Source organism: Microbacterium sp. Y356 (assembly GCF_059445355.1).
In genome coordinates, this window is the sequence record NZ_JCAIUE010000001.1 from 2,056,195 (window position 1) to 2,167,833 (window position 111,639).

Sequence of the window (111,639 nt, forward strand, 5' to 3'; positions counted from 1 at the left end):
GCCGTCAGCGAGGAGCTTCGGCGCGAGACTCCGTCCGAGTTTGCCGAAGCCGACGAGGAGCGTGCGGCCGGGCGGCGCGGAGTTCCGAGGAGCGGGGGATTTCATCGAATCCAATCTGCCACACGCTTGGCTGCACCACGATCAGCGGAGCAGTCCGAGCTCGACGGAGAGTACAACGGCCTGGGTGCGATTGCTTGCGCCCAACTTTGAGAGAAGGTGCTCGATGTGCGTGGCCACCGTGCGACGCGTGATCTGCAGTGCGTCCGCGATCTTCGGATTGGTCCATCCAAGGGAGATCAGAGCGAGCACCTCTTGCTCTCGAGGAGTCAACGACATTCTCGTGCCAGCGATCATTGCGGTCACCGCGGCTTCGATCTCTTTGCGGGCGTGATCGAGTGCCTGGAGATCTGCATCCGAGAAGACTTCTGTATGCGTCGCGTTAATGTGCAGCGTGCCGACCGGGCGCTCGCCGCTTCGGAGCAGGAACGAGACCCCTTGTGTGTATCCGGCGAGGATGAGATGGTCGCGCGCCGTTGCCGTCTCCCGAAAGCTCGGCATTTTCGACCAATCGATGATCTCATCGGGGGTCTCTGAGGCGACTTGGAATTCCGGGCTGCGCGGGATGAAGTATTCCAAACCGTGCGCCACATGGGATGCTTCCATCCCGACGTTGTAAATCGGAACATCGGATTCCGAGGGGTTCGGCCGCGCGGTGACGAGAAGCGCGGCGAAAGGCACCTGTCCTCGCAGCTCGATTACGGCCTCGAGCATCAATTCACGAGGCCTTTTGGGCGCAAAGTTGTGGCTGTCGTTCACGGGGACTTGGGTGAAACGCTAGAGGCGCGGTTGCTGCCCGCGCGGGTGAGAGCGCGGTACATCTGCTTTGCAGAGGAGAATCCGGCGCGGTCGGCCGTCTCTGAAGCCGTCAGGATCTCGTCGCTGCCCGCTTCGTCGAGAGCCCCGGCAACGAGATGTTCCAGTGAGATGCCGAGGTGGCGTCGAGCTGATTCTGTGGCCGGCAGGGATGTGTTGAGCACGGAGTTCGTCATCGAGAGGAGTGCTCGCTGTGACGCGTTGTGCAGTCGGATCGGTTCGTGAAATCGAAAGCGTGAATGACCGGCTCGCAAAAACGTCGGCTCGAAGTACCAGACGAAGCGCGCGGTCTCGGTGAGCGTCCGCGCGGTCGTCGGTGCCTCGCCGTCGAGCAGGATGAGGGAGCCGGCCTCGGTTTCGACGGGAGAGCCGTCGACGTCGAACTCGAACCCGCCTTCGACCGTGTACACCAGGTAGGTGAGGTTCGGCGCGGCCGAGAGGTTGTATCCCGCAGAGTTGGACCATGCCCGGCCGACGCCGAATCTCGGATGCTGCATGGTGTCGGCGACGAGTCCCGGGTCGATAGCGCCTCGAGGCTGCCATCCGAAATCATCACAGTTCTCGGCGGCAACCGCACCCATCGGCATCGTGAATGAACTCCCATTTTCTGCAGCCAGCGCGGTCATTTCCTGCGCCATTTGGAATGGCGGGCGAACCGGCGCTCCGAAGGCGGTTGTCTTCTTATCGGTACGTTTCAACTCACGACGCTACTCGGTCCTACACCCGCATCGGCCATCTGACCGAGAGACATTTAGCGAATCGGTGTGTACCGTTGCCAATTGTCTCTGGGGAGCTGTTTTCAGTTGGGAGAAACAGGAAGCGGAATGCGTATGCAGGCACCCCAATGACGGCCGCGTGCGACGAGCGCCGCCTTCCCGCGGACGATCTCGTGACAGATGTGGGCGAAATCGTTGAAGCCGTCGAAAGCAAATCCTGGGAGCAGGTCGACGATCTGCTCAATGACAACTTCTACAGATACCTGCTGACAGACGGTGAATCGCTCCGTCGCGCGCTCTCAAGACTCCCCCGCGATTGGTTCGCTGCATTCCGACGCCATCGGCTGACGAGGGAGATTGCCTTCTCCAGTGGCGTCAGGCGATCGCTCGACGACAAGATTCAACGCGACTTCATCGACTGGGTCCGCACACAGGAACGGCCTGCCACACGCGACCTGATTGTCGTGCAGGCCTTGGAAATGCGCCGAATGCTCGTCGCTGACAGCTACCAGCGCGCTGCGACGAAGGCAGACGACATTCACGAGATAGTGGAACTCGCTGCCGACACCGACGGATTCCACGAAGTGCTTCCGCCTGTTCTGCTGCACACAGGTCAGAGCAAACTCCATGTTGGTGATCTGTCCGCGGCGTCTGAAGCATTCACACGAGCACATCGGTGGGCCAATTCTCGCGGCATACATCCCCACGGCAGATACATCCGAAGTCATCTCGCTCTCATCGACGCGCTGCACGGAGACTTCGTCCTCGCGCGAGCGTGGCTTCGCCCACCAGGCGAAGGCGATCAGGCTGATGAGGGCGCCGTCAACAACCACCACCTCGCAACGGCTGATCTGCTCATCCGTGCCTTCGTGAGCGTCTGCAGTGATTCCGCAGAGGAAGCCGAACGGGCGCTCGATCGAGTCGCCTATGAGCAGTCAGAGAGCGACCTCTGGTGGGTCGGTGTCCACGCTCGGGCGATCTTCGAACTCCAATGGGGGGACCCCAGACGGGGAATCGCACGGCTCGAGCAGGCGCTTCGCAACTACCGGTCAGCGAGCGCACCGGAACTCCTCGCGGGTCAGTTACTGCGGGCTGATCTCGCTAGCCATTACCAGATGGCTGATGAGCTCGATGCGGCCGAACGGGTACTCAAGACGCCAGGTCTTGCCCGATCGCATGTTCTCGTCAGGGCTGCCGAATCACGTCAGTTCTTGTTGCGGGGCCATCTCGATGAGGCATTCGACGCGCTTGACACCGATGCGGATACCGGAAGCGGCGAAGTCGTCGCTGCCACCTCGGTGCTCCGCGCCGTTATCGAGTACGCCGATTCAGGTAAGGCGACGGAACGCACCGTGTCCAAGGCCGCGGATCAGATTCGATCATCGGGAATGGCCGTTGCTTTGCAAGAAGCCAATGAACCAGTTCGGACGGATATCCTCAAACGTCTGGATGCGATTCATGCGCCGCCCCGGGCCCAGTATCGGTATTCCGGCGCCACCACCATTGACCTCAGTCAACGGGAGCAACAGGTGCTTTGCGCACTTGTCCGGCATGAGTCAGCCACCGCAATCGCGAACGAGCTGTATCTCTCCGTCAACACCGTGAAGACATATAAGCGCTCCCTCTATCGCAAACTGGGCGCTCGAAGCAGGGCCGAAGCGCTTGAGTATGCCGCCGCGCTCCGAGGTGTTGGCGAGTAAAACCATCCGCCAGGGTTAGCCGAGGGTGAGACCCGGGGTGAGAGCCGGGGTGGAATGAGGGTGAGTTAATGACGGCCCGAGGGTTGTTTACCCTCCCTGAGCTTTACCTGTGTGTGGCCTTTCGATTGACTCAAAAGGTCCATATGCAGCCAGGCCTCCGGCCTGGGAGGGGGGAAGCGCTCATGCGCTCACGTCAGAAGTATTCCGAACAGAGATCCGGGCCTTCCTGGGTCAGGAAGATGAGCTCCGTGCTTGCCACGGGTGCCTTGATCGCCTCAGGGCTGACATTCGCCACGACGACGTTGACCGCTGCGCCAGCAGAGGCTGCACAAGCGGGTGTGACCGCCGCCGCGGGCGCTGCTCAGCCCGCGAAGCTGATTTCGCCGCGGATGGCCCCAGGCAACCCGGGCGTCCCCTCTGACCCGGAGGTCGTGTTTGAGGAGGACTTCGAGAACGTCCCCGGCACGGCGCCGGTATTGCTGACGGACTATGTCGGCGTCGATGGAGACACCTACACCGCAGCGCAGCCTTGGCTGGAAGCGTGTAACGGCATCGTCGTCAACTTCAACATCCCGTTTACGATGCTGGGCAACTGTGCGGAGGAAGGCAGCTCCAAGCACATGCGCCAGATCGTCCAGGCGCTCGGCCAGCATGGCAGCCCTGACAACCCGAACGCGAATAACGCGGTCGCTGCCTATACCGAGGGTGACCCCGGAGCGAACCTGTCCGAGTTCGAGACGGTGAACCCGATCCCGCTCGCCACCGCTTCCGGCAGATTCCTCACTTTCAGCGTCGACGCGGCAGCAAAGAACTGTGTCGTCTCGGCGCCGCAGTACCAGTTCTCGTTCCTCGCCGAAACGGGTGCGGCAACTCCAGTCGGCGGCGTGATCGATGCGTGTGCGACCGGCACCACGGTGACCGGGCCCGCCGTCGATACATTGCAACCAGCACCGGTGAACGTGGGCACATACACGTCGAACGGCTCGGTGCTCTTCGACGGTGCCTCGCTTGGTGTTCGCATGACGAACGCCAACGACAGCGGAGCGGGCAACGACGCCGCGTTCGACAACATCCGCATCCTCGACGTCACCCCGCAGCTCGACAAGTCGTTCAGCCCCGCGGAAATCTACGCGGGACAGACCACCACGCTAACCTTCACAGTTACGAACACGAGTGAACTGGCGGCGAAGAACGGGTGGTCGTTCGCAGACGCGCTTCCAGAAGGCCTCGTCGTTGCTCCCACTCCGAATGCTTCGACAACCTGCCCCGCAGGCGTCGTCGCGGCGAACTCGGGTGACACCACGATCAGCGCGACCGGAAACCTGAGCGCGGGCATGGCCTCGTGCGAAATTTCGCTCGACCTGACGGCCTCAGAGGTCGGAACGTATACGAATGGTCCTGACAACGTCACTGAGTCCGGCCTGAACCCGCCGGCCGACACGCCGCTCATCGTTACGGATGCTCCGGAGTGGACATGCTCGGCCTTCGGCTACCTGTTCCAGACTCCTTCGGATGATGTGCACCAGATTTTCCAGGTGGACCTCGTTTCCGGTGCCTACGAGCAAATCGGTACGACCGACGGCAGCGTGAACGCGGTCGGCTACAACACGCTGGACGACTACGTGTACGGCTGGAACCAGAACACCAACACGCTCGTGAGAGTTGCGGCTGACGGCAGCTTGATCGACCTCGGTCGCCCGACTGGTGCGACCGCGACGAACTACCAGGTCGGCGATTTCGATGACCAGGGTCATCTCTTCCTGCAGTACGGCGGCTTCGGCACGCTCGAATGGATCGAGATCGACCTCGCGCCGGGCTCGGCGACCTACGCGGAGGTTGTGAATTCCGGTACGGCGACCAAACCAGCCGGCATCGGGACCATGCCATCGGATTGGGTTTTCGTCGGCGGCGCGTCCTACGGAATTGGGAACACGACGGCCGGTGCTGGTCAGTCACATCTGCTGAGTTTCGACCCCGAGACGAGCGCGACCACGGATGTTGGAACTGTCGCGAACACCGAGTTCAACGTGACCTACGGCGCAGGCTACGCGGATGCGGGCGGAAACCTGTACTTCGGCGCCAACTCGAGCGGGCAGATCATCAGAGTCGATCCGACGACGCGTGAGTCGATCGTTGTCTCCACCGGCCCAGCGGCCGGCGGCAATGACGGTGCACGCTGCGCCATTGCGCCGATTCCCACGATGACCGTGACCAAGGTCGTAGAGGGTCGTGTTGACGCAACCGATCAGTTCACAGTTGGACTGAACAATGACGCTGGCACGGTGCTGACCTCGGTGACCACCGTCGCCACCCAGGAGTCCGCTTCGACCACCAACTGGCCGGTCTCTCAGGGCTCGACCTACACCATCACTGATGCGATGGCGGCAGGTTCCAGTAGCTCTTTGGATGGGTACGTCGCGACGATTGAATGCACGAATACGGAGACGGGAGAAGCCGTCGCGTCGGAGGGCGATGTCGGGGCGTGGGCGGTTACTGTGACCTCGGCCGCCGAGATCGAGTGCGTGGTTACGAACAGCGAACTTGAGCTCGAGATCGAGAAGACCTCGGACATGACCGCAGACTCCCGTCCGGGAGACACTGTGGAGTACACGGTGACCGCGACGAACTCGGGCGCTGGCGATTACACGGACGCGGTTCCGGCAGTGGTCTTCGATGACCTTGCTGGGGTTCTGGATGACGCAGAGTACAACGGTGACGCTGTGGCTGTGGCATCCGATGGTTCGGATGTGTCCGTTCCTGCGTTCCTTGCTCCGTCGTTCGTGTCGTGGTCGGGTCCGATTGCCTCTGGCGAGTCGGTGACGATCACGTACACGGTGACGCTTGCTGGTGGTGGTGATGGCACGGTGCGGAACGTGGCATGGCAGCCGAACACTCCGCCAACGCCCGGGGACCCGCCGACGGACATCCCGACGTGTGATCCGGCAACCGCAGACGGCACCGACCCGGTAACGGGCGAGGCATGTGCTGTGGAGGAGAACCTTCTGCCGAAGCTGACGGTCGACAAGACGTCCGATGTGACTGACCTTCCCGCTACTGGTGGAGAAGTGACGTACACGGTGACGGTCACCAACGAGGGCCCCGGTGCGTACACCGAGGATGCCCCCGCAACGGTGACTGATGACCTCTCCGAGGTGCTGGACGACGCAGTGTTCGGTGAGATCACCGCACCTGCCGCTGGTGCGGTCTTCGATGAGGGCGCACAGGAACTCACCTGGTCCGGTGCGTTGGATATCGGTGAGTCTGTGGAGATCACCTACACCGTCACCTATGACTCGACCACGGGCGACAACGTCCTCTACAACGTCGCTTGCATCCCCGCAGACGACGCAGCCGCCCCCGGCGAGGACTGCTCTGAGTCGCAGATCCCGGCGGCAGCACTCGAGGTCACGAAGACGGCGGATCCCGCCGATGGCACTCGTGTCGTCGCAGGCCAGGACGTCACCTACACGGTGTCGTTCACGAGCACCGGCCAGATCGCCGCTGCCGTGGACAAACTTGACGACCTGTCGAACGTGCTCGATGACGCAACTCTCGACGAGGCATCGATTGTCACATCCAATCCGGCACTCACGGCGACCCTGAACGGGGAGCAGTTGGCGATTACCGGGTCGGTGCCGGCAGGGGAGACCTTCACAGTGTCCTATACGGTCACGGTGAACGCATATGCCGAGCAGGGTGATCACAGTCTCAACAACGTGGTCACAAACCCTGACGGCACATGCGAGGTCGGCGGATGCAAGGAGACGGAGCACCCGGTGCCCCACCTCTCGCTGACAAAATCTGCTGACACGACTGAGGGTGTGCAGACGGGCGACACGGTGACCTACACGGTCACAGTGACGAGCGACGGCGAGGGTGACTACACGACTGAGGATCCCGCCGTGGTCACGGACGACATGTCCGATGTGCTGGACGATGCGACCTACAACGGCGACGCCGTTGCGGTGGCATCCGATGGCTCGGAAGTTCCCGCACCGTCGTACCTGTCGCCGATGCTCGGCTGGTCTGGTCCGCTCGCGACCGGCGAGTCGGTGACGATCACCTACACGGTGACCGTGACCAACCTCGGTGATCACGACATGATCAACACGGCCAGCCTTGTCCTTGACTGCGCCGAAGGCGAGATCTGCGACCCGCCGATCCCGCCGGTCGAGGTGCTGCTTCCCTACATCACTCCTGCGAAGGCGTCTGACCCGGCTTCGGGTTCGACGGTCAACGCGGGCGATGTGGTGACGTACACCCTGTCGTGGACGAACAGTGGTCTGGTAGCCGGCTTGGTGGATTCGACGGATGATCTGTCGGATGTTCTCGATGATGGTGAGATCACCAGTGAGGTGGTGGTGGATGAGGCTCATGCTGACTCGATCGCTGCGGTGCTGGATATGGATGCTCAGACGCTCCGGGTGACCGGGGACTTGGCTCAGGGTGAGACGGTGACGGTGACCTACCAGGTCACGATCGGCGCTGACGGTGAGCGAGGCAACAACATGGCCGGCAACGTCCTCACCCCGGACGTGCCGCCGTACGTGCCGCAGGAGGACTGCGACGACTGCGAGCCGTTCGTGCCGCCGATGACGGAGCACCCGATCGGTGAGCTGGATGACTGGAAGACAGTCGACCCGGCATCGGGTTCGACGGTTCAGGCCGGTCAGGTCGTGACGTACACCCTGTCGTTCGAGAACACGGGTGAGGCGCCCATTGACGTGAACCGTGATGACGTCCTCACTCAGGTGTTGGATGACGCGGCTGTGACAACGGCGCCGGTGTCTTCGGATGCTGCGTTGACGGTGTCGGAGATCACGGATGGTCGATTCACTGTGGCCGGTTCTTTGGAGCCGGACCAGCTGGTCACGGTGACCTACACGGTCACGGTGAACGCGGATGGTGCGCGGGGCGATGACCGTTTGGGCAACTTCCTGGTGAACACCGGTGAGGAGCCTCAGACGGAGTGTGTGCCGGCTGATGGTGAGCGTGCGGACTGCACGGTCAACAACGTCTCTGCCGTGGTCGTGTCGAAGTCTTCGGACCCGGTATCGGGCACCGAGGTCGCGCAGGGTGAGAATGTCACCTACACGCTGACGTTCGAGAACGTGTCGACGGATGCTGACGCGGCTGGGGTGGCGATTGATTACACCGACCACATGGTTGATGTGCTCGATGATGCCACGCTCCAGGCGGGTCCGACTTCCTCTGCTGAGGCGGTCACGGCAGTGGCGGATAGCGACACGATCCGCATCACCGGTGCTGTGGCATCCGGCGATACGGTCACGGTCACCTACACCGTCACGGTGAAGGCGTACGACGAGCAGGGTAACCACGCATTGGGTAACGTCGTCGCGATCACCGGTGAAGAGCCGGTGTGCGCGCCCGACAGCCCGCTGTGCACTATCCATGACCTGCCCAAGCCGCCGCCTCTGGCAGCGACTGGTGGCGAGGTTACTTGGTGGGTGCTGGCAACAGCGCTGATCCTCCTCGCAGGTGGTGGAGCGCTCATGGTCGCTCGCCGCCGACGTACTGAAGAGAATGTCGATTTGATCAGCTGACGCAAGTACGGTGTCCCGCTTCCGACATGGAAGCGGGGCACCTTGCCTTAGGGCACTAAAACTCTGGGGGCCGCACCCTTCTTACCTCCCCCGGGGGACGGCCCCCAGTACCTTGCCGGCGCTCCGCCGCCGTCACAAGGAGTCAGGAAGTCATCGCCAGCCAATCTCAACCCGTGGCAGGTACCGTGACACTGTGAACACTCCTAGCCGAGTCCTTGTCGCGGTTGTCGCGGGCGCATCCATGGCCCTGCTTTCGGGGTGTTCAATGGATGTCGTGCTCTGGGGACCTGACGGTGCTCGCGTCATCAACTCGACCGAAGAGCTCATCGACGCCGCATCCTCGGGCGAACAACAAACGCTCGCCTGCGAAGACTCCACGACAGACTTTGGTGACTCGCCGGCGTGGGAGGGACTCAGCGCGGGGGAACCAGAACAGTTCAACGCTGAAACCTCCGTCGATCGGCCCTCGTTAGACGCCGCGTGGAGGATCAACCTTGAGGGATCAGCCAACGGGCATGCATCGGGTGAGGTAAGCCCGACTGATGTGTTCTATCGCGAGGCTGACAACGGCCTTTGCGTCGCGGACGTCATTTGGCAGACGATCGATCTCGGGTAGGTTTCCGAAGGCAGACGCGGCGGCCTGGACGGTGGCTGACGTCGCGACAGTCGGGTCTCGTCCCGGCTCGCTACCCTGGAAAGTACGACGACCATGGGGAGAAGACCGTGACCGCTGACTGGAGCCGCACCGCCGAGGGTCTCGAAGGTCGCGTGCTGGAGCGCCGGGGCACACCGCTTCACTACTGGGTCGGGGGTGATCCGGAACGTCCGGCGATCGCCTTCCTGCACGGCGCGACGATGGATCACCGAATGTTCAACGCCCAGATCCCGGCGGTACTCGGCGACTACCGCGTGCTCGTCTGGGATGCGCGTGGCCATGGCCGTTCACAGCCCTTGGGGATCGAGCATCCCTCTATAGAGGACTACGTCGATGACCTGATCGCGGTTCTCGACGACGCTGGCATCGACCGTCTCATCCTCGTGGGCCAGTCGATGGGCGCATATGTTTCGCAGCACATCGTCCGACGGCATCCCGAGCGTATAGAAGGGCTCGTCATCGTCGGCTCGACTCCGATCGCTTTCCCCTTGAGTCGAAGTGATCACATTGCCGTGCGGTTCATGGCTCCCAGTTTCCGCTTCTGGCCCCTCGATCACCTGCGCCGTTCTATGGCGAAGGTCACCTCCATTCGAGAGAAAGTGCAGGCCTACGCACTCGACGCTATGGGTGTGATCGGGCGGCGTGATCTGGTCCGTATCTTCGCTGCCGTCGCGACAGCCGTGCGTCGGGACGGGTTTCCCGACTTCCGGGTCGATGTGCCCTTTTTGCTCACTCATGGCGAGAGTGACGGGACCGGGAACATCCGAAAGGATGGCCCGAGTTGGGCTGCGAGCGATCCTCGGATCGATTACGTTGTGATTCCGGATGCCGGCCACAACGCGAACCAGGATAATCCGCAGGTCTTCAATCGGGAACTGCTCCGATTCTTGACAGTCCACGGTGGGGCAAGGCCTTCGGGACGCCACTCTTAGTTGTTGAGCCCCAGACCCTGCAGCAGTGTCGTCAGTGCATTCCCGATGCCGTGTGCCGCGAAGGACGTGACAACGATCGCGATAAGCGCGTTGGCGAGAATGGCGCCGATGCTCAAACGCCGCACGATCGATGCAATTAGGAGGCTGACCACAGTGGCGATCGCGATCGTCTGTCCCGCAACCACGGCAAAGGCCATCCGCACGTATGCCTCGGCATCCGGTGTTTCAGCGCTCGTGGTGAGAATGGCAAGGGTTACGGGTATGAGAACCACGCCGACGATGAGCAGTGCGCGTGCTTGCCAGATACCTCGCCGCTTCTGAACGGCAGGTGCGTCAGTCGTCGTGGTCATGCTCTTCACCCTAACTGACGGCCCCACACCCTTGCCAGTGTCGGTGGATCGTGGTTTCTTGGTGGCATGAATACAACGACCTCTGCCGACGGGATCACGATCGCCTTCGAGCAAGTGGGGGAAGGGCCGACCATCGTTATTGTGGGCGGTGCCTTCTCATTGGCTACCGATGGCGGGGCGCTCGCGAGCGCCCTTGTAGACGTAGGCTTCCGAGCTGTCACAGTAGACAGACGTGCTCGAGGGGCAAGCGGCGACAGGCGAGGGTCATCGCCCGAGGACGAAGCCAATGATCTTGCCGCCGTGATTGAAGCGGTCGGTGGCGACGCGATCGTGCTCGGACACTCATCCGGCGCCGTACTCGCTCTCTTCGCAGCCTCCAGAGGGGTTCCGATCCGCTCACTCTTTCTCTCAGAGCCGCCGTTCCGATTCGGCAATGACGAGCCCGCCGCAGATCTTCCCCAGCGTCTGCAGAAGCTTGTTGACGATGGCAAGAGCGACGAAGCGGTGGTCACGTTCCAACTCGAAGGAGTGGGGTTGCCACAAGAGATGGTGCAAGCGATCCGGCAGAGCGATCAGTTCCCCGCATTGGTGCCGCTCGCGCAGTCGACGGTATACGACGCGAAGTTGACGGCGCAGGTCTCGACGCCCACGGCGGAGATGTTGTCGGTGTCGCAGCCGGTCACGATCCTGCGAGGTGAGCAGACCTTCCCCATCCTCGTTACGGCAGCAGATCGGCTCGCAACTGAGATCCACGGAGCAGAGCTCGTGATCGTCCCGGAATCGATCATGCACAGGCTTGATCCCGGCGCGACTGCCAGGGCGGTGCGGGAGCGCGTCTGACGATCGCGCGCTCCGATCAGGCCTGAGGGGTGGTCGTGAGTGGTATGCCGTACCAGTCAGCCGAAGAACGCGGCCGATGCGCTCGACGAGCCCTGCTCACGGGCCGACGCCCCCGGCGCTCCACGGCATCGCCGTCTTTTGAGTCGTGCGCCTCGATCGACGCTGCGGCCGCGGTTCGCCGACGGCGTGCTGCGCCGACGCGATCAATCACCAGACCGATCACGAGGGCGAGTACGACGCCCAGGACTGAGCTCAGCAGCGGCTGATCGCCCAGCCACTGACCCGCGAGGACGCCGATTGCGACGCTGTACACCGCCCAGCTCGCCGCAGCCAGCGCGCTCAGCGGAAGGAAACGCTTCCACGAGTAGCCCAGCGCTCCGGCGGACATGTTCACCGCCACCCGGCCGACGGGAATGTACCTGGCCCCGAGAATGAGTGGTGCACCACGAGTCTTCAGTGCCTGCCCCGAACGCTCGAAGGCCGCAGAGACGCGCGGCCCCCGCATCCAACGGAAGCGCGTCGTTCCGACTTGGCGACCGATGGCGTAGGCGATGTTGTCGCCGATCATCGCGCCCACTGCGGCGACGAGACACAGCAGCAGTACCGTCGGAAACGCCCCGGTCGACGCGGCCACGGCGGCAGCCGCGACCAGCACCGTCTCGCTCGGCACAGGCGGGAAGAAGCCGTCGATCACGGCCACCGCAAACATGACGAGCAGCAGCCACGGTGATGCGGCGGCCTGAAGAATGAAATCGTTGATGACGTCCATGAGATGAATGTAAGAAGACGGTGCCCACGCGCACATCACTCTGAGGTATCGACGAGCCCATACTTCAGAGTGGTCCGCCTGCGGGTGCGTACCCTGGATGCTGTACGTGTGGAGATCCTGTTGGGGCGGCCGGATCTCGGCATCGGGATGGCAGATCTGCGGGTTTGGGCGTCCTCGTACAGAGTCTCGTACTGCCGCACGACTGCGCTGGCCTCGTGCTGAGCTGCCCGCGCAACAGCATGCGCGCTCATCACCCGGTAGTCGTCCTCGGAGAGAGCGAGAATTCTCGTGATCCTTCGGGCGAACTCAGGAGCATCATCGCGCGTCACGAGGTATCCCTCGACTCCGTCGTTGGCCAGGTGGGGCAACGCCATCGCGTTGGCGAGGACCACCGGTGTGCCCGACGCGAGCGCCTCCAGAGTCGCAATGCTCTGAAGCTCTGCCGTCGAGGGCATCACGAAGACCGTGGCCGAGTGGTGCATTGCCGTGAGCTGCTCGTCGGACACGTGCCCACGGAATCGCACCAGATGGGCGATGCCCAGACGTGCGGCCAGCACTTCCAGCGCGGCACGTTCGGAGCCGTTGCCGACGATCTCCAGCTCGACGCCGGTGTTCCGCTCCATCATCGCGAACGCCCGCAGGAGCGTGGCGACGTTCTTTTCGGGATCCAGGCGTCCGACGTATAGGACGGTCGACTGTCGAGGTTTGGCCTGCTTCGGGGAGAACCGGTCGAGATCGACGCCGCAAGAGATGGGTGTTACCGAGGCGATGCTGGTGTGGCGCTCGAGGTAGCCCGCCGCGATGGGTGTGGGGCTCGTGACGATGTCGGCACGCGCGTACACCGAGTCGGCAAGGCGCCATCCCATACGACCGAGTGCGGACACCATGCGCGTGGGCACTCCGCGGACGGAGGCGACGTTGTCGGGCATCACGTGGTTCGTCGCCACTATCGGGATGCCGCGATCGTGCGCCTCGTGAGCGACACCGCGCCCGATGTCGATGAAGGACTGCAGGTGGACGATGTCAGGGAGCACTTCGTCGAGGATGCGTCTGGCCTGAGGGCGCACCGCCCACGGCGGCGGAATGCGTGCCCATCCATGTCGCGGCAGTCTGACACTGCGCAGACGATGCACGCGGATCGCCTGCCCGTCGATGATCTCGATGTCGCCAGACGGCGTCGAGAATGAGGTTGACGGTGCGATCACGTGAACCTCGTGTCCGCGCCGAGCCAGTCGCACGGCATGGTCGCGGGAAAACCGGGCGGCGCCGTTGATGTCGGGTGGAAACGTGTCTGTTGCGATGACGATGCGCAGCCGTCGGGAAGGAAGGGCTTTCGCGTTGGTTGCTGTCGAGATTGTCATGATCCCCTGTCCTTCTGGTCTGTGGCCGGTTCGGTTCGAGGGATCATCCACGTCGGTACTCCGCAGCCATCGGGCAATCGAAGGGGTCGCGGGCGGCGAGACCGACCCTGTTCAGATATTCGATGACGATGCCATAGGAGCGCCGCAGCGTCGTCTCCGTGTAGGGGATGGCGCCTGCGGCGCAGTATGCACGCACGATCTCGCGGGCCTTCGCGAGGTGCGGACGGGGCATCGACGGGAAGAGATGATGCTCGATCTGATAGTTCAGACCGCCCATCAGGGTCGTCGCCCACCAACCGCCGGAGATATTGCGCGAAGTGCGAACCTGCTTGGTGAAGAAGTCCAGTCGCGCATCCGGCGCGATCACCGGCATGCCCTTGTGGTTCGGAGCGAACGAGGCGCCCATGTAGATGCCGAACACCGCGAGCTGTACACCGAGGAAGGCCAATGCCCAGGCGGGCGAGAGCACCGAGAAGACGGTGATCAGCACGATGGCGTGACGGATGCTGAGAACGAGGAGTTCACTCGCACGATGCTTTACTGGCCCTCGCGAGAGCAGGTGCCGCATGCTCAGGTAGTGCAGGTTGATGCCCTCGAGCGTGAGCAGAGGAAAGAACAGCCAGCCCTGCCGCTGCGTGATCCAGCGCCGAGCGCCTCGTGCTTCGACGGCGTCCACGTCGAGGAAGGAAATCGTGTCGACCTCGATGTCAGGGTCGCGGCCGACCCGATTCGGGTTCGCATGATGGCGGCTGTGCTTGGAATCCCACCACGAATAGCTGAGGCCGACGAGCGCCGCGAGGGGACGCGCCAGCCGGTCGTTGGCGGGACCGGTGGTCAGGATGGTGCGGTGCGCTGCCTCGTGTGCGAGGAATGCGAACTGAGTGGCGACGATCCCGAGACCGGCGGCGATCAGGAGTTGAAGCCAACTGTCGCCGAGCGTGAAGAACCCGACGAGCAGAAGTCCGGACGCGGCCAGCAGCACGGATCCCACCAGAGCGTAGAACCACGGCGTGCGGGCGAGCAGCCCGCGGTCCCGGACCGCGTTGGCCACTTCCGTGTACGCCCGCGCGACGGGCGGGAACGTGTCCCGCCCGGCGAACGTCTGGCGAATCGGTCCCAGTTGGGAAGTCACGCCGGTGGTCATGTGCGGTCCGATCCCGCGCTCGTCGGCGGGCAATGAGGGCGGACGCTCACTCCGCGGTCTCGGTCGACGGTGCGGTCTCGATCGAGGATCCCGACTGGTGTGACGGTGGAGCCTCATCCGGCACCGTGGTGTCGCCGGTCTCGGTCTCGGTCTCCCGGCGCTCGACGCCGATCGTGACGCGGGTCACAAGGGCGGCGACGGCACTGAGCGCGACGAGCACTGGGGCGAGGATGACACCGGCGGCGGCGACCGCGACGCCTGCCGTCAGCGGTACCTCGAGGATCGTGTCGCCGTTGTCGTGCTTGATGAACAGCCGGCTGACGTTGCCGTCGTGGATGATCTCGCGCACCTTGGTGAGGAGGTCGTCCCCCTTCACCTTGAACTCCTCGTAGCGGGTGCTGGTGGGCTCAGTCATGACTGCGTTCCGTTCTTTCATTCGACCGGCGTCTCCGGCCATGTCTGAACTTTAGGAACGTGGTGATATCGGGGAAATCACTCCCCGGTATCAAAGTCGTCTACCCCGGTGGTACTACGGTGCGCACGTCAGGCCCTGCGCCGCGACACGAACAACCGCCCTCAGGGGCGAACGCGAACCGTGCGCCCCTCGAATTCGACGAGGTCGCCGTCGTGTAGCTGGCGTCCTCGGCGGCGCTCTTCTTCGCCGTTGACGGTCACATACCCGTCGATGATGACCTCCTTGGCGTCGCCACCGGAGTCGAGCAGCCCGGAGAACTTGAGGAACTGTCCGAGGCGGATCATCTCTCCGCCGATGGAGATGTCGTCGATCGGGTCAGCATTCGTCATTCCTTGATGCTAATCGCGTTCGCGTCAGCGGGCGACGTTCACAACCGGTGGCGATCAGTGCCGGAGCAGCTGCAGCCTGCTCACCATCCGGAAGGCGTCCGGCCTGGTCGTGGCTCCGGAGAGGAAGTCCGCCAGAGCGTGCGTTGACACGAACGTCGTCGGCACGTCGAGATCTGCAATCACGTCGATCACGTTGATGAAGCGCTGTTGTGCTTCACGGTCGACATCCGCGAAGCCGGGTACATCCGTCACGACCCAGCGCGGGTGGATGCGCGCCCACTCCAGATACTCGATCGTCGAGGTCGGCGTCCCGCAGAGCTGATGGAACGAGATCCAAAGCTCGTTATCGCGGATGGCGAGCACGGGGAAGTCTCTGTCGCGCACGTGCGAGAGGGTCGCCTCGTCAGTGGTTGGGGCGGGCGCGGGTGGGGTTCGTGTCCAACTGCCCGATGCGAACCCGCTCGAGTGGGAGTGAGGGACGGCGCGGTAATCGGTGGGGCCGGCGAGTTCGAACGCCTGCATGTGCTGCGTGATGAGCGCGATGCCCGGCTCGAACATGTGGTGCCAGGTCGGGTTCGGTAGCAGACCGACGGGAGCATAGTTCGAGGTGGCGAGCACGATCAGATCCTGCGGAAACACGTGTTCCAACAGTCGGGTGAGCAGCCGGGCATCACCAGAGTCATGAACATGGAACTCGTCGAAGAACAGCACTCGGGCGTCGCCGACGATGTCGTCGATTGCGCTCTCGACGGCATCCTGCTCGTCTCGACGTCGATGGATGCTGCGGTGCAGAGCATCAAGGAACCCATGGAAGTGCACGCGGGTCTTTCTGCGCGTCGGCATCGCGTCGAAGAAAGCGTTCGCGATCCAGGACTTCCCTCGCCCTGCCGGGCCGTGGATGAATAGGCTGCCGTCCGCGCGGGTGACCCGTGCGAGCTCTGCGACCAGCTCGCGCTGTGCGTCGTCGAGCGCGAACCCGGATGCCGTGGCCTTCGCCTCGACTGCGGTCATGAGTTTGGTCGACCCGATGTTCACACGAACCGCACCGTGTGCTGCAGCCGAGTCCGCACATCGAACAGCTCGTTCCCGCCGATGTCGCGTGCTCCGGGGACGCCACGGCGCAACACTGTGTGCAGTGCGCTGCGGCGCACGACGACGACCGGTGTGCCGCGGATTTTTCCGAGTGTCGTGATCGCCTGATCCAGGTCGTCGTCTGGGAGGACGATGATCGCACCGCCGAAGCGGACGCGTGCGGCTCGTGCAATGACACGCATGCGCGCGAGGAGGGCTGCGATGGGTGCGTCTCCATCGACGGACCGGGCAAGGATCTCTCCGCGCCGGAATCGAACGATCTCGCCGAAGTCCTCCGAGAGCACGCCGTACAGGCCGGACGGACTGAGGATGACGTGGTCAAGCTTGTCGCCCGCGCCCTCGCCGGCGGCCACATCGTGCCACACGGTGAATCCCATGCCGAGGTCGGACACCGTGCGTGCGGTCTCTTCTTCGGCGAGAGCGTCCGCAAGCATGCGGCGCAGCTCGCGCGGCATGGAGCGCACGAGCGCCGGGTCATAGGGGTCGGGGACGTCGACGCCGTGGCCAGCCCACTCACGGATCAGCGTCAGATAGCGCTCGCGACGCCAGCCGCCCGGATGCCCGTATGACCGTGCCCGCGGACGGGTATCGGTGCGCGAGGCTTGGGCCCGCCAGCCGCTCCAGTTCTGGTCCTGGCTTTGTCCCGGAGACGCCGGATTCGCGGCACCGAAGCCGTGCCCGCGGTCGTATGAGGCGCGCCTCTCGACGGTGCCGATGAGTTCCCAGGCGCGTTGCACCTGGATGAACTCCGCCGCGTCGCCGCCGGTGTCTGGATGCGTCTGCCGCAGCCTCAGACGATAGGCCCGTCGCAGATCGTCGTCATTTGCGGCGGGGTCGACACCGAGCACCTCGTAGGCCGAGGCGGAAAGCGGGCTGTCGAACATCACTCACTATTGTCCCCCGGTGAAACCACCCGGGGATCCGGCATGAGTGTGTCGATCTTCGGCTTGGCATTCGCCTGCGCCCGTGCCCACACGACGAAGCCGATCGCAGTGAAGATGCCGTAGAACACGTACATGAATCCGGTGGCGTAGTAGCCGGAGCTGAACAGCAGCGGTACACCGACCACATCGACGGCAATCCAGATCAGCCAGAACTCCGTCCAGCCCTTGGCCATGCCGTAGGTCGCGAGCAACGAGCCGACGAAGGTCCAGGCATCCGCCCAGACCGGCTCGTACGATCCGAGCACGCGGAACAGGGGAGTGAGCGCCACGGTGCCGAGCACCAGAACGAGCACGAGTCCAACGCGGGCACTGTTCGGCGCCCAGCGCGGCGTCACCTGCCCGCCGTCGGCCTTTGCCTGGCGCCAGCGGTTCCAGCCGTAGATCGCGACCGCAATGAACATCACCTGGCGTCCGGCCTGCCCGAGCAGGTTCGGCAGCGAGTGATCGGGGTTGAGAATCGACCCGAGGAAAACCGTGAGCAGCAGCAGGTTGCCGACGATGCCCACCGGCCACGCCCAGATCTTGCGCCGCATGCCGCCGAGAGCGCTGGCTAAGCCGAAGATGTTGCCCACGACCTCGCGAATCAGCAGGGTCTGCCCGCCGGGCAGTATCCACTGCGAGTTGAAGGCGTCGACCAGCCAGTGCAGGAAGTCCATGATTCTCCATTCGGCTGCGATGCCGCCGAGGGAGCGTGAGGACAGCTGCATGCGTCGCCGCATGCAGTCCACCCGTGTGCTTCTTCCATCCAGACTTTGACTGTCGGTACCGGAATTTCACCGGTTCAGCCTCAGCCCCGGAGGGCTTCGGGTCGCGGACTATGACCGCCGGTTCGGAATTTCACCGACCCCGGAGCACGTGTGTGTTCATTCGGAAGAATACCTGAGGATGGATGCTGCGCCGACTCTTCCTGCACTGTTTTGACCTCATGCGAGTTGTACACGGATCGTGGATTTCTCCCGATTGTTGGCCGCGTGGTGGCGCAACGATGGCGGTATGACAGACCACGACACCCTGAGGGGTGAGAGCCTCATCCACCTTCCCTTCGTCTCGGCCGAGGACAGCGACGAGCTGGCCGAGTTGCTGTTGGGCTTCGTCGACGACCTGCCTGAATTCGGTTTCGTCGTGCCGACGAGACACATCGGATCGACTGTGCGACGGTTCGACGAGTACCGACCCACAGCCTTGGCGATTCCGCTCGTCGAGACGATCCTCGACGCAGAACTGCCGAGACCGACCGACCTTGAGCTTCGTGCGCAGCTCATTCTCGTCAGTGATTTCGCCACGGTCCCCGAGACGGTGGCGACGCAGATCGCCTTCGGGCGCCGAGCGGGTGAGCAGGTCCTTCGCAAACATGGGCGATTCATCGAGGGCGCGCGCCGAGACGGGGTGTCCTTGGATGAGTATGTGCTCGGGCTCGACCGAATGGATGCCATTCCGAAGGACCGTACATACCGACTCTTCCGAGGCGAGTCGGTCGAGATACCTGATGCGGAGCGGATGCAGCGCGGCATCGAATTCCTGCGCATGACGGTGGCATCCATGCCGGAGTCGTTCCGTGCGCCGCTGCTCAGCGCGCTTGCCTGGTTGCATTGGGCGAGCGGGCAGCGTGCGATCGCGATGGCCTACCTCGCCGACGCGACGCGCGTCGAGCCGGACAACATCCTTGCTAATGGCTTGACCGCGTTCTTCGCCTCGACGACGCCGGAGTGGTTGGGGGTGTGACTCGGTACAGGCTTCGAGCATTGCGCCGTCGTGCGTGGAACGAACCATGATGGTCTTCCCCGGGCTCGCCCGCTGATATCTCGATCGAGCGCCATCGGTATGGTGTTCGGATGGATCTCGCCCAACTGATCGAGTACGTCCGCGAGCAACGCGCCGGCGTGATCTCGACGCTCGGGGGTGACGGCCGACCGCAGGCGGCATACCTTCCGATCGCGGCGACTGACGTTGGCGAACTCGTCTTCGACGCGAAACCCGACTCGCGCAAGATCGCAAACATCCGGCGCGACGCACGCCTCGCTGCTGTCGTCGGTGGGGTGGATGGGACGACCCTCCAGATCGAGGGTTCCGCGGACCTTCCCGAGGGAGACGACCTCGAGCGCTGCCGCACCGAGTATCTTCGCGCCTTCCCCGAGTTCACCCAATCGCTTCACAGCGGAACAGCCGTGGTGGTACGAGTGCAGCTCACCTGGGCAAGGTTCGGTGACTTCCGAGCGGATAATCCGGTCGTCGCGGAAGTGCCACTCTTCTCCAAACGCGAGTGACCGGCATCTTGATCGTGCTCGTGGGTGGTCGTGGTCGTGGTCGTGGTGGTCGTGGGTGCTCGTGGGTGGTCATGATCGTGGGAGATCGTGCCCGCGGCGCGGAGGCAGATGTGGCACGTGCCGCATGTGCGGGCTCAACGGGTCACCGTCACCAGGCACTCCACGCGCGGTCGCGTTCGGTGTCAATGGCTTCGTCGATGGCGGTGTAGTTGTGGTGTGGGGATCGCCAGCGGGCGTAGGGGTCCCACCAGTGGGGGCCTCGGATTTCGGGCATGCCGTTGCGCATGCGGATGAGCCAGAGGTTCTCGTCGAGGGTGCGGTGGTGGTGCCAACATAGGGGTACCCCGTTGCTGGTGTGGGTGGGCCCGCCGAGGGCGTGTTCGGTCACGTGGTGGATTTCGCACCATTCTGCACGGATGTCACACCCGGGGATGAGGCATTGTCGGTCGCGGAGCACGATCGCCCGGCGTTGGCGGGCGTTGAAGATCCGCGCGGTGGTGCTGATCCCCACGATCGCACCGTGTTCATCGAATAGCACGCGTTCGATGCCGCCTGCGCATGCGGTGTGGTCGGCGGCCCCGAGGGGCACGTCGTATCCGGCGCCCTCGACCGTGGCGCGGCCGGTGCGGTGGACGTAGTCGTCGGCGTTGACTGAGACGACGAGGGTTGGTGCGGCTCCACCGAGGGTGGGCATGCCATCGGATGCGGCTGCGACCACGATGATGCTCGCGAACGCGTCGTGCCGTTTCTGCGCATGCGTGCGAAGATCAGCGGCGTGTTGTGGGGGCGAGGCGGCTTTGTGGTCCGGGAGACCGTCGGCACGGCCGGAGAGATCATCACTCTCACTGGCGGGGGCGGTGCCGGGTGCCGTGCTGTACTTGGCGGCAAAGCGGTCACGGTCAGCAGTGGAACCGTCGCCGTTGGCACTGTCATCGTCTGCACTGTCACTGTCGGCGCTACTGTCGTCGGAACCATCGTCGTCGTCGCGGTCATCGCCGGCACTGGCATCGTCGGAATCGTCGCCGATGTCGCCGTCGTCGGCGCTGGCATCGCTGGCATCGTTGTCTTCGTTGTCGGAACCAGCGTTGTCGGAACCAGCGTTGTCGGAACCAGCGTTGTCGGAACCAGCGTTGTCGGAACCCCCGTCGTCGTCGCCGCCGTCACCGTCACCGTCGCCGTCGTTGGACGGACGGAACCGCACCGCGCCTCCCGCACTGGCCTCGTCGTCGACTTTGGGGTTCATCAGACTGTCGAAGAGTTTCTGTAACTGCGCCGCGACTTCCGGGAGGAGCTCACCACGCACAGGCACGGACCCGTCCCGGAGCCGCCCGATCGTGAAGAACCGGCGGCGCTTACCTGCCCGGTCTTTCGGCTCCGCACCATCCGGATCCAGGCGATCGATGATGTGCGCGGTCAACCCGGCCAGCTCATCCGTTGTGGGAGCGGGTGCCCGCTCATCATCGGCACCGTCAGTCGCCACATCATCGGCGGCATCCACCCCATCCAACGGCAGCCCACGCGCGAAGCGTGCGAGCACGGCATCCGCCGCCAACCGATCCGCCGCCCCGAGGCGCCTGGCCTTCAGCAACGGTGTCGTGCAGGCCAGGAACCCACTCAACGACATCACCCCATCGGCCAGCGCGGCCGACAACTCCGGGAACGCCGCTGGCAGCAACTCGCCAGAGGTGATGTCCAGATCCCGGTGCACCGCTGCCACGGCCGAGACGTACCGCCGGGCCGCATGCCCATCCACCAGGAGTGTGCGTCGGAGGAGTTCGGCGGCGTCCCGGCATCCGAGTTGTGTCGTCAACCTCGCGTCGCGTTCGCACTGGTCCCGCTCAACCACACGGTCTGTCGCTTCAACGATCGCACCATCCACCCGCCGTTGAATACTCCCGAGAGCTTGCACGATGACTAACAGTTCACCGTCGTCGGTGAACCGCACCCCGCCACCCGCCGCAGAAGCAGACATCGCATCGGCCAACTGCCGATCGATGCTCTCCAACTCCTGCACAAGCGATGTCATACCTCCATTCAACCGCAGGCCACAGACATTCATCCACCAGATAAACCGCAGATCAGAAGCCATTCGCAAACGGTGGATAACCCCACAAACCCGAAGACCTGTGCAGAACAAGTCGCGCGCCCAGCGCGACCCCCTATCCCGACCCCCGCCCCCGGCGTAGCGTCGGCATATGGCCGAAATCAGAGTGGATCCCGCCACCGCAATCCGTGTGCGGGAGGCGATGTCCGCAACGCCGCGGGCGGCCTTCCTGCCTCCTGCGGTGCGCCATCTCGCGGACGCCGACCGCCCCGTGATGATCGGCTGGGCCGCGACGAACTCGCAGCCCTCGACAGTGGCACGCATGCTTGAGCTGCTCGACGTCCGCCCCGGCGACCGCGTGCTCGACGTCGGAAGTGGCTCAGCCTGGACGACCGCCATCCTTACCGCGCTGGCAGGAAGTGATGGCACCGTCATCGGCGTGGAAGTCGTCGCAGAGCTCGTCGAGTACGGCCGGGAGCGACTGAGCGAAGTGGGTGTGCAGACCGAGATCCGTCGCGCCGAGTCGGGCGTGCTCGGTCTGCCCGACGAGGAGCCATTCGACCGCATCCTGGTCTCCGCTGCCGCGAAATCACTGCCGGATGTGCTCGTCGGGCAACTCGCCGAGGGTGGACGCATGGTCGTCCCGGTCGCCGGGGTGATGACCGTCGTAGACCTGCGCGCGGGCCGCGCGCAGCATGCGCAGGATCAGGGGCTGTACAGCTTCGTGCCACTGCAAGGCTCTTGAGCAGACAGACACGCTCACGCCCAGACGCGCTCACGCCCAGTCGCCCAGACGCCTCTCAAAAATCCGACGTCCGCCCGGCCGCCTCCCGGCGAGAAAAACTCCTACGCGTGCACGCTCACCGGCGATTCCTCGCCCTCGTGGAAGGTCGGCTTCTTACCGAGCATCCGTCCGATCAGCAGCACCACGCCGACGATCATGAGGCCCACCAGCAGCCCAGCGATCGCTGACGCGAGAGTCTCGCCGATCCACACGATCACTCCACCGAGCGGTTCGAGCAGGTGCTCGATGTTGTGGATGATGTCGCTGAAGAACGTCAGTCCCACACCCCCGAGGTTCACCAGCAGCAGGTGCCCGCCGACCCACAGCATCGCGACGGTACCGACGATGCTGATGAATCGGAAGACGGCAGGCATCGAACGCACGATTCTGGTGCCGGTGTGCCGCACTCGCCGCGACTTGTTCTTGGCCATCTTCAGTCCGATGTCGTCGATCTTCACCAGGAGCGCCACTGCGCCGTAAACAATGCCGGTCATCATCAGTGCGATGACGGCGAGGATGGCCAGCGTCATCCAGAAGCTGAGCCCCGCCTCCAGGTTCGCCAGCGAGATGAGCATGATCTCAGTGGAGAGGATCAGGTCAGTGCGGATCGCGCCCCACACCAGCTTGTTCTCGTTGCGTGCGCCCTCTTCCGCGTGACCATGACCGAAGCCAAACCACTCCATCACCTTCTCCGCGCCCTCGAAGCAGAGATACGCGCCGCCGATGATCAGCAGATATGGCAGCGCCCACGGCGCGAACGCGGTCAACAGCAGCGCGATCGGGATGATGATCACGAACTTGTTCACGAGTGAGCCGAGCATGATCTTGGCGACCACGGGGAGTTCGCGTGCCGGAGTGATCCCCTGCACATATTGCGGCGTCACCGCCGCATCGTCGATCACGACACCGGCTGATTTCGCCGACGCCTTCAGCGCAGCGGCCAGGATGTCGTCGACGACGGCGAGTAGACCAACTGACATGCGTTCTCCCGGAGGTGGATGAGAAGTAGGAAAGCAAGACTACTGGCAGGTCACGTGCGTCCCGTGAATTTGTCCATCGACGCGTAGACCTTGAACACCCTCTCGGCAACGACATCCCAGGCCCGTGTGGGCAGGATGCCACGCAGCGCCATCGCAAGCTTGACCGTCCACGGTCGAAGGACCATCGGCGTGCCCTTCAGCATCCCGTTCCATGCCGCAGAAGTTGCCCGTCTCGGAGTCATGATCGGTGTCAGCAGCGGTCCGCGCGCCCCCTCGAACATGCCGGTCGAGACGAAGCTCGGGCAGAACGTGGTCACTGCGATGTGCTGGTGGCCGTGCGCGGCCAGTTCCAGACGCAGCGACTCACTCCACCCGATCAGCGCCCATTTGGATGCCGCATACACGCTCATGTTCGGATTCGCGAGAGTGCCTGCGGCCGAGGCGATGTTCAGGATGCGCTTCGGGCGGGTCGTGTCAGCAATCATCTCCGGCAGCACCTCGCGGGTGAGCCACATCGCAGCAAGGGTGTTGATGCGCATGGTGGCTTCGATGTCGCGCTCCGGATCGTGCTCCCAGAACGGTGCGCCCCGCACGATGCCGGCGTTGTTGATGATCACATCCGGTGTACCGAAGTCGACGCGCACGCGCTCGAGTCCTGCGACGATCTCTTCCTGGCGAGAGACATCCACCCGATAGGCGCGCACGCCGACCCCGGATCGGGAGAGCTCTGTGGCCAGGGCCGTCGCGGCATCCTCGTCGATATCCCAGAGCGCAACAGCACGCGCGTGCGCGGCGATCGCGCGCCGGGCATACAACTCGCCCATGCCACGGGCGGCGCCAGTGATGAGGACGAAGGCGTCAGCGATCAGGTTCTCAGTCATGGGTTTACCGTATTGCACCGCGTCAAGATGGCACGGGGCCGCAGGCCACCGGATGCTGTCAGGCGATCACTCGACCTGAGCGAGCCCTCGCTGCAGCGGGGCGTAGTGCTTGATGAGTGCTGCGGTGTGGAAGTTGCGATCCTCTTCGAGGAAGAGCTCGCCGTTGCCGGCCTCATCGATCACGCGACCCTCGCGAGCACGGTCACGCCGCTCGACGATGCGGCAGTACAGGAGATCCGCGGTATTCTCGCTGAACTGGAACTGCTGCCCGTCGCAGCAGTGTAATTGGCGGCGGCAGGATGGGCGGCAGCGTTTTGGAAAGCCGTGTGATGAGCGGATTTATCGCGGGCGAGATCGTGCTCGCCGTCGACATCGGCGGCACCAAGACCGCGGTGTCGCTCGCCGATCGCGATGACGAACTGCTGCGCACCGAAGTGGCACCAACGCCAGCGTCTGAGGGGCCGGCGGCGGTGGTAGCGACCGTGGTTGCTCTTGCTGAGCGACTGCTCATGGATGCCGATGCGGATGCCGGCGCTGAGGTGCAGCTCGCTGGCATCGGGATCGGAACCGCCGGTGTCGTGGACGCGACGACAGGGGCGATCGTGTCGGCAACCGACACCTTCGCCGACTGGCCTGGTACTCCGCTTGCCGCTCTCGTTCGGGAGGGGCTGGCGCACCGCCTCACGGACGGCGCGATGGTTGCCGTGCAGAATGACGTCGATGCGCACGCCTTCGGTGAGTTCCGACACGGTGCTGCTGCCGGCGCATCCAGTGCGCTGATCGTGGCCGTCGGCACCGGCGTCGGCGCGGGGATCGTCATCGACAACCGACAGTTGCGCGGGGCGCACCACGTCGGGGGCGAGATCGCGCACATGCCAGTGCCTGGTGCCGAGCACCTGCGCTGTCCCTGCGGCCGAAACGGACACCTCGAAGCGCTCGGTTCTGGCATCGGGATGCACCGCCACTTCCTCTGGCTCGGCGGAGATTCGGCCATCGTCAATGCGCGCGGAATCGCCGTCGCCGCAGCGTCAGGCGACCCGATTGCCGCCCGCGCGATCGTCGAATCTGCCGCAGCCGTCGGTCGCGCGATGGCGGGAGCCGCGACCCTGCTTGACCCGGAGCGCATCGTCGTTACCGGCGGCGTGCCGAACATCGGCGATGCCTGGTGGCATCCAATGATCGCAGCGTTCCGGGCCGACGCGATCGACGCACTGCAGAACACCCCGATCCTGCCGGGTTCACTCGGCGATGATGCACCGCTGCGGGGAGCCGCGGCATCCGCTTGGAGAGACTGATGAGATTCGATAACACCCTGGAACGCCTGCGCGGCGCCCTGATCGTCTCCTGCCAGGCGTACCCTGGCGAGGCCATGCGCGATCCGCGCACGATGGCTCAGGTCGCAGCGGCTGCTCTCGGCGGCGGCGCCGCCGGCATCCGCGTGCAGGGCATCGCCGATATCCGTGCGGTGGCAGAGCTTCCGGTGCCGATCGTGGGCCTGTGGAAAGACGGCGAGTCGGATGTCTTCATCACGCCGACCCTCGGGCACGCGATCGCCGTGGCGGATGCCGGGGCTGACATCGTCGCGATCGACGGCACGCGTCGACCTCGTCCTGACGGGCTGACCCTCGCCGAGACGATTACGGGACTCCGTGCGCACTTTGTTGATTCCGGTCGCGATGCGTTGATCATGGCTGATTGCGGTTCGCTGGATGATGCGATCGCGGCTGAGGCAGCGGGCGCCGATATCCTCGGCACCACGCTGTCCGGCTATTCCGGTGAGCGCCCGAAGAGTGACGGCCCCGACTTCGAACTCATCGCCCTCATCGCCGAACATTGCACCACGCCGCTCTGCGCCGAGGGGCGCATCCACACTCCCGCGCAGGCTGCCGCGGCGATCGCGGCGGGTGCATTCACGGTGTGTGTGGGCACGGCGATTACGCATCCGTCGACGATCACCTCCTGGTTCGCGGATGCCGTGCAGGCGGCCGCACGCTCGTGACTGCTCCGATCTTTGTCAGCGCGTATCCGGTCTCGCCTGCCTTCGTGCATTGGGATGCCGCGCTGGAAGCCGAACTGCTGCCCGCGATCTGCGCCCTGCCTGGTGTCGCAGGGCTGGAGATCCCGTGGCTGGGCGGGATCCACAAGTTCGACGACGAGTGGTTCCTCGCCAACGTGCCGACCGTCCCGCTGGCGGTGACACCGATCCCGTTCGTCATGGGGCAGCTCGGGAAGGATGCCGGGTACGGGATCGCTTCGGCCTCCGAGGACGGACGAGCCGCCGCGCTCGCGGATCTGCGACGGGTTGCCGGCGACGTGGCGCGCATCAACAACGAGAGCGCGGCATCCGTCGCCGTCGTTTCACTGCACAGCTCCCCGCGTGCCGGCGCCGGTGACCTCGCCGCTCTGGCGCGCTCGCTGGACGAGGTTGCTGGCTGGGACTGGCACGGAGCAGAGCTCGTGATCGAGCATTGCGATGCTTTCGTTCCAGGGCAGGCCCACGAAAAGGGCTTCCTGTCGCTGGACGACGAGATCGCCGCGATCGAGCGCTCAGGGGCCCCGGTCGGAGTCTGGCTGAACTGGGGGCGCTCGGCGATCGAGCTGCGGGATGCGGATGCCGTCACCGCGCAGGTCGCGAAGGTCGCGGAGTCCGGACATCTGCGGGGGCTCGCATTCTCTGGCGCTGCGTCCGTCGAGAGCCCGTACGGCTATCCGTGGATCGATGCGCACCTGCCGATCGCCTCGACGCATCCGGAGTCGCTCTCCCTGCTGGATGACGCGCACGTCGCATCCGCGCTTGAGGCCGCAGGCGACGTGCCCTGGCTCGGCCTCAAAGTCGCCCGGCGCCCGACAGACGCGACGGCGGCGGATGCGCTGCGCACCGTGGCGCGCAACCTCGATGTCCTGCGGAATGCGGATAGGGGCGAGACTGTTCTTACCCAGTGAAAGAGGAGTAGGAACATGACTGACACCGGAACCATCACCCGCACACCCGGCGCCGAGACGGCTGTCCTTGCCGGCGGCTGTTTCTGGGGCATGGAAGATCTCATTCGCCGGCAGCCCGGCGTCCTCGACACCCGCGTTGGCTATACCGGTGGCGAGAATGCACATGCGACGTACCGTAACCACCCCGGTCACGCCGAGGCAGTCGAGATTGTCTTCGACCCGGCGGCGACCACATACCGTGACATCCTGGCGTTCTTCTTCCAGATCCACGACCCCTCGACGCTTGACCGCCAGGGCAACGACGTCGGCTCGAGCTACCGCTCGGCGATCTTCCCGCTCAGCCCCGAGCAGGAGCAGGTCGCGCGCGACACCATCGCCGACGTGGATGCCTCAGGCCTCTGGCCGGGCACCGCGGTCACCACGCTTGAGCCCGTCGGCCCGTTCTGGGAGGCAGAGCCCGAGCACCAGGACTACCTGATCACCTACCCGAACGGGTACACCTGCCACTTCCCGCGCGCGGGATGGGTGCTGCCCGCCCGGGGCTGACCGCCCGCCAAGCAACAACCCGCGCAGTACGCGACATCGCCCGCGTGAGACACCACTGTATGCATGGTGTTTCACGCGCAGAACGGTCACTTCCGCGCGGGATGGTGTCTCAGTTGATCGTCGAGACGTCAATCACGAAGCGATAGCGCACATCCGCTGCCAGCACTCGTGCCCAAGCCTCGTTGATCTGATCGGCAGAGGTGATCTCGACCTCGGGCGCGATGCCGTGCTCGGCGCAGAAGTCGAGCATCTCCTGGGTCTCCGCGATGCCACCGATGTTGGATCCGGCGAACGAGCGGCGACCACCGATCAGCGTGCTCGCATGCAGTTGCATCGGCTCCGAAGGCGCGCCGACGTTGACGAGCGCGCCGTCCCGAGCGAGCAGCCGCAGGTGGGCGTCGAGCTTGATGGGAGCGGAGACGGAGTTGATGATGAGATCGAAGTGGTTGCGCAGCGTGCGGAATGTCTCAGGATCCTCGGTCGCGAAGTAGTGGTCGGCGCCGAGCGCCGCGGCGTCGTCCTTCTTCGCCAGCGACCGCGAGAGCACGGTGACCTCGGCGCCCATCGCGTGTGCGATCTTGACGGCCATGTGGCCGAGCCCGCCGAGGCCGATGACAGCGACCTTCTTGCCGGGGCCAGCGTTCCAGTGTCGCAGCGGTGAGTAGGTGGTGATGCCGGCGCACAGCAGCGGTGCGGCCTTCTCGAACGGGATGGCCTCTGGCAGACGCAGCACGAAGCTCTCAGTGACGACGACGGCGGTGGAGTAACCACCCTGCGTGATCGTGCCGTCGACGTCTTCAGCGCCGTAAGTTCCGGTCATGCCCTTCAGGCAGTACTGCTCTTCGCCGTCGACGCAGTTCGCGCACTCGCCGCAGGAGTTCACCATGCATCCGACGCCCACGCGGTCGCCAACGGCGAACTTCGTCACTTCGGAACCAACCTCGGCGACAGTGCCGGCGATCTCATGACCCACGGTGAGCGGGTAGTGCTGTGGGCCCCAGTCGCCCTGCACCGTGTGGATGTCGGAGTGACAGATTCCGGCCCAGCGGATGTCGATGCGCACGTCCTTCGGACCTACGTCGCGACGTTCGATGGTGCCGGGTGCGAGTGGCTCAGTGGCAGAGGGGGCAACAATGGCGGGGATCACGGTGGGCATGATTCGAGCGTAGACGCCCGCTGAGTCAGGTGCCATCATTCGAGGGAAGCGTCGGTATGCCGTGCGATGCCGATCCTGGGGTCTACGCGCCCGTAATAGTGAATCCCGATCCCCGTAGCCGCACCTTGCCGCTGCGTGTGGCCTGCCCGTGCTGTGCGCCGGTGGAATCGTAGACTCGTCCGTCGCCAGGCGCGAGTAGAGGAATCCGCAGGTTTTCCTGCGTGCTGTTGGCGTATAGCACCGCCGCGCCGGTCGTGGTTTTGTACGCCGCGCTAGCAACCTGTGGCTGAATCAGAAGTGCATCCAGGCGCACATCTCCGTGGCTCGTGCAGCGGATCGCCGTGACACCGGTGGGTAATGCCCCATCGAGTCGCTGTGGGACCAGCATCCCCTCGGCTTCGGTGAGGCCGGCATCGCCGGTGCCTCCCGCGGGCATTGATGTCGTCCAGGTGTGGTTTCCGTCGCGGAAGCTCCACTCAGCAGTCCCGGCATCCTCCGCTCGTCGCCAAATCAGCGAATGCAGCAAACCGCCCGGCTCGGTGACATCGAACTCCACCCATTCACCCTCCGGAACCCGCACGTACGCCGCGCCCGAGAGGTTGCCCTCACCGATCCAGGCGCCACCTGCAGGCGTCTCCACGGTGCATCCCGCAGACATTCGGGCAGACTCCGCGTCGATCACGCGCAGTCCCGAATGAGACTGCAGTCCGGTGATGGATGTCGCGATCTTGGCGACATCCGGATGTGCGTCCAGCAGCAGCATCGTGAGCTGGCCGTGGATGGTGGACTCTGCCCCTGAGTTGCGGTTCACGCGGCCATCCGTCTCGACGCCGTCGAACGTGACACCGGTCGCCGGGTCGTAGACGGGCTCGCCCGCAGTGTTCGCGCCGAAGAACCAGCCCGCGGCGAGGCCTGCGAGCACCCGCAACCCTTCACCGCCCGAAGCGGCAGCCTGCAGCGCTCCGGCCACTCGGCCATGCGCTCCATAGGCGATCTGTGCTTCTGCGGGAATGGGCGCCCAGGCATTGTCTGGCCCGCCGTTGGAGAGCACCTGCGGGGTGAAGCGTCCGGTATCCGCGATCGCCGCGTCGGTCCAGTCTCGCTTCCCGAGAAGTACACCTGCCAACCCCAGTGCCTCGGGCGCCGCAGCACCCCACGCGTGCCAGAATCCCAATGACCCGGTCCACGGAAGCACGGCTCCGAACGGCCAGCCCTTGTCCGGGTCCGTGGCCATGATCGCAACCCCGTCGCCGTACGCTTCCAGCGTGCGACGGATGCGGGTGTCCTGCGGCGCCGCGCGCAATGCGGCGCTGAGACCGAGCATCGCCTCTGCCGTGGCATCCGCCCCGCCGACGATCAGCCAGGCGGGCAGTTCGACGCCGTCGCTCGTGACGAACTCCCCGACATGAGAAAGCGAGTCACGATCGAGGGCATCCACGCAGAGGTGGAGGCGCGTGAGAAGGAAGGCCGCGAACTCTGGGTCGTTGTCGCGGAACGCCGCGTAACCCTCTCCGAAGGCCCACACCGTGCGAGCGAGCCAATACGACTCCGCAGAGTCGGACGGGTCGGGAAGCTCGATCGGAAATGCGCTGGGATTCAGGGTGCCGTCATCCTGCTGCCAGAGCACGACGCGTCCGGTATTGGGGCCGCTCACGGTTTGCAAATAGGCCAGCGAGCGCAACACGTCGCGGGCATCATCCCGGCTCTGCTCGTCGCCACCGGCCTTCCAATCGCGAATGAACACCACCGCGGCGCGGGCGATGTCATCGGCGTTGTACGCGCCCTGACTCCAATAGCCCGTCACAGTGTCAAGGTTTCCACCGCCAACGGGCCGAAATCCGCCCGCCCCGTCAGAATCTGCATACGTCCACGGAGCGAGAACAACGGGTCGCGTCTCGATGCCGTAGGTCGTGTGATCGGCGCTCGCCGCAACGGGCACCTCCGCCAAGAGGAAACGCAGGTGGGTGAGGTTGCTCAATCGCCCCGAGGGCCGTGATGCCCGTGGCGTACCCGCACCGAACGCGGCATCCGTGCCCAGGAGCGACAACGCTGATGTTGCGGCGCACAGCGCAAGGAATGTTCTGCGTGAAGTATCCATGTCACATCACCCTTCGTCGTCCCTGCGCAGATCTTTTCCCCACGGCTGTGCCGGGTCGTGGATGGCCACCGCCAGGGTGGTGTCTGATTGCCCGTAGTACGCGAACCATTTCTCCTGGAACTTCACCAGGCCCTCCACGAACGTCACGTTCGAGACCAGTCCGTTGGTGTCTTCGAAGGTCTGCGGGCGCAGCCATGGCTCCTGCAGTCGCGCGATCACCTTCGTCGGCTCGTCGGGGTCGATCGCGATCTGACCGCACCGGTAGTCGACATCGACCGTGCCATCCTCGTGGATGACACGGGTCGCGCCGTTGGTGAGGAAGACGAGCAGACCGTTGTCTGCCAGCACGGGCGATGCGCCGATCTCGACGAGCGCCTCGTCCCAGGTTCCCGGTGTGGGGGAGTACATCGGATCGGTGTCAGCGGTGCCGGGAGTCCAATGGATCAGGTCATCACTGGTGGCCCAATAGATCGCACCCTCGCCGAAGTACATCCACCATTTGCCCTGCATCTGCACGGGAACGATGACGCCCGCCTTCGACCAGTTGAAGCCGCGAGGATCCATGGTTTTGAAGGTGTCGAAGTCGTCGAAGAGGGGTCCGTGCTTCGTCCAGGTGCGAAGATCCGGCGAGGTCGCAAGGCACAGCTGGGCGCTGCGCCGATCCCAACCGGTGTACGTCAGGTAGTAGGTGCCGTCGATCAGCACGATTCGCGGGTCTTCGCACCCGAAGCGCTCATAGTCTTCGGACGGGGAGAGGATCGGGGCATCCTCTCGGGTGAAGTTCAGACCATCACGCGAACGTGCGATGCCGATATGAGACACGATGTCGTCGGCGTGCGCCCGGTACAGCAGCACGACTTCGTCACCGTCGACAAGTGCCGCCGGGTTGTAGAGATTTGCTGACTCCCAACTGTCGCCGCGCGGACGCAGTATGGGGTTTCCCTCGTAGGGGGTGAAGGGACCGAGGGGGAAGGATGCTCCGGTGAACATGAATAACCTTTCTGTGATCAGCCTTTGACGGCGGCGCCGAGATCAGTGGCTTTGAAGAACCTCTGGAAGACGCAAAACAGGATGACGACGGGGAACGCGAGCGCGGTCGCGCCGGCGAGGATCGCCCCATTCGGATTCGCCGACGACTGCGCAACGTTGCTGATGTAGTTCGCGAGCGAGACGGCGAGAGGCTGCAGGGACGCGTCTTTCGTGATCAGGAACGGCCAGAGGAATTCGTTCCACGGGCCGATGAAGGTGACCAGAATGACGGTCACCAGTACGGGGCGAATGAGCGGAATCGCGACCGACACAAGCAGGCGGATCTCGCCCGCACCGTCAATCCTGGCCGCCTCGAAGATCTCCACCGGCAGTGCCTTGAAGAACTGCGCGAAGATGAACACCGCCGTCGTGTTGATCAGGAACGGCAAGATCATGCCCATGTACGAATCACCCAGGCCGTAGTTGCTGGTGATCTGGACGTAGAGCGGGATCATCAGTAGCTGGAACGGCACCATCTGCACCAGCAGCATCAGCACCCAGATGACGCCGCGGCCACGGAAATCGAGTCGAGCGATGGCGTATCCGGCGAGGAGCCCGAACGTGACAGTTCCGAGGAGAACACCGCTGGTGAAGATCAGTGAGTTCAGCAGAGAGCCGACCAGGTCAATTCGAGAGTTGATGCTGATGAAGTTGTCCAGCGTCCATCCGCCCACGGGGAAGAGCTCGTTCGGAGAGTTCGTCGGATTCTCCTGGAAGGCGCCGACGAGCATGAAGTAGAACGGGAAGGCGAAGCCGATCGCGGCGATGGTCAACAGGATCGTGCTCAGCAAGCGAGGGAGCGTACGTTTGCGCTTCATCATCTCTCCTGGGTGGCTCGGTTGGCAGCGAGGGACAGCAGCCCGACGATGACGACGAGGATCATGCCGATCGCCGCCGCGGTGTCAGGGTTCTGCTGCTGGATGCCTTGCTGGTAGATGAGCAGTACGGGGGTGACGGATGCGCCGTCTGGGCCGCCGCCGTTGGTGAGCAGATACGGCTCGGTGAAGAGGTTCGCTCCGGTGATGATCGACAGGATCAGCACGAGCGTCGTCGCGTTGCGAACTCCTGGCACCGTGATGTTGCGGAAGCGCTGGAACCCTCCCGCGCCGTCCATCTCGGCCGACTCGTACAGTTCGCGAGGCACATTTTGGAGAGCGGCGAGGTAGAGCAGGATGTAGAACCCGAGCTGCTTCCATGTCACGTAGAACGCGATCATCGGCATCGCGAGTCCGCTGTTCACCAGCCACGATGGATCGGGGGCAAGGGGGCCAAGGAGCGTATTGATGAGCCCTCCGCCGGAGAACAACAGCATCCAGACGCCGACCAGCGACACGCTCGCCGTGAGGTACGGCACGTAGAAGGCGATGCGGTACGCCGCCACCCATCGGATGCCACTGTTGAGAGCGGTCGCGAGCACTAGGGCGAGCACGACCGTCAACGGCACGTTGATGACGAGGAAGACGGCGGTGTTCCGAAACGCCTCCAGCACCTTCGGGTCGGAAAGCACTTTTGCGAAGTTATCGAATCCGACGAACGGGCGATCGACCTCCAAGCCCGGAGCCGTGAAGAAGTAGTCGTGGAACGCGATGTAGATCGCGAACACCAGCGGATACGCGAAGATTGCGATGACGAATACGAAGTACGGCAGCGCAAAAAGGCCCCCTAGCGGTTGCGCACCCAGGATCCGGGTGCGCAACCGCCGACTCTTGGAAGTCATCTCACTCGGCGATCAGCGTGTCGATCTGCTCGGCCGCCCCGCTGAGGAAGTCGCTGATCGAGGAGGTCTCGAAGATGACCGCAGAGGAGTACTCGTCACGGAAGATCTGCCAGGCCTCCACTGAATTCGGGATGCTGGGCACATCGGCCGTCGCCTCGGCCTGCTCTGCGAAAGCCACGTAGTTCGGGTTCGCGTCGAAGTAGTCCGGGTACGTGTCCAGGAGTGAGGTGCGCATCGGCATCTGGCCGGTCAGTTCCAGGAGCTGCCCGTCATTGTCAACGTCCGTGGAGAACTGCAGGAACTCCCACGCGGTCGCCTGGTTCTTGCACGACGTGAACATCGAAACGCTCTTAGAGTCGGCGAAGGTGGTGGGGTTCTCGCGTCCGTCGGAGGTCGGCACCGGCATGAAGCCCACGTCGACGGTGTCGGCGTAGGAAGGGATGGCCCACGGGCCGGCGAGTTGCATCGCCGTCGTGCCCGCCGACATCGCATCGTCAGTCGATGCTTCGTTGGGGGCGAGCTTCTCCTTGTAGACGGTGGCCCAGAACTCGGCGACCGCTGTGCCCTCGTCCGAATCGAACGTCGCCGCACCGTCTTCGACGAGCATGGTGCCGTCAGTCTCGGCCAGATACAGCGGGTAGAAGTCGAACCACGGCTGATAGAACTCGCTGGTCGGGGACGGCCAGATGGCGCTCTGCACACCCGAGGCGACGATGGCGCGGGACGCCTCGAGGAAGGCGTCGTAGGTGTTCATCTCCGGATTCTCCGGATCGATGCCGGCCGCCTCGAAGAGCGCCTTGTTATACATGACCATGACCGGGTTCGACTTCCATGGCAGCTGGTAGAAGCTGCTGTCGCTCGCATAGGAGTCGACGTCTCCGCCACGTTCGGTGATGTAGTCGGCACCTCCGTCAAACGTGCTGAGATCGACGAGGCCACCCTGCTTGACCCAGCCGGAGACGGCGGCCGGCGCCACGTTGTATACGAGGCAGGGTGCGGTGCCCGCGGTGATGGCGGCGGTGATGGCCTCCTCTGACGAAGCGCCCGCAGGAATCTCCTGGGCCTTGACCTGCTCGTCTGGATGGTCGTCATTCCAGGCCTTCACCACGGCTGTACCCCAGGCGAGTTCCTGCTCGTTGTTCGAGAGCCAGATGTTGATATCTCCGGTGCCCTCTGCGGAGCCGGTCTGGCCGCCCCCGCCTGATGAGCACCCGGTGACGACAAGTGCTACGGCTCCGATGAGCGCTGCTGCGCGGATCTTCTTCATGGTGTCCTCCTTGACACTGTGGCGGGCGCGGATGCTGGCCCTGAGGTGCTTTCTCGAAAGTGAACGACATTGCAATCGACGAGCTCGGTGCGCGGCTGTGCACCGGCGATATCGGCGCGCAGCAGGAGGGCAGCGGCCCTGCCTCGAGCGGCCGGGTCCGACGAGACGCTGGTGAGTGCCGGAGACAGGTGAGCGGAGAGGTGGTCATCATCAAATCCAGAGATCGCGAGATCCCGGGGTATCACGAGCCCGTGGGCGCGTGCGTACGAGAGGCCTGCGATGGCCATCGTGTCGTTGGCATAGAGGATCGCCGTCGGCGCGCTCTCGAGGGCGAGGAGTTCTGCGGTGTGATCGCGTCCGCTCCGTGCGGTGAAGTCTCCTTCGCGCAGGAGTGAATCGTCTCCCATGGCTTCGGTATAGGCGTCGGCGCGTGCCTTGGAGTGCACGTACGCGAGTGGGCCGGAGACATGAGCGATGCGCTCGTGCCCTGCGTTACGGAGGTGTTCGATGATCTCAAGGACCGGTGTGACATCGTCGGTGCGGACACACGAGAAATCTGACGGTCCGTCGTAGGCGCCGACGAGCACGGTAGGGAGGCCGAGCTCACGAAGGAAAGGCACGCGCCAGTCATCCGTGCGCAGGTCGAGCAGCAATGCGCCGTCGGCACGATCACGCGCCATTGCGCGGTACGCACGCTCCTCTGCCTCTCTATCAGGGACGACTTGCAACAGCAGCGCGGTCTCCGTCTCGGAAAGTACGGACTCGACCCCGGCGATGAATGCGGGGAAGAACGAGTCATTTGCGATCACGTCGGGATCGCGGGCGAGGACGACGCCGATCGCGTTCGCGCGGCGGGTGGCGAGCGCCCGTGCGCTCTGGCTCGGAGACCAGTTCAGCTTCTCGGCTGCGGCGATCACCTTGGCTCGCGTCTCTTCCGAGATCGGGCGATTGCCGCTGAGGGCATGCGAGACCGTCGCTTTTGTGACGCCGGCTTCGCGGGCGACGTCGGCGATCGTCGTGCGAGTCATGCCACCTCCTCGTGACTGATTCCGATCCGGATCACGCGACGCAAACCGGTTTGATGCGAGTGTAAACCGGTTTGATGGTGCGTGTCAACGCTCCGCGCGTGGGGTCAGGATTGACCAGGCGCGGGGCGAGTCTTCTGCCCGGCCTAGCTTTCGGCGAAGAACTCCAGCGCGGCATCCTTGAACGCACGCGAGCCGGGGGCGTTGAAGTGGTGCCGACCGGGGATCTCGAAGAACCGGCCGTTCGGCGCGGAGCTCGCAAGGTCGCGGGAGCCTTCGATGACGGCATCCTTCGCCCCAGTGGCGAACAGGATCGGCCTGGTCGGAGCGTTGGTGGGATCCGGATCGATGGTCCGGGTCGTGCGCATGCCCTCGGCGAGTGCGAGCAGAGAGCGAAGATCATTGCCTGGTACGCGCTCGGTGAGTGCGATGTAGTTCTGCGTGGTCTGGTCTTGCACGGGTACGCCGTCTTCGACGTATGCACGCACCTGCTCGATATCGAGCCGCTCCAGGGGGATGCCGTCTGGCACGCCGCCGAGCACGGCGCGGTTGATGCGCTGCGGCAGGTCGCGCACGACCTCCCAGCCGACGCGTGAGCCGAGCGAGTAGCCGAGGTAGAAGGCATCTTCCACGAGGTAGGTGTCCATGACGATCTCGACATCCGACGCGAGAGTACGCATCGCATACGCGGCCGGGTCGTGCGGCTTCTCGCTCAGTCCGTGGCCGCGCTGGTCGAGCGCGAGCACACGGTAGTCGGCGCGAGTGAGATCGCGCACCCATCCGGTGAGCACCCAGTTGTCGCGGACATTCGAGGCGAACCCGTGCACGATGACGACGACGGGGGCGTCGATATCTCCCCAGGTGTAAGTCGCCAGACGCGTGCCGTCTGCGGCGTATACGAGTTGCGGTTCGGGCATCCGGGTCAGTTCAGAAAGAGGTGCGGCCACGCCATCCATCATCCTCCCTATCCGTCGTTGTTGCGCTCGGGGGCACCGTTTGCGTAACATCATCCTTCCGATGGATGCGGATCGCTGCGGTACTGCGTACCGTTGAGATCACGGAGGATGACCGGGGGGTCAAAAGATGTCGTCAATTGGTGTTGTTCGAGACCTGGCAGAGTTCTTCATGCCGATCGGGATCTTTGGTGCGGTGATAGCCGTACTGTGTGCGCTCGTCGCGATGGTGGCTCTTGCGCGGGGGTCGGCAGCGGTGTGCGGCGGTGCGGTCGCGGTCTGGATCGGCGGGGCGATGCTGAGCCTTGCCTCTGGCTTCTCCGGCGTGTGGATTCCGGCGCTTGTCGCCGCAGTCGCGCTTGTGGCAGCGCTCGTGCTTGGCGGCCTATTGCGTGGAGCGGTGAGCACCTTTGCGGCCAGGCCGAAGCCGGCAGTCGCTGTCAGTGCAGAGCCGGCGCAAGTCGTGGTGCAGCCGCGGCCGGTGGAGCGTTTCGGCGGCGGCGGCGACGTGCGTGTCGAGGCGAGTCACGCCTGACCGCGTCTTCAGCGGTAGTCGCGGTCCAGGTGCTGTCCTGAGGTATCCCCGCCAGCGACTCGCTCAGCTTCACGCGATCGCAGCTCCACCCGGCGGATCTTGCCGGAGATGGTCTTGGGCAATTCCGGCACGAACTCGATGATCCGCACCCACAGGTGTGCCGACAGGCGCTCGCGCGCGAAGGCGTAGATGGCGCGTGCGGCATCGGCCTCGGCATCCGGTCCGTCCGCGGCATCCGCCCGCAGGCAGACATACGCCTTCGGCACCGAAAGTCGCGTGGGATCCGGGCTAGGGATCACCGCGGCCTCGACGACGAGATCGTGCTCCAGCAGCACGGATTCGAGCTCGAATGGCGAGATCTTGTAGTCGGATGCCTTGAACACGTCATCCGATCGCCCGATGTAGGTGAGGTAGCCGTCCTCATCGCGCGTGGCGATGTCTCCGGTGTGGTGGAAACCGCCCGCACGTGACTCTGCGGTTTTCTCTGGATCGCCGTAGTACCCGGCCATGAGCCCCAGTGGCGGATGCGCGAGATCCAGTGCGATCTCGCCCTCGCGCTCGGTCACCTCGCCGGTCACCGGGTCCAGCAGTACGACCGGATAGCCCGGCAGCGCCCGCCCCATCGAACCGTCCTTCACGATCTGGCCGGGGGAGTTGCCCACGCAGCAGGTCATCTCGGTTTGGCCGAAACCGTCGCGGATCGTGCCGCCCCAGGCAGCGCGCACGCGGCTGATGACCTCGGGGTTCAGCGGTTCACCGGCGCCGACCAGTTCGCGCGGTGGGTGTGTGAGCCGCGAGAGGTCGGCCTGGATGAGCATTCGCCATACCGTCGGCGGCGCGCAGAACGTCGAGACCTGGTGGGTGTCCATCACCTGCATCAGTGTGTTCGCGTCGAAGCGGTCGTAGTTGTAGACGAATACGGTCGCCTCGGCAAGGAACGGCGAGTAGAAGCTCGACCAGGCGTGCTTGCCCCAGCCGGGGGACGAGATGTTCAGGTGCACATCTCCCGGTCGAAGTCCCAGCCACCACATGGTCGACAGATGACCTACCGGATAGGAAACCTGAGTGTGTTGCACGAGCTTGGGGCGGTTGGTCGTGCCGGAGGTGAAATACAGCAGCCCGGTGTCGGATGCCGGAGTCGGACCATCCGGTTCGAACGATGCCGGGGCGTTGGTCGAGTCGGCGAAGTCGTGCCAGCCGGCGGGGGTCTCGCCGACGCCGACGCGCAGAATGTCGTCATCGATATCGCTGAGGCGATCGGCGAGAGAGCCCAGCGTCACGACTCCGCGCGCATGACCGTGTTCGACGCGGTAGGCGAGATCGGATGCCGAGAGCAGAGTGGATGTCGGAATGGCGACGGCGCCGATCATGGCGAAGCCGAGCATCACCTCCCACAGCTCGATCGAATTGTTCAGCATCACGATCAGGTGGTCGCCGCGGGCGATGCCGATCTCTCGCAGCCAGCTTGCGACCTGGTCGGATCGTCGAGAGAGCTCGGCGTAGCTCCAACTCTTGATGCTCAGGTCGGCCGAGACGATCTGCACCGCCGGACGGTCGGGATTCTCACCAGCGACGACGTCGAACCACTCCAGGCCGAAGTTGAACTCGTCGAGCTCTGGCCATCGAAACCCCGACACGGCGCCGTCGTAGTCGGTGGCGTGCGCGAAGAGGAAGTCGCGCATTTCGCGGATCGCAGTGGTGGCGGCGGTGGCGGTGCGGGTCATGCATCCATCCTGCACCCGGAGCGGTGGATCTCGCCTTAGGTCTTCCGTTACCGAATCGATTCGATAAACTGTTCGTCTGCCGGTTCTCGGCCCTCTGATTCCCCGTCCCCGCGTTCCGGAAGTCTTTTCTCCGCATGGCCACCTCTCTCACCACTGGCCGCCCTTGGCGCGTCATCCTCGCATTTTCCGTGCCCCTGCTGATCGGCAACGTCGTGCAGCAGCTCTACCAGGTCGTCGACACAATCGTCGTCGGCCGAGAGTTGGGCGTGAACTCGCTCGCCGCCGTCGGCGCGACGGGTTCTCTGCTGTTCCTGCTGCTCGGCTTCGCCTGGGGCATGACGAGCGGGTTCGCGATTCCGACCGCGCAGGCTTACGGCGCAGGCGACCACACCGCCGTGCGGCGCTCGGTCGCCACGGGAACGGTGCTCGCGGCGATCGCCAGCGTGATCATCACGATCGCAGGACCGCTGCTTGCAGAGCCCATCCTGGTGCTCATGCAGACACCGCCAGAGCTCCTCGCCGAAGCGACGCTGTTCACGCAGATCAGCTTCCTCGGTGGCGGCGCAACGATGTTCTTCAACTACCTCTCGGCGATCATCCGAGCGATCGGTGACTCGAAGACGCCTCTGGTGTTCCTCACGATCTCGTGCGCTGTGAACGTCGTGCTCGTGCTCTTGCTGGTGGGCCCGGTGGGTTGGGGTGTCGCGGGCGCTGCGCTGGCGACAGTCATCGCGCAGGCCATCTCTGTCGTGCTGTGCCTTGAGTTCGTCAGGCGTCGGATGCCAGCGCTGCACATTCGCCGCGAAGACTGGAAGATCACTCGAGCTGACCTGACCGAGCACCTGCGACTGGGCTTGCCGATGGGCTTCCAGGCGTCGATCATCGCGATCGGGACCCTGGTGGTACAGGTCGCGCTGAACATGCTCGGTGCGGAAGCCGTCGCGGCATACACCACGGCATCCCGCGTCGACAGCCTCGCGACTGCACTGCTGGCGTCGCTGGGACTAGCCGTTTCGATGTACGTGGCGCAGAACTTCGGCGGACGCCGGCCCGACCGCATCCGTGCAGGCGTCGTGCAGGCGACCTGGATGGCGATCATCGCCTCGCTGGTGCTGGGCGCCGTGCTCATCGCATTCGGAACCAACCTCGTGCGGCTGTTCGTCGGTGACGGTGCAGAAGAGGTCGTCGAGCTCGCGCATCTCATGCTCATCATCAACGGTGCGACGTATTCGCTGCTTGGCGTGCTGTTCGTCATCCGTGGCGCGCTACAGGGGCTCGGCCAGGCGCTGATCCCGACCATCACTGGCGTCGTCGAGCTCGTCATGCGCGTCGGTGCGGCGGTCGCGCTGGGCGCGGTGCTGGGCTTCGGTGGTGTCGCGATGAGCAACCCGCTCGCCTGGGTAGGCGCGGTCGTCATCCTTGTTCCGGCGTATGTGCGGGCGCACAGGGCGCTGGCGCAGATGCCGATCGATCCGTACGAGATGACGCTCACGACTCCGATTGCGATCATCGGGCCCAACGACAGCTCGCTGAACGTGGATGCGATCGTCACGCAGTCGGTGCCCATCGTGGTGCAGCGACGGTGGAAGCGGCTGCTCAAACGGTGAGTCGCCGCTATCCCTGCAGCACTCCGCCGCCGTCACGCAGTTCGAACACAAGCTGCGTCTCGGTGCCGCGGACGACGGGATGCACGGTGATGTGTTCGAGCACGATGTCGCGTAGCGCCGCGGCATCCTGAACCGCGACGTGAACCAGGAAGTCGTCGACGCCGGCGACGTGGAACACCTGCAGAACGCGCGGCATCGTGGCGAGAGCATCGAACAGTGCCGTGACCTTCTCGCCGGTGTGATTGGCGAGGCGCACCTTGATGATTGCCTGCAGCGGGAAGCCGAGCGCAGCTTCATCGAGGCGGATGCGGGTGTCGCGGATGATTCCGCGATCGCGGAGGCTTCGCACGCGGTGCGCACACGTTGACTCTGCGAGGCCGAGCTGATGCGCGAGCGCCTTGTTGGTGAGATCGGCGCGAGTGCTGAGGGCGGCGAGGATCTCGAGATCGAGTTCATCGAGGGATGCTGCGGACGGTTGTGCTTTCGGCAATCTGACCATCTCCGGATCGTGCGCCTTTGTTGGAAAAATCGAGTAGTGCGGCTTTTGCGGCGGATACTGTCGAATCTTCCCATCCCTATTGTGATTCCGGCAACGTTGAAGAATGCATCCTGATACTGTCGCCGTCCACAGCGGTCGGGCCGACCTGTCCGAACTCGGCGTTCACGCCCTGCCGATCGACCTCTCCACCACGAACCCGCTGCCGGATATCGAGCGCGGAGGCGACTCCTACGAGGCCATGGCGACCGGGGGCAGGCCGCCGGCGGACGGCAGCATGGTTTACGCGCGACTGTGGAACCCGACGGTTGCGCGGTTCGAGGACGCGCTCGCAGAGATGGAGCACGCCGAGGCCGCGGTGGCATTCTCCTCGGGGATGGCGGCGATGACCGCGGCGATTCTCGCTATGACCAGTGCGACGGGTCGTCGGCACGTCGTGGCGGTTCGGCCGCTGTACGGCGGAACCGATCACCTGCTGGGTTCCGGTCTGCTCGGCACCGAGACGACCTACTGCCACCCATCGGAGGTGGGTGTCAGCATCCGCCCCGATACCGGCCTCGTCGTCGTGGAGACGCCGGCGAACCCGACACTAGAACTCGTTGACATCGCCGCGGTCGTTGCGGCTGCCGGGGACGTGCCGGTCGTGGTCGACAACACCTTCGCGACGCCGATTCTGCAGAACCCGCTCGATCATGGTGCCGCCATGTCGCTGCACAGTGCGACGAAGTACCTCGGCGGACACGGCGACGTGATCGCAGGTGTCATCGCGTGCAGTGAAACTACGGCCGCGGCGTTGCGCAGGGTACGGGCGGTGACCGGGGGATTGCTGCATCCGCTCGGCGCGTACCTGCTGCATCGGGGGCTCACGACGCTGCCGGTGCGGATGCGCCAGCAGCAGGAGAACGCGCAGCAGATCGTGCAGTGGTTGATCGATCAGCCCGAGGTCGATGAGGTGTTCTTCCCCGGGCTCAATGGCGACCCGGAGCGGATTCTCGAGCGGCAGATGCGGGGGACCGGAGCGATGATTGCGATGCGGATGCGCGGCGGGTATGCCGCGGCCAGCGCTGTCGCGTCTGCCGTGCAGCTGTTCACGCACGCGGTCTCGCTCGGTGGCGTCGATTCGCTGATCCAACATCCGGCCGCGCTCACGCACCGGCCGGTTCCTGCTGACGCGCGCCCGGACGCAGACGTGCTGCGACTGTCGATCGGGCTGGAGAACGCCGGAGACCTCATCGCCGACCTGGGGCAGGCGTTCCGGACGCTGCCGGTGGCGACGGGTGTGGAGTCATCCGGGGACCCGAGCGCCCAGCTGCTCTGGACCATCTGACGCGCTCAGGCCTCGCCGGCGAGCCACTTTCCGAAGGCGTCGAAGGAGTACGGGCGTCCGAGGAACGACTCGACCAGGGCCGCGGCATCCGCAGCTCCGCCACGGGCGAGGATCTCGTCGCGGTACCGGGCGGCGACGTCCGGCGCGAACATGTCTGCAGGGTCGAACGCGCTGAACAGGTCCTTCGCGATCACGAGGCTCCACATGTACGTGTAATACGCGGAGCTGTAGCCGGTGAGATGCCCGAATCCTGCCTGCATGTGGGTGCCCGGCAGGTGGGCGATGACGGAGTACCGGTCGGACAGCTCGGCGATCGTGGCATCGTGATCGGCCGGGCGGTCCTGGTGCAGGCGGTACGACACCGCTGAGTAAAAGATCTGCGTGCGCACCCAGCGGCCGCGGTCGGAGTCAGCCGCTTCGCGCATGCGTGCGACGAGATCCGCGGGAATCGACTCTCCCGCGGCATCCACGGCAAAGGTGCGCAGGATTTCGGCATCCCATGCCCACTCCTCGAGCATCTGCGACGGCGCCTCGACGAAGTCCCATTCGGTCGCGACCCCAGAGAACCGCACCCACGGCTGGTCGCCGCCGAGAACGTGGTGCAGCAGGTGGCCGAACTCGTGGAACAGCGTCTTGACTTGCTCGTGCTCCATGAGCCCGCGTGGGAAGTTGCAGACCAGCACACCCTCGGGCAGCTGCGCACCGCGCACACCCTTCACCAAGTCGAACTGTGCGGCGTGCTTGTACTTGCCCTCGCGCGGGTGCAGGTCGAGATGGATGCGCCCGATGCGCTCGCCGCTCTGCAGCACGTCGTAGCTCGTGACGTCGTCCGCCCAGGCCGGAGTAGCCACGGCCTGGTACTCGAGGCCGAACAGTCGGCCGGTCACGGAGAGCAGCCCCTCGCGCACTCGTGCGAAGTCGAAGTACTGGCGCACGGCCTGCGCGTCGACGTCGTATTGCTCACGGCGGATCAGCTCGCCGTAATAGTCGGAGTCGGCGCTCGTGATCTCGGTGATTGATGGGTCATCCTGCTGGGCGCGGACGAGGAGAGCCGCGGCATCCGCTTGTGCGCGGTCCGCCGATAGGTCTGCGATGCGGTCGATGAATTCGGCAATTGCAGCGCCGGTGCCGATCATCTTCGCCTCGGCGTCGAAATCCGGCCAGGATGCGTAGCCAAGGGCTGTTGCCTGCTCGGCGCGGAGCTCCAGCAGCTCGTGCAGCAGCAAGTTGTTGGCAGGCCAGCCGCGGGAGCCATAGACGCGGGCGAGCTCCTCGCGGGCCGCGCGGTCGTGCGCGTAGGCGCGGAACGGGCGGAAGTCCGGGTAGTCCGTCGTGATCTCGACGAGCCCGTCGTCGCCGACCGGGTGCGCGGCGCGGAAGTCCTCCGGCAAGCCGTCGAGCCGATCGGGGGAGATCCGGATGCTGCGCACATCGTCGCGCACATTGCGGGAGAACTCCTGCTCAATCACGGTGATGCGCGCCGCGATCTCCGACAGGCGGGCGCGGGTGGCGTCGTCACGGTCCACGCCGCCGCGGCGGAAGTCGCGCAGGGTGCGCTCCAACAGACGAGCGGCCTCGGCGTCGAGACCGGTGGGATCGAGCGCGGCGAACAGCGCGTAGAGGTCACGATCCTGGTCACGCTCGGTGACGAATGCCGCGGCAGCCTGCATTCTGTCTTCGGCGAGCTCACGTAGTTCGGTGTCCGGGTGCACCTCGGAGAGAAGCTCGGTCATGCTCGCGGCGTTCATTGCCGCTGTCTGTCCGACGTTCCACAGTTCGAGTGTCTCCAGTGCGCTGCGCTCGGTGCCGTCCTTGAGGCGGGCGACGACCTCGCGTGCTTCAGTGAGAGAGGAGTCGGCGCGCTCCGCGACGAAGCCCGCCCAGTCGGCGGAGGGCAGGGCGAGAGGTTCCAGAGGCATTGCTCCAGCCTATGGGCGCGCTTGCCGTGCATAGCTACGGAGATGACGCAGCCGCTTGCCGATCACGCCCTGGTGCGGCGCGAACAGATACACGAGTGCGAACACGCACCCCTGCACCATGACGACCAGGCCGCCGGATGCCGCATCGATCCAGTAGCTGAGGTAGATCCCGATCACGCTGCACAGTGCCGACATGAGGGGCGCGATCACGAGCATCCGTCCGAAGCGATCTGTCAGCAAATGCGCGGTCGCGCCGGGGATGATCAGCATCGCGACGACGAGTACGACTCCGACGACCTGCAGGGCGACGACGGCGGTGAGCGCCAAGACGCCGAGCAACAAGGCTCCGAGGAAACGCGGTGAGAGCCCGATCGCGAACGCGTGGGTCGGATCGAAAGCATAGAGCGTGAAGTCGCGGCGCTTGATGATCAGCACGCCGAAGGCCACAGCAGCGAGGATCGCGATCTGCAACAGGTCAGTGTCAGAGACTCCGAGGATGTTGCCGAAGATGATGTGGTTGAGATCGGTCTGGCTTGGGGTGACTGAAATCAGCACCAGCCCGAACGCGAACAGGGTGGTGAAGACGATGCCGATCGCGGCATCCTCCTTGATCCTGCTCGTGCCGCGGATCAGCCCGATCAGGCCGACCGCGAGAAATCCGAAGACCAGCGCCCCAATGGCGAACGGCGCCCCGACGACGTAGGCCAGCACGACGCCGGGCAGCACGGCGTGCGAGACGGCATCACCCATCAGCGACCAACCCACCAGCACCAGCCAGCACGACAACAGCGCACACACGATCGCCGCGATGACCGTCGTGACCAGGGCCCGCACCATGAAGTCGTACTGCAGCGGCTCGAGAATCCAATCGAGGATCATGACACCTCCCCCTGGTTCTCGTCGGCCCCATTCTCGTCAGTAGAGCCGAGCCCGAAGGCGCGGGACAGATTGGCCGGTTCCAGCGCCTCGGCCACTGACCCGTGGAACAGCACCCGGCGCAGCAGCAGGACGGCCTCGTCGGCCAGCGTCGGCAGCGCATGCAGATCGTGGGTGGAGACCAGCACAGTATCTCCGGCTGCCGCAAGCTCGCGCAGCAGCCGAACGATCGTCGCTTCGCTGCGCTTGTCGACGCCGGCAAAGGGTTCATCGAGTAGCAGGATGCCTGCGCCCTGCGCGATCCCGCGGGCGACGAACGCGCGCTTGCGCTGGCCACCGGAGAGCTGCCCGATTTGGCGGTCGGCGAGATCGGTGAGCTCCACCCGTTGCAGGGCTTCGTCGACGGCATCCCGATCGATGGTCCGCGCTCGCCGCATGAAGCCCTGCGTGCCGTATCTACCCATCATCACCACGTCGCGCACCGAGACCGGGAACGTCCAGTCGACGTCTTCGCTCTGTGGCACGTAGCCGACCAGCCCCCGTTTGCGGGCGGATGCCGAATCCATACCGCCGAGCGTTACCGTGCCGGACGCCGGACGCACCATCCCCAGGATCGTCTTGAACAGCGTCGACTTGCCCGAACCGTTCATTCCGATGAGCCCGGTCACGCGGCCCGCCTCGACGTTCAGTGAGACGTCATCCAGGGCGAGCACATCGCCGTAGCGGACCGTCACGCCGCGCACCTCGATTGCGCTCATGAGCCGGATCCAGATCCGGTGAGCCCGGCAATGATGGTGTCAGCGTCGTGGCGGATGAGGTCAAGATATGTCGGCACCGGACCATCGGCCATCGACAGCGAGTCCACGTAGAGGATGCCTCCGAATGAGGCATCCGTCGCCTCGACGACCTGCTGCATGGCCTTGTCCGACACCGTCGACTCGCAGAATACGGCAGGAACGTCGTTGTCCCTGACGAACTCGATTGCGGCAGCGATCTGGCGAGGGGTCGCCTGCTGTTCGGCGTTCACGGCCCAGATGTACGCCTCTGTGAGGCCGGCATCCCGGGTGAGATACGAAAATGCACCCTCGCAGGTGACCAGTGCCCGCTCGTTCTTCGGAAGTTCGGCGAGGTCTGCGGTGAGGTCGTCCTGCACCTGCTGCAGTTCGGCCTTGTACGACTCGGCGTTGGTGGCGAAGTCGTCGGCGTGCGCGGGGTCGAGCTCGGTGAACGCGGTGACCATATTGTCGACATAGAGCTGAACATTCAGCGGACTCATCCAGGCGTGCGGGTTCGGCTTTCCGGCATACGCGTCTGCGGTGATGTCGATCACGTCGATGCCATCGGAGACGACCGCGTGCGGCACGTCGACCGAGTCGACGAACTGCGCGAACCACACCTCGAGATTCAACCCGTTGTCCAGGATCAGATCGGCGTCGGCGGCCTTGCGCACATCACCCGGCGTCGGCTCGTAGCCGTGGATCTCGGCGCCGGGTTTGGTGATCGACTCCACGCGCAGGTGGTCGCCCGCGACGTTCTGGGCGATGTCGGCGAGCACGGTGAAGGTGGTCAGCACCATCGGGCGCTCGTCCGTGGCATCCGATCCAGAGCCATTCGGCGCCGCGGCATTCGGTCCAGCGCATCCGGCCAGGACGACGGCACCAGCAAGGATGAGCGCCGCAATAGGGCGAGTCGACGCCCCGGGTCGGAATTTTTTAGGCACACCGAAAACCTACCTTTTAGGCACACCGAAAACAATGCGTCCGGCGCACGGCCCAGTTACGTCTGCACGACGCCAGCACACTTGCACGACCGATTGCCGAGAATGATCGTGCAGGCGTACTCGGGTCGTGCATGTGTACCGGATGCCAGCATTCAGGCGGACGGGAGTGTGATGGTTCCGGTGCCGGGGAAGTTGATGCCGTCGTCTGCGGTTGCCATGCCTGTCCCATGCTTCGACCGTAGAAGGTCGATGATTCGGGAATGTTTCGGGGCGCATCCGCCCACGGCAGAGCCGCTCAGAGCAGATTCGCGCCTGCTCGACCGCCGTGCGACGCACTCTGGATTCATGAGCGAAGAGAACCCCATCCCACAGTTCGGTCCTGATGCCCGCCGCGCGCTGTTCCACGAGCGCATCCTCGTGCTCGACGGTGCACTCAACGACGACAACGGCACGCTGCTGATGACGCAGCTGCTGACCCTTTCGGCTGAAGACTCGGCCGCCGACGTCGCCCTGTGGATCCATTCGCCTGGGGGATCGGTGCCGTCGATGCTCGCCATCCGCGACATCATGAATCTGATCCCGAACGACGTCGCAACACTCGCACTCGGGACTGCCGCCAGCGCGGGGCAGTTCCTGCTTTCGGCCGGCACGAACGGCAAACGTCGTGCCCTGCCGCACGCGAGAATCCTCATGCACCAGGGGTCCGCGGGGATCGGCGGCTCCGCTGGGGAGATCGAGACGCAGGCCGACGATCTTCGACAGATGCGCGACACCGTGCTCGGACTCATTTCCGATGACACAGGCCAGACCACCGAGCGCATCTTCGAGGATTCGCTGCACGACCGCTGGTACACCGCCGCGCAGGCTCAGGAGTACGGCTTCATCGACGAGATCGTCACGTCGATCGGCGAGGTGCTTCCTCGGCGCAGGGCACGGGTCGGATTGGGAACGGATGCCGTGGCATCCACAACAGACTCGCCAGCCACAACCGAATCGCCATCCAAAACCGGAGGAGCAAAGTCATGAGCAGCTACACAATCCCGAATGTGATCGCGCAGCATCCGCGCGGGGAACGCATCATGGATGTCTACTCGCACCTGCTCGCCGAGCGCGTCATCTATCTCGGCACCGGGATCGATGCCGGCGTCGCAAACGCGCTCATCGCGCAAATGCTGCATCTCGACTCAGACAGCCCGGAGACTGGCGTGCAGTTCTACATCAACAGCGAGGGCGGTGATCCTGGTGCGGCGTTGGCCGTGTACGACACGATGCAGCACATTCGGCCAGCGGTCGCGACGACGGTCGTCGGGCAGGCGATCGGCCCGGCCGCGCTGCTCGCAGCGGCAGGAGCCCCGGGGCAGCGCGCAGCGCTCGCCCACTCCCGCATCGTGCTGCACCAGCCCGCCGGACAGTCGCGCGGTGCCATCCCCGATCTGATCCTCGCGGCCGATGAGGTCGTGCGGGTGCGCTCCGATATGGAGGAGATCCTCGCTCGGCACAGTGGTCGCACGGTTCAGGCGCTGCGTGCCGATACCGACCGGGATCGGGTGTTCACCGCGTCCGGTGCGCTCGAGTACGGGCTGATCGACACCGTGCTCGGGGCGCGCTCGTCTGAGTAGCGCCCGGGATGTTGCAGATCGCGGAGGTTGTCACGTCTGTCGGACAAAATCAGCGAATACCTCCGCCATCTGCAACAACGTCCGACAGGTGTCGCAGGCGGATGCCGAGCGGCGACACCCAGGCCTTGATCAGGCGGCGAGGGCGAAGACGCCTGCAGACCCGGCAGCGGATGCCGGAGCCGAGGCCATACGCAGTTCGTCGGCCACGTTGCTGGTGAGGTCGACGAGCGTGACGCCCAGGGCTCCGCCGATCGCGGCGATCATCTCGCTGGATGGCTCTTTGAGCCCGCGTTCCACCTCGGAGAGATACTGCGGCGAGACGCCCGCCTTGTTCGCAGTCTCGGTGAGAGTCTCTTCGCGCTCATGTCGCCTGCGGCGCAGCTGATCTCCGAGCAGCTGGCGCCAGAGTGGCTCGGGGCCGTTCGCCTGCGTGTGCGACTGCCGGGATGGGGCAGGGAAAGGGATGATCGCGGCCATGCCTCACGATAAGTCGGCGTCAGCCGCGAGCGCGAGTGTTTCTGCTCAGAGCAGAACACACGACCTCGGTCGTGGCATCCGTCGCCGCCCAGCTGCCGAGCATCGTCAGTTTGTCTGCCGACGACGTTCCGGAGCTTCGTGCTCGGCCGCCCAGCTCGCCAGCAGGCCGAGTCGCTCCGCCGACGGTGAGCCTGGCTCCGCCGTGTAGACCATCAGTACCTGTCCCGGTTCGGCGGTGATCGCGAGTTCCTCGTACGCGAGCGTTACGTCTCCGACGATCGGATGCCGATACCGCTTGGTGCCGGCACCGTGCTGGCGCACGTCGTGCGCGGCCCACAGCCTGCGGAACACGTCGCTCTGCGTCGACAGTTCACCAACGAGATCCTGCAGTCCTTTGTCATGAGGGTCGCGGCCGGCCTCGGCGCGCATGATCGCTACGCACATCTCGGCGAACAGGTCCCAGTCGGTGTAGAAGTCCTGCGACGCCGGATCCAAGAACTGGAACCGCGCGAAGTTCGGTGTGCGACCGCCCTTACCGATCATGGGAGAGAAGAACGCGCGGCCGAGGGCGTTGGCCGCGATGAGGTCCTGGTGTGGGTCGCGAACGAACGCGACGGCGCCAGACAGAGCATCCAGCGTCCACTGCAGACTCACCCTCGGCGCAGCCGGCGTCGCGGCACGGCGTCGCGACCGCCCGGACGTCGGGATGCCGTCGGCCGCACGAGCCAGATCGAACAGGTGTGCGCGTTCGGTGTCATCGAGTTGCAGAGCACGCGAGAGCGCGTCAAGTACCGACGAGGATGCCCCGGCGATGGCCCCGCGCTCGAGCTTTGCGTAGTACTCGACGCTGACCCCGGCGAGCATCGCCACCTCGGCGCGGCGCAGCCCAGGTACACGTCGGTTGGTGCCGCCGGCGATGCCGACCTGCTCCGGGGTGAGCTTCGCGCGTCGCGACGAAAGATACTCGCGGACCTCGGATCGGTTGTCCATTCGGCAAGGATAGGCCGGTTCCCGCCGTCCGAAGGGTGCCCTGTCGGTACACCTCTTCACAGACTCTTCCTCGTGGTCGCGCGAGGGCGTTGACTGTAACCACCCATCCAAAGGAGAACACATCACATGCGTGGAGTAGTCATGTACGGACCCGGCGATGTTCGGGTCGAAGAGCGTGAGAAGCCGACCATCACCAGGCCGACGGATGCTGTCATCAAGATCGCAGCGACCTGCATCTGCGGGTCCGACCTCTGGCCCTACCGCGGCACCGACAGCGCGCACGAGACCCCCATGGGCCACGAGTACGTCGGCATCGTCGAGGAGATCGGCGCGGAGGTTTCAACCATCAAGGTCGGCGACTTCGTGGTCGGATCGTTCATGGCATCCGACAACACCTGCGAGATCTGCCAGGCCGGGTACCAGTCGCGCTGCGTGCACGTTGTGCCGATGGGTCAGTACGGAACACAGGCCGAGTACAGCCTCGTTCCGCATGCTGACGGAACCCTCGTCGCCACCCCCGGCCAGCCTGACGCCGACCTGATCCCGGCACTTCTGGCCGCCTCTGATGTGCTTGGCACCGGCTGGTTCGCTGCCGTTGCCGCCGAGGTCGGCCCCGGCAAGACCGTCGCGGTCGTCGGTGACGGAGCGGTTGGCCTGCTCGGCATCCTCGCGGCAAAGGAACTCGGCGCCGAGCGCATCATCGCGATGAGTCGGCATGCCGACCGCCAGGAGCTGGCACGGAAGTTCGGTGCGACCGACATCGTCGAAGAGCGCGGCGATGAGGGCGTGGCGAAGATCAAGGAGCTCACGAACGGGCTCGGCGCGCACTCTGTGATCGAGGCCGTTGGCACCCAGGAGTCGATGATGCAGGCGATCCGTTCCACCCGTGCCGGCGGACACGTCGGCTACGTCGGCGTCTCTCACGGCGTCGCACTGCCCGGCGAGGAGCTGTTCTTCTCCGGCGTGCATCTGCACGGTGGCCCCGCCCCGGTGCGCCGCTTCCTCCCGGAGCTCATCCAGCTCATCTGGGACCGGAAGATCACCCCAGGTGACGTCTTCGACCTGACCCTGCCGCTCGAGCAGGCCGCCGAGGGCTACCGCGCCATGGACGAGCGCCGCGCCACGAAGGTGCTGCTGACCGTATAACCCCCAGTTCGACAAGTGCAAATGGCTGCATTCTGCCCCCGGATTCAGCCATTTGCGCCTGTTGAACCGCACGAAGGAGAGACATGAACATCGAACCCCGCATTCCGACCGTCAAGAACCCGCCGGAGCAGTTCACCGGCGACGTCTGGTTCGACCCGATCATCGCTCCGCACGACGGTGATCAGCGGATGTCGGGCGGGCTGGTGCGATTCGCGCCAGGCGCCAGAACGGCGTGGCATTCACACGCCCGTGGACAGTACCTGCGCGTCACCGAAGGTGTTGCCGTATGCGGCACCCGCGACGGGCACGTCGTCGAGGCGCTGCCGGGCCAGACAATCTACACCCCGCCGGGCGAAGAGCACTGGCACGGAGGCACGGATGACTGCTTCATGGAGCACATCGCACTGCTTGAGGGCGCCGATGATCCGACCACGACGACGACCTGGCTCGAGCACGTGAGCGACGAGGAGTACCGCCGCCGCTGAGCCCGGTCGAAACCCGCCGACCTCACCCCGCCAGCTGCTCAGCGAGGAATGCGGCCTGACGCTCCCACTGCAAGCCTTGCCCACCCTCGTGCTCGTTGAAGGCATACTCGACGATCTCTGCGATCCCGCCCCAGTTGTTGCGGGCCGCGTACACGGTCGACGGCGGGCATATCGGATCCATCAGTGCGACCGAGAAGAGGGAAGGACAGGTGGCGCGACGGGCGAGGTTCACACCGTCGAAGTACGACAGGGTCTGAAAGGTGCGCTCCGTGGCATCGCGGTGAACCGACAGGTACTGAACGATTTCGTTGTACGGGTCGCGCCCGGTCATCCCCACCGAACGCTCGAAGTGGCACAGGAACGGCACGTCTGGCAGCGCGGCGATGAGTCCGTTGGACAGGGCAGCAGCAGCAATCGCGATCCCGCCGCCCTGGCTTCCTCCACACACGGCCACGCGCGACGCATCGATCCGGTCGAGCGAGCGGATAGCGTCGATCGCGAGCACAGCATCCGTGTAGACCCGGCGGTAGTAATAGCTGTTCGGGTCGTCGATCCCTCTGGTCATGAATCCGGGGAACGCGGGACCCGAGCCGTGGGGGTCGGGCGTGACGCCACCGGTGCCTCCGGAGCTGCCCTGTCCGCGGGTGTCCATGAACAAGTGCGCGTATCCGGATGCTGCCCACCTGAGTCGTTCGTGCGGCAGCCCACGGCCGCCGCCGTATCCGTTGTACTCGACCACGGCAGGCAGCGGCTCATCTGTGCCCGCCGGCAGCAACAGCCATGCGCCGATCGGATCCCCGCCGAAGCCGCTGAAGGTCACGTCGTACACCTCGACGGACTGAAGCGGGGAGTCGATTCGGCGCAGCTGAACCGGCGCAGCGAGTGCCCTGGACTCCTCGAGCGTCTGCTCCCAGAAATCATCGAAATCGGTGGGTTCTGCGATTGCGGGGCGGTAGGAGCGCAGCTCCTCGAGGGGCAGATCAAAACGCGGCATTGCGGCATCCTTCAATCGGGGGGTCGGCGGCAGTTTATCGGGGCGCCGATTGTTTCCCCCGTCGCGGCCTGCCTCGATTAGTCTTGACGATGAGATCTCCCCTCGTTTCCTCCCCATTTCTGCGAACGGCCCTTTTTTCATGATGCCTCGCGTCATGAAGGTCTTCCGGCTCGCAGTTGCCAGAAAGGTGTTCCCTCGTGAATGACTCCGCCGAGAACAACGTCGACGAGCAGGGGGCCGACTTCTTCGATCAGCTGGCCCACGGACAGACGCGCGAGCAAGGCACCTTCACGATCGGTTTCCGTGGGTATGACAAGGGTGAGGTGGATGCCGCGATCGCGGGCCTGCGCATGCAGGCACAGCGTGCGGAAGCAGATCTTGCTGAGGCCCGTTCCGGTGGGAGCCGCGACATCGCCTCCGTGCGCTCAGAGGTAGAGGCCGCGCGCGCCGAGAGCGACGCGCGCATCGCTGAGGTCGAGGCGCAGGCCGATGACCGTGTCGCGGCACTGGAAGCAGACCTCGCAGCAGCGCGCGCGCAAGCAGACGACGCCGAGCAGCAGGTCGCGACGCTCACCAGCGAGCTTGTGGACGCGCCGAAGAGCGAGACTGACGGTGAGGGGTCGCGGCTGCAGTTCGAGGCTGTGCTGAGAGTTGCCGAGGAGCAGGCGTCGGTACTGATCCAGAACGCCGCCGTGCAGGCGGATCGCCTGCTCGAGGTTACGCGCGCCGAAGCAGATACCCGCCGAGCTGAGCTCGCCACCGAGGTTGACCGAATCACCGCGCAGGCGCAGCACGATGCCGATCAGGTTCGACTGCGTATCGACACGGAATACACCGCGCACGAGGCTCGCGTTCAGCGCGAGGGTGCGCATGCTGCAGAGAAGGTCATCCAGGCCGAGCAAGAGGCGGCGACTGTCCGCACCGAGGCTGAGAAGGGTTCAGCAGCTCTGCGCTCGATGGTCACCCGTGAGACGAGCCAGCAGCGTGCCGATGCTGAGCGTGAGGTGCGCGAGATGAACGCTCGCGTGCTGGAATTCGAAGAGACGCTGACCCGCCGTCAGGACGAGGCACAGCAGGAGTTCCTGCTGTTGCATAACCAGGCCGTTGCTCACGCTGAGCGCATCACGGGTGATGCGAACGAGCAGGTCGCGTCATCCCTTGAGCACACCAAGCGGATCTCCGCGAAGGCCGACGACTACGAGCGTCTGATGCGCTCGCAGGCACATGCCATTGAGGCGGATGCGCAGGTGCGTTCTCGCGAGACGCTCGAACGTGCACGTGTGAAGGCGCAGAAGATCGTCAGCACGGTCACCGGCCACACCACTGAGGTGTTGCGTGATGCCGAGGATCGCACGCGCCAGCTGCGCTGGCAGCAGCAGCAGCTGAACAGTTTCATGGCTGAGGTGCGGGAGCTGATCCGCCCCGAGGGTCTGCCGAGTGCGGATGTCGTGGATGAGGATTCGGACGAAGACGAGGATGCCGTCGAACCCGCTGCCGTCGCAGCTGACGTCGAGGTTGACGAGATCGACGAAGAGTCCGACGAAGACGAAGACGAAGACGAAGACGAAGAAGACGCCAAGGCCTGAGCGGTAAGAGCAACATGTCCCACTTGGTGAGCGTGACCGAACTGGCTGAGTTGATCGGTTCCGGTGCGCGCGTCCTTGACGTGCGTTTCCGGCTGGACCAGCCAGACGGTCGATCCGACTATCTCGAGGGCCACATCCCCGGCGCGGTGTATGTCGATCTCGAGTCGGAGCTGTCCCGTCACGGGCGGCCCGACGAGGGTCGGCATCCACTGCCTTCGACAGAGCACGTGCAGGATGCAGCGCGCAGCTGGGGACTAGGCGACGGCGATGTTGTCGTCGCGTATGACGACTACCGCGGGCTGGCGGCGGCGCGTGCGTGGTGGCTGCTGCGTCGCGGCGGTGTCGATGTGCGGGTGCTAGACGGCGGATGGGCTGCGTGGCAGGCCGCTGGTGGTGACGTCGAGACCGGTTCAGCAGAGTTCACGCCCGGTGCGGTGACCTTGACGGATGTCGCAGCTGACAGTCTCACCATCGATGAGGCGGCGGCATTCCCGGCATCCGGAGTGCTTCTGGACGTGCGTGCGTCGGAACGCTTCCGCGGCGAGATCGAGCCGCTGGACCCGATCGCCGGACATATCCCCGGTGCGACGAATCTGCCAACTGGGGTGCACCTCCGCGAGGATGGCACGCTTCGCGATCTCGACACTCTGCGGGGCAACTTCGCCGACGTCGGGATTAGCGACGACACCCCTGTTGCCGCGTACTGCGGATCGGGACTCACCGCCGCGCATACGGCGCTCGTGCTCGCCGAGGTGGGCATCGATGCGAAGATCTTCCACGGTTCCTGGAGTCAATGGTCGAACACCCCTGGGCGTCCGATCGCTACGGGGGAGTAACCTCGGCGGGCCTTGAAGGCCCGCGCGATGCGCAAGCCCGCTAGCCTCGGAGCAGGAGGTCTCACCATGAGCGTACGAATCGTCGTCGGGATTGAGCAGACAACGGCAGGGGAGCGCGCGCTCGCGTGGGCCGCCCAGCGGGCAGCAGAACGGAAACGTCCGCTGCTGTTGGTCTCCGTTGTCAGCGGTGCACTGGGTGTGGTCGGCGAAGGTGAGTTGCTCGCCGAGACTGAACGTCAGACGCTGGAATGGTTGAACGCCGAGTCCGAGCGGCTGAGCACCGGCGGCCTGACCGTCGAGACTCGAGTTCTACGCGGCGACCCGGTCGCCCAGCTCGCGAAAGCGTCAGCTGAAGAGGAGATGCTCGTCATCGGCAGCGATTACCGCGGGCCGGAAGGTGGCCAGGCGCGTGGCGTTCATGGCATCCGCATTGTGTCTGCGGCATCCATCCCCGTCGTGGTGATCCCTGACATCGACATCAGCGGGCGCACAGGCGTGGTCGTCGGCGTCGATGGCTCGCCGATTTCGGAGGCGGCGATCGCCTTCGCGGCCGCCGAGTCTGACCGTCTGCGTGAGCCGCTCATCGCGGTCGCGGTCTGGACTCCGATGACGGTGAAGCCGCGTAACTCGCTCGTCTACCCGCCCGACTATCTGAAGAGTCTGGAGCACGCCGCGGAGGAGAACCTGGCACTCTCGCTGGCCGGGCTCCGTCAGGACTACCCCGATCTCGAGATTCAGTCGCACGTCGTGCGTGGATATCCGTCCGCCGTCATCAGCGAGCTTGCGTCCGGCGCCAGGCTCACCGTTGTCGGTTCGCACGGTCGTGGTGTGGTCGCACGGTTCCTGCTCGGCTCGATCAGTCACGAGGTGCTCACGCACCTCCGCACGCCGACGGCAGTGGTCAGGTAGTTCGCTCGCGCTGCAACGCCACTCTTACGTGCCGTTACGCGCGTTCGCCGAACCCCCAGCGCAACACGAGCATCCCTGGGCCCCACCCGTGGCGCACCTGGTGGATCGTCGTGGCGCCGTCGAGGAAAAGCGGTGTCACCTTGGTCTCCCTAGGTGTCTCCTCTATCTCCTCGATCCAATCCGGTAGGGCGTCGGGGTGGAACCTGGTCCAGAGCACGATGTCGCGACACCGGCGGGCGACGCCGTGCCCGGTCTCGCTGGTGCTCGGATAGTCGGGTGGGTACTCCAGCTTCCACTCGATCATCGTCGTCTGCGCAGGCCCGAGTGGACGCTCAAGCTCGAACATCGCACCGTGCACTTCTCCGCTCGGGTGCGAATAGCGGCGAGAGATGTGCCCGCCGGACACGAAGCTGAAAGTGGGTGCCGGTGTCGAGACCCCGGGGGTGAGATCGAGATAGGGGACGTTCGTGATCGTTCCTGAGGTGGACTGCAGAAGCGTGCGCGTAATGCGCGAGATGACGAACCCGTCGCTGCCGACCTCGGTGACGGCAGTGGTTGAGACATCACGTCCAGGATCCATGACCGGAGCATCCAGAGCAATGAACGTCTCGGCCACAGCTCGCTCCAGACGCCCTTCATTCAATGGGTACTGCGGTGTGCCGATCGGGCCGACGCGCAGGGTGGGTCCGATCAGCGACAGCAGAGCTCCGATGTCCAGATCGAGCAGCGATTCGATCTGCTCTATGGCAGCCCTCGATTGCGGGCCTTCCGGGCGCCGGGCGCCGGAGCGCCAGTAGCTGAGCGTCGCCGCTGAGATCGGGTTGCCGCTCGCTGCCAGGCGCTCCCGCAACCAGGTGAGAGTGACTCCGCGCGCAAGGATTGCCTTGCGCAAAGCCAAGGCGAAATCGAGCCTCTCGTCGACCCCGATGGAATCTTCTTCGTACATCACAGACCCTCCCCCAGGTATGTGAACAAGCAGTGTCTAACCTTGAGCATAAGACCACGCAAGACACTCGGGGCCCGAGTTAACGCGTGGGCGGCACGGTCGGATCGCGGCGGGTAGGGCACTACCTATGCACGCGATCCACCGGACGCGCAGTGTCCCCCCGCTGCGTGCACGTGAGGTTTGGCGGTCGATCTGGGGACCGACCGCCAAACCCCGCATTACGCATGGGTGGATTCAGGGGGCAGGCGGGCAATTGACGGTGGGCGTGTGTGCACCTGCCCACGCGTAGACTGGACATATCACCCCGGAAGACCGAGGAATCGTCATGTCTGCCCCAGTTCGAACGTTCACCGTGCGCGACGTCCAGTTGTTGCGCGCACTCTTCGCGGCGGCATCCGCGCTGATGATCACGTTCTCGTCGGATCACTCCGCCGAGGTCGGCTTCGCCGTCTTCGGTGGTTTTGTGGCAGCGAGCGGGTTCATCCTTATCCTCGGCGCCTGGCAGTCGGTTCCGGCCGGATCACGTTGGCCATTCATTCTGCTCGCCGTGATCGACCTTATTGCGGCGGTCGCCAGCGGAGTCCCGACCTGGCGCACCGATGGTGCGTTCTTCGTCGTGGTCATCATCTGGGCTGCGGCATCCGGTCTGGTCGAGCTCATCGCCGGCCTTCGTGCACGCCGCACCGACCCGACCGCGAAGGATGCCATCACCGTCGGCGCCCTCGGGCTCGTCCTCGCGGTCGTCCTGCTCATCATCCCGGCCGACTACTCTCTGCAGTATTCGGTCGACGGTGCGGGAGCATTGACGCTCTCCGGAATCATCCTCGCCGTTGGCATGGTCGGCGGCTACACCGCTATCGTGGCGGTCTTCCTCGCGATCGCTGGCTTCTCGCCGCGGCGCGAGGCTGGGCAGAAGGATGCCGAAACCGATGACGCCACACGCGCATCGGTCGAGACTGGAGGAGCCGCGTGAGCGACAACAAGCCCAACCGTCGAGAGCTGTTGCGTCCGCTGCACCTGCTCGGCATCGCCCTTGTCTGCGGTGTCTTCGCCACGGTCGTCACCCTCGTGTCGACCGGTGCCTTCACGTCTCGCGTCAACCAGTTGATCTCCTCCGGCAGCTATGAAGGGCTGACCCCGGTCGCCCTGGGTCTCGTCATCGGCGGCGGCGCGTTCATCGTCACGCTGCTGATCATGTCGATGCTGATCCTCGCCGTCGACCCGCGCGAGTACGAAAGCAAGACCCTCGACCGCCCCGTGCTCTATGACGAGGAGCCCGGCGATCAGCCGAGCACCGACTCGACCGGAACGGACTCCACGAAGTCCTAGCGCCCGGGCATCCGCCCGCTCCCGCTCGCGCCCGGCTCGCGCCCGCGTCGCGTGCCCGCGGGCAACACAAGCCCGCCCGCGGGCGCCAGACGTCTACTTCGCGAGGCGCTCGGCGATGCCGATGTAGGTCGCGGGGGTCAGGGCGAGCAGACGCTGCTTGGCAGCATCCCCGATTTCGAGGCCTTCGACGAAGGATGCCAGCTCCGCAGCACCCACGCGGTGACCGCGAGTGAGTTCCTTCAGCAGTGCGTACGGGTCGCTGATCGTCGAACGGCCGGCGACGACCTCGGCACGGATCACGGTCTGGATGGCCTCGGCGAGAACCTCCCAGTTCACGTCGAGATCGGCGAGCAGCACGTCGCGCGCCAGTGAGATCTCGTTGAGGCCGCGGCGCAGGTTGTCGAGTGCGAGCAATGAGTGCCCGAACGCGACGCCGATGTTGCGCTGCGTCGTGGAGTCCGTGAGGTCGCGTTGCATCCGCGAGGTGACCAGCGTCTGCGACAGCGAGCCGAGAAGTGCGGCCGACAGTTCGAGGTTCGCTTCAGCGTTCTCGAAGCGGATCGGGTTGATCTTGTGCGGCATGGTCGACGACCCAGTCGCGCCCGCCACTGGAATCTGCGTGAAGTAGCCGATCGAGATGTAGGTCCAGATGTCGGTGGCGAGATTGTGCAGGATGCCGCCGGCATGACGCGTCCGGTCGTAGAGTTCGACCTGCCAGTCGTGTGACTCGATCTGGGTGGTCAGAACGTTGAAGCCGAGACCGAGCCCCTCCACGTACTCGCGGGCGATCGTCGGCCAGTCGGCGTCGGGGTCGGCCGCCAGGTGCGCCGACCAGGTGCCGGTCGCACCAGAGAACTTCGCCAGGTAGTCGGATGCCGCGATCTGGCCGCGCACGCGCTCCAGGCGCCACGCGAAGACAGCGATCTCTTTGCCCATGGTCGATGGAGTTGCCGGCTGACCGTGCGTACGGGAAAGCATCGCGGCATCCGCATGTTCGACAGCGATCTCGCGCAGCTTGGCGATCACGTCGTCCAGCGCAGGCAGCCAGACATTCTCGACCGCGCGCTTCACGGTGAGCGCGTACGAAACCGAGTTGATGTCCTCGCTCGTGCACGCGAAGTGGGTGAGCTCGGAGATGGAATCGAGGCCCAGTGATGACAGACGGTCGCGCACGAGGTATTCGACGGCCTTCACATCGTGACGGGTGACGGCTTCCTTCTCCGCGAGCCAGTCGATCTCGTTCTGACCGAAGTCACGGTACAGGCCGCGCAGACGTTCCTTGTCGGCATCCGCCAACGGCGATGTCTCGAACAGTGAACGGTCGGTGAGCGTGATCAGCCACTCGACCTCAGCCTCGACCCGGGCGCGGTTGAGACCGGCCTCGGAAAGGTAATCGCCAAGCGGTGCGACAGCCGGGCGGTAGCGTCCGTCGAGGGGGCTCAGCGGCTGGACGGGGAAGACATTCGGGGAAGTCAGGGGAATCCTCCTGATCGGGCCCCTCAAATGTGGGGCGTCGTGCGGCCGGGACGCAGGGCGGGTTCGAGCTGGCGAAACAGGCCCCGGGTTGCGGTCTCAATCATAGCGAGCACCGCATCGAACATTGCCGTGTCTGCGTAGTACGGGTCCGGTACGTCCATGCCGTCGGCGTCGCGATCGAAGGAGAGCAGCAGGATGACCTTGCCCTCTTGGTCTTCATCGCGCGCCCACTCGCGGAGAATGCGCTCATGCGTGCGGTCGAGCGCGACGACAAGATCGTTCTCCGCGAAGGATGCCGCGGTGAACTGTTTCGCGCGGTGGTGGGAGCCGTCGTATCCGCGGCGTTCCAATGTGTCGATCGTGCGGTGATCGGCGCGCTCGCCGACGTGCCACTCTCCGGTTCCCGCGCTGCTCGAGATGATTCGCGGGCCTAAGCCCTGATGTTCGGCGAGGTCGCGAAACACCACTTCCGCCATAGGGGAGCGGCAGATGTTGCCCGTGCACACGAAGATGACGCGGAAGGGATCCGGCGATGTCACGGGATCTATTCTGCCGGGCGCGAGCAGATCCTGCACAGCCGAGACCCATCTCGTTCTCCACATTCCCGCCGAGGCGTGTGCTCTGCACGGTTCGCGGGTTTCAGTATCCTGCATGCAACGCGTGCCGGGCATCCTTGGTGCATGTTCAAATTCGAGATGTCGGCCCCAATGGGCCAACTCACGGGAGCCGGCTTGGAGTGGGTACGGGCGTATACCGCGGTCGAGGACGCAATCGGTGCTCTTGAAGATGCCGGAGCCGCGCTGACTCCGCTCATCTACGAGAGCGAATGGCAGGCATATGGCGTGCGTGCGCTGCACGAGCTCATCGTCGCCCTGAAGACCCGCACGGCCATCGAGATCGGCGAGTTGGGTACTCGGCACTGGGAGATTCAGTCGAGGCCGACGCCATGAGCGGATCTGTCGACATCAACCATGGCGGCGCGATCGCGGTTGATCCCCAAGCGCTGCGATCGGTAGCGAGCGCGTTACTCGCGATTGCTCCTGCGTTCGCGGTAGCGAGCGCCGCGATTCGACGGGCTCATGGTCATGTCTTGGCGGCGCCGGGGATCGTCGGTCGCGTCGACATGGGAGCACTGTGGGCCAGCGGCGACCGGGCTGCCGCGATGGGCGAGGAGTGTCAGAGCGCGGCTCAGAACACGCTGCTGATGGCCGATGTCTACGAGCTGGTCGAGACCAGGGCAGAGCTGGCGGCGCTGGCCATTGCTGACGGGGCGGAAGCCGATGCACTCTTCGCGCGGATCGCTGAACTTGAGGCATCCGATCCTCGCGTCACCGAGATGGAGACCTGGCTCCTCGCAGGTTGGAAGGCGGGCAGGTTTGAGGGTTTGGCTGAGCAGCAACTTCAAATTCCCGGTGCTTTCGACGTCTCGTGGCTGTTCCTTCTCGCCGCGGGTATCGGCACGCAACGGTTCGGCGCCATTCGTCCGGGTGCGACTCTCTCCGGAGATGGCGGTGCGGTATCGGTGAAGCCGGTGAAGACCAGCTCTCCGATTGCGCCGCCGACGAGCCTGGCCGAAGCCTTCCGAAGGTTCCCCGAGGTAAAGGGAGCGCAGTTCAAGGTCGAGAACTACACGATGCCCGACGGCTCGCATCGATTCGTGCTCTACGCGAAGGGCACCGGTTCGCCCTGGTACGGATTGGGAAACCCACTGGACATGAAGTCGAATCTCGAGCTGTACATCGGGCAGGAGTCAGCGTCATATCAGGCGACTCTCGACGTGCTGGAGGCCGCCGGTGCACGGCCGGGAGATCGGGTAGACGTCTACGCGCACTCACAGGCAGCCATCAATGCTGCCTACCTGGCATCAGAGAGTGATTTCGATGTGAAGGTGCAGGTGACCGCGGGCAGTCCGGTGCATCCGACTCTGAATGATGACCAACTGCTGATCGAACTGCGTCACACCGACGACATCGTCAGCTCACTCGCCGGCGGCGGTGCGCCAGGCGGGAGTGGATCGCCGGACAGCTTCGTCGCCAGTCGTGTGGGAGACCCGGACTACCGCCTGCACGACCTGCTCATCAAGACGCACTATCTCGATACCTACATCGAGACGGCAGAGATGGTCGACGCATCGGGCGACGTGCGGCTGCACGCGATCGAGGTGAACTGGCGCGAGCTCAATGAGGCCGTGCTGATCGAGGCGACCGAGTATGAGGCAGAACGGGATTGACCGTATGCCCCGGGGTCAGTCGCGCACCGCTGTCAGTCGCGGCGCTTCCTCTTCTGTGGGCGAAGGATCGCTCCGAAGACGGCGTTGATGATCGAGATGATGATCGCCGCGACCACGCCCCACCAGAAGTCGCCAACGGTCAGGCCCCATCCGAACCCCGAGGTGATCACCGCGGTCAGCCACAGCAGGAACCCGTTGATGATCAGGCCGATGAGTCCGAGAGTGAGGATGTACAGCGGGAACGCGACGATCTTCACAATGGTGCCGATGATCGTGTTCACGAGGGCGAAGATCGCGCCGACAGCCAGGAAGGTCAACACCAACTGCAGCGTCTCGCCGGGTGCGAAGGCAGTGACGGACACTTGCAGAACGGTAATCAGCGTCACCACCCACAGGGCGAAGGCGTTGACGACGACACGAATAATAAAGCGCATGGTGAATTCAGTCTCGCATGACGGGCGCCGGATGTCACCGACACCCGCATGATTGCGGAGAACACTGTCCGAACCGCCGCTCGCTCGTAGACTCATCCTCGTGACCGAGCCCATCCTTCCCCGCATCCGTCCTGAGATCGCGGCGCTCGCGCCGTACAAGCAGGGCCGCCAGGCGGGGCCAGACGCGTTCAAGCTCTCCAGCAACGAGAACCCCTTCGATCCGTTGCCGTCCGTCCTGGAAGCGCTCGCGCACACCACCCCCATAAACCGCTATCCGGATGCCACGGCCGCCCGGCTGCGCGAACGCCTCGGAGCCCGCTACGGCGTTGACACCGATCAGGTGCATGTCGCGAGCGGCAGCGTCGCGATCCTCTACCAACTGGTGCAGGCCGCCGCATCCGTCGGCGATGAGGTCATCTACGCCTGGCGCTCCTTCGAGGCCTACCCCGGGTTGCCGCTCGTCGCTGGCGCCACCGGCATCCCGATTCCGCTGACGGCTGACGCGCGGCACGATTTGGACGCGATGGCGGATGCGGTCACCGAAAACACCCGCACCATCCTGCTCTGCACGCCGAACAACCCCACCGGCCCGATCATCACGAGCGTGGAGTTCGAGGCGTTCGTGAACCGCGTTCCCGCCGATGTGCTCATCATTCTCGATGAGGCATATACCGAGTTCGTGACTGCTGATGACGCCGTCGACGGCCTCGCCGAGCGCGTATACGAGAAGCACCCGAACGTGGTCGTGCTGCGCACCTTCTCCAAGGCATACGGATTGGCCGGCCTTCGAGTCGGCTACGCGATCGGTAACGCGAAGGTGCTCGACGCGGCCAGGGCCACCGGCATCCCGCTGTCCGTCACCTCGGCCGCAGAGATCGCCGCGATCGCGAGCCTTGATGCCGAAGCCGAGCTCATGCAGCGTGTGGCAGTAGTAGTCGAACGACGCACGACGCTGGTGGCAGCCCTCCGTGCGCAGGGTTGGGCTGTGCCTGACAGCCAGTCGAACTTCGTGTGGCTGCCCGCGGGCGAACGCACAGACGAGATCGCCGCAGCCTTCATCGAAGCCGACATCATCGTTCGGCCGTTCTCGGGGGACGGCATCCGTATATCCGTCGGGGAGCATGAATCCGTGGAGAAGGTCCTACAGGTTGCTCAATCCGTTGTGGAGCGTCTCCAGTAATCTGCGGAGATGCTCGACTAGCGTGGAACGGTGACCTCGTCAGAGACCGATATCGTCCGCGTCCTGGAAGCGGACGGCCGTTTTGCGCCCAGTCCTGCCGCCGAACAGTACCTGCCGTTGATCGATGCGATCAGCGACGCAGAGCTTGAGCAGTTCTATCGCGACATGGTCGTCATCCGCGCCATCGACGATCAAGCCACCAACCTGCAGCGCCAAGGACAGTTGGCACTGTGGCCGCCGAGTCGTGGCCAGGAGGCAGCCCAGGTGGGGTCTGCCCGCGCCGCTCGCGAGCAGGACACCCTGTTCCCCTCCTATCGCGAGCATGTCGTCACCCGCATCCGCGGCGTCGACACCATCGGCATCATCAAGCTGATGCGCGGCATTTCGCACGGCGGATGGGATCCGACGGATCCCAAGAACGGCAACACGCGGCTGTACACGCTGGTGCTCGGCTCGCATGCCCTGCACGCTACGGGCTACGCCATGGGCCTCAACTTCGACGGCAAGACCGGCACCGGCGACCCTGAGCGTGATGAGGCGGTGGTCGTCTATTACGGGGATGGCGCTTCCAGTCAGGGTGACATCCACGAGGCGATGGTTTTCGCCGCCAGCTACCAAGCCCCGACGGTGTTCTTCCTGCAGAACAACCAGTGGGCGATCTCGGTTCCGGTGGCTACGCAAACGCGGGTGCCGTTCGTGAAGCGCAGTGCCGGCTACGGCATCGAGAGCATCCATGTCGATGGCAATGATGTGCTCGCGAGCTATGCCGTCTCCCGCGTCGCTCTCGATGAGGCGCGCGCCGGGAAGGGCCCACGGGCGATCGAGGCCGAGACCTACCGCCTCGGTGCGCACACCACGAGCGACGATCCAACCAAATATCGCACCAGCGATGAAGAGCAGTCGTGGGCGAAGCGCGACCCGATCACGCGCATGCGCGCCTTCCTTGAGGGCAAGGGGGCGAGTGACTCTTTCTTCGAGGAAGTGAGTACCGAGGCATCCGATGCGGCGGAAGACCTCCGCGTTCGCACTCTGGCCCTCGAATCGCCGCCGGCAAACCTGATCTTCGACCACGTCTACAGCGAGCAGCATCCGCTGATGGATGAGCAGCGCGCGTGGCGCGAACAGTACGAGGCGTCTTTTGAGCAGCCGACGCAGAACGGAGGCGCCCACGCATGACGCTCGAGACCATGCCATTCAGCAAGGCACTCAACGCTGGCCTGCGCAAGGCCATGGAAGACGACCCGCGCGTCCTGCTCATGGGCGAGGATATTGGCAAGCTCGGCGGGGTTTTCCGCATCACCGAGCACCTGCAGCGGGACTTCGGTGAGAACCGCGTCCTCGACACTCCGCTTGCGGAATCAGGCATCGTCGGCACCGCGATCGGCCTGGCGATGGCCGGCTTCCGCCCGATCTGCGAGATTCAGTTCGACGGGTTCGTGTTCCCGGCGTTCGACCAGATCACCACGCAACTGGCGAAGCTGACCAACCGGCACGAGGGCACGATTTCTATGCCGATCGTGATCCGCATTCCCTACGGCGGACACATTGGCGCAGTTGAGCATCACCAGGAAAGCCCGGAGACATACTTCGCGCACACCCCCGGCCTCCGTGTGGTGTCGCCGTCAACCCCGAACGATGCTTACTGGATGATCCAGGAGGCGATCCGCTCAAACGACCCGATCATCTTCCTCGAGCCGAAGAGTCGCTACTGGCACAAGGGCGAGGTTGAGCTCGAACAGTCCACGGCGGCCCTGCATGCATCGCGAGTGGTGCGCTCCGGCACCGACGTGACACTGGTCGGCCACGGCGCAATGGTCACGGTGTTGCTGCAGGCGGCCGCGCTCGCCGAGGGTGAGGGTACGAGTTGCGAGGTCGTCGACGTACGCTCGCTGTCACCGGTCGACTACGGCCCGATCCTCGATTCGGCCCGCAAGACCGGCCGCATGATCTATGCCCAAGAAGCCCCTGGCTTCAACAGTCTCGGCAGCGAAATCGCCGCGACCGTGATGGAGCGCGCGTTCTACGCCCTGGAGGCGCCCGTGCTGCGGGTGTCGGGCTACGACGCTCCGTTCCCGCCCGCCAAGCTGGAAGGCACCTTCCTTCCGGATGCCGACCGCATCCTCGAGGCCGTCGACAGGTCGATGGCGTACTGAGTCGTTTCGAAAGGACTCGCAATGAGCACGCAGAACTTCACTCTCCCGGACGTCGGCGAGGGCCTGACCGAAGCTGAGATCGTCACCTGGAAGGTCGCGCCTGGCGATGCGGTTGCGATCAATGACGTGATCGTCGAGATCGAGACCGCCAAGTCGCTCGTCGAGTTGCCCTCGCCGTACGCCGGCGTTGTCGGTGAGCTGCTCGTGAGCGAGGGGACCACGGTCGAGGTCGGCGCGCCGATCATCAGCTTCGTGTCGGATGCTGCGACAGCTGAGTCTGCGACGCCCGCTGCCCCGGCCGCTGAGGAGGCCGGAGGTGCGGTGCTGGTCGGCTACGGAACGGGAGCGGGCGCGACCTCGCGGCGCACGCGCCCAGCGGTGCGCTCGGTGCGCTCATCGGTCGGCGTGATTGCGAAGCCGCCGATTCGCAAGCTCGCACGCGACCTGGGCGTCGACCTGTCGGCTGTCACCCCGACCGGTGCCGACGGGGAGGTTACACGCGACGATGTCGTAGGGCACGCCTCGCAGGCCAGCGTCTTCCGCAACATCGAGACTCCGGAGTGGAGCACTGTGCGTGAGGAGACCGTTCCCGCGCCGAAGAGCGCGCCCGTCGGTCTTGCTCGCGGTGTGACTCCTACGCCGGCTTCTGACCCTTCGCGAACGGAGTCGATTCCGGTCAAGGGCGTCCGCAAGGTCAGCGCCTCTGCCATGGTGCAGAGCGCCTACAGTGCACCGCACGTCACGGTGTGGAAAGAAGTCGACGCGACTCGCACGATGGAGCTGGTTAAGCGGCTCAAGTCTTCCCCGGACTACACCGACATCAAGGTCTCGCCGTTGCTGATCGTGGCCCGTGCCGTTATCTGGGCTGTGCGCCGCAACCCGATGGTCAACGCCGCCTGGGTTGAGACCGAGGACGGCGCCGAGATCTCGGTGCGCCACTACGTCAACCTCGGCATCGCGGCGGCGACGCCGCGCGGGCTTCTGGTGCCGAACATCAAGGACGCCCAGGACCTCAGCATGAAGGACCTCGCCCGCGCCCTCAACCGGCTCACGCTGACCGCGCGCGAGGGTAAGACTCCGCCGATCGATCAGCAGGGCGGCACGATCACGATCACGAACATCGGCGTCTTCGGTATGGATGCCGGAACCCCGATCATCAACCCCGGCGAAGCAGGCATCGTGGCGATGGGCACCATCAGTCAGAAGCCGTGGGTCGTCGACGGTGAGGTGCGCCCGCGCTTCGTCACCACCGTTGCCGGCTCGTTCGACCACCGTGTGATCGACGGCGACGGCATGAGCCGTTTCATCGCCGACGTGGCCAGCATCCTCGAAGAACCGGCACTGCTCGTCGACTGACGCCGCGCCAGCGGTGATCCGCGCGACTGTGATCGTCGCGCTGGAATGCCAGCGTCGGCTTCATAAGGGGGATGCGGGCGCGCTGAGCCGCTTCTCCGCGAGTCGGGGCACCGTCCGCTCGCGGGCTGCGCGTCGAGCGGTCGCGATGGCTCCAGCCGACACGACTTCAGCGCCCAGAGTCGAGGCGACGATCTGGGGCGCCGGCAGGTGCAGCTCGTCGGGGAGGATGCGCCGGGCCGCGGCGAGCACAGGTTCGATGCTCTCGGCGACCGCCCCGCACACGATCACGCGTGACGGGTCATACATGCTGCCGAGTACTCCGACGACTCGGGCGACGGTCGCGCCTACACGGTTAGTGACGAGCACCGCATCCGCGTCTCCTGAGGCAGCGAGGGTCAGAACCAGACGCGCATCGATGTGATCCCTGTCGACCAATCGTCCCACTGCACTGTCGAGCGCGATCTCGCCGGCCTCGACCGCAGCGCGGGCCTGATCCTGCACGGAGTATCGGAGCCCGAAGGCGGAGCCGACGCCCACGATGTGATCGAACACGACACCCTCGCCGACGCCGCCGTGCGCACCGTGCAACACATGTCCGTCGACGACCACTCCACCGCCGAAGCGCTCGCTGGCAAGCAGGGCGACATAGTCGCGGCATCCGATCGCAGCGCCGACCGCGCCCTCGGCAATTGCGGCGAGCTGGGCGTCGTTCTTGATCTCCACGACGGGCGCCCAGTCCCGCAGTGCTTCCGCGAGGCCGGGATTCGTGCGCTCCCAGAAGCCGTCTGGGTGCGGCGGTGAGATGCCGTCGCGATTCACGGGAGCGGCGACTCCTACGCAGAGCGCAAGCACGTGATCTCGGGGAGTGCCGGCCTCTTCGAGCGCAGAGCGCAGTTGGTCGATGATGGTTGACCGACGCTCGTCAGCCGACTGGGTTGGAGCCACCTCGACTCGGTGGTGCACGAGCGTGCGGTCGAGTGGATCGGCGACGGTCACGGCGATGTGGGTGTCACCCGCGTCGATGCCGACGATGACGCCGAGATCGGTGGAGAGGGCGAAACGTCGGGCTGGGCGACCGGAACGGTAGTTGCCGGTCGCCCGCGCATTGGGAAGTTCGCGAAGCACCTCGGCGCCGAGCAAAGTGTCGATTGCGTCGATGGCGGTGGATCGTGTGAGTGACGTGGCGGCCATGGCGTCTGTGGCGGTGAACTGCCCTGCCTCCCACGCGAAGTCAAGGATGGCCCCGACGCTCGCGCGTCCGGTTCCGAGATCCGTCGACACTTCCGTCATACCCCTTGACCTTCCCGTCGTTCTAATGAGAGAGTACCTCTCGACAGTAAATTTGCTCACTAGATTTAATGTGCGGATCTATCGGATCGGGAAGGACAACGGTGTCTGACAAACGAACACGCGCGTTGCGGATGCTGGCCGGAGGTCTCGGTCTCGCGATGGTCGGGGCGGCCCTCACCAGCTGCGCGGCCGGCTCCGGAGCGGAGACGATTCGCTTCACGTTCAACAAGCGCGAGGCGATCCCTTTCATGACCGATCTCGTCGCCGAGTACAACTCGTCGCAGGACGACGTACGGGTGGAGATCGACACCTCGGGTCCCGATGTCATCTCCGCCAGCTTCGTGCGCGGCAACCCGCCCGACCTCATCCTCGGCAACTACAACTACGAGATCGCCCGCTTCGTGCAGCGCTGCGCTCTCATCGATCTCTCCGAGACGGATGCGGCAGCCAGCATCCGGGACGATCTGCAGCCGCTCATGGAGCAGTACGGATCTTGCGAGGGTCGCACGAGCGCTCTGCCCTACTCGGTGATGGCGGCCTCCGTGATCTATAACAAGGAGATTTTCCAGGCCCAGGGGTTGGAGGTGCCGCAGACCTGGGACGAGTTGATCGCCGTGTGCGAGCAGTTGAAAGAAGCCGGAATCGATCCCTTCTACGCGACGTTCAAGGACGACTGGACCGTCGGGCAGGGCTGGTATGACTACACGATCGGCGGCTCCGTTGACACGATCGACTTCTTCGACGCCATGGCCGTTGAAGGCGCAGCGGTCGGCCCCGACTCCGATGTCTCGTTCGAGAAGGACTTCGCCGAGCCCATGGAGCAGATGATGCAGCTCGCGGACGACTACACGAATGAGGATGCGGCGAGCCGAGGCTACGGCGATGGCAACCTCGCCTTCGCCAAGGGAGAGGCAGCGATGTATATGCAGGGGCCGTGGGCGTTCAGTGAGATCGCCAAGACTGCACCGGACCTTCAGCTAGGCACCTTCCCGCTGCCCATGACCGACGACCCGGCCGACCTCGGTGTGCGCGTGAATATGGACCTCGGCGCCATGATCCCCGAGGGGTCGCGGCACCAGGAGGCGGCGCGCGACTTCCTCGAGTATCTGTACCTGCCCGAGAACATCGAGGAGTACAACGCGTCGCAGCTCGGCTTCACACCGACCAAGGATGCCCCGGCGCCCGATGATCCACGCGTCGAGGGAATGATCGATTACTACGAGGATGGGCAGATCTACCAAGGGCCCTCGGTGCTCGTGCCCAAGACGATCCCGGTGATGAGCTATGCACAGGCGATGGTGCTGGGAGCCCCGACCACCTCGACGCTGCGCACCATGGACGCGGATTGGGCTCGCATCGCCTTCCGCGCGCCGATCCCCACCACAGGCGATGCGGCAGCCGGCGAGACAGAGGAGTCCGCACCGTGAGCACCACCGCAGCCGCGAACACTACGCGGCCGAACAGTCCGACGACGGACACGACCTCGATCGTCACCGGAAAGGGACGCAAGCTCCGGCGCCACACGCGCCGGGTCGAGCCGATCTACTACCTCTTCCTGCTTCCAACGCTCGTACTTTTCACCCTCGCCATCACGCTTCCCGCTGCCATGGGAATCTTCTTCAGCTTCACCGACTCGATCGGTATCGGCGAGTGGAGCTTCAACGGGCTGACCAACTACATCGCGATGTTCAGCGATCCGTCGATCCTGCAGAGCTACCTATTCACGTTCGGGTTCTCGCTCGCCACGGTCATCGTGGTCAACGTGATCGCCTTCCTGCTCGCGGTCGGTCTCACTTCACGCATCCGCTTCAAGACGGCGCTGCGCACGATCTTCGTGATCCCGATGGTCATCTCGGGCATCATCATTGCCTACGTCTTCAACTTCCTCTTCTCCAACTCGATCCCTGAAGCTGGCGCGGCCGCCGGCATCCCCTGGCTCGCTACGAGCCTGCTGGCCAACCCTGATCTCGCCTGGGTGGCGATCGTGATCGTGACCGCATGGCAGGCCATTCCCGGCGCCTTGCTGATCTACATCGCAGGTCTACTCTCGGTGCCGGGCGAGGTCTACGAGGCGGCGAGCATCGACGGCGCGAGCAAGCCTCAACAGCTCACACGCATCACGATCCCGCTCGTCGCAGGCTACGTCGTGATCAACATCATCCTCGGATTCAAGGGCTTCCTGAACGCCTACGACATCATCGTCGGCCTCACCAACGGCGGCCCTGGAACCTCGACACGCAGCGTCGCGATGACGATCATTGCGGGCTTCAACAGCGGCGACTACGCCTACCAGATGGCCAACGCGACGATCTTCTTCATCGTCGCCGTGCTCATCTCCCTCCTTCAGCTCTCGCTGACCCGCGGAAGGAATGCTCTCTGATGTCAACGCAGACACTCACCACGATCCCCACTTCGGGCAAGAAGCCGCGCATGCGAATGGAGCGGGTGAGCTGGTCGGGCACGATCATTCTGATCCTGTGCGCTGTCACCGTGCTCCTGCCGCTGTACGTGACGATCTCGATGGCGTTCAAGACCACAGGCCAGGCGGTCGACGGCAACGCCTTCTCCCTCCCCGCGCCGTTCAGCATCGACGGGTTCATCGAGGCGTGGAACCTCACGAAGTTCCCCGTCGGCGCAGGCGTCTCGCTGTTGGTCACCGCCGGCACTGTGATCGCGACGATCCTGCTTGCAGCCTTCGCGTCCTACGCGATCGTGCGCAACTGGGATCGCCGGCTATTTCGCTACTCGTTCTTCTACCTGCTCGCGGCGATGTTCATTCCGTTCCCGGTAGTCGCGCTGCCGCAGATCCAGCTCACTGGACGCGTCGGGCTGGACAACCCCTATGGCGTGATCATCCTCGCGACGATGTTCCAGCTCAGCTTCAGCGTGCTGCTGTTCACTGCTTTCCTGCGGTCGATCCCGATCGAACTCGAAGAGAGCGCACGCATCGACGGCGCGACGACGTGGCAGACGTTCTGGCAACTGATCTTCCCGCTGCTCGCCCCGATGAGCGCGACCGTCGGCATCTTCGCGTTCCTCTACGCCTGGAACGACTTCATGATGCCATCGCTCATCATCTCCGATCCGGCGATGCAGACGCTGCCGGTGCGACAGAATCTCTTCCAGACGCAGTTCAGCAACAACTACAACGTGTCGTTCGCCTCGTATCTGATGGCGATGGCACCCGCGATCCTGGCGTACCTCTTCACGCAGCGCTTCGTCATGGAGGGCGTGACTCAAGGTGCAGTCAAGGGCTGACTCTCACCTGAACAGACCACCGCAAGAAAGAGGGAGTAACACTTTTCATGACTGATGCGCTTCTCACCGAGACCCGCGAAGACGACACCCGCGAAGACGACAAGACGGCAGCGTGGTGGCGTCAGGCCGCCGTCTACCAGATCTATCCTCGAAGCTTCGCCGATGCGAACGGCGATGGGCTCGGCGATATCCCTGGCATCCTGTCCCGCGTCGACTACCTCGCCGATCTTGGGATCGACGCGGTCTGGCTGAGCCCGTTCTACCCATCGGAGCTCGCCGACGGCGGATACGACGTCGCCGACTACCGCAACGTTGACCCGCGCCTGGGCACACTTGCAGACTTCGACGCGATGGTCGAAGCGCTGCATGACCGTGGCATCCGTGTCGTCGTCGACATCGTTCCCAACCACACCTCCGACCAGCACGAATGGTTCCAGGAGGCGTTGGCGGCCGGCCGGGGGTCGGCGGCACGCGAGCGGTACATCTTCCGGGAGGGCAGCGGCCCCGACGGTGCAGAGCCGCCGACCGACTGGGGCGCGGCGTTCGGTGGTGGTGCGTGGGAGCGCGTCGAGGACGGACAGTGGTACCTCCACAGCTTCGCCATCGAGCAGCCGGATCTGAACTGGGATCACCTGGAAGTCCGCGAGGACTTCCTGACCACTCTGCGCTTCTGGTCGGACCGCGGGGTCGACGGCTTCCGAATCGACGTCGCGCACATGCTCACGAAGGACCTCAGTGAGCCGCTGCCCTCGCAGGCAGAGCTTGACGCGATGGACCGCACCTCTGGCAGCCATCCGCTGAGCGACCGCGACGACGTGCACGAGATCTACGCCGAGTGGCGGAAAGTCTTCAACGAGTACGACCCGCCGCGCACGGCGGTCGCCGAGGCATGGGTTGCTACGCCGGAGCGTCGCGCGAAGTACGCGTCGGCTGAGGGGCTCGGTCAAGCGTTCAACTTCGACCTCCTTGTCGCCGACTTCGACGCTGAGGAGTTCCGTCGCATCATCGCGGACAACCTGCAGCAGGCGCGCGGTACCGGATCTTCGACCACGTGGGTGCTCTCCAACCACGACGTCACGCGGCACGCGACCCGGTACGGATTGCCCCCGCTCGACGGGCGCCCGGTCAAACAGGGCACCGAATGGGTGGCTGCCGGTGGCCCCGAAGATCTGCTCGATCGCGAGCGAGGCCTCCGCCGGGCACACGCGGCCACACTGCTTCTGCTGGGGCTCCCTGGCAGTACCTACCTCTACCAGGGCGAGGAACTCGGACTGCAAGAAGTCGCGGAAGTCTCGGCGGAGCAACGGCAGGACCCGTCGTTCTTCCGCGGTGCCGAGTTCGACGGCCTGGGGCGCGACGGATGCCGTGTGCCGCTGCCGTGGACGGCAACCGGTCCCTCCTTCGGGTTCGGCGCGGCTGGTGCGCATCTGCCGCAACCGGTCTGGTTCGCCAAGTATGCCGTTGAGGTTGAGGCGGCTGATCCGTCGTCGACGCTCTCGCTGTACCGTGAGGCGCTGCGTCAGCGACACTTGCTGCAGACAGAGGAGAGCCTGGAGTGGATCGAGACGGGCCGGGCTGACGTGCTGCGCTTCGCGCGGCCGAACGGCTGGGAAGTTGTGGCGAACTTCGGGATCGATCCGTTCGAGCTTGGGGCACGCGCCGCGGATGTTGTGCTCGGAACCGTCGTCGACGATGCCGTGCCGGGGGAAACCACGGTCTGGATCGCACCGACCGGGTCCGTCGGCTGACACTGCTATTCAAGCGATTCGCGGACGGAGGGGTCGCATATGGCCGCTAATTCACTCTGCGACCGACCATGTGCGACCCCTCCAGGCAGATCGGCGTTTCCGTCTCGCGCCCAGGGGTCGCACATGGTCGCTCCGGCACGCGTTGAGCGACCATGTGTGACCCCGCGTCGCCCCCCCCGCGTCGCCGCGGAGAGCACTCGTCTCGGGCACGTTATGAGAATGGTTATCATTAGCGTGTAGAATCGAAGCATGAAGAAGCCCGTCGTCGCCCTTGCACTTGCATCCGTCTCTGCTCTCGTGCTGGCTGGATGCTCCAGTCCTGCAAACTCGGCGGGCGCCGACAACGGTGCGATCCAGGTCATCGCGAGCACCAACGTCTACGGTTCGCTGGCAGAGCAGATTGGCGGCGATCGGGTCGAGGTGACCTCGATCGTCACCTCCGCAGCGCAGGATCCGCACTCCTATGAGGCATCCGCTCGCGATCGGCTGACCGTGCAGAATGCCGACCTTGTCATCGAGAACGGTGGCGGATATGACTCCTTCATCGACACGCTGCTCGGTGATTCCGACGCGCATGTGCTGACCGCAGTCGAGTTCGCGCACGACTACCTGGGCAACGAAGGCCACCAGGATGCCGATGACGCCCACGCAGATGAGGAAGAGCACGACCACGCGGAAGAGGCGGACGCGGAAGAAGCTGACGGGCACGAAGCTGACGGGCACGAGGCCGACGACCATGAGGGCCACGACCACATCGAAGGATTCAACGAGCACGTCTGGTTCGATCCGCACACGATGGTCCACGTGGTCGAGGGAATCGCCGAGGAGCTGACCGAACTCGACCCGGACGGCGAGGCCGACTTCACCGCCGCAGCCGACGCGATCATCGCCGAGCTCGAGGGCTTCGAAGCAGACCTCGAGACGCTCGGCACTGAGGCAGACGGAGCGTCCGTCTTCATCACCGAACCACTTCCGGGCTACATCGCCGCGGCCGCAGGCCTGACCGATATCACCCCCGAAGGCTTCGCCGAGTCGGTAGAAGAGGGCAACGACGTTGCGCCCGCCACCCTGCTCGCCGCCCTTGAGGTGATCGACAGCGGTGACGTGCAGGTGCTTCTCACCAACGCGCAGACCGGTGGTGCCGAAACGCAGCGAGTAGAGGATGCCGCAGAGGCCGCTGGCATTCCCGTGGTGGCTTTTACGGAGCTACTTGAGGACGGATCGTCGTACGCTGAGTGGATGCACGATGCGATCCAGAACCTCGCCGACGCGCTCCGGTCGTGAGTGCGGGCGATACCGAGCGCGCTCCGATACTCGAGATACGCGGCGCTGGACTTCATCGCGGCAACCGTGAGCTGTGGTCCGGGCTCGATCTGACCGTCGAACCAGGGGAGTTCATCGCGGTGCTCGGGCCCTCCGGCTCAGGCAAGACGACGCTCATGCGGGCGATCCTCGGCCTGCAGTCACTCAGCGAAGGCAGCATCCGGGTCGCAGGCACGCCAGTGCACCGTGGAAATCCGCGCATCGGCTATATCCCGCAGCAGCGGCCGCTTCCGCCAGACACCAGCATGCGCGCCCGTGATGTCGTGGCGCTGGGGGTGAACGGCACCCGGTTCGGCCTTCCGATCCCGCGTCGCGGTGACCGCGCTCGCGTGGATGCTCTCCTCGAAGGCGTCGGCGCATCCCACTTCGCGGATCGACGTGTGGGGTTGCTCTCCGGTGGGGAGCAGCAGCGCCTCCGTGTCGGTCAGGCCCTCGCCGATGAGCCCACGCTCCTTCTCTGCGATGAGCCGCTCTCGAACCTCGACCTCGCCAATCAGGTGGGCATCACCGACATCATCGACCGGCAGCGGCGCGAGCGCGATGCTGCGGTGCTGTTCGTCACCCACGACATCAACCCGATCCTTGGCCGCGTTGACCGCATCCTCTACATCGCCGGAGGCCGTTTCGTGCTCGGTACTCCCGAGGAAGTGCTGCAGAGCAGGGTTCTCACCGATCTGTACGGCACCCCCGTCTTCGTGCTGCGCGCGGGCGACCGTCTGGTGGTCGTCGGCGTCCCAGACGCGGAGCCGCATCACGATCACGGAGACCACGACGCAGGAGAGGCCGCATGATCGCCGCGACCGGCCTCTGGCAGGCCGTCGACTGGAGCGACGTCTTTTCCTTCCAGGATTACGGCGCGCTCGTCGCCCTGCTCTCAAACTCGATCATCGCTGGTGCCGTTCTCGGCATCGTCGGCGGGTTGATTGGCGTTTTCGTCATGCAGCGCGACCTTGCCTTCGCCGTGCACGGCGTGAGTGAGTTGTCGTTCGCGGGAGCTGCGGCGGCACTGCTGTTCGGCGGCAGCGTCGTGGCTGGATCCCTCGGCGGTGCGCTGGTGGCGGCGATTCTGATCGGAATCCTCGGTGCCAAAGCCCGCGATCGCAACTCGATCGTCGGGGTGCTCATGCCGTTCGGGCTTGGTCTCGGCATCCTGTTCCTCTCGCTCTACGACGGACGCAGCGCGAATCGCTTCGGTCTGCTCACTGGGCAGATCGTGTCGGTGTCGAGTCCCGACCTCGGCTGGCTGATCGGAATCAGCGCCGTCGTGCTCATCGGACTGCTGCTGATGTGGAACCCGTTGCGGTTTGACTCATTGGATGCCGTGGCAGCCTCTGCCCGTGGCATCCCGACCCGAGCGCTGAGCCTGGCGTTCATGGTGCTGCTCGGGCTCATCGTCGCCGTCGCCGTGCACATCATCGGCGCGCTACTGGTGATGGCGCTGCTGGTGACACCGGCCGCGGCCGCGATGCGCATCAGCGCAGGACCCCTCGCTGTGCCATTGCTGGCCGCGCTGTTCGGCTTCGTCTCTGCGGTCGGTGGCATCCTGCTCGCGCTCGCTGGTACTCTGCCGGTGAGCCCGTACATCACGACGATCTCGTTCCTCATCTACGCCGGATGCTGGATCATCCAGGCCAGGCGGGATCGGGTGCGTCGGCGAGAGTCATCCCCCAGGATGACCTGAATACGGCGCTGTGCGGACGACGGCCGCGTACGCAGTGGCAAGGCTGGCACTATGCATTCTTTGACGCGTCCGGTGGCTGCGCCATCTGCGATCCACGTTTCCACCGCTGCGATCAGCGCGAACACGCGAACGATGACGCGCGTCTGCGGGACGCCGGTGATGGCGGTGGTCAAGGCAGACGGCTTCGGTCTCGGGGCCGAGCGAGCCGCTCGCGCCGCACTCGCCGGAGGCGCCACCGAGCTGGGAACGGCGACGTGCGACGAGGCGATCGAGTTGCGCCGTGCGGGATTCGACGTTCCGATCCTCGCTTGGATGCTGCACGACGAGGCGCCGATCCGTGCGGCGCTCGAGCACAGCATCCGGCTGTCGCCAGCCTCGGTGGGACAGCTGCTCACCATCGCGCGCATCGCCGCCGAGATCGACGTCATCGCAGAGGTCGAGCTGGAGCTGGAGACGGGGATGCATCGATCCGGGTGTGCCCGACCGCACTGGGACGAGCTGTTCCGGACGGCACATGCGCTGCCGTCCGTGCGGGTGATCGGACTCTGGACTCATCTCGCAGGAACAGCCGCCGAACAGTACACCGAGCCACTTGACCGACTCGCAGAGGCGGCCGCGACGGCTCGGCGAGCGGGGCTTACCCCTCGGCTGCACGCCGCCGCCTCGCTGTCGGCGACGCTCGACAATCGGGTGCGGCTGGACATCGTGCGACTGGGGGCGAGCCTGTTCGGGATCGAACCGCTGCCGACGGTGCCGGTTGGCCTGGTGCCGGTGGCGCGCTGGGAGACGCGTGTGAGCCAGACGCGCGAGGCCGTGCCTGGCGACACCGTCGGATACGGGCAACGCGCGCTCGATCGTCACACCAGGTTGGCGCTGATCCCGGTCGGCTACGCAGACGGGGTGCCGCGTCGGGCCGTCGTCGAGGGGGCGCCGCCGATGACCGTGATGATCCGCGGCCGCCGGTTTCCGTTCATCGGCGCGATCTCCATGGACCAGTCGATCATCGACGTCGGGCGCAGCGGCATCGAACCTGGGGAGCGGGTGACGTTGATCGGTGATCCCCGGAGTGGTGAGCCAGGGTTGAGCGAATGGGCAGACACCCTCGGCACCATCGCCCAGGAAGTGCTCACCGGGCTCGGACGACGGGTCGCACGGCTGGAGGAGACGGCATGAATCGCGTGGTGGTGCTGTTCGGCGGGCAGAGCACCGAGCACGAAGTGTCTGTCGCGTCGGGGGAGGATGTCGTCGCGGCACTAGGTGGGCGTCACAGCGTCGTGGGAGTGCGGATTGACCAGAACGGCGGATGGCACCTCGGCGACGGTCCCGCAGTCGCAGCGGAGGATGTGCTCGTCGAACTGGAGCCCGACGACGTCGTGTTCCCCGTGCTGCATGGCGGCTGGGGAGAGAACGGTGGTCTGCAGCGCGAACTGGAGGGTCGCGGCATCCGGTTCGTGGGAAGCTCGGCCGCGGCGTGCGAGATCGGGATGTCGAAGCTCGCGACGGCCCGGGCCGCAGCCGGACGCGGTGTCCCGACCATCCCCACACATGTGCTGAGCCGGGCGGATCACTTCGCGGATCCCGATCTGCGGGCTTCGGCGTTGGCGCACGTCGCCCAATGGCCGCTCATCGCGAAGCCGAATGCCGGAGGCTCCAGTGTCGGCGTGTTCGTCGTGCGCTCGAAGAGCGATCTGCGGGTCGCACTTGACGATGTCTTCGAGCTCGACCCGATCGCGCTGCTGCAGCCTCTCGTCACGGGGAGCGAGGTGAGTGTGGGCGTATGGGCGGGGCAGGACGGAGCCCTGCATGCGACCGGTGGGTCACTTCTGCATCTGCCGGACGGGGAAGACGCCTTCAGTTACGAGCACAAGTACGCCGGTGCCGGCGGCTGGCTGGAGATCCCGGCGACGTTCCCGGCAGACGACCTGGCCGACCTGCGCAGGTGCGCGCTGCAGGTCGCAACGGCCGTCGGCGTTTCGGGTCTGGCGCGGGTCGACTTCTTCCTCAGCACGGACGGTGTGGTCCTGAACGAGATCAACACCATGCCGGGGCTCCGGCGGGAATCGCATTTCTCGCGTCTGGTCGCCGCAGCGGGAGTGGGATACGAAGAGCTTCTGGACGGATTGATCGCCCAGGCGCGCGCCAGGAAACGTCATCTCGTCTCGACCTGACGCATGGATCGGGGAAGCGGGCGAGCTTCGGCCCGCGGGTTCCCAGCCACGTCAGAGCGCCGCGGCTTAGACTCAAGCCATGGCTCAGCGGAACACTTGGCAGCGCGAGCGAGTGCGGGAAGCACTCGCCGATGCGCGCGGTTTCGTGAGCGCGCAGAGCCTGCATGCCACGCTCCGTGAGGAGAATACCGGCATCGGTCTCGCCACGGTCTATCGCGCGCTGTCTGGGCTCGCGGCATCCGGCGACGCCGACTCTTTGCAGAGCCCGGAGGGGGAGGCGATCTACCGCGCCTGCTCGACGGAGGGTCACCACCACCACCTGATCTGCCGGTCGTGCGGACTGACTGTCGAGATTGAAGCGACGGAGGTTGAGGCCTGGGCGCAGCGCACCGCTTCGCTGCACGGCTTCAGTGAGGCCGAGCACGTCGTCGACATCTTCGGACTGTGCACACCCTGCGCAAATCGGCGGGCTGCAGCAGCAGGGGTGGCGTGAGCACCGTCACCGGGAGACGCTCCAGCGATTCAGCGGGCATGCCTGCACGCGGCAAGCCCCGCTCCCCATGGCTCGGTGTGCTGATCGGCGTCGCCGTCATCGCCGTGCTCTTCCTGATCGACAGGTTCGCACCGGCACTCTTCCAGGACTCGCTGCCGCACCGCGCGCAGGACGGCCTCACTCTTGCACTCAGCGTGCTCATCGAGGCGCTGCCATTCATCGTTCTCGGCGTCGTGCTGTCAATCGTGGTGCAGGTATGGCTGCCGCCAGACACCATCCAGCGCTGGCTGCCGAGGCAGGGCTGGGCTCGTCGCGCCGTGCTGTCGCTGCTCGGGATGCTGATCCCGGTCTGCGAATGCGGCAACGTGCCGTTCGCCCGCGGCCTGATGATGCGCGGTCTCGCGCCTGCGGAGGCGATGACCTTCCTGATCGCCGCGCCCATCGTGAACCCGATCGTGATCATCACGACGCACGCGGCGTTCGGCTGGGACGGCGGCATCCTCGTCGCGCGACTCGTCGGCGGTTACTTGATCGCGAACCTGATCGGCTGGATCTACAGCCGCCACCCCGCACCGGATGCGCTGCTCACCCAGCAGTTCACCGCCACACGTGAGCGGATCACACACGAGCACGGCACGCCCACAAAGCGAAGCCTCACCCAGTTCCTCGTCGAGCTGCGCGCCGTCATGCCCGCACTCGTGATCGGCTCCGCGCTCGCCGGAGCCGTGCAGGTGCTGATCCCGCGCGATGTGCTGCTTTCGATCGGATCGAATCCGGTGCTGTCGATCGTCACGATGATGGCGCTGGCGATGACGGTCGCGATCTGCTCGAACGTCGACGCCTTCTTCGCGCTGTCTTTCGTCTCGACGTTCTCCTCCGGTGCGCTGATCGCATTCCTGCTGGTCGGGCCGCTGGTCGATATCAAGATGCTGGCCCTGCTGCGCACGACGTTCACCGCTCGCACATTGGTCGGCGTCGTCGCCGTGGTGTTGGCAAGTGCCTTTGCGATCGGGATCGGGGTGAACGTCTTTGGCTGAGTCGTCTGCACCCTCACACGCATCCGCCCCATCGCGCTGGAAGGCAATCGGAACTCGCTGGCTAGGCCTCGGTCTCGCCGTCGTGATCTCGGTCGTGACGCTTGGCCTTGCCATCTCCGGACAGCTCACCCTCTACATCAGCCCCGAGTCGATCTGGTTCGCCTGTGCCGGGGCGGTCGTCGTGCTCGCCGGAGCGATCTGGTCGTGCACAGTGCCGCTCGGTGAGGAATCCGATCACGGGCATGAACACGGACACCATCACGTGGATGCTGGCGAGGCGGATGCCGCGAAATCCCGCCGCCGTGCGCTCAGCGTCGTCGGCACCGTTTCCGCCGGCGTGATCGCCAGCGGTGTCGTCGTCGCTGCCCTCGTGCTGCCGCCTGCCTCGCTGTCCGTGGAGCTCGCGATGTCACGCGCCGGTGCGGATGGCGCGCTGTTCGCCGGAGTGGACACTCCGACGCTCGGGGTGGCCGACACGACCACCTTCGGTGTCGGCGAGTGGTCGAGCGTCTTCGCGACAGCATCTCGCCCCGAGTCCTATGACGGCCAAACCGTCACTCTCACCGGTTTCGTCACGCCGGGCGGAGAATCGGATGCCGTGAACCTCACCCGCATGATCATCACGCACTGCGTGATCGATGCTCAGCCAGCCGCCGTGCCGGTGAACATCGACTCAGGCGAGTACGGCACCGGACAGTGGATTGAAGTCACCGGTACCGTCAAGGCCGACTCCGATGGGTCGCTGCGCGTCGAGCCCACCTCTGTGGTCACGATCGACGAGCCGGGGGATCCCTATGAGTACTGAGGGTCACTCGACGCCGCCACAGACGCGTGCCGAGGCAAGGGCCGCCCGTGAGGCTGAGGCTGAGGCTGCGGAGCGAGAAGCCGCTGCGCGCGCGGCCGATGCTCCTCAAGCGGTGGTGCCAGCCATTCCGGAAGCGCCGGTCGACGGCACTTTCATTCCACCGCTCGCCGTCCCCGTTGCTGAGCCTCTTCTTCCCGTCGCTGAGCCTGCGCCTGCGGTCGCTGAGCCTGCGCCTGCGGTCGCTGAACCTGTCGATGTGCCCGAAGCATCCGGAGCATCCGAACCGCCCCACGCGCCGAAAGACCGACGCTTCCTTTACACGCTGCTTGCCGTCGTCGGCATCCTCGCGGTCGTCGTCGCCGGCCTCAGCGTCGTCAGTCTCACGCAGGGGCCGCGGCTGAGCGAGGTGCAGGTGGATGAGAGCGAGGCGATCGAGGTCTCCGGCAGTCGCGTCATCCTCACTGCAAACCAGTCGCTGCAGGAGATAGATGAGGCTCAGGTCACTGTCGAACCTGCGGCCCCGTTCACGATCGATGCCGCAGGGCGGAGCATCGGCATCCGGTTCACCGTCCCGCTCGACGACGCGACCAAGTACACAGTCAGCGTCGCTGACGTCACCGGCATCGGCGGAGGACCCACTTCCGAGCTGACGACCAGTTTCACGACTCCGGCCGCCGAGATCTTCCTGCTCAACAGGACAGACGAAGACGACTCGATCTTCCGCGCCGACCTCAATGGCGATGGGGTGCCGGTCTTCACGCATCCGCGTATCAATGATTTCCGCGCCACCGCCACGAGTCTCGTCGTCGCCGTCGAAGATGACGACGGCTCGAGGATTCTCGTCATGAACCGCGATGGGAAGAACGTACGTGAGTTGACGCTCCCAGGAGATGGCTACGTCAGCTCGGTGCAGGTCTCTGATCGGGGCGGTCTGGTCGGTTACATCTACTCGGACCGTGAGATCAGCGAAGACAGCGGTCGCGCGAGCGTATTGGTCACCCAACCGCTCAGCGGCGGCGGCGAGCCGCAGATCGTGCAGGTCGGCGAGGAAGAGGCCAGCATCGCGGAGTGGCAGTTCGTGCCGGATTCCGCTGCCGTGCTGTTCATCGACTTTGCGGGAACACTGTCGCTCGATGATCGCGCGGGGGATGCCGGAGCCCAGAACATGGGCATCGCGATGCATCTGCTCGGAGTCTCGCGCGGCACTTACACCGCCATCATCGAGCACATCGACGGCAGCATCGTGGAGCTGAACCTTGCCGACGGCTCGGAGACTCCGCTCGCGGCATCCGACCCTGACTACGGACCGGCCACGACCATCACTCCCTACCCTGGGGGCACGCTGCGCCACGTTGTTTCGCGCGATGAAGCTGGGCTGCCGACCGGCCAGGCGATCATCCGCGTCGATGATGAAGGAGCGGCCACGCCGCTGCTCGAGGTCGCCGGCGGCAGTGCGATCCTGCAGGCGTGCGCTTCGCCCAGCGGGCAATATGCCGCCGTGACCGTCGCTCCGGATCTGACCGAGAACGCGTACGACGACATGCTCGTGCCGCTGCCGAGGACCCTGCAGACGCACCTGCTTGACCTGCGTTCGGGTGAGGAAATGCCCGTGCTCACCGGATTCGACATCTCGTGGTGCCAGATGGCACCGGCCTTCTGAGCACATGACGCTGCGCCGTGCGACCAGGGCAGAGCTCGCGGGACTGCCGCTTGACGTTGCTCCTCGCCTGCTCGGCGCCGAGCTTCGTACGGTCGTCGATGGCCTCGAAGCGCGCCTGCGCATCACTGAGGTCGAGGCGTACCACGGACAGGGCACGGGGGAGGCGGCAGACCCCGGGTCGCACGCGCGCATGGGACGCACCGCCCGCAACGCCATGATGTGGGGCGAGCCGGGGCACCTCTACGTGTACCTCAGCCATGGCATCCACTCCTGCGTCAACGTCGTGTGCGGGCCAGACGGTCTCGCCGGAGGTGTGCTGCTGCGTGCCGGTCAGGTGATCGAAGGGGCGGATGCCGCGGCATCCCGCTCCGGCAGGGCAGGACGCGATCTCGCCCGCGGGCCCGGTCGGTTAGGTCAGGTGTCTGGGCTCCGGCATCCACTTCACGATGGGCTCGACGCGGTTACCAACAAGCCGCTGAATGGCGCGCGTGCGCAATTATGGCTCGACGACCCCGTCGCAGACATTTCCACAGGCCCACGCGTCGGCGTTGCCGGCATCGCTGGAACGAGCGCCTTCCCCTGGCGATTCTGGATCGAGGGTGACCCGACGGTCTCGGTGTTCCGCTGGGGACGGGGCGCGGCCGAGAGTCAAGCCATGCTAAACTGACTCTTTGTCTGCGCACACTCCTGTGCGTGGTTCGTGTGTTGTGGCCCCGAGCTTGTTGAAGGGCGCGGCACGCAGACAAGGGATCTTGGGTGAGGCCGTCCGGTCTCACGGTAATGAAGGAGTAATCACATGGCAGCAGTGTGCCAGGTTACTGGAGCTATTCCCGGCTTCGGTCACACCATCTCACACTCGCACGTGCGGACGAAGCGTCGCTTCGACCCGAACGTGCAGAAGAAGACCTATTTCGTTCCGTCGCTCGGTCGTAAGATCACGCTGAACGTGTCCGCCAAGGGCATCAAGGTGATCGACGTTCGTGGCATCGAGAACGTGGTCAAGGACCTCCAGGCGAAGGGTGTGAAGCTCTAATGGCCAAGAAGTCACAGGACATCCGTCCGATCATCAAGCTTCGTTCGACGGCAGGCACTGGTTACACGTACGTGACCAAGAAGAACCGTCGTAACACCCCCGACCGCCTCGTGCTGAAGAAGTACGACCCGGTCGTCCGCAAGCACGTCGAATTCCGCGAGGAGCGCTAAGCATGGCGAAGAAGAGCAAGATTGCTCGTAACGAGCAGCGCAAGGTCATCGTCGAGCGCTACGCAGAGCGTCGCGCCGAGCTGAAGAAGACCCTGGTCGACCCGAACGCAACCGACGAGGCCCGCGAGGCTGCACGTCTCGGACTGCAGAAGCTGCCGCGCAACGCGTCGCCGGTTCGCGTCCGTTCGCGTGACGCCATCGACGGTCGCCCCCGTGGCATGCTGACGAAGTTTGGCATCTCGCGTGTTCGCTTCCGCGACATGGCACACCGTGGCGAGCTGCCCGGTATCACCAAGTCGAGCTGGTAAGCATCGCATAAAAGGGGCGAGGATCTTCGGATCCTCGCCCCTTTTGCGTGTCCGGGCGCCGCAGGTTCGTGGGCTGTGGGCTGTGGGCTGTGGGCTGTGGGCCTGGGTGCCCCGTGCCTGTGCTCTGGGCTGTGCGCCCCGCACCGCGTCGTTGGGCGGAGTTCGCGCCGTTGGGCGGAGCCTCAGCCGCTAAAGCTCCGCCCAACGCTGCGTTCTCCGCCCAAGCGCGTGAGGGGAAGCGCGTGAGGGGAAGCGCGTGAGGGGAAGCGCGTGAGGGGAAGCGCGTGAGGGGAAGCGCGTGAGGGCGAGCGCGTGAGGGCGAGCGCGGGGAGCTGAGGCGCGGGAGGGGGCGTGAGCCGCGGAGTGCTTCTGCACCATCTGCGTTGTTGAGAAGTTGTCCACCGAACGTGGGTATAGAACCGAGTCGGCCCGGCCCGCACGGGCACTATCGACGCATGGACCCGATCACAGAACTGAACGAGCGCGGCGGGGTCGCCAGACTCGACACCCTGCGCCGCGCCGGGGTCAGCACGCACGCGCTGCGTGTGGCGCGCGAGCGCGGGTTGATCTCCTCGGTATGCCGCGGTTGGGTCGCGCTCATCGGAGCGGATGCCATGCTTGTGGCCGCCGCGCGCCGCGGAGTCGTGCTCAGCTGCGTAACCCTTGCCGCGCGAAGGGATCTGTGGGTGCTCGATGCATCCGAGCCGCACGTAGCGGCTCCGCCGAAATCCGGCCACGCTCGTACCTCGCGAGGCACCATCCACTGGAGTTTGCCGCTCTTTCCTCGGGATCCTGACTCCTGCGAAGATTCGCTGGAGAATGCCCTGGTGCTCGTCGCTCGCTGTCAACCGTATGAATCGGCGCTCGCCGTGTGGGAGTCAGCACTGCACAAGGGCATGCTCGATCTGGATGTGATGCGCCGGGTACCTCTGCCTCCGTCGGCACGTCGCCTCGTCGAGGATGCTCGTCCATTCGCGGATGCGGGTACCGAAACAATCTTCCTCACACGACTGCGGTGGATGAACCTTCCCATCGTCCCGCAGGCCTGGGTGCTCGGGCATCGAGTCGACTGCCTCATCGGTGAGAGGCTCATCGTGCAGATCGACGGCGGGCACCACGTTGGCGCTCAACGCACGAGCGACATCGACCACGACGCCCGCCTCAAGCTGCGTGGCTACCACGTGATCCGAGTGAGCTATGAACAGCTCTTCGATCGCTGGCCCGAGGTGCAGGCTCTGATCATGGCCGCAGTTGCACAGGGTCTTCACCGCGCCTGATCCGCACAGCCACACCCGTAGCATCCCGCCCTGCCTGTGCTCTGCCTTGCCCGGTGCATCCCAACCCTGCATCCCAACCCTGCATCCGAACCCTGCATCCGAACCCTGCGCCGTCCGCATCGTTGGGCGGAGTTCGCGCTGATGGGCGGAGGCTCCGCCGCAGAGGCTCCGCCCAAGGCTGCGTTCTCCGCCCAATGCGGCGGGCGCATTCACCCGCCGCATCCGCCCAACGCGGCGGGCGCATCCACCCGCCGCATCCACCCGCCGCAGCGCCCCAAACCGGTCCCCGTAGCCATAAATCTGTGACTGGAGTGGCAAAAGTGACGCGACACGCCTATGAAAACCCCAAAACCCGCGAAATGACGGGGAAATGTGGGCGGTGGTTGATACATTCGAGGCGGTCACTCGATCAGGAGCATCCGCTCCAATCACAAAAAACAATGCGACACTTCGTCGCTGGAGGATGACATGGCTGACAAGTCCATCACCAAGACCGAGCTCGTCGCGAGCATCGCTTCCGCCACTGGCCAGAGCCAGGCAACCGTCTCGGGCGTCCTCGACTCGCTGTTCGCCACGGTCTCTGACGCTGTTGCCAAGGGCAGCAAGGTCTCGATCCCGGGCTGGATCGCATTCGAGCAGGTCGACACCGCAGCTCGCACGGGCCGCAACCCGCAGACCGGTGCAGAGATCAAGATCCCTGCTGGCAAGCGCGTCAAGGTGACCGCTGGTTCCAAGCTGAAGGCATCCGTCAAGTAAGACGGCTCCTTCTCGAAGGCCGCCCCTCTTCGGAGGGGCGGCCTTCGTGCTTTCTATGGCCGCGACGAACGTAGGCTGGAGGGGTGACTTCCAACGGCCCCCGCACTGCGCGATCGTCGGCGTATCGCGCGGCCGGCGTTCTCGTGCTTGCCGTCGCCGCGGCTGTCGCTCTCGTCGCTGCGCTCCTCTTCGGCGGTGGAGCAGCCGAGCAGCTTCTCCAGGACCCCGGCGCGCTCGTTCGCTGGGGACTCCCGGCGGCGCGCACAGTGAACAACATCAGCGCCGCGGCCATGATCGGTTCGATCGTCCTCGCACTCTTCGCGCTGCGTGCGGGGGAGAAGCCGTTCGAGACGGCACTGGATACGGCATCCGTCGGCGCAGCCGTCTTCACGATCTCGGCAGGCGCAACGGGATTCCTGACCTTCCGCAGCGCCTTCTCCGGCATCGCGCTCAGCCTGGACGAACAGTTCGGCGAGCAACTGGGGCGCTTCCTGTTCACTCTCCCACTCGGCCAGGCGTGGCTGATCACCACACTCATGGGCGCAGTGGTCACGATCCTGCTGTTCGCCTGGCGCGGCTGGACGACGACCCTCATCACAGCCGTCATCGCGATCGCGGCTCTGCTGCCGATGGCCACCCAGGGGCACTCCGGCGAGCTCTCCGGTCACGTCATCGCCGTCAACTCGATCCTGCTGCACACGATCGGCGCTGCCGTCTGGCTCGGCGGCCTGATCCTGCTCGTCGTCCTGCGCGGTGTGGAGGGGGTCGACTCCGCCACGCTCGTGCGCCGGTACTCCAGCCTCGCCATCGTCTCGTTCTTCGTCGTTGCGGCTTCCGGCATCGTGCGTTCCCTGGTCGGTCTCGGGGGCTGGGAGGGGCTGTGGACGCCCTACGGCATCATCATCCTCGCCAAGGTGGTGCTCCTCGGCGGGATGGGCCTGCTCGGCGCCTGGTACCGCGCACGCCTGATTCCTCGCCTCGACGGCGAACGGGCATCGCGCTGGTTCTGGATGCTGGTGCTCTGCGAAGTCGCGCTGATGGGACTGGCATCCGGCGCGGCCGCCGCGCTCGCACGCACGCCTCCTCCCACGGGTGAGACGAGCGCCATTAGGCAGACTCCTGCGGAGATTCTCACCCGCTCTCCGATGCCGCCCGAGTTCACCATCGATAAGTGGTTCACCGGTTGGGACTTCGACATCCTCTGGGTGATGGCTGTGGCCCTCGGAGCCTTCTTCTACCTGGCCGGCGTCTGGCGCATGCACCGGCGAGGGGATCGCTGGCCGATCCACCGCACTGTGTTCTGGCTGCTCGGGCTGGCGATCCTCTTCTGGGTCACCTGTGGGCCGATCAACCTGTACCAGGAGTACCTGTTCAGCGTGCACATGCTCGGGCATATGGTCCTGTCGATGGCGATTCCGCTGCTGCTCGTGTCTGGCGCTCCCATCACGTTGGCGCTGCGCAGCATCCATAAGCGCGACGACGGTACCCGCGGCGGACGCGAGTGGATCATGTGGGCGGTGCACTCGCCGTTCTCGCGTGTCGTCACACATCCGTTCGTTGCGGCGGGCATCTTCATCGGGTCGCTGTGGGCGTTCTATTTCACCGACCTCGTGCGCTGGTCGATGTACGAGCACCTCGGACACGAGTGGATGATCATCCACTTCCTCATCTCGGGGTACCTGTTCGTGATGACTCTGGTCGGCATCGATCCGATTCCGTATCGACTGCCATACCCCGGCAGGCTCATCACCCTGATCGCCATCATGGCAATGCACGCGTTCTTCGGCGTCGCGATCATGATGCAGGAGGGGCTGATGGTCGCCGAGTGGTTCGGTTCGATGGGACGCACCTGGGGTCCGACGCCGATGGAGGATCAGTACACCGGTGGTGGCATCGCGTGGTCAGTCGGTGAAATTCCGACTCTGATCCTCGCCATCACTGTGGCAATCCAGTGGAGCCGGGATGACACCAGGCTGCAGCGCCGTAGCGACCGTCATGCGGATCGCACCGGCGAGGCCGAGCTTGAGGAGTACAACGCTCAGCTGGCAGCGCTTGCGGAGCGGGATCAGCGCGCGCCACGCTGACCGGTTATTCGCCCGGTGACCCGACTCGGATGGATGCCGAGCCATCCGGCAGAATCGCTATCGTGCCGTCCACGCGGAAAGGCACGTCCTCTGAGATGTGTTGGATCGACCCGTCGAAGAGCGAGCGGATGTCGACCTCGATGTGAGCCACAGCATCGGTTGCAGGGATTATCCACTGTGCGCCGTCCGGCTCGACCGTGACAGCAGGCTGCACAGCGATCGACCACACCGGGAGGTTTGCGAGGCGGTTCTGCACCTCGAGTCCGAACGGGCAGCCCGTCGGCAGCAGCACCTGCTGAGTGGTGCACTCGGTCAGGAATCCCTCGACGCGAGTCTGCACGACAGAGACGAATTCCTCCGTCGGGATCGTCTGCACCTCCACCGGTGTCTGCGTGAGGGGCGAATCGGCCAGGAAGCTGACGCCGGGCGAGGTGGAGATCGCCGTGTCCACGGTTACGGAATACACGCCGGGTGTGAAAACCAGCAGGGGCAGTGGATCGGTGGGGACGGCGCCGGCGCCGTCCGGTGACACCTGGTGCCGATCGATCTCGAAACCGTTGACCGCGAAGCGATCGGCGCCAAGGACGGTCAGCGACACCGCAGCCAGCGGTGTGCGAGTGAACGTCCAGTTCGGGGTGACACCGACCCAGCCGTCCTGTTCCACCTCGAATGTGGTGGTGCCGGGGTGTGAGCCTGCGACATACGACACGGTGACAGACGTGACCGCGTCGGTGGTCTCCTCCGAGATCACTGTGATGTCGCTGAGCGGCGCGAGCGCCGCCTGGCGAAGCAGCGCTTCGGATGCACCTACCGCAATACCGGCACCCTCGATGGTGTCGCGGTCGATGGCGACGCCGGGAAGGTGCAGTGCATCGGCAGCGCGGCCGGTGGCGAGTAGATCGAGATACCGGGTGACGAAGGCGGAAGGGCCGTAGAACTCTTTGTAGAGCGTGGCGCCCGCGGCGCCGATCGCGCCGAGCAGCAGCACGCCGATCACTGCCAGAATTGTGAGATCAGTGCCCAGACGGCGGCGCCGCGGCGACGTCACAGGCTGATCCATGGCGCCAGTCTAGAAGGCTCGGCCTGTGACAGGGCCGAGCGTTGCCCAAGTTCTATACGGAAGCGCAACGGGTGCCAGCGAGCGGCGAAGTACGATAAGTGACGTGTCCTTTCCCGCCTTGTCCGAAGAACAGCAGGAGCTGTATCGGCTCATTGAGGACACCAGAGAGCATGTCTTCATCACCGGGCGAGCTGGCACGGGCAAGTCAACGTTGCTGCAGTACTTCGCCTGGAACACCGAGAAGCAGATCGCGATCTGCGCGCCGACCGGTGTCGCTGCGCTGAATGTCGAGGGTCAGACGATCCATTCACTGTTCCGACTGCCGATCGGCCTGATCGCAGAGAACGAGATCGATCAGAACGACGCCACACGGCGCATCCTGAACGCCATCGACACGCTCGTGATCGACGAGATCTCGATGGTCAACGCCGATCTCATGGATGGCATGGATCGAGCCCTGAGGCAGGCTCGAGGCCGCCGTGCAGAGCCGTTCGGCGGTGTGCAGGTCGTGATGTTCGGTGATCCGTATCAGCTCGCCCCTGTGCCGCCGCGCGGAGACGAGCTGCGCTACGTGCAGGATCACTACCGCTCGTTCTGGTTCTTCGATGCCAAGGTGTGGGCCGGTGCGACGATGGGCGCCACCGACGGCCTCATCGATCTCGGACGCCACGGCGCTCAGCTGCATGTGCGTGAGCTGGTGCAGATCCACCGTCAGTCAGACGACGGGTTCAAGACGATGCTGAACGCCGTGCGCTACGGGCGCGTGACGGCTGAGATCGCGGAAGCGCTGAACAGCCAGGGCACGCGCACCCCACCGGATCCGGAGCCGGGCGAGATCCCGATCATCACCCTTGCCACCCGCAACGACATCGTCAACAACATCAACCGGCGTCACCTCACGGCTCTTGCGGGCAAAGAGCAGACGGCCAAGGCGGAGATCAACGGAGACTTCGGTCGAGGGGATGCCTCATACCCTGCGGATTCCGAACTGAAGCTCAAGATCGGCGCACAGGTGATGTTCCTGCGTAACGACGTGTCGATGACCGGTGAGCCGCCACGATGGGTGAACGGCACGATCGGCACGGTGAAGCGCATCCTCGGTGGAGCGGTGCGAGTGGAGATCGACGGTGAGGACGTTGATGTCGAGCCGGCCGTCTGGGAGAGATTTCGCTACTCCTACAACCCGAGCACCAAGACGCTCAGCCGCGATGTGATCGCGGAGTTCATGCAGTTCCCGCTTCGGCTCGCATGGGCGGTCACGATCCACAAGTCGCAGGGAAAGACCTACGACCGGGCGATCATCGACCTCGGTGGCGGCGCATTCGCGCCAGGGCAGACCTATGTGGCGTTGTCGCGGCTGACCTCGCTGGACGGTCTGTACCTGTCGCGCCCATTGCGACCGAGCGACATCAAGGTCGATGAGGACGTGCGCCGCTTCATGCGGGAGGCGTGGGAGAAGGCGTCGACGCCTGAGGTGAAGGCCTAGGCCGCGACCCGGGCCCGGTCGAGGTCGAGGAACAGCTCGGTGTTGAAGCGGTACGCCAACAGCACCTCGTCGATCACGCGCTCGCGCTCGGCGTCATCCCATGGCGCAGCATCCAACTGCTCACGGTAGACGTCCTTGAACGCTTTCGGGTCGGCGATGTCGTCGAACAGGTAAAAGCCGATGCCGTTGGTCTCGAAGCCGAATCGGCGCTGCATGACCCGGCCGATGAACACGCCGCCGGAGAGGTCGCCGAGGTAGCGGGTGTAGTGATGCGCGACAAAACCGCCGGCCCACGTGGCACCGACTTCGTTGATGCGCTCGACGTAGCGCTGGGTGGTCGGAAGCGGTGCGATCTTGTCTTGCCACCCAGGCCCGACGAGGAACTCGAGGTCAGCCTCGAGCGCGGGGAGACGCGTCAATTTGTCTGTGATGAAGACGGATGCGACGGGGTTGCCGCGCATCCGCTTGCCAGCACTCTCGAGCGCCGCGTAGATGAAGTAGTGCTGGGCAACGAGAGCGATGTAGTCCTCGCGGGACCCCTCACCCCCCAGGAGATCTGCCATGAAGCCTGCGTGCTCGCTGCGCGAGTGGGAGGTCGAGGAGCGCTCACGCAGAGCCGCAGAGAAGGAGATGAGGTCCGCCATACGCCCAAGTGTAAGGGCAACCTAACTTGAGCGGTAGAGCCCGGTTTCGTTACGCGTGTGGTCGGGGCTCGACACCGAGCCGTTCGCAGGCCGCGTCGTACAGCGCGACGACTTCGCGCCTCACCGCGGAGCGTTCCGTGATCGGCCCGCTGGGCCACGGGACATCCAGCGCTTCGGGAATACCGGCGCGGGTGATCTGCCAGGCGCCGCCGTCGCCATCGAAGTCGAGCATCACCGCGCCGGTGATCTTGAAATCGGATGCCGAGGCGAACGCGCGTGCGATGAGGAGGTTGTCCTCTGCATGGTCGTCATTCATGTGACGGAGGACCGCAGAGACGACGTCGTCTTCGAAGATATGAGGCACGTCTTTACTGTACGTCTCCCGCGAGCAGGGGATGATTGGCGACGTGTTTCCAGGTGGGAGCTTTAGACTCGGTGCATAAACCACCCTGGAGTTTCCTTCATGCACGTACTTTTGTCGCGCCGTTGGCGTGCCGCCGCCGCAGGCGCTGCCGCGCTCGCGCTCGTCCTGACCGGTTGCTCGACTGTCGAGGCTAGTTTCTCCTACACGCCACCAGAGCAGGTCGACCAGCCTCTGCCGGACGAGACGGCCGCGCAATTGCAGGGTGCGGTCGAGAACGCGATCGTCAATGCCGGTGCGACCGGTGCGATCGTCGGCGTCTGGGTGCCGTGGAGCGGTACCTGGGTTACGGCGATGGGGACGCAGTCTGTCGAGGATCAGACTGCAGTCACCACTGACATGACATTCCGCATCGCGGACACGACCCGGTTGATGACCTGTGACGTGCTGTACGGCCTCGCCGATGACGGCGTGGTCGAACTCGACACGCCAGTGCCGGATTACGCCTCCGGTGTGGCTCACCTCGGCGACATCACCCTGCTAGATCTCTGCAACGGCACGAGCGGCATCGGGTCATCCGAGGGGACGGTCCGGAGCCTGTGGCTGAACACTCCAGAGCGGGTGTGGGCACCGCTGGAGCTGGCATCTTTCGGGCTCGGGCAGACGCCGGTCGCCGCGCACACGACCTACCGCGACTCCGATGCTGGGTATCTGCTGCTCGGGCTCGCGCTGGAACGGGCATCAGGCAAGACCGCTTCCGAGCTCATCGCCGAGTACGTCACCGCGCCGCTCGGACTCACTGGCACGTCGTTGCCCGGTGCTGCTGCCGCAACGCCTGGACCGACATCGTTGAGCGGAAACTACTTGAACGCGATCGAGGGCGGCTATGACTGCTCAGCGCCCGTCGACATTACGACGCTCTCCTCGAGCACCGGTTTCACAGATTCCGGTGTGGTCTCGACGATCGATGATCTCGGCCGCTACGCGCAGGCCACGGCGCGCGGCGGCCTGCGCGGCGAGAACGCAGAGCCTGATCGATTTGCTAATCCCCTGCCCGCTTCGGCGACGGCTCCGTCCTGGTATCAGGCGACCGGTGGCGCGTTCCTGGTCGGGTCGATGATCGGACAGCACGGCTGGACGCCAGGCTACGCGAGCGCGGCCTATTCCGATCCGGAGACCGGATTCACCGTTGCCGTCGTGCTCAACAGTTCCACGGCGGGTGCGGCATCGGCGTCGTATCTTGCCTGGGAGTTGGCAGCGATCGCATCGAAGGCGCCCGCAGCGAGTGGACAGACGGCACCGGATTTCGGGCTTCCCTTCACCGCTGAGCAGTATCACGACAGCATTTCTAACTTCGCCGTCTGCGCCACGCCGCCCGCCGCGGAGTAGCAGCGGAGGAGACGATCTACCCTGGGGTCATGTCCCAGACAGAGCAGTCTGATCGCGTTCGTCGTATCGTCGTCGCGTTGACCGTCGCCGGTGCGACGGCCGCCGCCGTGTTCGGCTCGGGGCTCATCGGCGGCAAGGGTATTGCGGATGCAGCTGGCGGAGCCTTCGCCGCAGATGCCACGGTGCTCGCACCCGCAGGCATCGCGTTCGCGATCTGGTCAGTGATCTACCTGGGGCTGGTGGCATACGCGCTCTGGCAGCTGTTTCCCGCGCAGGCAGCGAAGCCGCTGCATCGCACCGTCGGCTATGGGATCGCGGCATCCGCTCTGCTGAACGCTGTGTGGATCGCGTGTGTGCAGGCGTGGCGCATCGCCGAGTCTTTCGTGATCATCATGATTCTGCTCGGGGTGCTGCTGGTGACATTCGTGCGGGCGTGCCGCAGGCGAGGGCGTGGCACGGTGGCCGAGATCGTGCTAGTCGACGGGATGATCGGGCTGTATCTCGGCTGGGTGACGGTGGCTGCGGCCGCGAATCTCGCTGCGTGGCTCGCGGACATCGGGCTCAGCAGTTGGCAGGAGCAGCCGGGGATTCCCGGCACTATCACTCTGATCGGCGCCGGTCTGATTGCGGTGTTCACTGCCTGGCGCGGTGGCCGCCTGGCGCCAGCTGTCGCGACCTCATGGGGGCTGGTCTGGATCGCCGTCGGTCGCTGGTCGGGGGAGCCGGAGGCGCCGGTTGTGGCATCCACTGCGATCGTGCTCGTCGTTGTCGTGCTCGCGGTCGCGGCATGGCGATTCCGGGCGCGCACGGCAGCGGTCGCAGCTCCGGATCTCGTGTCAACCCCCTAGGCGTGACGCACCGACGCGCTCTAGCGTCGCGGACAGGAGGTCAACATGGCAACGACCAAAGCAAACACAAAGACGAATCGCACCGCCCCAGGAGGGACGGGGTCGAAGAGCACCAGGCGCCAGAACGCCGAGAAGGGATTCATCGCTTCCAAGAAGTTGAGTGCAGACCTGCAGTCGGTTCTGGTCGATCTGATCGAGCTGTCGCTGCAGGGCAAGCAGGCGCACTGGAACGTGGTCGGTCGCAATTTCCGCGACACGCACCGTCAGCTGGACGAGATCATCGAGGCCGCGCGCGAGTTCGGTGACACGGTCGCTGAGCGCATGCGCGCGCTGCACGCGATTCCGGACGGGCGAAGTGACACCGTGGCATCCACCACGACGCTGCCCGAGTTTCCCCAGGGTGAGATTGACACCTCAGCGACTGTGGACTTGATCACGGCCCGCCTCGAAGCGGTCGTGCACACCATTCGAGAGGTGCATGACGGCGTGGATGAAGAGGACCCCACCAGTGCCGATATTCTGCACGCTGTCCTCGAGAAGCTTGAGCAGTTCGCATGGATGGTGAGTGCGGAGAACCGCACGCCGGCCTCTGCGTGAACCCGCAAGACCACGCCGAGACCACGGCGAAACGCCGTGGTCTCGGCGTGGTCTTGTCGTTTCGAGAGGGGCTAGTCGATCGGCCAGCCGGTGTAGGCCTCGGCTAGGTAGGTGCGCCCGGCCTCGGAATCCACGACCGAGCGCAGTTCGCCGGTCTGGCGCAGGTGGTCGAAATCGCTGGAGTCGGGAGCGGTGTGCAGCATGCTCGTCATCCACCACGAGAAATTCTGTGCTTTCCAGATGCGGCGGAGGGCGAGTTCTGCGTAGCCGTCGATCGGTCGGGCGTCGTTGTCGCGTAGCAGTGCGTCGAGCGCACGTGACAGCACGACGACATCGGCGATCGCGAGGTTCATGCCCTTGGCGCCGGTGGGTGGCACAGTGTGCGCCGCGTCACCGACGAGGGCGGCACGGCCGTGTCGCAGCTCGCGCGAGACGAAACTGCGGAAGCGCAGCACATCACGCTGGAAGATCTTGCCCTCCTTGAGTGTGGTGCCGGGCACCCGCAACTGCAGCGTCTCCCAGATCTCCGCCTCGCTCATGGCATTCGGGTCGACGTCGGGGTCGCACTGGAAGTACATTCGCTGCACCTCGGGGCTGCGCTGGCTGATCAGGGCGAAGCCATCGGGGGAGTTGCTGTAGATGAGCTCGTCAGCGCTCGCCGGAGCTTCGCACAGGATGCCGAACCATGCGAACGGATACTCGCGGAAGTAGCCATCCCTCGAAGTGCCTGTGATCGCCCGGCGCACGACCGAGCGTGAGCCGTCGGCGCCGACCACGAAGTCCGCGTCGATGATGAGCTCTGCGCCGTCGGCATCCGTCGCGATCACGCGCGGGCGATCTGTCTCGATGCCGTCAACACGGGTCGCGGTGACTCCGAATCGCAGATCCTGGCCAGCGCCGAGACGCAGCGCGAGCATGTCCTTGAGTACCTCGTGCTGCGGATACAGCCACACGCTGCGTCCGACGAGGCCTGGGAAGTCGATGCGGTGGCCCTCGCCCTGGAAGCGCAGCTCGATGCCATCGTGGCGGTCGCCGACGGTGTGCACGCGCGTGTTCGGATCGATCGCGGTGAGGAGATCAACGGTGCCCTGTTCGAGGATGCCGGCGCGGATCGTCGATTCGATCTCCGCGCGAGAGCGCTGGTCGATCACGATGGATTCAATGCCGGAGCCTGCCAGCAGGTGCGACAGGATGAGGCCTGCTGGCCCTGCGCCGACGATCGCGACTCGGGTGCGGACGGTGGTCGCGTTCGGTGCGGCGGTGCTCATGTCGTCTCCTTCGACGGGTGGATGCTGCGGCATCCGCGTTCGTCGACCAGTCTGCGCCCCACGGGTCTTTGCGATCAAAGAATCCCATTGAATGGGCGTCAGCGCATCTCGCGCAGTTCCTGCTCGATGCCCTTCCCTGCGTCGAGCAGGGCCTGCACGGCAGGCTCGGGTGGCTTCTGTCTTGGCAGCACCACCGAGAGCGCGGCGACGACCTCGCCGCGATCGCGCACCGGCACCGCGACGCCGGTCGAGACCGACTCGATCGACCCCGGTGCGATGACGTATCCCTGCCGCCTGATGGATGAGAGCAGTGACCGCAGAGTCGCGGCATCCGTCACGGTCTCGGGCGAGACCGCGCGCAGTGGGCGGGCGAGCACGTGCTCGCGCACTTCGGGATCAGCGTGGGCGAGGAGCACAAGGCCGGAGGATGACGCGTTCAACGGCAGGCGACCTGCGACGCGGGTGATGTTGGCGCCGGCATCCGGATGCGAAAGGCGCTCCAGAAACAGGGCCTCCTCGTGCTCCAAGACGGCGAGTTGGGTGTGCTCGCGGATCAAGATCTGCACGTGCTCCATATGCGGCAGGGCTGCTTGACGCAGGCGCAGCGCGCTGGATCCGCGCAGCGCGAGCTCCCACAGCCGCATACCGAGTCGCACGCGATTCTCGTCATCGCGCTCGAGCAAGCCGGCGGCGATCAGATCTCTGACGATGCGATGCGCGCTCGACGCGGGCAGGCTGGCTCGCTCGGCGATCTCAGTCGCGGTCTGCATGGTGCGCTCTGCCGTGAACGTGTCGAGCACGCGCACGATGCGCTCGGTCATCGAGTCACCGGAGCGGGAGTTCGCCATGGGGCTAGCTTGGCATGCGGCATCCGTGTATTATCGTTGGCACCCCAACTATTCCGACTCGGTCGGATGGCTTCTCCGGGACTGACCGGAGTGATCGAAGGAGATCTGATGCAGTTCTATCGCGATGGATATCGCCCTGGAGACCCCGACATCCAGCCCGCAGCTCTGCAGGCACGCGAGCGTGGCGCCGAGTTCCCCGATGAGGTCGATGTTCTCATCGTCGGCACTGGTCCTGCGGGAACCGTGCTCGCCGCTCAGCTGGCAGAGTTCCCCGACATCTCCACCCGCATCGTCGAGCGCCGCACCGAGCCGCTCCAGGTCGGTCATGCCGATGGTGTTGCCTGCCGCACAGTCGAGATGTTCCAGTCCTTCGGGCTCGCCGATGCGCTTATCCGCGAGGCGTACTGGGTGAACGAGGTGCGCTTCTGGGGTCCGTCGGACGAGGATCGCTCGAAGATCACGCGCACCGGCTGGGTGAATGACACCCCAGAGGGGCTCAGCGAGTTTCCGCACGTGATCGTGAACCAGGCGCGCATGCAGCAGTACCTGCTCGAACATGCCGCCAACTCATCCAGCAGGCTCGAGGCCGAGTACGGCATCGAGTTCATCGGCTACGAGATGGAGAACTCCGACCACCCCGTCGTCGTGCGGCTGGCGCGTGCCGACGGCTCAGAGATCACCATCCGCGCGAAGTATGTTGTCGGCGGCGACGGAGCCCGCAGCAACGTGCGCCGCGCCCTCGGTATTCAGCTCAAGGGTGACGCCGCCAACCACGCGTGGGGCGTCATGGACGTGCTGGCGACCACCGACTTCCCCGACTGGCGCACGAAGAATGTCATTCAGTCAGACGGCAAGGGGAGCCTGTTGATGATCCCGCGCGAGGGCGGCAATATGGTGCGCTGCTACGTCGATCTCGGTGAAGTGTCCGCAGGCGACAGCGAGATTCGCAACAAGACCGCGGAAGAGTTGCGCGCTGTCGCGAACGAAATCCTGCACCCGTACTCCATTGACGTGCACCAGGTCGCGTGGTCGAGCGTCTACGAAGTCGGCCAGCGCGTCGCCGACCGCTTCGATGACCTGACCGCGGATGCTCCGGCAGATGCCACGCCGCACATCTTCGTCGCCGGCGACGCGTGCCACACGCACAGCGCCAAGGCCGGTCAGGGCATGAACGTGTCGATGCAGGACGCCTTCAACCTCGGCTGGAAGCTCGCCGCCGTCCTGCAGGGGCGATCGGATGCCTCATTGCTACGCACCTACTCCGAGGAGCGCCAGGCGATCGCCGTCGACCTCATTGAGTTCGACAAATACTGGTCGGCCTACATCGCTCAGCCGGCGCTCGACCCCGCGCATCCTGAGCGTGGTGGCGTCTCGCCTGCAGACATGCAGGCCGAGTTCGCTCGCCAGGGCCGTTACACCGCTGGCCTCGCGACCAAGTACACGCAATCGACCCTCACCGGCACCTCCGCGCACCAGGGGATCGCGACCGGTTTCGAGGTCGGCACACGATTCCACTCGGCGCCGGTGCGGCGCGTGGCGGATGCCCGGCCGATGCAGCTCGGCCATTCACACCGCGCTGACGGACGCTGGCGCGTTTACGCCTTCGGTGACGAAGCCGGCGTCGCGCTGAACCACTTCGCGACGTGGCTGAGCGACGGCGAAGATTCGCCGGTGCGCGCATTCACCGCAGCGGATGCCGACATCGACAGCGTCATCGACGTGCACGCGATCTTCCGTGGATCGCATCATGACGTCGACGTCACCGAGCTGCCTTCGATTCTTCTTCCGCAGTCGGGGCCGTTGGGGCTGCAGGACTGGGAGAAGACCTGGGCCGCCGATGTGAAGGACGATATTTTCGCGAGTCGCGGGATCGCAGCGGAGGGTGCGGTCGTCGTCGTCCGACCGGACCAGTACGTAGCGCACGTGCTACCGCTGTCGGCGCGTGATGAGCTGCGGAACTTCTTCGCAGGCTTCCTGCTGCCTGCGTGAGCATGCGTTACTGCTCGATACGGCTGAGAGGATGGATGCCGTGATGACCATGTCGGACCTCCCCGAACCGCAACGCCACGTCGGAAACCTCATCCGTCGTGCGCAGCAGCTGCACCTGGCGACCTGGGCGCGTGTGGCGTCCGTCGAGATCACGAGTGCGCAATACAGCATCCTCGCCGTCCTTGACCGACGTGGCGAGGCGAGCCAGCGTGAACTGTGCGACGAGGTTGACCTTGACCGATCGACGGTCGCCGACCTCGTGCGAAGGATGGAGCAGTCGGGGCTCATTGAGCGGCGGCGGGCCGAAGGCGACGCGCGACGCAACGTTGTGACTCTGACCGATCACGGCTCCGCCGAGCGGGTGCGGCTTGCGCCGATGGTGATCGAGGTGCAGCGCGAGCTGACCGGGCATCTTGATTCGACTGAGGTGGATGCGCTCTTTCGCGGACTGTGGCAGATGCTGGAGCGTCCGGAGGGTTGAGGGCGCCCTGGCGGGTCAGCCGGGGAAGGCGACCTTACGCAGCAGTTCCGTCAGTGTCTCGCGCTCGGCGTCGTTGAGGCCGGAGCGGGTGGCGGGGTCATTCGAGTGGATAGCTTGACGTGCGGCGCCGAGCGTCTCGTGGCCGAGCGGCGTCGCGATTATCGCGTTCGCGCGGCGATCGCGGGGGTCGGGTTCGCGCGCGACGAGCCCGGCGCGCTGCAGTTCGTCAACGAGAGCGACCACCTGGCTGGGGTCGAGGCGCAGAAACTCCGCGATCTCGCGCTGGGAGGTCTGCACGTCCTCGGCGGCGAGTTCGAGCACCGCATATGAGCGCACCTTGAACCCGAGTGCGTTCAGTGCCGCGTTGCCCGCAGCGTTTGCCACCGCGCTGGCGCGTGCCAGGAGAAAGCTCATGTCGCCAGTGAGCACCTGGCTGCCGAGCGGGCCAGTGGTGGAGATCGTCATGGGTTTATTGTACGGTACAGTGAGGAATCCAATAATTGAGATCTGCAAGCATTATTGGATCAAGATCTCGCATGAACCAAAGGAGCTCCATGTCTCTCAGTGGCAAAGTCGCCATCGTCACCGGATCAGGCCGGGGCTTGGGCCTCGCCTATGCCCAGGAGCTCGCACGTCACGGAGCGTCCGTCGTCATCAATGATGTCTCTGCTGAGACGGCTGCAGAAGCTGTCGCGAGCATCGAGGCCGCGGGCGGCACGGCTGTCGCCGTCGTCGCTCCCGTCGGGCCGACCGAGACGGCACAGCTGCTGGTGCAGACCGCCGTCGACACCTATGGTCGCCTTGACATCCTTGTCACCAACGCTGGCGTGCTGCGCGACACGGTGCTCTGGAAGATGAGCGACGACGACTTCGACACCGTCATCAACGTGCACCTGCGCGGCACGTTCACCTGCGTGCGAGAAGCTGCGACCTACATGCGTGCGAACGAGATCGCCGGGCGGATCATCTGCATCGGCTCGCCGACCGGGCAGCGTGGCAACTTCGGGCAGACCAACTACGCCGCGGCCAAGGCCGGCATTGTCGGGATGGTGCGCACCTGGGCGCTGGAACTCAAAAAGGCCGGCATCACGGCCAACGCGGTCGTGCCGGTCGCTGCGACCGCCATGACGGCCACGGTGCCGTACTTCGCCGCTGCGGTGGAGGCAGACGAGAAGGGGGAGGCCATGCCCGCCTTCTTCCGCCACGACCTCGGTTTCGGAACATCAGATGACGTCGCCGGCCTCATCGCATACCTTGCCTCGGATGCCGCCGCATCTGTCACAGGTCAGGCGATCGGCATCGGCGGAGACCGCATCCAGCTCTGGTCGCATCCGGAGGCGGTCGCCAGCGAATATCACGAAGGCGGCTGGTCGTACGAGACGCTCGAGGCAGAGTTCCCGACGCTGATCGGAGACAAGCAGCAGTCGGTGGGCGAGCGGTTCCCCGCACTTCCCGAAGAACTGAAGCGCTGACGCTTCGAAGGGTTCACAGAACAAAATGACCCGCTACGAATCGAACATCGACGTCGATGCGCTGACTGCGATCGACATGCACGTGCACATCGAGATCGACGCGCACGGGCATTCGTCTTTGCCGGATGACCTCAGGGATGCCGCGGCGAAGTACTTCGCCACCGACGGGCCGAACCCTGACCTCGATGGTGTCGCTGCTTACTATCGCGAGCGCAAGATGGCGGCTGTGGTGTTCACGGTGGATGCCGAAACCAACTTCGGACATTCTGCGATCTCGAGTGCGGACATCGCCGAGGGGGCAGCGCGCAACAACGACGTGCTGATCCCGTTCGGCTCCGTCGATCCGCTGAAGAAGACCGCGGTCGACGACGCCATTCGCCTCATCGAGGAGCATGGTGTGCGCGGGTTCAAGTTCCACCCGACCGTGCAGGGTTTCGATCCCAGCGACGCCGTGTACTTCCCGCTCTACGAGGCTTTACAGGAGGCGGGGGTCGTCGCGCTGTTCCACACCGGGCAGACCGGTATCGGAGCGGGCATGCGCGGTGGGCGCGGACTGCGCCTGGGGCTTTCGAACCCGATGCTGCTCGATGTGGTCGCGGCGGAGTTCGGCGATCTGCAGATCATCATGGCCCACCCTTCTGTGCCGTGGCAGGACGAAGCGCTGTCGGTTGCGACACACAAGCACAACACGTGGATTGACCTCTCCGGGTGGAGCCCGAAGTACTTCCCCGAGACGCTCGTGCGCGCTGCCAACTCGTACCTGAAGACGCGCGTGCTCTTCGGCTCTGACTTCCCGATGATCACGCCGGAGCGCTGGATCAGAGACGCCCCGCACGCAGCGTTCAAGCCCGAGGTCATGCCAGGGATCATGAAGGACAACGCGATCCGTCTTCTCGGGCTCGGTGCCTGAGGCATCCGGCATCCATTTTCAGCAATCGAAAGGCACACCATGACCACCACCGTCGCTTATACAGACATCGCCGGCCTCGCCGGAACCGACCTCGGATTCTCCGAGTGGCTGGAAGTCACCCAGGAGCGCGTGAACGTCTTCGCAGACGCCACCGATGATCACCAGTGGATCCACGTCGACGCCGAGCGTGCAGCGACCGGGCCGTTCGGTGCGCCGATCGCGCACGGCTACCTCAGCCTGTCGCTCACCGTGAAGTTCTGGAGCGAGCTCTTCGACGCAGAGGGTGTGACCACCAAGGTCAACTACGGCCTGGACAAGGTGCGGTTCGTGTCGCCCGTCAAGGTCGGCGCGCGCGTGCGCATGAACGCCGTCATCGCCGAGGTCACCGAGGTGGCCGGCGGATACCAGCTGGCCGTCGACCAGACTGTGGAGATCGAGGGCGGCGCGAAGCCTGCCGTCGTCGCGCGTGGTATCTACCGCTTCTACGCCTGATCAGGCGCCACGCGCAGTACCGACTTCGAACAGCACCGATTTCGACCAGCAATGAGGCTTCGATGAAGAACCAGGGATTGGGCACGTGGATTTCGCGTCGCCGCGTGAAATCCGAAGGCGACCTCGCGATCATCCATGGCGATCGTTCATATCGCTATGAGGAGCTCGCCGATCGGATCGATCGCTTCGCGGTCGCTCTCGCAGAGCGCGGTGTCGTCAAGGGCGACCGGGTGGTGTTCCTCGGAAACAACCATCCCGACTTCCTGACCACGTTCTTCGCCTGTGGTCTCATTGGGGCGATCTTCGTTCCGCTGAACACGCGGCTTGCTCCGCGTGAGCTGGAGTACATGATCGACGACTGCGGAGCGCGGCTGCTCGTCACGCACCACGAGGTGCGAGAGCTGGCGCGTGCAGCGGCGTGGTCGAGTGAGGTCACGAACCGTATCGTCGTCGGAGGGCCGGCAGAACTGCCAGCGGTTGAAGCGATCGATGAGGTGCTCGCTGCAGTTTCAGGAGAACCCGCCGTCGTCGAGGTCACGCTTGATGACCCGGCGATGATCCTCTACACCTCTGGGACGACCGGCCGCCCGAAGGGGGCGGTACTCACGCACGGGAATCTCACCTGGAACTCGCTCAACGTGCTCGTCGATTACGACGTCACGTCCGACGAACGGGCTCTGATGATCGCCCCGATGTTCCACGTGGCGTCCCTGAGCATGGGGGCCTTGCCGACGCTGCTGAAGGGCGGCGCTCTGGTTCTGCAAGAGAAGGTCGATCCGGGCGCCGTGCTGGATGCGATCAGGACACACGGCATCACGAGTCTGTCTGGCGTGCCGACGACCTTTCAGATGCTTGCCGAGCATGAGAATTGGGACGCCACGGATCTGTCGACGCTGCGCAAGCTCACCTGCGGTGGCTCGAGCGTTCCGCTGCGGGTCATCGAGGCTTATGAGAAGCGCGGGCTCAGCTTCTCCTCCGGCTACGGCATGACGGAGACGTCTCCTGGTGCCACGTCGCTGCCGCACCGCAAGACGAAAGAACACATTGGCTCTTCGGGACTCGCGCACTTCTTCACCGATGTGCGCGTGGTCGATGACGAAGGGCAGCCGCTGGCGGGGGGAGAGGCCGGCGAGATCGAAATCTCCGGCCCGAACGTGATGAAGGAGTACTGGCTGCGCCCTGATGCGACGCGCGACGCTCACCGAGGCGAATGGCTGCGCTCGGGTGACATCGGCGTGCTCGATGAGCAGGGCTATCTGACAATCAGTGACCGTCTGAAAGACATGATCATCTCCGGTGGAGAGAACATCTATCCGGCCGAGATCGAGCAGGTCATCATGGAGCATCCGGAGATCGACTCCGTCGCTGTCATTGGCGTGCCACACGAGCGCTGGGGTGAGGTGCCGCTCGCCATCGCCGTCAAGCGTGCCGAGATTAGTGCGGAAGATCTGCTCTCGAGCCTCAACGGACGCCTAGCGAAATACAAGATCCCGCGCGGCGTCGTCTTCGTCGACGAACTTCCGCGGACCGCGAGCGGCAAGATCCGCAAGACAGACCTGCGGGGGAAGTACACGCTGCCCGAGTAGCCTCGATCCATGGCTTCTTCCCCACCCACTCTCGCCACGCGCTGGGAACCGCTCGCGCCACAGGCGGTCGCAGCGCTTCTCGCGCCGGCATCCGTGCGGTGGTGGCTATCGGGGGGTGTCGCCCTCGATCGGTGGTTGGGGCGGTCGATCCGCCCACGCCCGAACACGGATGTGAGCGTCATCGCGGCAGATCTGGGTGATCTGGTGGCGAGTCTTCCGGCGGGATTCACGGCGTGGGTGCCTTCCAACGGCACGTCCGGCGATGACGGTGATGACCTGGTTGCCTTTGCGGATGCCCCGGCCGATGCCGACCTGCAGCCGGTGCTCGTACGTGACGACGCGAAGGATGTCTGGGTGCTCCAGGTGAACGTCGAGGACGGCGCCCCCAGTGCCTGGGTGTACAAGCGCGACCCGCGCCTGCAGCTGCCATGGGACCGCGCGGTGCTCGACATCGATGGCATCCCTACCGGCGCTCCTGAGGTTCAGCTGGTGTGGAAGGCGCTGCGCCCCCGGCCGGAGGATGACACAGACAAGGATGCTGTGCTGCCTGATCTCACCGATGAGGCAAAGGCCTGGTACGAAAAGGCGATCCTGTCGATCCATCCGCACTCGTCGTGGTCCATCCACGTGCGCAGCCCCTTCGCTCCCGCAAAAGCCAGCTGGAACAAGAGCACGCGCGGGTGAACCTATATCGCTTTACGTGAATTGAGATGATTTCACTCCTCAATTCACGATAAGTTGAGCATGGCTGAGGAGGTGTTCTCGCATGATTAATCGCGTGACGTGGGAGCGGATCGATGCTGTCGTCGATGAGTATCGGCAGATTGCTGCGGAGAATCCCGAGGCGCTGGAGCAGATTGCGCTAGCCGAGCTGGCCGAATCGGTGCAGCAGTCGAATGCCATCGAGAACTCCACGCTCACGCTCGACGATACCGAGCGGATTCTCGCCGGGCTCATGCCCGCAACCCGTAGCGATCTTCGCGAGGTGTACGAGGCGAAGAACCTCGCGGACGTCACCGCGGATCTGCTGAACGGCACCGAATCGTTCTCCAGCGACCTGATCCTGCGCTGGCACGGGATGCTCTTGGCGGGCATCCGCGACGACGTGGCAGGGAGATTCCGCCGCGCGGAGGAGTGGGTGCGGGTGGGTGGGCACTTGGGCGCCAACCCTGCGTTCGTGCCCGATCTGGTCGGGGAAGCTGTCGCCCGATTTCAGGTCGACGAATCGATACCGCAACTAGAACGCATTGCGTGGTTCCACTGCGAGTTCGAGATCCTCCATCCCTTTGTCGACGGCAACGGTCGGATAGGACGCGTGCTGATCAATAAGCAACTGCAAGACATCGGGTTGCCCCCGGTGATCGTGCGGGCGCGTAATCGGCATGTCGACTACTATCCGGTGCTTGCGGAGTATGCGAAGACGAACTCTCATGACGGCATGACTCGTCTGCTGGCGCTCTTGATGCTCGAATCACTGCACAAGCGCATCGCTCTCATCACCAGTCGCCGCGTCATCCCGCTCGCCGATTGGGTTCGCGCTGTCGGCATCAGCGGCGCATCGGCGACGAACAAAGCGAAGCGGCAGACGATCCCGGCATTCCGCATACGCGATCGTTGGATGATCGCCGAGGAATATCGCTGACGCTAGTCATTCCTGCCGGTACTCATCGGTCGTCACGGCATCGCGCACCACGGAGCGGAACCATTTCTGGGCCGGTGACAGGCTCGCCTCACGCCGCGTGTACAGGGACACCGGCGTGCTGTGTCCTGGCCACGGCAGCTCCGCGATTTGCAGGCCGGGGAACCATCCGCTGAAGACTTCTGCGACGTGCCGGGGCAGGAGCACCACCAGGTCGGTGGCTTCCAGTACCGCGGGCACGGTGGCGTACTCCTCCACGGTCAACGCCACCTGTGACATCAGGCCATGCTCGGTCAGCGCCTGGAGCGGGAAAACATGCCCGCCACGGGCGGAGACCCGAATGAAGTGACGTCCGGTGAACATCTGCGGTATCGGTGCAGGCAACGGATGCGCGCCGGACGAAAGCGCCACATACTCGACGCTGCGCACGCGCGTGCGCCACAGGCGGGGCGTACCGAGCAGCGACACGGTCATCGCGAGGTCGATGCTCCCTCGGATCAGCCCGTCCTCGACCTGATCGGCATCCAACCTCTCCACCTGCAGGTGCGGTCTGGATGCCTCGCGTGCCAGAGCGACCATGATCGGCGGGAGGAAGGTCTGTTCGCCGATTGAGGTCAGCCCGAGTGTGAGCACTCCGCTGAAATTCGACGGTTCGAAGGCATCCGGATCACTCACGGTCGAATCGATCTGCGCCAGCGCTTCATGCAGCGGAGCGAAAAGCTGCGTTGCTCGCGCAGTAGGCACCATGTCATGCCCCTCGCGGCGGAACAGGTCGTCATCGAAACGCTCGCGGAGCCGTTTCAGGGTGTAGCTGACGGTCGGCTGCGTGACGTGAAGACTGTCGGCCGTCGCCGTGACGCTCCGCAGTTCGTAGAGCACGACGAAGGTCCGAAGTTGGTTCAGATCAACGAGTGACATCTATCGATCCCATCTATGGGTGGCGCGGATTAAATCTATTGGATCATATGTCCAGGGCGGCCTAAAGTCGTGGGTAGCAGCACCCGCGCAGCTTTCAGCATTAGCGGCTTCCGCATGCACCCTCTCGAGTGACAAGGACGACACGCGTTGATCATCGACATTCACGGCCATTACACCACCGCCCCCGCGCAGCTGGGGGCCTGGCGTGATCTGCAGATCGCCTTTACCGAGGGCAAGGGTGGGGCGCCTGACTCTTCTGCACTGCGGATCAGTGACGACGATATCCGCGAGACCATCGAGGCCAATCAGCTCAAGCTCATGAATGAGCGCGGCAGCGACGTGACGGTCTTCAGCCCCCGCGCCTCGTTCATGGCCCACCACATCGGCGACCTCGAGGTCAGCAAGACCTGGGCACGCATCTGCAACGACCTCGTCGCCCGAGTGAGCTCCCTGTACCCCGACCGCTTCCTGATGGGCGCGATGCTCCCGCAGTCGCCCGGCGCGGACCCCGCGACCACGATCGACGAGCTGACCCGCGCCGTCGAAGAGCTCGGCGCGGTCACCGTCAACCTCAACCCCGATCCCTCTGGCGGGAAGTGGAGCGCCCCGGCGCTCACCGACCGCTCCTGGTACCCGATCTACGAGAAGCTCGTCGAGTACGAGATCCCGGCGATGGTGCACGTCAGCACCACGTGCCGCCCAGATGTGTTCCACACCACTGGCGACCACTACCTCGGCGCCGATACCACCGCGTTCATGCAGCTACTCAAGGGCGATCTGTTCAAGGACTTCCCCGACCTCAAGCTCGTTATCCCGCACGGTGGCGGTGCAGTTCCCTATCACTGGGGGCGCTTCCGCGGTCTCGCGATGGCACTGGGCAAGCCTGAGTTGGAAGAGCACCTGCTGGGCAACGTCTACTTCGACACCTGCGTGTACCACCAGCCCGGAATCGACCTGCTGACCGATGTCGTCCCCACCGAAAACATCCTGTTCGCCAGCGAGATGATTGGCGCCGTCCGCGACATCGACCCTCGCACCGGCAACTACTTCGATGACACCAAGAAGTACGTCGATGCCACTCCGAATCTGTCCGACTCCCAGCGCGCGCACGTGTTCGAGGGCAACGCCCGTCGTGTCTACCCGCGCCTCGACCGCGCGCTGACCGCCCGCGGGCTGTGAAAGGAAAACCATGCGCCTGAACAACCTCGGCCTCGTCCGTACGAACATTGAGCGTCCCGATCCCGAAGACGTGGCTCGCCTCTCGCAGTTCGGCGTCGCCACGATCCATGAAGCGATGGGTCGCGTCGGTCTGATGCGTCCCTACATCCGCCCCGTCTGGAACGGCGCGAAGCTGTGCGGACCCGCCGTTACGGTGCTGCTGCAGCCAGGTGACAACTGGATGTTCCACGTCGCCGCCGAGCAAGTGCAGGAGGGTGATGTCATCGTCGCCGGCTGCACCACCGAGAGCGAAGACGGCTTCTTCGGCGACCTGCTCGCCACCTCCCTCACCGCGCGCGGATGCAAGGGCCTCGTCATCGACGGCGGCGTACGCGACGTCGCCGACCTCGAGAAGATGGGCTTCCCGGTGTTCTCGCGTGCCATCAACTCCAAGGGCACCGTCAAGGCCACTCTCGGCTCGGTGAATGTGCCCGTTGTGGCAGCGAACGCGCTCGTCAATCCCGGTGACGTGGTCGTCGCCGATGTCGATGGCGTTGTCGTCGTGCCGCGCGAACTGGTTGGGGCAGTGGCGGATGCCAGCCAGAAGCGCGAGGACAACGAAGAAGCCAAGCGCCAGAAGTTCCGCGAGGGAGTCCTCGGGCTCGACATCTACGGCATGCGTGAGCCCCTGGCCGCGGCCGGCCTGGAATACGTGGAGGACTGATGACGCACGGCGACACCACAGGCGGCTTTGAGAAGTCACCGGGCTGGCTGGACTGGTACGACGGTCCCAGCACGCCGAAGTTCACTCTGCCCGAGGGTGCCGTCGACGCGCACTGCCACGTCTTCGGACCCGGCGAGCAGTTCCCCTACGCACCCGAGCGCAAATACACCCCGTGTGATGCCTCGGCAGAGCAGCTGTTCGCTCTGCGTGATCACCTCGGTTTCGATCGCAACGTCATCGTGCAGGCCACCTGCCATGGCGCTGACAACACTGCCCTCGTGGACGCGCTGCAGCGCAGCGAAGGCCGCGCACGCGGTGTCGCGACTGTGCGCCGCGACGTGACCGATGAGCAGCTCGCCGAGTTGCATGAGGCTGGCGTCCGCGGTGTGCGTTTCAACTTTGTCAAGCGTCTCGTCGATCGGGTCCCCACCGACTCGCTTGAGGAGATCGTCTCGAAGATCACCCCTCTCGGATGGCACGTCGTCATTTACTTCGAGGCCGAGGATCTTCCCGAGTTGTACGACTTCTTCTCAGGCATCCAAGCCGATCTCGTCGTCGATCACATGGGTCGGCCCGACGTCACCAAAGACCCGAACGGCCCTGAGTTCGAGCTGTTCCTGCGGTTCATGCGAGAGAACCCCAATGTATGGACCAAGGTCTCGTGCCCCGAGCGCTTGAGCGTCACTGGTCCGCGCGCGCTGCCTGAAGAGCTCACAGGTGGCGAGCAGCACGCGTATACCGACGTCGTGCCGTTCGCCCGTCGCGTGGTCGAAGAGTTCCCCGACCGCGTGCTGTGGGGCACCGACTGGCCCCACCCCAACCTCAAAGACCACATGCCGGATGACGGACTGTTGGTCGACTACATCCCCCAGATCGCGACGACGCCCGAGCTGCAGCGCAAGCTGCTGGTGGACAACCCGCGCCGCCTCTACTGGCCGGAATCTCTGAACACCGAAGGAGCATGACATGGCACTCGACAAGCCGTACAAGGACATTCCAGGCACGACCATCTACGACGCCGAGCAGGCGCGTAAGGGTTTTCATCTGAACCAGTTCGCGATGTCGCTGATGAAGCCAGAGAACCGACAGCGTTTCCTCGCCGACCAGGCAGCGTACCTCGACGAATGGCCGCTCAACGCGCGGCAGCGCCAGGCCGTGCTCGACATGGACATGAACACCATGATCGACGAGGGCGGCAACATCTACTTCCTGGCCAAGATCGGCGCCACGCACGGGATGAGCTTCCAGCAGATGGCCGGTTCCATGACCGGCATGTCGGAAGCCGCCTACCGCGACATGATGATCGGCGGTGGGCGCCGCCCCGAGGGTAACCGCCTCAAGGATCTCGACGGTTGGACCCCTCCTGAGCCCGGCGAGAAAGCCGACACCTTCCGCCCGAACGCTCCGGCAAAGTACACCTCGGCGCTGTTCACCTCGCACGTGCCGGCGATCGGTGCCGCGATGGACCTCGGCAAGACAGAGGAGCCGTACTGGAAGAAGGTCTTCGACGGCTACCAGTGGACGCGCAAGTGGGTCAAGGAGAGCCGGCCTGACGTCGTCATCCTGGTCTACAACGACCACGCCACCGCGTTTGACGCCTCGATCATCCCCACCTTCGTGCTCGGCACTGGGGCTGAGTATCCTGTCGCCGACGAGGGCTACGGTCCCCGCCCGGTGCCCGGTGTCAAGGGCTACCCCGAGCTGGCGGCGCACATCGCGCAGTCGGTGATCCAGGATGACTTCGACCTCACTCTCGTCAACGAGATGGTCGTAGATCACGGCCTCACCGTGCCGCTCTCGCTCGTGTTCGGCGACGTCGAGGAGTGGCCGGTCAAGGTCATCCCGCTTGCCGTCAACGTCGTGCAGTATCCGGTGCCGTCTGGCCGTCGTTGCTACGAGCTCGGGCGTGCGCTTCGCCGTGCCCTCGACAAGTGGGACGGCGAAGAGCTCAACGTGCAGATCTGGGGCACCGGTGGCATGAGCCACCAGCTCCAGGGTCCGCGCGCCGGTCTCATCAACGAGGAGTGGGACAACGCGTTCCTCGACCACCTCATCGCCGACCCGCTGGGGCTCACCGAGTGGCACCACATGGAGTACGTTGACGAGGCTGGGTCCGAAGGCATCGAGCTCGTCGACTGGCTCATCGCACGCGGTGCGATGGATGATCAGTTCGGTGGCGATGCTCCTGAGCTGAACCACCGGTTCTACCATGTGCCCGCGTCGAACACCGCGGTCGGACACATGGTGCTGACCAACCCGTCCGCCTGACGCACCCTGAGGAGACACCCATGAGCGACAAGATCCGCGTTGCCGTCGTCGGCGCCACCGGCGCCTTCGGCATGAAGCACCTCGACGGACTGGCGAACATCGACGACGCCGAGGTAACGGTCGTCAGTGGCACCCGGCAGGAGAAGACGCAGGCCGTCGCCGACCAGTACGGCGTACAGACCGCCGTCGTCGGCCTTGATGCTGTGCTCGAGCGCGACGACGTCGATGCGGTCATCCTCGCGACGCCGACCGGCATGCACGCCTCGCAGACACAGGCGGTGCTCGCTGCGGGCAAGCACGTGCAGGTGGAGATTCCTCTCGCCGATTCGCTTGCGGATGCCGAGGCGACACTTGCGGTGGCTGAGGCATCCGATCGGATCGCCATGGTTGGGCACACACGTCGGTTCAACCCCTCGCACCAGCTCGTGCACGACAGGATCATCGCGGGTGAGTTCAACGTGCAGCAGATGGACGTGCAGACGTACTTCTTCCGGCGCACGAACACCAACGCCAAGGGCGAGGCGCGCTCCTGGACCGACCACCTGCTGTGGCATCACGCCGCACACACGGTCGACCTGTTCGCCTACCAGGCGGGCAAGATCGTGCAGGCGAACGCGATTCAGGGGCCG

112 protein-coding genes and 1 riboswitch (2 of these 113 cut by a window edge) are annotated in these 111,639 nt (G+C 64.9%); of the genes, 68 read left to right on the forward strand and 44 right to left on the reverse strand.

The features are described from left to right. The 3 genes in view from AC1C2Q_RS09915 to AC1C2Q_RS09925 are tightly spaced (at most 36 nt apart) and all read right to left on the reverse strand, a layout consistent with a single transcriptional unit that may run on beyond the window. Positions 1–105 carry the 5' end (the start) of a sugar nucleotide-binding protein gene (locus AC1C2Q_RS09915; RefSeq protein WP_495449952.1) on the reverse strand. Its footprint begins 759 nt before the window's first position, so 105 of the gene's 864 nt are visible here — the first part of the coding sequence; the start codon lies at positions 103–105; the stop codon falls past the left edge of the window. 36 nt (positions 106–141) lie between these two features. Beyond that, on the reverse strand, positions 142–816 hold the full coding sequence (locus AC1C2Q_RS09920) for a response regulator transcription factor (protein WP_495449953.1): 675 nt from the start codon (positions 814–816) through the stop codon (positions 142–144). Continuing rightward, the gene (locus AC1C2Q_RS09925; protein WP_495449954.1) at positions 813–1,571 is read right to left on the reverse strand and encodes an AraC-like ligand-binding domain-containing protein; all 759 of its coding nucleotides are present in this window, start codon (positions 1,569–1,571) and stop codon (positions 813–815) included. Before AC1C2Q_RS09925 ends, AC1C2Q_RS09920 begins: the two co-directional genes overlap by 4 nt. Before the next feature lie 146 nt (positions 1,572–1,717). Here AC1C2Q_RS09925 and AC1C2Q_RS09930 point away from each other — a divergent pair, with 146 nt between their 5' ends. From AC1C2Q_RS09930 to AC1C2Q_RS09945, 4 genes are all read left to right on the forward strand, one after another. Then, on the forward strand, positions 1,718–3,289 hold the full coding sequence (locus tag AC1C2Q_RS09930; protein WP_495449955.1) for a helix-turn-helix transcriptional regulator: 1,572 nt from the start codon (positions 1,718–1,720) through the stop codon (positions 3,287–3,289). 239 nt (positions 3,290–3,528) lie between these two features. Continuing rightward, complete coding sequence (locus AC1C2Q_RS09935) at positions 3,529–8,853, forward strand: DUF7927 domain-containing protein (RefSeq protein WP_495449956.1); 5,325 nt, start codon at positions 3,529–3,531, stop codon at positions 8,851–8,853. 193 nt (positions 8,854–9,046) lie between these two features. Continuing rightward, positions 9,047–9,469, forward strand: coding sequence for a hypothetical protein (locus AC1C2Q_RS09940; RefSeq protein WP_495449957.1), 423 nt, complete (start codon positions 9,047–9,049; stop codon positions 9,467–9,469). A gap of 107 nt (positions 9,470–9,576) precedes the next feature. Next, positions 9,577–10,440, forward strand: a complete 864-nt coding sequence (locus AC1C2Q_RS09945; protein ID WP_495449958.1) for an alpha/beta fold hydrolase — start codon at positions 9,577–9,579, stop codon at positions 10,438–10,440. Here the strand turns inward: AC1C2Q_RS09945 and AC1C2Q_RS09950 are convergent. Beyond that, positions 10,437–10,790, reverse strand: coding sequence for a hypothetical protein (locus tag AC1C2Q_RS09950; RefSeq protein WP_495449959.1), 354 nt, complete (start codon positions 10,788–10,790; stop codon positions 10,437–10,439). The genes AC1C2Q_RS09945 and AC1C2Q_RS09950 overlap by 4 nt on opposite strands. 66 nt (positions 10,791–10,856) lie before the next feature. On the opposite strand from AC1C2Q_RS09950, the gene AC1C2Q_RS09955 reads away from it, so the two are divergent. Then, a complete protein-coding gene (locus AC1C2Q_RS09955; RefSeq protein ID WP_495449960.1) occupies positions 10,857–11,630 on the forward strand; it encodes an alpha/beta fold hydrolase in 774 nt (257 codons plus the stop codon). Between the two features lie 16 nt (positions 11,631–11,646). Here the strand turns inward: AC1C2Q_RS09955 and AC1C2Q_RS09960 are convergent, their stop codons facing one another. The 8 genes from AC1C2Q_RS09960 to pnuC all read right to left on the reverse strand — a co-directional run bounded on the left by AC1C2Q_RS09960 (position 11,647) and on the right by pnuC (position 18,400). Continuing rightward, the gene (locus tag AC1C2Q_RS09960; RefSeq protein WP_495449961.1) at positions 11,647–12,399 is read right to left on the reverse strand and encodes a DedA family protein; all 753 of its coding nucleotides are present in this window, start codon (positions 12,397–12,399) and stop codon (positions 11,647–11,649) included. A gap of 35 nt (positions 12,400–12,434) precedes the next feature. After that, positions 12,435–13,760, reverse strand: a complete 1,326-nt coding sequence (locus AC1C2Q_RS09965; RefSeq protein WP_495449962.1) for a glycosyltransferase — start codon at positions 13,758–13,760, stop codon at positions 12,435–12,437. Positions 13,761–13,803: 43 nt separating this feature from the next. Then, the gene (locus AC1C2Q_RS09970) at positions 13,804–14,904 is read right to left on the reverse strand and encodes a fatty acid desaturase family protein (protein ID WP_495449963.1); all 1,101 of its coding nucleotides are present in this window, start codon (positions 14,902–14,904) and stop codon (positions 13,804–13,806) included. Between the two features lie 46 nt (positions 14,905–14,950). Next, complete coding sequence (locus tag AC1C2Q_RS09975; RefSeq protein ID WP_495449964.1) at positions 14,951–15,319, reverse strand: DUF4342 domain-containing protein; 369 nt, start codon at positions 15,317–15,319, stop codon at positions 14,951–14,953. 161 nt (positions 15,320–15,480) lie between these two features. After that, positions 15,481–15,708: an RNA-binding S4 domain-containing protein gene (locus AC1C2Q_RS09980; RefSeq protein ID WP_495430940.1), complete on the reverse strand. Its 228-nt coding sequence runs from the start codon at positions 15,706–15,708 to the stop codon at positions 15,481–15,483. Between the two features lie 54 nt (positions 15,709–15,762). After that, complete coding sequence (gene zapE / locus AC1C2Q_RS09985; RefSeq protein WP_495449965.1) at positions 15,763–16,719, reverse strand: cell division protein ZapE; 957 nt, start codon at positions 16,717–16,719, stop codon at positions 15,763–15,765. 20 nt (positions 16,720–16,739) lie between these two features. Beyond that, positions 16,740–17,684 carry a J domain-containing protein gene (locus AC1C2Q_RS09990; RefSeq protein ID WP_495449966.1) on the reverse strand — a complete coding sequence of 315 codons (945 nt, stop codon included), beginning with the start codon at positions 17,682–17,684 and terminating at the stop codon, positions 16,740–16,742. After that, positions 17,684–18,400 (reverse strand): nicotinamide riboside transporter PnuC, encoded by a 717-nt coding sequence (pnuC, locus tag AC1C2Q_RS09995; protein WP_495450568.1) that lies wholly within the window; start codon positions 18,398–18,400, stop codon positions 17,684–17,686. Before pnuC ends, AC1C2Q_RS09990 begins: the two co-directional genes overlap by 1 nt. Positions 18,401–18,473: 73 nt before the next feature. Then, positions 18,474–18,602, reverse strand: a riboswitch (FMN riboswitch). 135 nt (positions 18,603–18,737) lie between these two features. Here pnuC and AC1C2Q_RS10000 point away from each other — a divergent pair. Both AC1C2Q_RS10000 and AC1C2Q_RS10005 read left to right on the forward strand, forming a co-directional pair. Continuing rightward, positions 18,738–19,466: a hypothetical protein gene (locus AC1C2Q_RS10000; protein WP_495449967.1), complete on the forward strand. Its 729-nt coding sequence runs from the start codon at positions 18,738–18,740 to the stop codon at positions 19,464–19,466. Positions 19,467–19,576: 110 nt separating this feature from the next. Continuing rightward, entirely contained in the window at positions 19,577–20,008 is a 432-nt protein-coding gene (locus AC1C2Q_RS10005) for a pyridoxamine 5'-phosphate oxidase family protein (RefSeq protein WP_495449968.1), read from the forward strand. A gap of 148 nt (positions 20,009–20,156) precedes the next feature. Here the strand turns inward: AC1C2Q_RS10005 and AC1C2Q_RS10010 are convergent, their stop codons facing one another. Further along, positions 20,157–22,034: an HNH endonuclease signature motif containing protein gene (locus tag AC1C2Q_RS10010; RefSeq protein ID WP_495449969.1), complete on the reverse strand. Its 1,878-nt coding sequence runs from the start codon at positions 22,032–22,034 to the stop codon at positions 20,157–20,159. 169 nt (positions 22,035–22,203) lie between these two features. On the opposite strand from AC1C2Q_RS10010, the gene AC1C2Q_RS10015 reads away from it, so the two are divergent. After that, positions 22,204–22,797: a protein-L-isoaspartate O-methyltransferase family protein gene (locus AC1C2Q_RS10015; protein WP_495449970.1), complete on the forward strand. Its 594-nt coding sequence runs from the start codon at positions 22,204–22,206 to the stop codon at positions 22,795–22,797. 101 nt (positions 22,798–22,898) lie between these two features. On the opposite strand, the gene AC1C2Q_RS10020 is transcribed toward AC1C2Q_RS10015, so the two are convergent. Together AC1C2Q_RS10020 and AC1C2Q_RS10025 are read right to left on the reverse strand one after the other, a co-directional pair. Next, positions 22,899–23,816 carry a DUF808 domain-containing protein gene (locus tag AC1C2Q_RS10020; RefSeq protein ID WP_495449971.1) on the reverse strand — a complete coding sequence of 306 codons (918 nt, stop codon included), beginning with the start codon at positions 23,814–23,816 and terminating at the stop codon, positions 22,899–22,901. Positions 23,817–23,866: 50 nt separating this feature from the next. Next, positions 23,867–24,697 carry an SDR family NAD(P)-dependent oxidoreductase gene (locus tag AC1C2Q_RS10025; RefSeq protein WP_495449972.1) on the reverse strand — a complete coding sequence of 277 codons (831 nt, stop codon included), beginning with the start codon at positions 24,695–24,697 and terminating at the stop codon, positions 23,867–23,869. Positions 24,698–24,724: 27 nt separating this feature from the next. Here AC1C2Q_RS10025 and AC1C2Q_RS10030 point away from each other — a divergent pair, with 27 nt between their 5' ends. Genes AC1C2Q_RS10030 through msrA form a run of 5 tightly spaced genes read left to right on the forward strand, consistent with a single transcriptional unit; the run spans position 24,725 to position 28,186 of the window. After that, positions 24,725–24,982 (forward strand): hypothetical protein, encoded by a 258-nt coding sequence (locus tag AC1C2Q_RS10030; RefSeq protein ID WP_495449973.1) that lies wholly within the window; start codon positions 24,725–24,727, stop codon positions 24,980–24,982. Positions 24,983–25,026: 44 nt separating this feature from the next. Beyond that, positions 25,027–25,992 (forward strand): ROK family protein, encoded by a 966-nt coding sequence (locus tag AC1C2Q_RS10035; protein ID WP_495449974.1) that lies wholly within the window; start codon positions 25,027–25,029, stop codon positions 25,990–25,992. Further along, entirely contained in the window at positions 25,992–26,696 is a 705-nt protein-coding gene (locus AC1C2Q_RS10040; RefSeq protein WP_495430951.1) for an N-acetylmannosamine-6-phosphate 2-epimerase, read from the forward strand. The genes AC1C2Q_RS10035 and AC1C2Q_RS10040 overlap by 1 nt, the downstream gene beginning before the upstream one ends. Continuing rightward, complete coding sequence (locus AC1C2Q_RS10045; protein ID WP_495449975.1) at positions 26,693–27,640, forward strand: DUF4862 family protein; 948 nt, start codon at positions 26,693–26,695, stop codon at positions 27,638–27,640. The genes AC1C2Q_RS10040 and AC1C2Q_RS10045 overlap by 4 nt, the downstream gene beginning before the upstream one ends. A gap of 15 nt (positions 27,641–27,655) precedes the next feature. Next, on the forward strand, positions 27,656–28,186 hold the full coding sequence (msrA, locus tag AC1C2Q_RS10050) for a peptide-methionine (S)-S-oxide reductase MsrA (protein WP_495430953.1): 531 nt from the start codon (positions 27,656–27,658) through the stop codon (positions 28,184–28,186). Positions 28,187–28,295: 109 nt separating this feature from the next. On the opposite strand, the gene AC1C2Q_RS10055 is transcribed toward msrA, so the two are convergent. From AC1C2Q_RS10055 to AC1C2Q_RS10090, 8 genes are all read right to left on the reverse strand, one after another. Continuing rightward, entirely contained in the window at positions 28,296–29,342 is a 1,047-nt protein-coding gene (locus AC1C2Q_RS10055) for an NAD(P)-dependent alcohol dehydrogenase (RefSeq protein WP_495449976.1), read from the reverse strand. Positions 29,343–29,424: 82 nt separating this feature from the next. After that, on the reverse strand, positions 29,425–31,440 hold the full coding sequence (locus tag AC1C2Q_RS10060) for a hypothetical protein (protein ID WP_495449977.1): 2,016 nt from the start codon (positions 31,438–31,440) through the stop codon (positions 29,425–29,427). A 6-nt stretch (positions 31,441–31,446) separates the two neighbouring features. Then, the gene (locus tag AC1C2Q_RS10065) at positions 31,447–32,430 is read right to left on the reverse strand and encodes a glycoside hydrolase family 130 protein (protein ID WP_495449978.1); all 984 of its coding nucleotides are present in this window, start codon (positions 32,428–32,430) and stop codon (positions 31,447–31,449) included. Positions 32,431–32,447: 17 nt separating this feature from the next. Further along, the gene (locus AC1C2Q_RS10070) at positions 32,448–33,290 is read right to left on the reverse strand and encodes a carbohydrate ABC transporter permease (RefSeq protein ID WP_495430957.1); all 843 of its coding nucleotides are present in this window, start codon (positions 33,288–33,290) and stop codon (positions 32,448–32,450) included. Beyond that, positions 33,287–34,186, reverse strand: coding sequence for a carbohydrate ABC transporter permease (locus AC1C2Q_RS10075; protein ID WP_495430958.1), 900 nt, complete (start codon positions 34,184–34,186; stop codon positions 33,287–33,289). Before AC1C2Q_RS10075 ends, AC1C2Q_RS10070 begins: the two co-directional genes overlap by 4 nt. A 1-nt stretch (position 34,187) precedes the next feature. Then, positions 34,188–35,453, reverse strand: coding sequence for an extracellular solute-binding protein (locus tag AC1C2Q_RS10080; protein WP_495449979.1), 1,266 nt, complete (start codon positions 35,451–35,453; stop codon positions 34,188–34,190). Continuing rightward, complete coding sequence (locus AC1C2Q_RS10085) at positions 35,450–36,481, reverse strand: LacI family DNA-binding transcriptional regulator (protein ID WP_495430960.1); 1,032 nt, start codon at positions 36,479–36,481, stop codon at positions 35,450–35,452. The genes AC1C2Q_RS10080 and AC1C2Q_RS10085 overlap by 4 nt, the downstream gene beginning before the upstream one ends. Before the next feature lie 143 nt (positions 36,482–36,624). Further along, on the reverse strand, positions 36,625–37,425 hold the full coding sequence (locus AC1C2Q_RS10090) for an alpha/beta fold hydrolase (RefSeq protein WP_495449980.1): 801 nt from the start codon (positions 37,423–37,425) through the stop codon (positions 36,625–36,627). 136 nt (positions 37,426–37,561) lie between these two features. On the opposite strand from AC1C2Q_RS10090, the gene AC1C2Q_RS10095 reads away from it, so the two are divergent. Continuing rightward, positions 37,562–37,966 carry a hypothetical protein gene (locus AC1C2Q_RS10095; RefSeq protein WP_495430962.1) on the forward strand — a complete coding sequence of 135 codons (405 nt, stop codon included), beginning with the start codon at positions 37,562–37,564 and terminating at the stop codon, positions 37,964–37,966. Positions 37,967–37,974: 8 nt separating this feature from the next. Here AC1C2Q_RS10095 and AC1C2Q_RS10100 read toward each other — a convergent pair whose 3' ends face one another. Continuing rightward, a complete protein-coding gene (locus AC1C2Q_RS10100; RefSeq protein ID WP_495449981.1) occupies positions 37,975–39,690 on the reverse strand; it encodes an AMP-binding protein in 1,716 nt (571 codons plus the stop codon). A gap of 134 nt (positions 39,691–39,824) precedes the next feature. On the opposite strand from AC1C2Q_RS10100, the gene AC1C2Q_RS10105 reads away from it, so the two are divergent. Continuing rightward, entirely contained in the window at positions 39,825–41,297 is a 1,473-nt protein-coding gene (locus AC1C2Q_RS10105) for an MATE family efflux transporter (RefSeq protein ID WP_495430964.1), read from the forward strand. Between the two features lie 7 nt (positions 41,298–41,304). Here the strand turns inward: AC1C2Q_RS10105 and AC1C2Q_RS10110 are convergent, their stop codons facing one another. After that, complete coding sequence (locus tag AC1C2Q_RS10110) at positions 41,305–41,796, reverse strand: Lrp/AsnC family transcriptional regulator (RefSeq protein ID WP_495449982.1); 492 nt, start codon at positions 41,794–41,796, stop codon at positions 41,305–41,307. A gap of 103 nt (positions 41,797–41,899) precedes the next feature. On the opposite strand from AC1C2Q_RS10110, the gene AC1C2Q_RS10115 reads away from it, so the two are divergent. Then, positions 41,900–43,120 (forward strand): trans-sulfuration enzyme family protein, encoded by a 1,221-nt coding sequence (locus AC1C2Q_RS10115; RefSeq protein ID WP_495449983.1) that lies wholly within the window; start codon positions 41,900–41,902, stop codon positions 43,118–43,120. Between the two features lie 5 nt (positions 43,121–43,125). On the opposite strand, the gene AC1C2Q_RS10120 is transcribed toward AC1C2Q_RS10115, so the two are convergent. From AC1C2Q_RS10120 to AC1C2Q_RS10135, 4 genes are read right to left on the reverse strand one after another with little or no spacing between them, the layout of a single operon-like run. After that, positions 43,126–45,039 (reverse strand): M3 family metallopeptidase, encoded by a 1,914-nt coding sequence (locus AC1C2Q_RS10120; RefSeq protein ID WP_495449984.1) that lies wholly within the window; start codon positions 45,037–45,039, stop codon positions 43,126–43,128. Positions 45,040–45,048: 9 nt separating this feature from the next. Further along, positions 45,049–45,918 (reverse strand): metal ABC transporter permease, encoded by an 870-nt coding sequence (locus AC1C2Q_RS10125; RefSeq protein ID WP_495449985.1) that lies wholly within the window; start codon positions 45,916–45,918, stop codon positions 45,049–45,051. Then, positions 45,915–46,673, reverse strand: a complete 759-nt coding sequence (locus tag AC1C2Q_RS10130; protein ID WP_495449986.1) for a metal ABC transporter ATP-binding protein — start codon at positions 46,671–46,673, stop codon at positions 45,915–45,917. Before AC1C2Q_RS10130 ends, AC1C2Q_RS10125 begins: the two co-directional genes overlap by 4 nt. Next, complete coding sequence (locus AC1C2Q_RS10135; RefSeq protein ID WP_495449987.1) at positions 46,670–47,635, reverse strand: metal ABC transporter substrate-binding protein; 966 nt, start codon at positions 47,633–47,635, stop codon at positions 46,670–46,672. The genes AC1C2Q_RS10130 and AC1C2Q_RS10135 overlap by 4 nt, the downstream gene beginning before the upstream one ends. Before the next feature lie 345 nt (positions 47,636–47,980). Between AC1C2Q_RS10135 and AC1C2Q_RS10140 the strand changes: the two genes are divergently transcribed. Both AC1C2Q_RS10140 and AC1C2Q_RS10145 read left to right on the forward strand, forming a co-directional pair. Beyond that, positions 47,981–48,661 carry a ClpP family protease gene (locus AC1C2Q_RS10140; protein WP_495449988.1) on the forward strand — a complete coding sequence of 227 codons (681 nt, stop codon included), beginning with the start codon at positions 47,981–47,983 and terminating at the stop codon, positions 48,659–48,661. Continuing rightward, complete coding sequence (locus AC1C2Q_RS10145) at positions 48,658–49,254, forward strand: ClpP family protease (protein WP_495449989.1); 597 nt, start codon at positions 48,658–48,660, stop codon at positions 49,252–49,254. Before AC1C2Q_RS10140 ends, AC1C2Q_RS10145 begins: the two co-directional genes overlap by 4 nt. A 129-nt stretch (positions 49,255–49,383) precedes the next feature. Here the strand turns inward: AC1C2Q_RS10145 and AC1C2Q_RS10150 are convergent, their stop codons facing one another. After that, entirely contained in the window at positions 49,384–49,731 is a 348-nt protein-coding gene (locus AC1C2Q_RS10150; protein ID WP_495449990.1) for a helix-turn-helix domain-containing protein, read from the reverse strand. A gap of 105 nt (positions 49,732–49,836) precedes the next feature. Continuing rightward, a complete protein-coding gene (locus AC1C2Q_RS10155) occupies positions 49,837–50,721 on the reverse strand; it encodes a helix-turn-helix transcriptional regulator (RefSeq protein ID WP_495449991.1) in 885 nt (294 codons plus the stop codon). Positions 50,722–50,847: 126 nt separating this feature from the next. On the opposite strand from AC1C2Q_RS10155, the gene AC1C2Q_RS10160 reads away from it, so the two are divergent. Both AC1C2Q_RS10160 and AC1C2Q_RS10165 read left to right on the forward strand, forming a co-directional pair. Then, complete coding sequence (locus AC1C2Q_RS10160; protein WP_495449992.1) at positions 50,848–51,867, forward strand: zinc-dependent alcohol dehydrogenase family protein; 1,020 nt, start codon at positions 50,848–50,850, stop codon at positions 51,865–51,867. Between the two features lie 83 nt (positions 51,868–51,950). Then, complete coding sequence (locus AC1C2Q_RS10165; RefSeq protein WP_495449993.1) at positions 51,951–52,352, forward strand: (R)-mandelonitrile lyase; 402 nt, start codon at positions 51,951–51,953, stop codon at positions 52,350–52,352. A 22-nt stretch (positions 52,353–52,374) separates the two neighbouring features. Here AC1C2Q_RS10165 and AC1C2Q_RS10170 read toward each other — a convergent pair whose 3' ends face one another. Beyond that, positions 52,375–53,346: an acetylxylan esterase gene (locus AC1C2Q_RS10170; protein ID WP_495449994.1), complete on the reverse strand. Its 972-nt coding sequence runs from the start codon at positions 53,344–53,346 to the stop codon at positions 52,375–52,377. 197 nt (positions 53,347–53,543) lie between these two features. Here AC1C2Q_RS10170 and AC1C2Q_RS10175 point away from each other — a divergent pair, with 197 nt between their 5' ends. From AC1C2Q_RS10175 to AC1C2Q_RS10185, 3 genes are all read left to right on the forward strand, one after another. Then, on the forward strand, positions 53,544–54,932 hold the full coding sequence (locus AC1C2Q_RS10175; RefSeq protein ID WP_495449995.1) for a cell division initiation protein: 1,389 nt from the start codon (positions 53,544–53,546) through the stop codon (positions 54,930–54,932). A 14-nt stretch (positions 54,933–54,946) separates the two neighbouring features. After that, positions 54,947–55,768, forward strand: coding sequence for a sulfurtransferase (locus AC1C2Q_RS10180; RefSeq protein WP_495449996.1), 822 nt, complete (start codon positions 54,947–54,949; stop codon positions 55,766–55,768). A gap of 66 nt (positions 55,769–55,834) precedes the next feature. Continuing rightward, entirely contained in the window at positions 55,835–56,677 is an 843-nt protein-coding gene (locus tag AC1C2Q_RS10185; RefSeq protein WP_495449997.1) for a universal stress protein, read from the forward strand. Between the two features lie 34 nt (positions 56,678–56,711). Here the strand turns inward: AC1C2Q_RS10185 and AC1C2Q_RS10190 are convergent, their stop codons facing one another. Continuing rightward, a complete protein-coding gene (locus AC1C2Q_RS10190) occupies positions 56,712–57,623 on the reverse strand; it encodes a hypothetical protein (protein ID WP_495430978.1) in 912 nt (303 codons plus the stop codon). 325 nt (positions 57,624–57,948) lie between these two features. Here AC1C2Q_RS10190 and AC1C2Q_RS10195 point away from each other — a divergent pair, with 325 nt between their 5' ends. Together AC1C2Q_RS10195 and AC1C2Q_RS10200 are read left to right on the forward strand one after the other, a co-directional pair. Then, a complete protein-coding gene (locus AC1C2Q_RS10195; RefSeq protein ID WP_495430979.1) occupies positions 57,949–58,596 on the forward strand; it encodes an acyl-CoA synthetase in 648 nt (215 codons plus the stop codon). Next, complete coding sequence (locus AC1C2Q_RS10200) at positions 58,593–58,952, forward strand: hypothetical protein (RefSeq protein WP_495430980.1); 360 nt, start codon at positions 58,593–58,595, stop codon at positions 58,950–58,952. The genes AC1C2Q_RS10195 and AC1C2Q_RS10200 overlap by 4 nt, the downstream gene beginning before the upstream one ends. A 93-nt stretch (positions 58,953–59,045) precedes the next feature. On the opposite strand, the gene purB is transcribed toward AC1C2Q_RS10200, so the two are convergent. Together purB and AC1C2Q_RS10210 are read right to left on the reverse strand one after the other, a co-directional pair. Further along, positions 59,046–60,455, reverse strand: a complete 1,410-nt coding sequence (purB, locus tag AC1C2Q_RS10205; protein ID WP_495430981.1) for an adenylosuccinate lyase — start codon at positions 60,453–60,455, stop codon at positions 59,046–59,048. After that, positions 60,452–60,967: a low molecular weight protein-tyrosine-phosphatase gene (locus AC1C2Q_RS10210; RefSeq protein ID WP_495430982.1), complete on the reverse strand. Its 516-nt coding sequence runs from the start codon at positions 60,965–60,967 to the stop codon at positions 60,452–60,454. The genes purB and AC1C2Q_RS10210 overlap by 4 nt, the downstream gene beginning before the upstream one ends. A 141-nt stretch (positions 60,968–61,108) precedes the next feature. On the opposite strand from AC1C2Q_RS10210, the gene AC1C2Q_RS10215 reads away from it, so the two are divergent. Continuing rightward, a complete protein-coding gene (locus tag AC1C2Q_RS10215; protein ID WP_495430983.1) occupies positions 61,109–61,378 on the forward strand; it encodes a hypothetical protein in 270 nt (89 codons plus the stop codon). After that, the gene (locus AC1C2Q_RS10220) at positions 61,375–62,658 is read left to right on the forward strand and encodes a hypothetical protein (protein ID WP_495449998.1); all 1,284 of its coding nucleotides are present in this window, start codon (positions 61,375–61,377) and stop codon (positions 62,656–62,658) included. The genes AC1C2Q_RS10215 and AC1C2Q_RS10220 overlap by 4 nt, the downstream gene beginning before the upstream one ends. 32 nt (positions 62,659–62,690) lie before the next feature. Here the strand turns inward: AC1C2Q_RS10220 and AC1C2Q_RS10225 are convergent, their stop codons facing one another. Continuing rightward, positions 62,691–63,092, reverse strand: coding sequence for a phage holin family protein (locus AC1C2Q_RS10225; RefSeq protein ID WP_495430985.1), 402 nt, complete (start codon positions 63,090–63,092; stop codon positions 62,691–62,693). 100 nt (positions 63,093–63,192) lie between these two features. On the opposite strand from AC1C2Q_RS10225, the gene AC1C2Q_RS10230 reads away from it, so the two are divergent. Genes AC1C2Q_RS10230 through AC1C2Q_RS10245 form a run of 4 tightly spaced genes read left to right on the forward strand, consistent with a single transcriptional unit; the run spans position 63,193 to position 67,781 of the window. Further along, on the forward strand, positions 63,193–64,272 hold the full coding sequence (locus AC1C2Q_RS10230; RefSeq protein ID WP_495449999.1) for a histidinol-phosphate transaminase: 1,080 nt from the start codon (positions 63,193–63,195) through the stop codon (positions 64,270–64,272). 30 nt (positions 64,273–64,302) lie between these two features. Next, positions 64,303–65,448 carry a thiamine pyrophosphate-dependent dehydrogenase E1 component subunit alpha gene (locus tag AC1C2Q_RS10235; RefSeq protein WP_495450000.1) on the forward strand — a complete coding sequence of 382 codons (1,146 nt, stop codon included), beginning with the start codon at positions 64,303–64,305 and terminating at the stop codon, positions 65,446–65,448. Then, positions 65,445–66,425 carry an alpha-ketoacid dehydrogenase subunit beta gene (locus AC1C2Q_RS10240; RefSeq protein WP_495430988.1) on the forward strand — a complete coding sequence of 327 codons (981 nt, stop codon included), beginning with the start codon at positions 65,445–65,447 and terminating at the stop codon, positions 66,423–66,425. The genes AC1C2Q_RS10235 and AC1C2Q_RS10240 overlap by 4 nt, the downstream gene beginning before the upstream one ends. Before the next feature lie 21 nt (positions 66,426–66,446). Beyond that, a complete protein-coding gene (locus AC1C2Q_RS10245) occupies positions 66,447–67,781 on the forward strand; it encodes a dihydrolipoamide acetyltransferase family protein (protein ID WP_495450001.1) in 1,335 nt (444 codons plus the stop codon). A 60-nt stretch (positions 67,782–67,841) separates the two neighbouring features. Here the strand turns inward: AC1C2Q_RS10245 and AC1C2Q_RS10250 are convergent, their stop codons facing one another. Next, positions 67,842–69,071, reverse strand: a complete 1,230-nt coding sequence (locus AC1C2Q_RS10250) for an ROK family protein (protein ID WP_495450002.1) — start codon at positions 69,069–69,071, stop codon at positions 67,842–67,844. A gap of 101 nt (positions 69,072–69,172) precedes the next feature. On the opposite strand from AC1C2Q_RS10250, the gene AC1C2Q_RS10255 reads away from it, so the two are divergent. The 20 genes from AC1C2Q_RS10255 to AC1C2Q_RS10350 all read left to right on the forward strand — a co-directional run bounded on the left by AC1C2Q_RS10255 (position 69,173) and on the right by AC1C2Q_RS10350 (position 88,872). Next, on the forward strand, positions 69,173–70,498 hold the full coding sequence (locus AC1C2Q_RS10255; protein ID WP_495450003.1) for an ABC transporter substrate-binding protein: 1,326 nt from the start codon (positions 69,173–69,175) through the stop codon (positions 70,496–70,498). Positions 70,499–70,557: 59 nt separating this feature from the next. Next, a complete protein-coding gene (locus AC1C2Q_RS10260; protein ID WP_495450569.1) occupies positions 70,558–71,451 on the forward strand; it encodes a carbohydrate ABC transporter permease in 894 nt (297 codons plus the stop codon). Continuing rightward, on the forward strand, positions 71,451–72,329 hold the full coding sequence (locus tag AC1C2Q_RS10265; protein WP_495450004.1) for a carbohydrate ABC transporter permease: 879 nt from the start codon (positions 71,451–71,453) through the stop codon (positions 72,327–72,329). Before AC1C2Q_RS10260 ends, AC1C2Q_RS10265 begins: the two co-directional genes overlap by 1 nt. A 47-nt stretch (positions 72,330–72,376) precedes the next feature. Continuing rightward, entirely contained in the window at positions 72,377–74,077 is a 1,701-nt protein-coding gene (locus AC1C2Q_RS10270; protein ID WP_495450005.1) for a glycoside hydrolase family 13 protein, read from the forward strand. A 249-nt stretch (positions 74,078–74,326) separates the two neighbouring features. Then, on the forward strand, positions 74,327–75,361 hold the full coding sequence (locus tag AC1C2Q_RS10275; RefSeq protein ID WP_495450006.1) for a metal ABC transporter solute-binding protein, Zn/Mn family: 1,035 nt from the start codon (positions 74,327–74,329) through the stop codon (positions 75,359–75,361). Then, entirely contained in the window at positions 75,358–76,191 is an 834-nt protein-coding gene (locus tag AC1C2Q_RS10280; RefSeq protein ID WP_495430995.1) for a metal ABC transporter ATP-binding protein, read from the forward strand. Before AC1C2Q_RS10275 ends, AC1C2Q_RS10280 begins: the two co-directional genes overlap by 4 nt. Next, positions 76,188–77,081: a metal ABC transporter permease gene (locus AC1C2Q_RS10285; RefSeq protein ID WP_495430996.1), complete on the forward strand. Its 894-nt coding sequence runs from the start codon at positions 76,188–76,190 to the stop codon at positions 77,079–77,081. Before AC1C2Q_RS10280 ends, AC1C2Q_RS10285 begins: the two co-directional genes overlap by 4 nt. A 51-nt stretch (positions 77,082–77,132) precedes the next feature. Continuing rightward, the gene (alr, locus tag AC1C2Q_RS10290) at positions 77,133–78,254 is read left to right on the forward strand and encodes an alanine racemase (RefSeq protein WP_495450007.1); all 1,122 of its coding nucleotides are present in this window, start codon (positions 77,133–77,135) and stop codon (positions 78,252–78,254) included. After that, on the forward strand, positions 78,251–79,249 hold the full coding sequence (locus AC1C2Q_RS10295) for a D-alanine--D-alanine ligase family protein (RefSeq protein WP_495450008.1): 999 nt from the start codon (positions 78,251–78,253) through the stop codon (positions 79,247–79,249). Before alr ends, AC1C2Q_RS10295 begins: the two co-directional genes overlap by 4 nt. A gap of 79 nt (positions 79,250–79,328) precedes the next feature. Further along, positions 79,329–79,742: a Fur family transcriptional regulator gene (locus AC1C2Q_RS10300; protein ID WP_495430999.1), complete on the forward strand. Its 414-nt coding sequence runs from the start codon at positions 79,329–79,331 to the stop codon at positions 79,740–79,742. A 38-nt stretch (positions 79,743–79,780) separates the two neighbouring features. Then, a complete protein-coding gene (locus tag AC1C2Q_RS10305) occupies positions 79,781–80,779 on the forward strand; it encodes a permease (protein ID WP_495431740.1) in 999 nt (332 codons plus the stop codon). Further along, complete coding sequence (locus AC1C2Q_RS10310; RefSeq protein ID WP_495450009.1) at positions 80,772–81,584, forward strand: TIGR03943 family putative permease subunit; 813 nt, start codon at positions 80,772–80,774, stop codon at positions 81,582–81,584. The genes AC1C2Q_RS10305 and AC1C2Q_RS10310 overlap by 8 nt, the downstream gene beginning before the upstream one ends. After that, positions 81,574–83,244, forward strand: a complete 1,671-nt coding sequence (locus AC1C2Q_RS10315; RefSeq protein ID WP_495450010.1) for a hypothetical protein — start codon at positions 81,574–81,576, stop codon at positions 83,242–83,244. Before AC1C2Q_RS10310 ends, AC1C2Q_RS10315 begins: the two co-directional genes overlap by 11 nt. A gap of 4 nt (positions 83,245–83,248) precedes the next feature. After that, on the forward strand, positions 83,249–83,911 hold the full coding sequence (locus AC1C2Q_RS10320) for a DNA-3-methyladenine glycosylase (RefSeq protein WP_495450011.1): 663 nt from the start codon (positions 83,249–83,251) through the stop codon (positions 83,909–83,911). 129 nt (positions 83,912–84,040) lie between these two features. After that, positions 84,041–84,277: a 50S ribosomal protein L28 gene (rpmB, locus tag AC1C2Q_RS10325; RefSeq protein WP_495431004.1), complete on the forward strand. Its 237-nt coding sequence runs from the start codon at positions 84,041–84,043 to the stop codon at positions 84,275–84,277. Then, on the forward strand, positions 84,277–84,447 hold the full coding sequence (gene rpmG / locus AC1C2Q_RS10330; protein ID WP_439282814.1) for a 50S ribosomal protein L33: 171 nt from the start codon (positions 84,277–84,279) through the stop codon (positions 84,445–84,447). The genes rpmB and rpmG overlap by 1 nt, the downstream gene beginning before the upstream one ends. A gap of 2 nt (positions 84,448–84,449) precedes the next feature. After that, entirely contained in the window at positions 84,450–84,755 is a 306-nt protein-coding gene (rpsN, locus tag AC1C2Q_RS10335; protein WP_495431005.1) for a 30S ribosomal protein S14, read from the forward strand. A 455-nt stretch (positions 84,756–85,210) separates the two neighbouring features. Beyond that, positions 85,211–86,032, forward strand: coding sequence for an endonuclease domain-containing protein (locus AC1C2Q_RS10340; protein WP_495450012.1), 822 nt, complete (start codon positions 85,211–85,213; stop codon positions 86,030–86,032). A gap of 468 nt (positions 86,033–86,500) precedes the next feature. Further along, positions 86,501–86,788, forward strand: a complete 288-nt coding sequence (locus tag AC1C2Q_RS10345) for an HU family DNA-binding protein (RefSeq protein ID WP_495431007.1) — start codon at positions 86,501–86,503, stop codon at positions 86,786–86,788. A gap of 83 nt (positions 86,789–86,871) precedes the next feature. Continuing rightward, positions 86,872–88,872: a bifunctional copper resistance protein CopD/cytochrome c oxidase assembly protein gene (locus AC1C2Q_RS10350; protein ID WP_495450013.1), complete on the forward strand. Its 2,001-nt coding sequence runs from the start codon at positions 86,872–86,874 to the stop codon at positions 88,870–88,872. 4 nt (positions 88,873–88,876) lie between these two features. Here the strand turns inward: AC1C2Q_RS10350 and AC1C2Q_RS10355 are convergent, their stop codons facing one another. After that, positions 88,877–89,932 carry a hypothetical protein gene (locus tag AC1C2Q_RS10355; protein WP_495450014.1) on the reverse strand — a complete coding sequence of 352 codons (1,056 nt, stop codon included), beginning with the start codon at positions 89,930–89,932 and terminating at the stop codon, positions 88,877–88,879. 103 nt (positions 89,933–90,035) lie between these two features. On the opposite strand from AC1C2Q_RS10355, the gene AC1C2Q_RS10360 reads away from it, so the two are divergent. Then, positions 90,036–91,418, forward strand: coding sequence for an ATP-dependent DNA helicase (locus tag AC1C2Q_RS10360; protein WP_495450015.1), 1,383 nt, complete (start codon positions 90,036–90,038; stop codon positions 91,416–91,418). Here AC1C2Q_RS10360 and AC1C2Q_RS10365 read toward each other — a convergent pair. Together AC1C2Q_RS10365 and AC1C2Q_RS10370 are read right to left on the reverse strand one after the other, a co-directional pair. Then, positions 91,415–92,062: a biliverdin-producing heme oxygenase gene (locus AC1C2Q_RS10365; RefSeq protein ID WP_495450016.1), complete on the reverse strand. Its 648-nt coding sequence runs from the start codon at positions 92,060–92,062 to the stop codon at positions 91,415–91,417. The two genes, AC1C2Q_RS10360 and AC1C2Q_RS10365, sit on opposite strands and share 4 nt — an antisense overlap. A 49-nt stretch (positions 92,063–92,111) precedes the next feature. Next, positions 92,112–92,426: a DUF2470 domain-containing protein gene (locus AC1C2Q_RS10370; protein WP_495450017.1), complete on the reverse strand. Its 315-nt coding sequence runs from the start codon at positions 92,424–92,426 to the stop codon at positions 92,112–92,114. Positions 92,427–92,525: 99 nt separating this feature from the next. On the opposite strand from AC1C2Q_RS10370, the gene AC1C2Q_RS10375 reads away from it, so the two are divergent. The 3 genes from AC1C2Q_RS10375 to AC1C2Q_RS10385 are packed head-to-tail and all read left to right on the forward strand — an operon-like array spanning position 92,526 to position 95,257. After that, positions 92,526–93,812 (forward strand): serine hydrolase domain-containing protein, encoded by a 1,287-nt coding sequence (locus tag AC1C2Q_RS10375; RefSeq protein ID WP_495450018.1) that lies wholly within the window; start codon positions 92,526–92,528, stop codon positions 93,810–93,812. Positions 93,813–93,841: 29 nt separating this feature from the next. Next, on the forward strand, positions 93,842–94,660 hold the full coding sequence (locus tag AC1C2Q_RS10380) for a TspO-related membrane protein (protein ID WP_495450019.1): 819 nt from the start codon (positions 93,842–93,844) through the stop codon (positions 94,658–94,660). 45 nt (positions 94,661–94,705) lie between these two features. Next, positions 94,706–95,257, forward strand: a complete 552-nt coding sequence (locus AC1C2Q_RS10385) for a Dps family protein (RefSeq protein WP_495431015.1) — start codon at positions 94,706–94,708, stop codon at positions 95,255–95,257. Between the two features lie 71 nt (positions 95,258–95,328). On the opposite strand, the gene AC1C2Q_RS10390 is transcribed toward AC1C2Q_RS10385, so the two are convergent. After that, entirely contained in the window at positions 95,329–96,525 is a 1,197-nt protein-coding gene (locus tag AC1C2Q_RS10390) for a 4-hydroxybenzoate 3-monooxygenase (protein WP_495450020.1), read from the reverse strand. A gap of 98 nt (positions 96,526–96,623) precedes the next feature. Then, positions 96,624–97,373 (reverse strand): IclR family transcriptional regulator, encoded by a 750-nt coding sequence (locus AC1C2Q_RS10395; protein ID WP_495450021.1) that lies wholly within the window; start codon positions 97,371–97,373, stop codon positions 96,624–96,626. A gap of 108 nt (positions 97,374–97,481) precedes the next feature. On the opposite strand from AC1C2Q_RS10395, the gene AC1C2Q_RS10400 reads away from it, so the two are divergent. After that, positions 97,482–99,362 carry an FAD-dependent monooxygenase gene (locus tag AC1C2Q_RS10400; protein WP_495450022.1) on the forward strand — a complete coding sequence of 627 codons (1,881 nt, stop codon included), beginning with the start codon at positions 97,482–97,484 and terminating at the stop codon, positions 99,360–99,362. 43 nt (positions 99,363–99,405) lie between these two features. Next, positions 99,406–99,843, forward strand: coding sequence for a MarR family winged helix-turn-helix transcriptional regulator (locus AC1C2Q_RS10405; protein ID WP_495450023.1), 438 nt, complete (start codon positions 99,406–99,408; stop codon positions 99,841–99,843). A 15-nt stretch (positions 99,844–99,858) separates the two neighbouring features. On the opposite strand, the gene AC1C2Q_RS10410 is transcribed toward AC1C2Q_RS10405, so the two are convergent. Beyond that, the gene (locus AC1C2Q_RS10410; RefSeq protein WP_495450025.1) at positions 99,859–100,308 is read right to left on the reverse strand and encodes a MarR family winged helix-turn-helix transcriptional regulator; all 450 of its coding nucleotides are present in this window, start codon (positions 100,306–100,308) and stop codon (positions 99,859–99,861) included. A gap of 89 nt (positions 100,309–100,397) precedes the next feature. On the opposite strand from AC1C2Q_RS10410, the gene AC1C2Q_RS10415 reads away from it, so the two are divergent. The 6 genes from AC1C2Q_RS10415 to AC1C2Q_RS10440 all read left to right on the forward strand — a co-directional run bounded on the left by AC1C2Q_RS10415 (position 100,398) and on the right by AC1C2Q_RS10440 (position 105,945). Further along, positions 100,398–101,315 (forward strand): SDR family NAD(P)-dependent oxidoreductase, encoded by a 918-nt coding sequence (locus tag AC1C2Q_RS10415; RefSeq protein ID WP_495450026.1) that lies wholly within the window; start codon positions 100,398–100,400, stop codon positions 101,313–101,315. 25 nt (positions 101,316–101,340) lie between these two features. Further along, positions 101,341–102,225, forward strand: coding sequence for an amidohydrolase family protein (locus tag AC1C2Q_RS10420; protein ID WP_495450027.1), 885 nt, complete (start codon positions 101,341–101,343; stop codon positions 102,223–102,225). A gap of 39 nt (positions 102,226–102,264) precedes the next feature. Next, positions 102,265–102,717, forward strand: coding sequence for a MaoC family dehydratase (locus tag AC1C2Q_RS10425; protein WP_495450028.1), 453 nt, complete (start codon positions 102,265–102,267; stop codon positions 102,715–102,717). Positions 102,718–102,779: 62 nt separating this feature from the next. Continuing rightward, entirely contained in the window at positions 102,780–104,303 is a 1,524-nt protein-coding gene (locus AC1C2Q_RS10430) for an acyl-CoA synthetase (protein WP_495450029.1), read from the forward strand. Between the two features lie 9 nt (positions 104,304–104,312). Next, complete coding sequence (locus tag AC1C2Q_RS10435) at positions 104,313–104,987, forward strand: hypothetical protein (protein WP_495450030.1); 675 nt, start codon at positions 104,313–104,315, stop codon at positions 104,985–104,987. An 82-nt stretch (positions 104,988–105,069) separates the two neighbouring features. After that, on the forward strand, positions 105,070–105,945 hold the full coding sequence (locus AC1C2Q_RS10440; RefSeq protein WP_495450031.1) for a Fic family protein: 876 nt from the start codon (positions 105,070–105,072) through the stop codon (positions 105,943–105,945). A gap of 6 nt (positions 105,946–105,951) precedes the next feature. On the opposite strand, the gene AC1C2Q_RS10445 is transcribed toward AC1C2Q_RS10440, so the two are convergent. Beyond that, on the reverse strand, positions 105,952–106,860 hold the full coding sequence (locus AC1C2Q_RS10445) for a LysR family transcriptional regulator (RefSeq protein WP_495450032.1): 909 nt from the start codon (positions 106,858–106,860) through the stop codon (positions 105,952–105,954). A gap of 147 nt (positions 106,861–107,007) precedes the next feature. On the opposite strand from AC1C2Q_RS10445, the gene AC1C2Q_RS10450 reads away from it, so the two are divergent. The 5 genes in view from AC1C2Q_RS10450 to AC1C2Q_RS10470 are tightly spaced (at most 20 nt apart) and all read left to right on the forward strand, a layout consistent with a single transcriptional unit that may run on beyond the window. Then, the gene (locus tag AC1C2Q_RS10450; RefSeq protein WP_495450033.1) at positions 107,008–108,039 is read left to right on the forward strand and encodes an amidohydrolase family protein; all 1,032 of its coding nucleotides are present in this window, start codon (positions 107,008–107,010) and stop codon (positions 108,037–108,039) included. Between the two features lie 10 nt (positions 108,040–108,049). Continuing rightward, positions 108,050–108,742, forward strand: coding sequence for a 4-carboxy-4-hydroxy-2-oxoadipate aldolase/oxaloacetate decarboxylase (gene ligK / locus AC1C2Q_RS10455; RefSeq protein ID WP_495431030.1), 693 nt, complete (start codon positions 108,050–108,052; stop codon positions 108,740–108,742). Beyond that, positions 108,742–109,707: an amidohydrolase family protein gene (locus AC1C2Q_RS10460; RefSeq protein WP_495450034.1), complete on the forward strand. Its 966-nt coding sequence runs from the start codon at positions 108,742–108,744 to the stop codon at positions 109,705–109,707. Before ligK ends, AC1C2Q_RS10460 begins: the two co-directional genes overlap by 1 nt. 1 nt (position 109,708) lies before the next feature. Then, entirely contained in the window at positions 109,709–111,010 is a 1,302-nt protein-coding gene (locus AC1C2Q_RS10465) for a protocatechuate 4,5-dioxygenase subunit alpha/beta (protein WP_495431032.1), read from the forward strand. Positions 111,011–111,030: 20 nt separating this feature from the next. Then, positions 111,031–111,639, forward strand: the 5' portion of a protein-coding gene (locus AC1C2Q_RS10470) for a Gfo/Idh/MocA family oxidoreductase (protein WP_495431033.1). Its footprint extends 345 nt past the window's final position; the window shows 609 of its 954 coding nt (coding positions 1–609); it begins with the start codon at positions 111,031–111,033; the stop codon falls past the right edge of the window.

Excerpts from the sequence above, each read along its gene's own strand:
- AC1C2Q_RS10340 (WP_495450012.1), top strand. The coding sequence starts at position 85,211 with ATGGACCCGATCACAGAACTGAACGAGCGCGGCGGGGTCGCCAGACTC.
- AC1C2Q_RS10275 (WP_495450006.1), top strand. The coding sequence starts at position 74,327 with ATGAAGAAGCCCGTCGTCGCCCTTGCACTTGCATCCGTCTCTGCTCTC.
- AC1C2Q_RS10305 (WP_495431740.1), top strand. The coding sequence starts at position 79,781 with ATGCCTGCACGCGGCAAGCCCCGCTCCCCATGGCTCGGTGTGCTGATC.
- AC1C2Q_RS09965 (WP_495449962.1), bottom strand. The coding sequence starts at position 13,760 with ATGACAATCTCGACAGCAACCAACGCGAAAGCCCTTCCTTCCCGACGG.
- AC1C2Q_RS10185 (WP_495449997.1), top strand. The coding sequence starts at position 55,835 with ATGAGCGTACGAATCGTCGTCGGGATTGAGCAGACAACGGCAGGGGAG.
- AC1C2Q_RS10085 (WP_495430960.1), bottom strand. The coding sequence starts at position 36,481 with ATGACTCGCACGACGATCGCCGACGTCGCCCGCGAAGCCGGCGTCACA.
- AC1C2Q_RS10440 (WP_495450031.1), top strand. The coding sequence starts at position 105,070 with ATGATTAATCGCGTGACGTGGGAGCGGATCGATGCTGTCGTCGATGAG.
- AC1C2Q_RS10140 (WP_495449988.1), top strand. The coding sequence starts at position 47,981 with ATGAGCGAAGAGAACCCCATCCCACAGTTCGGTCCTGATGCCCGCCGC.
- AC1C2Q_RS10190 (WP_495430978.1), bottom strand. The coding sequence starts at position 57,623 with ATGTACGAAGAAGATTCCATCGGGGTCGACGAGAGGCTCGATTTCGCC.
- AC1C2Q_RS10160 (WP_495449992.1), top strand. The coding sequence starts at position 50,848 with ATGCGTGGAGTAGTCATGTACGGACCCGGCGATGTTCGGGTCGAAGAG.
- AC1C2Q_RS10390 (WP_495450020.1), bottom strand. The coding sequence starts at position 96,525 with ATGAGCACCGCCGCACCGAACGCGACCACCGTCCGCACCCGAGTCGCG.
- AC1C2Q_RS09930 (WP_495449955.1), top strand. The coding sequence starts at position 1,718 with ATGACGGCCGCGTGCGACGAGCGCCGCCTTCCCGCGGACGATCTCGTG.
- AC1C2Q_RS10005 (WP_495449968.1), top strand. The coding sequence starts at position 19,577 with ATGGATCTCGCCCAACTGATCGAGTACGTCCGCGAGCAACGCGCCGGC.
- AC1C2Q_RS10400 (WP_495450022.1), top strand. The coding sequence starts at position 97,482 with ATGCAGTTCTATCGCGATGGATATCGCCCTGGAGACCCCGACATCCAG.
- AC1C2Q_RS09970 (WP_495449963.1), bottom strand. The coding sequence starts at position 14,904 with ATGACCACCGGCGTGACTTCCCAACTGGGACCGATTCGCCAGACGTTC.
- AC1C2Q_RS10445 (WP_495450032.1), bottom strand. The coding sequence starts at position 106,860 with ATGTCACTCGTTGATCTGAACCAACTTCGGACCTTCGTCGTGCTCTAC.
- AC1C2Q_RS10265 (WP_495450004.1), top strand. The coding sequence starts at position 71,451 with ATGTCAACGCAGACACTCACCACGATCCCCACTTCGGGCAAGAAGCCG.
- AC1C2Q_RS10395 (WP_495450021.1), bottom strand. The coding sequence starts at position 97,373 with ATGGCGAACTCCCGCTCCGGTGACTCGATGACCGAGCGCATCGTGCGC.
- AC1C2Q_RS10270 (WP_495450005.1), top strand. The coding sequence starts at position 72,377 with ATGACTGATGCGCTTCTCACCGAGACCCGCGAAGACGACACCCGCGAA.
- rpmB (WP_495431004.1), top strand. The coding sequence starts at position 84,041 with ATGGCAGCAGTGTGCCAGGTTACTGGAGCTATTCCCGGCTTCGGTCAC.
- AC1C2Q_RS10165 (WP_495449993.1), top strand. The coding sequence starts at position 51,951 with ATGAACATCGAACCCCGCATTCCGACCGTCAAGAACCCGCCGGAGCAG.
- AC1C2Q_RS10415 (WP_495450026.1), top strand. The coding sequence starts at position 100,398 with ATGTCTCTCAGTGGCAAAGTCGCCATCGTCACCGGATCAGGCCGGGGC.
- AC1C2Q_RS10315 (WP_495450010.1), top strand. The coding sequence starts at position 81,574 with ATGAGTACTGAGGGTCACTCGACGCCGCCACAGACGCGTGCCGAGGCA.
- AC1C2Q_RS10080 (WP_495449979.1), bottom strand. The coding sequence starts at position 35,453 with ATGAAGAAGATCCGCGCAGCAGCGCTCATCGGAGCCGTAGCACTTGTC.
- AC1C2Q_RS10345 (WP_495431007.1), top strand. The coding sequence starts at position 86,501 with ATGGCTGACAAGTCCATCACCAAGACCGAGCTCGTCGCGAGCATCGCT.
- AC1C2Q_RS10195 (WP_495430979.1), top strand. The coding sequence starts at position 57,949 with ATGTCTGCCCCAGTTCGAACGTTCACCGTGCGCGACGTCCAGTTGTTG.
- AC1C2Q_RS09955 (WP_495449960.1), top strand. The coding sequence starts at position 10,857 with ATGAATACAACGACCTCTGCCGACGGGATCACGATCGCCTTCGAGCAA.
- AC1C2Q_RS10245 (WP_495450001.1), top strand. The coding sequence starts at position 66,447 with ATGAGCACGCAGAACTTCACTCTCCCGGACGTCGGCGAGGGCCTGACC.
- AC1C2Q_RS10435 (WP_495450030.1), top strand. The coding sequence starts at position 104,313 with ATGGCTTCTTCCCCACCCACTCTCGCCACGCGCTGGGAACCGCTCGCG.
- AC1C2Q_RS10295 (WP_495450008.1), top strand. The coding sequence starts at position 78,251 with ATGAATCGCGTGGTGGTGCTGTTCGGCGGGCAGAGCACCGAGCACGAA.
- AC1C2Q_RS10100 (WP_495449981.1), bottom strand. The coding sequence starts at position 39,690 with ATGACCCGCACCGCCACCGCCGCCACCACTGCGATCCGCGAAATGCGC.
- zapE (WP_495449965.1), bottom strand. The coding sequence starts at position 16,719 with ATGACCGCAGTCGAGGCGAAGGCCACGGCATCCGGGTTCGCGCTCGAC.
- AC1C2Q_RS10145 (WP_495449989.1), top strand. The coding sequence starts at position 48,658 with ATGAGCAGCTACACAATCCCGAATGTGATCGCGCAGCATCCGCGCGGG.
- ligK (WP_495431030.1), top strand. The coding sequence starts at position 108,050 with ATGCGCCTGAACAACCTCGGCCTCGTCCGTACGAACATTGAGCGTCCC.
- AC1C2Q_RS10010 (WP_495449969.1), bottom strand. The coding sequence starts at position 22,034 with ATGACATCGCTTGTGCAGGAGTTGGAGAGCATCGATCGGCAGTTGGCC.
- AC1C2Q_RS10060 (WP_495449977.1), bottom strand. The coding sequence starts at position 31,440 with ATGGATACTTCACGCAGAACATTCCTTGCGCTGTGCGCCGCAACATCA.
- AC1C2Q_RS10075 (WP_495430958.1), bottom strand. The coding sequence starts at position 34,186 with ATGACTTCCAAGAGTCGGCGGTTGCGCACCCGGATCCTGGGTGCGCAA.
- AC1C2Q_RS10035 (WP_495449974.1), top strand. The coding sequence starts at position 25,027 with ATGAGCGGATTTATCGCGGGCGAGATCGTGCTCGCCGTCGACATCGGC.
- AC1C2Q_RS10170 (WP_495449994.1), bottom strand. The coding sequence starts at position 53,346 with ATGCCGCGTTTTGATCTGCCCCTCGAGGAGCTGCGCTCCTACCGCCCC.
- AC1C2Q_RS09960 (WP_495449961.1), bottom strand. The coding sequence starts at position 12,399 with ATGGACGTCATCAACGATTTCATTCTTCAGGCCGCCGCATCACCGTGG.
- AC1C2Q_RS10125 (WP_495449985.1), bottom strand. The coding sequence starts at position 45,918 with ATGATCCTCGATTGGATTCTCGAGCCGCTGCAGTACGACTTCATGGTG.
- AC1C2Q_RS10365 (WP_495450016.1), bottom strand. The coding sequence starts at position 92,062 with ATGGCGGACCTCATCTCCTTCTCTGCGGCTCTGCGTGAGCGCTCCTCG.
- AC1C2Q_RS10355 (WP_495450014.1), bottom strand. The coding sequence starts at position 89,932 with ATGGATCAGCCTGTGACGTCGCCGCGGCGCCGCCGTCTGGGCACTGAT.
- AC1C2Q_RS10430 (WP_495450029.1), top strand. The coding sequence starts at position 102,780 with ATGAAGAACCAGGGATTGGGCACGTGGATTTCGCGTCGCCGCGTGAAA.
- AC1C2Q_RS10130 (WP_495449986.1), bottom strand. The coding sequence starts at position 46,673 with ATGAGCGCAATCGAGGTGCGCGGCGTGACGGTCCGCTACGGCGATGTG.
- AC1C2Q_RS10215 (WP_495430983.1), top strand. The coding sequence starts at position 61,109 with ATGTTCAAATTCGAGATGTCGGCCCCAATGGGCCAACTCACGGGAGCC.
- rpsN (WP_495431005.1), top strand. The coding sequence starts at position 84,450 with ATGGCGAAGAAGAGCAAGATTGCTCGTAACGAGCAGCGCAAGGTCATC.
- AC1C2Q_RS10095 (WP_495430962.1), top strand. The coding sequence starts at position 37,562 with ATGTCGTCAATTGGTGTTGTTCGAGACCTGGCAGAGTTCTTCATGCCG.
- AC1C2Q_RS10460 (WP_495450034.1), top strand. The coding sequence starts at position 108,742 with ATGACGCACGGCGACACCACAGGCGGCTTTGAGAAGTCACCGGGCTGG.
- AC1C2Q_RS10025 (WP_495449972.1), bottom strand. The coding sequence starts at position 24,697 with ATGACTGAGAACCTGATCGCTGACGCCTTCGTCCTCATCACTGGCGCC.
- AC1C2Q_RS10015 (WP_495449970.1), top strand. The coding sequence starts at position 22,204 with ATGGCCGAAATCAGAGTGGATCCCGCCACCGCAATCCGTGTGCGGGAG.
- AC1C2Q_RS10220 (WP_495449998.1), top strand. The coding sequence starts at position 61,375 with ATGAGCGGATCTGTCGACATCAACCATGGCGGCGCGATCGCGGTTGAT.
- AC1C2Q_RS10065 (WP_495449978.1), bottom strand. The coding sequence starts at position 32,430 with ATGTTCACCGGAGCATCCTTCCCCCTCGGTCCCTTCACCCCCTACGAG.
- AC1C2Q_RS10030 (WP_495449973.1), top strand. The coding sequence starts at position 24,725 with ATGGCACGGGGCCGCAGGCCACCGGATGCTGTCAGGCGATCACTCGAC.
- AC1C2Q_RS10410 (WP_495450025.1), bottom strand. The coding sequence starts at position 100,308 with ATGACGATCTCCACCACTGGCCCGCTCGGCAGCCAGGTGCTCACTGGC.
- AC1C2Q_RS10115 (WP_495449983.1), top strand. The coding sequence starts at position 41,900 with ATGCATCCTGATACTGTCGCCGTCCACAGCGGTCGGGCCGACCTGTCC.
- msrA (WP_495430953.1), top strand. The coding sequence starts at position 27,656 with ATGACTGACACCGGAACCATCACCCGCACACCCGGCGCCGAGACGGCT.
- AC1C2Q_RS10320 (WP_495450011.1), top strand. The coding sequence starts at position 83,249 with ATGACGCTGCGCCGTGCGACCAGGGCAGAGCTCGCGGGACTGCCGCTT.
- AC1C2Q_RS10405 (WP_495450023.1), top strand. The coding sequence starts at position 99,406 with ATGACCATGTCGGACCTCCCCGAACCGCAACGCCACGTCGGAAACCTC.
- AC1C2Q_RS09980 (WP_495430940.1), bottom strand. The coding sequence starts at position 15,708 with ATGACGAATGCTGACCCGATCGACGACATCTCCATCGGCGGAGAGATG.
- AC1C2Q_RS10105 (WP_495430964.1), top strand. The coding sequence starts at position 39,825 with ATGGCCACCTCTCTCACCACTGGCCGCCCTTGGCGCGTCATCCTCGCA.
- AC1C2Q_RS10300 (WP_495430999.1), top strand. The coding sequence starts at position 79,329 with ATGGCTCAGCGGAACACTTGGCAGCGCGAGCGAGTGCGGGAAGCACTC.
- AC1C2Q_RS10180 (WP_495449996.1), top strand. The coding sequence starts at position 54,947 with ATGTCCCACTTGGTGAGCGTGACCGAACTGGCTGAGTTGATCGGTTCC.
- AC1C2Q_RS10420 (WP_495450027.1), top strand. The coding sequence starts at position 101,341 with ATGACCCGCTACGAATCGAACATCGACGTCGATGCGCTGACTGCGATC.
- AC1C2Q_RS10020 (WP_495449971.1), bottom strand. The coding sequence starts at position 23,816 with ATGTCAGTTGGTCTACTCGCCGTCGTCGACGACATCCTGGCCGCTGCG.
- AC1C2Q_RS10240 (WP_495430988.1), top strand. The coding sequence starts at position 65,445 with ATGACGCTCGAGACCATGCCATTCAGCAAGGCACTCAACGCTGGCCTG.
- AC1C2Q_RS10155 (WP_495449991.1), bottom strand. The coding sequence starts at position 50,721 with ATGGACAACCGATCCGAGGTCCGCGAGTATCTTTCGTCGCGACGCGCG.
- AC1C2Q_RS10120 (WP_495449984.1), bottom strand. The coding sequence starts at position 45,039 with ATGCCTCTGGAACCTCTCGCCCTGCCCTCCGCCGACTGGGCGGGCTTC.
- AC1C2Q_RS10040 (WP_495430951.1), top strand. The coding sequence starts at position 25,992 with ATGAGATTCGATAACACCCTGGAACGCCTGCGCGGCGCCCTGATCGTC.
- AC1C2Q_RS10055 (WP_495449976.1), bottom strand. The coding sequence starts at position 29,342 with ATGCCCACCGTGATCCCCGCCATTGTTGCCCCCTCTGCCACTGAGCCA.
- AC1C2Q_RS09950 (WP_495449959.1), bottom strand. The coding sequence starts at position 10,790 with ATGACCACGACGACTGACGCACCTGCCGTTCAGAAGCGGCGAGGTATC.
- AC1C2Q_RS09990 (WP_495449966.1), bottom strand. The coding sequence starts at position 17,684 with ATGTTCGACAGCCCGCTTTCCGCCTCGGCCTACGAGGTGCTCGGTGTC.
- AC1C2Q_RS10070 (WP_495430957.1), bottom strand. The coding sequence starts at position 33,290 with ATGATGAAGCGCAAACGTACGCTCCCTCGCTTGCTGAGCACGATCCTG.
- rpmG (WP_439282814.1), top strand. The coding sequence starts at position 84,277 with ATGGCCAAGAAGTCACAGGACATCCGTCCGATCATCAAGCTTCGTTCG.
- AC1C2Q_RS10225 (WP_495430985.1), bottom strand. The coding sequence starts at position 63,092 with ATGCGCTTTATTATTCGTGTCGTCGTCAACGCCTTCGCCCTGTGGGTG.
- AC1C2Q_RS10375 (WP_495450018.1), top strand. The coding sequence starts at position 92,526 with ATGCACGTACTTTTGTCGCGCCGTTGGCGTGCCGCCGCCGCAGGCGCT.
- AC1C2Q_RS09975 (WP_495449964.1), bottom strand. The coding sequence starts at position 15,319 with ATGACTGAGCCCACCAGCACCCGCTACGAGGAGTTCAAGGTGAAGGGG.
- AC1C2Q_RS10285 (WP_495430996.1), top strand. The coding sequence starts at position 76,188 with ATGATCGCCGCGACCGGCCTCTGGCAGGCCGTCGACTGGAGCGACGTC.
- AC1C2Q_RS10465 (WP_495431032.1), top strand. The coding sequence starts at position 109,709 with ATGGCACTCGACAAGCCGTACAAGGACATTCCAGGCACGACCATCTAC.
- AC1C2Q_RS10110 (WP_495449982.1), bottom strand. The coding sequence starts at position 41,796 with ATGGTCAGATTGCCGAAAGCACAACCGTCCGCAGCATCCCTCGATGAA.
- AC1C2Q_RS10150 (WP_495449990.1), bottom strand. The coding sequence starts at position 49,731 with ATGGCCGCGATCATCCCTTTCCCTGCCCCATCCCGGCAGTCGCACACG.
- pnuC (WP_495450568.1), bottom strand. The coding sequence starts at position 18,400 with ATGGACTTCCTGCACTGGCTGGTCGACGCCTTCAACTCGCAGTGGATA.
- AC1C2Q_RS10250 (WP_495450002.1), bottom strand. The coding sequence starts at position 69,071 with ATGACGGAAGTGTCGACGGATCTCGGAACCGGACGCGCGAGCGTCGGG.
- alr (WP_495450007.1), top strand. The coding sequence starts at position 77,133 with ATGCATTCTTTGACGCGTCCGGTGGCTGCGCCATCTGCGATCCACGTT.
- AC1C2Q_RS09935 (WP_495449956.1), top strand. The coding sequence starts at position 3,529 with ATGAGCTCCGTGCTTGCCACGGGTGCCTTGATCGCCTCAGGGCTGACA.
- AC1C2Q_RS10385 (WP_495431015.1), top strand. The coding sequence starts at position 94,706 with ATGGCAACGACCAAAGCAAACACAAAGACGAATCGCACCGCCCCAGGA.
- AC1C2Q_RS10425 (WP_495450028.1), top strand. The coding sequence starts at position 102,265 with ATGACCACCACCGTCGCTTATACAGACATCGCCGGCCTCGCCGGAACC.
- AC1C2Q_RS10000 (WP_495449967.1), top strand. The coding sequence starts at position 18,738 with ATGACAGACCACGACACCCTGAGGGGTGAGAGCCTCATCCACCTTCCC.
- AC1C2Q_RS10380 (WP_495450019.1), top strand. The coding sequence starts at position 93,842 with ATGTCCCAGACAGAGCAGTCTGATCGCGTTCGTCGTATCGTCGTCGCG.